The sequence below is a fragment of the Rhizobium centroccidentale genome (assembly GCF_030182565.1).
Classification (GTDB): Bacteria; Pseudomonadota; Alphaproteobacteria; order Rhizobiales; family Rhizobiaceae; genus Rhizobium.
Genome location: NZ_JAQJCG010000004.1, coordinates 115,344 through 230,686, shown reverse-complemented (window position 1 = coordinate 230,686; position 115,343 = coordinate 115,344). Strand labels below are relative to the sequence as shown.

Below are 115,343 nucleotides of genomic sequence, written 5' to 3'. Positions count from 1 at the left end.
GTGCCGCCATTGCCGGGCAGACCGCGATCCTCGACATCGAACCAACCTCGCTGCATCAACGGGTTCCAGTGATTTTTGGCTCGCGCCAGGAGGTCGAAAAAATCAGCCGGGCGTATTGTGTCGAGCGGACGATCGAAACGGCATAGCAACCGAACGGAATTTCGTTTGAATGGGCAAAGACCGCTTCGGCCTTCCGCAAGAAGCCATGACGGGCTCGCCTCGGCCTCGTGAATTGTGTATTGACGTCTGACGGAACGCCGAGGCGGTCGAGGCTTTCTCGCGGTGCAATGCGATGATCGACGAAAAGAAACTAGAAGAGCGCTTGGTCGTGGTCGAAACGGCCAAATCCTGGAGTCCGCGCGTCGTCGCGCGGCTGGAGACACTGCTGCGCTCGGGCACGGACGAGGCGCTTTATCGCATTAATCCTATTGAGTTCGCCAAGGAAAAGTCGATCGCCGAGGCTGAAGGGATCGATCTTTTTCTCCATGCATGCATGGCCGGACTATTCGATATGGATTGGCTGCTTGTGTGTCCGGTGTGCTCGGACGTTGTCGAGAGCTTCCGAAGCCTGCGCAAACTGCACACGCATTTTCATTGCCAGCTCTGTCAAAGCGATTACGACGCTGCGCTGGACGATTACATCACGGTGACATTTACGGTTTCCCCCGCCGTGCGCAGCATCCGCTTCCATCAACCGGATACTCTTTCGGCCTGGGACTACGTCTTCCATTATAAGTTGACGTCAGGCGGCGTCATGCCGGACGGCGTGCCGTGGAGCGAGACTGCCAAACAGCTGGTGCGGGTGCTCACCCGAATAGAGCCTGATACTGCGGTCAATTTTGAAGTTGATGCCACCGAAGGTGCCCTCCTGGGTCAGGATTTCGAAAGCGACGCTCAATTTTTCTTCCCCGTCGAAAAGGAAGCGGATTTGACGCAACCCCATGTGCCGGTCACGCTTCACCATGGCAAATGCGTGGCCGCCGCGGTAAGCATCACGCCCGGCAAGGTCGTGTTCGAGGTCCGCAACACCGGCAAACTACCCGTGGTATTCGGCATATTGCAGCTTCCATCGGCGACGTTCCAGCGCGAAAGGCTTCAATTCGGGCCGTCCTTGTCCGGTAAGCGGCTGCTGACGACTCAAACCTTTCGCGACTTCTTTCGCTCGGAGGTGATCAGCGCGACTGAGGGCATTGCGGTCCTCGACGTTACCCTCGTATTCACCGATCTCAAGGGCTCCACGGCACTCTACGAGCGGATAGGCGACCTTAACGCCTACATTCAGGTGCAGCGGCACTTCCAGCATCTTCTCGACGCCACCGTTCGGCACAACGGAGCCGTCACCAAGACGATCGGCGACGCGGTCATGGCGACATTCTTGACTTCGGCCGATGCGGTGCAGGCAGCCCTCGATATGCGCGAGGCGGTCGATCAGCTCAACCGGGACCGGCTGCAACGTGATTTCATCCTCAAGATCGGCGTGCATCGGGGAGCCGCAATCGCGGTCACGCTCAACGAGCGGCTCGATTACTTTGGTCAAACGGTAAATATAGCGGCGCGGGTGCAGAATCTTGCCGATGGCGACGAGATTTGCATCACGGAAGACGTGTATCGTGCGCCGGCGGTGGCAGAAATTATTGCGCCCTACCCGCTCGCAAGAAACGAGGCGGAACTCAAGGGCGTCAGCAAGGCCATGTCGATCTATCATGTAGCCAGGATCGAATCCTAGCCTGTCAATCGACAGCGAGCCATGCTGGCAGCACACCGATGCCGACCAAACGGCACCGCATCCCATGCCGGGAAGCATGCGATGGGTCGTCGGCGCCTGGAAGGCCGTCGGCGGACGGTGGGAAGTGAACCCAGTCCCCTCCACCGGATATCTCGCAGGTGCTGTTGTAACATCGCGTATAAGAAGCCGGCCTTGCGGGCGTTGGCAAGCGCAATGCACGGATCCTCACAGTGGCTCAGGCGCTCGGCTTCTTCGAAGCTAGTATTTCCTGCTCGATAACGGCCTCGGCGGCATTCCACGCCTTTGTCGCGATGGTCGGATCATGAAAAGCGCGCGCGTCGATCGTTGCACCGTCCAGAAGTATCATAAGGATCGAAGCGATGCGCGCGGCGGCAGGTTCCGGCAAAAGCGCCTTCAGCATGTCGGTCATCCATGCCGTCATGGTCTTCTTGTATCGAATGGCGACGGCAGAGATGTTTGGATAGTTGGTGCCGAATTCGGCAAGTGCACGCTCGAAAAGGCAGCCGGAAAATTGCGGCGTACCGAACCATGCCTCGTGCCAGGCAAAAATAGCCCTCAATTGCTCCTTCGCCGAGGCCATCGGCTCAACACATGCCCGAAGACTGGCCATGATGTCGTGATAGCGACGATCGAGCACGGCGGTAATCAGATCATCCTTGCCGGGGAAATGATTGTAGAGCGTCATGCGGGCGACGCCGGCTTCGGCCAGAATGCGGTCTATGCCGACCGGATGAAAGCCGTGCCTTGAAAACAAGTCGGTCGCAATGAGGATAAGTTGCTCTTTTTTCGGGCTCATCGATGCCTCAAGCGAAGTTCACCCTGCAATGGACAGATTATGCCTCGTTGTCCAGCAATTCCCATATGGACTTTCTATACTGACCGTTCTATCTAAATAGTCAATCGGCGCTGGCGGCGCCTCCTAAGTTCGCGGTATTCCATGAATGTAATGAGGAGCCATCTCGTCGCATTTCCCTGCCGCAAGGCTGCCGGACGAGATTCTGCGCGAACACGCAAAACGTTTGACCGGGCACCCATTGTCGCATTCTCCGGTTGCTCTACCTATCGCTCAAAGGCCGAAGGCCTGGAAGTAGACAGTTCCCGTGGCCCAGATGCATTCGACCTTCATGTTCAATTTCTCGACGCTCGACTTTCCCGAAAAAGATCGGTTTCATGCTTGGGTCAGCGACAATCACTGCGATTGCACATTGCGTGACGATGCTCCCATCGCCTTCGACGCCGAAGCAAGCGGCGCGGCGCTCGGTCCTCTTATCCTATCCGCCAGGCGGTGGCTCAATCAGGTCCGACCTTCTGCCTATGAGGTCAATCGAACAGAACGACATATACGGAGCGACGGCCAGGATTTCTTTCGTTTCACATTGATGGTGAGCGGCCAATTCCTGTGCCGATGGACCACGGATCAACCCGTAAAATCAGCTGGTGATCTTTTCGTTCTTGATGCTGCTCAAGTGAACCAAGGCATGGTTGCTGCCGGTGAAGTGATCTCGTTGGTGGTGCCGAGAGATCTCCTGCCGAGCCGCACCCAGCTTTTGCACGGGATGACTCTCGGAGGTGGCGTCGGCCGTCTCCTTGGAGACCATCTCCTTTCATTGTCGCGGAACCTCGAAAGCCTGGACGAACACGAAGTCCCCTATGTCGTTCAATCGACCTTGCAGCTTTTGACCGCCGCGGTTTCGCTAACACCGGATAGGGTCGTTGAAGCGGCCAGCCCGATAAGAGATGCGCTCTTCAATCGGATCCTGCGCTACATCGATGCGCATTTGCTGGATACCAATCTTACGCCCGATCGCATTTGCCGGGACGTTGGTCTGTCACGCGCAAAACTCTATCAACTGTTCGAAGGCAGCGGCGGCGTCATGCGGCAAATACAGCGCAGGAGATTGCACCGCGCCTACCAGATGCTGGCAGATCCCAATCGGCCGCAGCCCCATATCGCCGAGATCGCCTGGCGGCATGGTTTCTCCAACGAGAAATACTTCTACCGCCTGTTCAAAGCCGAATTCGGCCATACTCCCGGCGACACCTTGGAAAATATTCGCGCCGGCTCCGCGCTGAAACACGCCGCTTCTCATCGCCGTCGAGAGCACGATAGCCAGCCTTCGGGCTGGACCTTGCCTTTCGGCGTACCCGGCAATTGAAAATATCTGCAGGCGACAGCCGACACCATCGCCTCGTTTACAGTGGCACCAATGTCACCGATACTTATTTGCCGAACGGATTGGCCTTTCCGTCCCATTCGAGCGGATTGCCGCTTGTCGGCTGCTGCGATGCAGCCGCGTTCTGCTGGCTGCCACTGCTATCATCGGACTTCGGTTGGAATCTCGGTGAGAAATGCGGGAGCATCAACCGCGCCCAGGATCGATTGATCTTGGAAGCCTCATCGGGGCAGCGGGCCGCCCGTTCTTTCGGCAGCATGCCATTGTCGACGATCGGACTGTTGTTTGCCGGATCAAGGCCATAGACCATGCAGAGCAGGTTGAAGTAGCGCTGCGCATCGAGCGAATGCTCGTCGGCAAATGAGGCCGTATCCGGCGTGCCCGACGACTGGCTGTTGACCTTGAACCAGATGGATGCGAGCTGGAGAACGCGCGCAATATCATTCTTGGTTTCATTGTCGTCGACATGCGAAAGCAAGAGGACCGCCGCGAGCTGGTCGACGGAATCCTCTTCGCGGCCGACGGCAGGAATATCCAGCAGATCAATCAATGCGTGGCCGGATTCGTGCAGCAGGATAAAGCGGAGATTGTCCTTGACGAACTCGATCGTCAACGCTTCTGGATCCGATGCGCCCTTTGAGAGCGCCTTGCCCATCTGCAAGAGGCTGTCGATCATCTCATAGCAGAGAAAAACCGCGCCGTTCTTCTTGTTGTAGAATGCATTGATCGTATCGCATTGCCGCGTGACGTAGTGTAACGGACGCGGCGTCACGAAAAGCCCGTCGAGCCCGTCGATTTCGGGAATATTCAAAAAAAGGTGGGTATCGACGGCCCATCTGTAAGCGTAATTCAGCTTTGGATCTTCCGGCGGAAAATAGTGATAGACGAAGCGCAATCCCTTGCCGTCCGATGTCACCAACGAGCCGTCTGGAGGTGGTGGCAGTGCGCCGTCCTTCTGTTCCGTAAGCCCGTCATCGCCGCCAGCCTGCGCTGTCTGGCTGTCGGCGGAACCATTACTCTGCTCCGATTGCGTCTGACCGCCGGTCGAACTGTCCGGCGAGCCATTGCCATTTGTCGCAGATCCACGGCTGCTGGCGCTTGCGAGATCCGCAAGTTTCGCCATTGTCGGGTAGCTCGGATCGCCGTCGGCCGGATTTTCTCCGAACGGATAAAAGCCGTTCGAGATCAACACGGAGATGTTTTCGACGATCTTGCTGTTCTTGTCAGCGTTCCAGCTGAGATCATAGCCGCGGATCTCATTGCCTCTCTGTTCGAAGCGCGAATAGAATTTTCGATCGCCGGTCGTGCCCGAGATGATGAACCAATTTCGGCGCTTGAGCTGGTAGGTGATCGTACTGCCCTGCTCGCTGGCAAGGTTTTGATAGACTGCATCGATATCGCCCGGGCCACTATTGGCAAAACGCGCCGTCTTCAGCGCGACGGCGCCATCCTCCGTCTGCAGGGTCTCACCACCAATCTTGTTGCCCTGCCTTTGGGTCAACAGGCCCGCAGGATAGGAGATCGTCATGCCAGTCAGAGAATTGTCCAGTGCGCGCCATTGCAATTGCTTGCGCAGATCGAGCGCCGTTCTGCCCAGTTCGAGCGCGTCCGGGGCGGAAAGCTTGCCGGTGGCTGGACGGCTATGATCACGCTGATAGCTTGCAATCGCATTGCGGCCACTCGGTCCGAAGGAGCCGTCGGCAAAGCCGTTATAGTAGCCGAGCAGAATGAGCCCTTCCTGCGTGAGCCGCCTCTCCCAAATGTTCAAAGCATCTTCGATCGAATCGGTGCTTTCGAGATCCGGCCGGGAGGCATCCTGGTTTGAAGATTGCGCCAAGGCAGGCTGGATCGATGCGCAGAACGGAAAGGTCAGGAGAAGAGCCAGGGCGAAGAAGATTTTCCTGGAGCAGCAAAACCTCAAGGCGAAATTCATCATGGGCGAGCTCCGGCTCTGTAGATGGATGTCATAAAATGGAGCGTGTTTGACATGAGGAGGCGCTTGTACATGCTGGAAAATCATTGTCCGGAGACGGTTCGCAGCAGCAACACATCGATGTCGCGTTCCGGCGCATAATTCTTGATATCCATCTCGAATTGCGTCGGAGAGATCTTCTTCACGCCGTTGCCGCAAAAGGAGACCAGCGTTTTGGGGTCGCCCTTGTCGACGATCAGCTTGAACTCTCCGATCGGCCCGGCCCAATTGCCGCCCGAAGTGATGACATAGGAAAGATATTGCTCGAAAGCCTGAACGCCTTTGGCACTATCATCAGATATCCGCTTGTAGAGAGAGCGGGCCGACTTCAAGAAGGTTTCGTCGGTGCAGAACTTCGCGCGATAGGATTTGAGCTGATCCGCGTCCATGTCCGGCGCACCGAGCGAGAGCGTCGACTGACTGCCGACGACGGGCACATAGGTCTGCTGTACGACAATCTCCTTCCCTTTCGGAAAGGTTTGGTTCCGCCAATATTTGGATCGCAGTGTCCATAGCGGATAGAGAGTGGCTGGCTGTCCGTTATAATCGCCCTCGCCGGTATCAAAGATACCGGCATCCACCAACTCCTTGCGCTGCGCGTTCGTCAGGCGGCCGATTGCCGCCTCGGTGGCTTCTGCTGTCGGCACCAGGGATATGTGCAGCGCCTTGAGTTTATCCGTAATCTCCTCGTCTGGCTGACCATCTGCGACGAGGAAAGCTCGCTGTTCAAGCTGCGAGGCAACAGGCTGCCCATCGACCACGGTTTGAAATTTCATGAAATTGTCGCTCGCCGGATCGGGAACGACGGTCGTGGAGTTGGATCCGCCGCCCGGAAACGCGGGCATCGGAAAGGCGATGGTGGTCGTATAGTCCGCGTTCGTCAGATTGCGGAAGCGGTAGGAAATGCGAATGCCGGCGGCCGAAAGGTAGAGATCCTCGGAGATGAGCGCGATCTTGTCGGTTTTCTGAAGAATCAAGCCACCGGTCCCCAGCGTGGCCGAGCTGTCGTCGCCAAGGGCTGGAGTGGATAGCAGTACCATGGCGATACAGGCGAGCGGGCTAAAGCGCATGACTGGGTCTTTCTAAATTGACAGGAATGGCAGGGGCAGCGTGTAGAGTCCGTCACGAGCCATGCTGGTGACCGGTCGGCAGTCATCTTTCCGCAGATCGTTGCGCCCACGGGATTGCGACGGATTTCGATTACTGGAGATGTCAGGCTTCGAGCTTGAATTTTGCATGATCCGCCGTGATTCAGGACGATATCTGATCTACCCTGCAAAGGTATTGCGGGCATCGGAGCGCAGAGCTCGAAGGCCTTTATCAGAGCGCGTTGCCCGCACCGATCTCCGCGCGTCTTTCGTAGGTGTACATCCGTCCATATTTCCGAGAATCCATCGTGATAGCTGACGAGCAGGTCCTCAGAATTTTGAAGGCAACCTGCGCTAGGACACTCAAAGTTCGACCCCGCTCGAAAGAAGCGGATCTACCGCGGCATCTGCTCAACCGCCGAAAGCGCATAGCCGCGTTGAACTGTCCCGCTAAAGGCAGCGCCGTGACAGCTTAGAGAATAGCGCTCCCAGGAGTTGTTGGTGACGATCGATCGCGTTGGCGCATCTACGGTCCGGTTCTGATAATTGACCTCGGCCTCATAGAGGGCCTGTTCACCAGGCCCTTGCGAGACACCCTTGGTCGAGACCAGGGTTTGATGTGTGCCGCCCTTCTGCATTGCGACGGGCTCTGGCATGACCAAGGCCATCTGTTCCCGATGTTTCTCCGTCAGGTAGGTCAGGCATGCGGCAAAGCTCGAAAAAGGGCCGGCCACGAGAGGTTCGGGCGGCAGGGATCCGCTGGCAAGCGCTGTGCGAGCGATAAGAAATAGGCAAGCGGCGGCGAGCCATGGACCGACATGGAGCGCTCGCCGGGGCCTCGTCGTCTTAGTCATGGATCCATCTGGTAAAACAATATCCATTGGTTCTCTCTGCCGTCGAAACGGAGTTTCACTATGTCGCCTACTTGAGATGCAGGCGCTGAATGTTCGGTCCGCCTTGTCCTAGGTCGCTTCTCAAGCTGCCCTCACTGCCCCGGCGGATAGGTCGGGCTTGTCAGGCACTGGCCGAACCAGTCCGTATCCGTCGTTTCGAGCGGCCAGATACCTTCCACATCGAGTTTGGCAAGGCCCGTCTTCGGTGACGGAAAATGTTGATCCGCATCGGGATTCAGCGTCCAGGTCATATCCTTGCCGCCGCCGCAAATATCGCCCGATTGATCGCTGCACAGAGCGGCGGGCTTCGCATTGTCGCCTTCGATGGTGCTGACGGCGTGATATTCATAGAGTGACCAGCTGGCCCATTCCGTGCTGGCGCTGCAAAGGCGGGTCTTGTTCTGGACATGCATGGCGCCGCTGCATTGATAGGAATAGCTCGACCCATCCCTGTCGTTGGGAATGAACTCGCAACTCGTATCGAAGCCGGCAAAGGCGCCTCCGCTGTATTTCGCGAGAAAGCGGCGCTGCGCCTGAGCCTGCATGACCAACCCTTTCTCCGATTGATCACCGAGCTGTGCGGTGCGTTCTGCAATCACCCGGCGCAGCTTTCCGGCGGGCATGGCCGAGCCGTCCAAGCCGGTCTTCAGCCCCTCATTGCGCGCAGCGATCCAGCGACGCTGGCTATTCACCAGCATCGAGCGGATTTCCGGATCTGGCGCTGATTTGAGGAGTGCGGCATAGGCTTGCCCCATGGCGGCGTCGGCTGCCTTGAGGCCGGCGTTGCCGCAGATCCTCTTATCGATCGGATCGCTCGCCTTGGTACAATCAACTGCCCAGGAAGGAGTTGCAGCACTCACTCCAATGATCGCCAGAAAGGTGGCGATCGTCAGCCGAACTCCTGCTATGGATTGATGACGACACACGGTGGCTTCCGTTCCTTTATTTCTTCTGCCGGATGATGTAGTTGGGTGATATCGCAATCTCGCCGATCGATACCGTCATCGAAAGCTCCGCACCCTTCCACGATAAAGCGATGAGTTCGATCAGACCGGCGGCGGATAGAAGGCGGCGAGCTTCCATGTGGGGTTGTCAATTCGCCTTATGCCATTTGGAGCGCTCGCAGGTGGCTTGAAAGTCCGAAACCGTTGGCTTGCCGTCGCCAAAGCTGGTGAGGCTCAGTTCCATGTCGCCCTTGTGATAATAGTAGCTGCAGGATGCGAGATCCGTTCCCGAGCAATCGGTCGCCTCGATGATCCCGCTCTTGCGAATATTGTCGCCGACGAAATCTTGATAGGTAGGAGCGGGACTGCGAAACGGCTCCCACCCTTCGGCAATGATCGCCGCACGAGCCTCGGCGACGGGCTTGCCGTAAACATTCGGCACCACGGCCTGTCCGCCGCAGACGGACTGCTCTTTCGCCAGAGGCTGGACTTCGATCGCACGACCGTCAACGAACCGAACGTCGCCAATAGGCGTTTGAACGAGGTCGCCATCGACAATGCGCAGGCTGTCCTTGGCCGCGATGATCCTGCCGATCGCTAGCTTGCTGTTCTTACTTGCGTAGATGATGACGAAAAGCTGCGTGCCGCTAAAGAGCGCGATATTGCCCTGACTGATCTCGCAGGCACCGGCGGTCGAAGGCTCGAATTCGCCGGCGAAGCTCACCGCGTCATAGGATCCGAGCTTTGCTTCCCCCGTCACTCCCCAGCCGAGCGCATCGGCCGCCTTTCCGCCCGCGCTCTTCGGAACCACCAGTGCGTCGCATTCCTCCCGGGATTGGGCCGAGGCAGGTGCTTTGGGCAATTGCGATAGAAACGCGATTTCGAGCCCCGGAAGCCGCGACCGTATGCTCGGCGCAACCTCTGCACCCTGGCCTAGCGCGATCGGACCGCCACCCAAAAGAAAAGCCAATACGAGCAAAGTGCGACCGGCGGAGCGTTGGAGAATACGCTTGTGAATGATCAAGAGAGCCTCGAAGACGTGGACATCAGCGAAAAATACAGGGATGTCTATTCAACGGCTGAGCACCGTTCAAGACGTACCGACTTGAACGAGGTCTACTCCCCTCCATCTCGAGTGCACATCCGTCCAGAATTGCACGTCCGCGATATTTCGCCTCGCAAAGGGAGGCTGCGAGCTCACACTGATTCCTTTCGCGGCAATCGCTTTTTCCAGGCGGCAGCTGGAAATTACGGGCCGCGTCGCAAATCTGCCGAGCGTCTTCCCATTCGGCCCTCGCGCAGTGCACGATCATCCATAACAAGTGCACTTGCGTTCAGATTGCGGAAATCGGCTGTCATCGATCACGCTGTCGGGCTATGCGGATACCGCGACTGCGATAGAGGTCCCGTTCGAGGCGACGAGCCTCTCCTTTGTGATCCGCTGTCGTGAGAGGACAAACACGGATTCATGCGTAAGCTCCTATTCATTCTTGCGATTGCTGGCATGACGGGCATCGCCCACGCCGAGGACGTCAACTTTTACGATCTTCTGAAGGACCCGGTTCATGCCCGGTCATGGAAGGCCATGCTGTCATCCGCCAAGGGAACGCCTGCCTGGGTGCGCGACCAGAACAGGTTCATCGCAGAACCGGTCAAGACCGTCTCCATCGACTCGGTGGACTACTCGATCAGCATCCTTGCCAAACAGCATGCGACAAACGACGGTCAGGCAGCAATCCTCTTTAAAGCGGATGGCACGCAGGCATGGGCGGAGATCCAGGACGAGAAGAGTCTGAAGCTCTATTTGGGGAACCCTTCCGCAGCGCTGAAGACCGCGCTGGACAAGGCCCTAGCGGAGTAGTCACGTGCGCGTTGCGATGCAGTTGCCAGGCTTTCTATGCTGTGCTCTTCTTGGAGTGCAGCTGGCAGCGACTGTGCGCGCAGATGCAAGCGATGTGCAAACAACCGAGTACACAGGGGCACAACAATCGACGTCCGCCGGCTCTGCGACGGCGCGGAACGACGAAACATCCACATGTAAGACCTTATCGACCTGCCTCACCATTGCCGAGGACGGCACTCAAACAAACGCAGACCGGTCGCTTGCCTATAGCAGCGCCGGCTATATCAAGATCGACGGCAACGAACTGGATCTGGCTGAAGAGTATTTCAGCCGAGCACTCGAGCTCGATGCAAAATCGGATCTCGCCTATGCGGGCCGAGGTGATGCCGAGTTTGCGAAAGGAGATTATGAGAAGGCCATTGCCGACGCCGGGAAGGCGGCAGAATTGAAGCCGGATGGTCATCCGGAGGTCTATCTCATCCTCGGCACCCTAGCCGATCGCAATGGTGATCACGAAGCAAGGATCGGCTATATGAACAAGGCTATTGCACTTGCGCCCGACTTTGCGGAAGCCTATGCCGGACGGGGCAACGGCTATCTCGCCGAAAGCAAATACAATCTGGCCCTGGCCGACTTCAACAAAGCCATCACCCTCAAACCTCAGCTGTCAGCCATGCTGCAGCAGACGTTCGAGGTTACCTATGTCGAGCGGGGCGGCTTGTATGTAAAAGACGGCGATTACCGTGCGGCAATCGACGACTATACCTGTGCATTGCAGCTGAATCCCTCCAATACAAGAGCGCTCAACGATCGGGGTGACGCCTATAACATGATCGGCGATTTCGGCAGGGCCATTGCGGATTTCACGAAGGCCATAGAAAGCGATGCGTCCTATCCCTATGCCTACAGCAATCGCGGCCTTTCCTATTTCAAGATCGGCAGGAACGATCAGGCGCTCCGTGACCTCGACAAGGCCATCGAACTCAACGATCAATCGAGTTCGACCTATTTCGTGCGGGGCGAGGTTTATCGAAGCAAATCGGACTTTAGGTCCGCATTGGCCGATTTTCAAAAGGCGCTCGAATTGACGCCGGCCGATGATCCCGGCCGCACCAACATGCTGTCGGCAATTGAATCGGTGAAAAGATGAACGCAATCATCGGCTCCGCCACGCATCCTACCTGGGATTGGCCATCGCGGCTCTCCCACGCTGCCCCATAGACTATTGTCGTACATCAACAGAGGACGTTTTCGCTTTGTATAAGACAGCTCTTTACGCTTTCGCGCTCGCCACCATTTCTCTCAGCTCGGCCGCTGCCAGCACGTGCTCGCAGCACTATCAAAGCACTGGTGTTCCGCTTGTAACCGGCGTGACCTATAAGACCTGGATGGAATTCCCATCAGTCAGCCCAGCCGTCGCCTTTGATAAGGTATCGCGGGCAGTCCTGGCCGAAGGTTTTGTGGATGTGAATGCCGAGAAACAGCTCGGCACGCTAACGGCGCAACAGGAAACGACCGGTTCGGGCCGGCCTCAGACGCTGCGCGTCGTCGTCAGAAAGAGCGGCAAGGGCAGCCGGGTCGATGCGCTTTTCATGGTGCCGCAGGGCCAAGTTGCTCCGAGCATGAGCGACAATCTCTGCCGTGTCGTCAACTCTGTAGCCGATTAAGTCTCTCGCAAACCTACCGTAGGTGCGAGTATTTAATCTCACCACGTTTCGGCTGCTATTTGGGCCGGCCGCGATATGCGGCCGCGCTCTTCAACATCGATAGGTTTGACTTGATCCACTCGTGAACAACGGACTTCCACGACCGTTGCTCAGTAGGAAATGCGCCCATTGACGATGGGTGGCGAGCCGGGGGAAAGTTGCTGTTTCAACACCTGTCTCGCATCATCGCTGATGATCGACATGGGCGCTGCGACAGCGACCTTTGCCGCGGAGCCCGCCAGGTCCGCGGTTCGCACCGCCGCCATACCGACCCGATCCGCAAGCGAGGTTTGTCCGGTGTCCAACGACTGTCCTGCCAGCCGCCGTCCAAGCAGCTGAACCATATCCCGATTGTCCGCAAACGTATTATGGCCCAGCGCATCGTCGGGTTTAACGGAACTCGTATCGACGACCGTGATTCCGAGCTTGGCCAAATCAGCCGCATAAGGCGTCGAATCGAAGCCGCCGACACGGTTGACGCCGCCGGAGAGCCATCGCGAGACCTGCAGAGCCTTATCCTTTGTCGATGAAAAGATCGTGAAATGCGGGCGTTGCGGCCCCATTTCGATCAACTGGCGACGAAATACGTCGATATCGATGTCGGGCGATGCCAGGATGACATTCTTCACCTTCGACGGAATTGTCTTGTTGCGCATCGCGACGCCGCGCAGCGCCTCCGCGGTCAGCCAGGACCCCATGGAATGGGCAAGAATGGTCACTTCCCCGACGTCAGGGCTTTTGGCAGATTGCAGGATCATATCCTCCAGCGCCCGCCGTGAGAAATTCGTGCTCTCCTTGTCATAGAGATAGTCGAAGACATTGCCGCGCGAGGGCCAGGTGAAGAGGATCGGCGCGGCGTCGGTTCCGGAATCATGAATGATCTGCGCGAAGCGAAAGACCGCGTCTGAATAGGTATTGTTGAAGCCGTGCACGAAGATGACGACCTGGCGCTTGGCATTGCGGTTCTTGGCGAACCATTCGAAAATATTGCGCTCGGACGCCACCCTTCCGACCTTGAGGACAGCAAACTCCTTTTCGGGATTGGCCGGCACATGCGATGGCCATTGCACTTCGCCGATCTTGCGATTTCGATCGGGAGGAAGGGAAACGACGATATCGTTGAGAGAAATCGCCGTTCCACGTTCGCCGGAATAAAGCTCGCCGGGTTTGTCGGTCGGTTGGCGGGTCGTCGCCACCATCATGTCCACAGTGCTCGTGCCCGGCCCCGCGGTTGCGACCGGCTGGAGAACATTCTCCAGCCGTCCGGCGCATCCGGCCAACATCGATAGGGCCATCAGAACAGAAAGACATGATCGCCTGGGAACAAAGGTCACCCTTTGAACGTCAAACATCAGATCGCCTCATGCTGCGCGTCGTCGCGGGGAATGCGAAACCAGGCAACATACAGGGCGGGAAGGAAGAGCAGCGTCAGAACCGTACCGACGACGATGCCGCCCATCATCGCATAGGCCATCGGACCCCAGAATATCTCCCGGGAGATCGGGATTAGCGCAAGCGTTGCCGCCGCGGCCGTCAGCATGATGGGCCGCATTCGATGCTCCGTCGCCTCGATGACGGCTTGCCAGGCTGGCACGCCTTCGCTTCGAAGGTGCTCGATCTGCACGACAAGGATCACCGAGTTGCGGATCAGGATACCTATGAGAGCAAGTATGCCAAGGATTGCGACGAACCCCATGGGCGCGTTGCTGAAGAGAAGTGCGGCAACCACACCGATAAGCGCTGTTGGAGCGACGGCGAACACCAGAAAGAGCCGGCTGAAACTTTGCAGCTGGATCATCAGGATCGTCGCCATGATGAACAGCATCAGCGGCGCTACCGCCACGATCGGCCCCTGCGCCTTGGCACTTTCCTCGACCGAGCCGCCATCTACGATGTGATAGCCGCTTGGAAGCGTCTTGCGGAATTCGTCGACTTTTGGTTGCAGTTCGTTGACGATCGTCGCCGGCTGCGTCGATCCGGCAACTGCGGCCTTGATGGTGATGGTCGGTATGCGCGTCCGCCGCCAGATCGTCGGCTGCTCCAGTTCATAATGGAAATTCGCAACCGCCGAGAGGGGCACGGATTTGCCGTTCGAGCCGGCCAGCAGAAGGTTCTGCAGCGTCTCGATCGAGCCGCGCTCGGCCGTCTGTGCCCTGCCGATCACATCGATCAGATAGATGTCGTCCCGAATATTCGTTGCGGCCGTTCCCTCGACGATGCCGTTGAGAGCCGTTGCGATATCTTGAGACGAGACGCCCAATTGCCGCGCCTTGTCCTGCAGAACGTCGACTTTGACGACGCGCGAAGGTTCGTTCCAGTCGAAGGTCATGTTGGACAGCAGGGGATGCTGACCGACGATGCCTGCAAATTGCTGGGCGATGTCCCGGACCTTCTGGACATCGGGTCCGCTGATCCGGTACTGCACCGGCTTGCCCACCGGCGGACCGATGTCGAGCAGCTTCACGAAAGCGTCGGTTCCGGGGAAGGTTTTTGTCAGATAATCCTGCAGTTCGGCTTTGACCTTGTCGCGAACGTCAAGACCCTTGGTGACGATGACTGTCTGGCCGAACGAGACGTCGGGTGTTTGCACGTCGAAGGACAGGATGAAGCGAGGAGCGCCTTGTCCGACATAGCTCGTCCAATGATCGATATCCTTGTTGTTCGCGAGCATCTCGTGTTCGAACCTGGCCATCTGCTTGTTCGTCTCGGAAATCGAGCTGTTCTGCGGCAAGTTCCAGTCGACGATCAGTTCGGGTCTGTCGGAGGAAGGGAAGAACTGTTGCTGCACCAGGCCCATCCCGCCGATGGAGAGGGCAAACGCGCCCACGGTCGCGCCGATGGTTATCCAGCGCCAACGCAAGGCGAGGCCTAGAAGCCAGGCGAAGACGCGCGCAAAGCGGCCTTTCTGATCATGGTGGGATTTCATGGTCTTCGGAAGGATCGTCACGCCGAGAAGCGGCGTGAACAACACCGCGACGATCCATGAGACCAGGAGCGAAACGGCAATGACCACGAAGAGAGTGAAGGTGAATTCGCCGGCCGCACTGGTGTTGAGGCCGACGGGGATAAAGCCCGCGACCGTCACGAGCGTGCCCGTCAACATCGGGAAGGCCGTCGAGGTGTAGACGTAGGTCGCTGCCTTTCTCAGGTCGTCACCCACTTCCAGTCGGGCCACCATCATCTCAACCGCGATCATGGCATCGTCAACGAGAAGGCCAAGGGCGATGATCAGCGCTCCAAGCGAAATACGCTGCATGGAAATGCCGGTATATGCCATGACGAGAAAGGTGATCGCCAGCACGAGCGGAATCGAGATGGCGACGACGAGCCCCGCCCGGACGCCAAGGCTGATGAAGCTGATCGCCAGCACGATGACGATCGCTTCGAACAGGGCGCGCGTGAAGCCCGACACGGCTTCATCGACGACGGCGGGCTGATCGGAGACGCGCTGAACGTCGACGCCGATGGGAAGATCGGCCGTGACCTGCTCGATTTCCTTGTCGAGCGCCTTGCCGAACTCAAGCAGATTTGCCCCGGTCTTCATACCTATGGCAAGGCCGATGGCCGGCTGCCCGTTAAATCTGAACAGCGATGAAGGAGGATCGACATAGCCGCGTTTGATCGTCGCAACGTCGGTCAGCGGAAAGAAACGATCGTTGACGCGAAGATTGATCGATCTGAGGCTGTCCTCGGATGTGAACTGGCCGCTGACCCGCAAGGCGATGCGCTCGGGGCCGGCATCGACGAAACCGGACTGCGTCACGGCGTTCTGCGCCTGAAGCGTGTCGATGACCGACTGCTGATTAAGGCCGAGCGCGGCGATCTTCCGCGTGGAAAATTCGAGATAGACAGCCTCGTCCTGCGCGCCGATGATATCGACCTTGCCGACATTGGGGACCGTCAGCACTTTCGCGCGCGCATCCTCGACCAGATCCCGAAGCTGGCGCTGTGTCAGCCCGTCACCGGTAAAGGCATAGATATTGCCATAGACATCACCGAAGTTATCATTGAAGAACGGTCCGACGACGCCGCTTGGAAAATCTCCCTTGATGTCGGCGACCATATTGCGGACACGCATCCAGATGGCGTTGACATCCTTGGCCTTGGTCGTCGGCAGAAGCTCGACGAAAATGGTCGTCTGGCCGGCAACCGTCTCGCTCTTCGTATAGTCGAGCGAATCCAGCTCTTCCAGCTTCTTTTCTATGCGGTCGGTGACCTGTTTGGTCACCTCCTCTGCCGATGCGCCAGGCCATTGCGCCTGAATGATCATGGTCTTGATGGTGAAGGCGGGATCTTCTTCGCGGCCGAGACCGATATAGGAAAACGCACCGGCCAGAATGAAGACGATCATGAAGTACCAGACGAGCGAACGATGTTCGAGCGCCCAGTCGGACAGATTGAATTTTTTCACGGGGATCTTTCCTTAATCTACCCTGACGGCCTGGCCGTCTGCAAGCTTGTGAACTCCGGCAACGACGATGCGTTCGCCGGGGCTGATGCCTTCCGCGATCCTTACCGAACCGCCTTCGACGAGGTCCCCGTCAATCTTGATTGCGCGAATGGAGACTCTGCGAGCCGCGGTATCGACCACCCAGACGTTCGGCTTCCCGTCTTTCACCAGCACGGACGAGGACGGCAGCAGGATCATCGGATCCGCAATAACAGTCGCGGTCGCGGTAACGACGGAGCCAAGGCGAAATGCCGCCGGCGGATTGATGAGTGTGATTTTCGTGCGCCGCGTGCGGGTAGTGGCTTCGGCTTCCGGAGCAATCTCTCGGACGACACCGCTCGCACGGATGCTCGGGTCGAGCTGGAGCGCCACTTCAAAGGGCGAGCCCACCTTGAGACCGTCGAAGCTTGCCACCGGTATGTCGATGATGGCATCGCGCTGGTCGGGGCGTGCGACGGTAGCAATGCTCTGGCCGGCGGAGACGACCTGACCCACTTCGGCGGAAGTTGCGGTCACGACACCATCGAATTCCGCGCGCAGCTGCGCATAGCCCAGCTGCTCCTCGGCCTTGTCCAGGTTGGCCTGTGCCTTTGCAACCGCCGCACTCGCGCTCTTGCGGCCAAGTTCGGCTTCTTCGTAAGCCGCCTCGCTTCCCGATCGGCTCTCGAGCAAGGACCGTTGGCGCTCCTCCGTGGATGCGGCATTTGCCAACTGCGCCTGGGCATTCGAAAGCTCGGATTGGGAACTCTTGACCGCAAGTTCGAGCGAAAGCGGATCGATGGCGGCAACGACATCGCCTTTCCTGACGATATCGCCGACGCTGACCTTGCGCGCGATGACCCGTCCCAGGACCCGAAATGCAAGCTGGGTCTCGATCCTGGCCTCGACCGTCCCCGGAAGGGTCAGCGCGGAGGCAGCGGTGGACTGGGCGACGACGGAAAGTACGGGGCGCGGCGGTTCGTAATGGGCTTCATCCTGTTTTTCGCAAGAAGTCAGCAGCAATGACCCGAGAATCGCCAGGCCGGCTGTGATGCGGATATTCATTTTGCAGCTCCATTGTCGTATGTGACGGCCTGGCCCGATCGCAGGAATTTCGCGCCGTCGGCGACGACGATCTCGCCCGGCGATAGGCCCGCCCGCACGGCAAAACGGCCGGTTTCATAGCCGGAGACATCGACCTGGCGAAGAGAGACGCTCGACGAGGCGGGATCGACGATCCAGACCGCCGGCCTACCGCCCTTCGAGGCCATCGCCGACCACGGCAGTTCGATTGCGTCCCGTGCGGCGGATCGAAACAGACCGACGACCGGAGCGCCGAGCGGCATGTCCGGTGCCCCTTCGAGCGCCACCTTGACCCTGATTGTCCCGGTCGACGAGTCGATCGTGGGCGAGATTTCACGGACGGAGGCCTCTATCCTGTGAGACGGCGCCGAAAGGAGGCTGACGGCGACCTTGTTTTCAAGATTGCGGCCCAGATAAAGGGATTCAAAGACGTTGAAGACCGCATCCCGCGGGCCGTCATGCGCAAGGGTAAAGACCAGCTGCGCCGCCTGCGCGACCTGGCCCACTTCGGCATTTCTGGCGGTGATCACACCGTCGGCATCGGCACGCAGTTCCGTATAGGAAAGCGCGTCCTGGGCGGTGTCGAGTTGCGCTTGCGCCGATTTCACGCTTCCCTGGGCCGTCAGGAGGGTTTCCTGAGCCTGGTCAAGCGCGGCGCGGGTCGTAACCTGCGTCTTGAAGAGGTTCTGCTGCCGGTCGAAGGCCAGCTGGGCCTGTGTCTGCTGGGCGAGCGCCGACTGCAGGTTCGCCGTGGCTACGCCCAGATCGGCCTTCTGTTCTTCGGCATCCATGCGCGCAAGCACCTGCCCCGCCTTCACCGACGAGCCGACATCGACGAGGCGTTCGACAATGCGCCCGCTGACCCTGAAGGAAAGATCGCTCTCGACCCGGGCACTGACTTCGCCGGTGATGCTGTTGTTTTCGACGACCGGCGTCACCTTGGCGACGACGGTCTCCACATTCTTCGGCTTGGTCTCGCTCGCGCTCTGCTCTTCGCATGAGGCAAGCGCGACGGCACTGACACCAAGCCAGGCGACCACAAGGACAGTTTTCATGAATTTGACCTCTTGCATCCGTTCGGCAGACGAATATTATTGACTGACTAGGAAGTCAATGGAAATGTCTTGACCCCTAACCGCGAATAACGCTCAAGGTGGGATATGCCTGATACGAAAAAGCTGACGCGCGCGGAGCAGAAAGCCCGCCGCCCCGTTCAGATCCTGGATGCTGCGTTTGAAGAGTTCGTCGAACGCGGTTATGTCGCGACGCGCGTCGAAGATATAGCCACCAGGATCGGAGTTACCAAGGGAACCGTCTACGTTTACTTCGAGACCAAGGAGCAGCTTTTCGAAGCGATGATCCGGCACATTTCGACGCCTCTCGAAGATCTATTGATAAGCGGAAATGAGCTGAAGGGAACCGCTACGGAGCGGCTTCGGAAAAATATCGAGCTGATCTACGATCTCATAATCAATGATCGCAAATTGCGCGAATTGATGAGGTTCGTCATTGCCGAAGGTTCGCGGTTTCCACATATCGTCGACAGGCACCACGACATATTCATCGATCCTCTCGAGCATCAAATGCAGTCGCTGATTGATGAAGGAGTAAAACTCGGAGAGTTTCGAGCGGCGCCGGCCGCTTTCGCCGATGCCGTCGTTGCGCCCGCAATCGCCTTTCTGTTCTTCAAGCTGCTTTTCGACGAGCGGCGAACTCTGGACAAAGCAAGCTATCTGGAGGCGCACATCGATCTTATTTTGCACGGGCTGCTACCGAAGGAGCCTCGCTAGCGAGATATCCACTATCGAACGGCCAGCCTTGCTGCGAGAGTGGCAAATTGCTGCTCCCGAAGATGCTGGAAATCGCAGCCCTACCGGGCCGGACTTCCGGATTTACAGCGAATCAACGTGACGCGCATCCGCGCAGTGAGAAGATGCGGCTTCTATCGTGCGCCCAAGGAGGCCACGCGATCGGCAGCCGCCGAAAAACCTTGCAAGGATATCTGGAAGCCGAGGGGGTTGCCGCCATCGGCAACGACCTTGAGGTTCAGGCGCGACCCGGTTCGCAATTTGCCAAGTGTTGCAGCGTCGACCGGAAACAAGGCGATGCAGCCGTTGGGCAAACAGGTGCGAAAACGCACCGGCTTCAAAGGTGGCTGATCATCGATATTCGGCGTCACGCCCGAGTCGAGGACAATTCCGAAGGGCAGCAGCAGTGTCGCGAGCGCGCCGCCGTCGGGACGTATCTGCATTTCGACGGCAAGCAGCCTCTGGCCGTTTTGCTGGGTTTGATCTTGCGAAATCGTGCATGCCGACGTCTTGTCGCGTTGGCTGCAGGCAACGCGCCAGTCCTGGTAAGTCTCCTGCAGGCTCGAAGCGCCATTTGGCAGAGCCGATTGCGCAAAGGCCGAAGACGCAAAGCCAGCACAGACAAAGGCGAGTACCGCATAAGATATGCGGCCAATTATCTGGAATGAAGTAGATGTGAAATTTGACAAGGGATAAGATCTCTCGACTTGAAGTGCGACCTACCGCGGTCGGTTCCATTGGGAGCGAAGGCAACGAAATAAGGTCAATGATGATCGCCGTCGGGACGAAATTCGTTGTTTATGATTGCCGTGACCGGGGTTGGTCAGGTGCATACCCACTCCCGAACGGCGCAGCGAGAACCTGAGCGCTCACATGCCTTAAGCGCGAGATCTTCAGCTTCGCGACGCGTCGGGGCCGAATTTGCGCTCCAAGGTGTGGCACGGTCACGCTGTTCCTTGCCGATGGCAAGAGCGCCGCAATGATTATAGGGAAAGCCGGTCTTATCGTCGTCATCCCAGTGCCGATGATTGCGAAATACGCTGACCACGACACAGCTCTTGCCCTTGTCCCGCTCGCAGTGCTTGAGCGCGATATCCATGGCTTCCTGGCGCTTGTCTGCCCCCCAGAAGAAGCCGTATTTTTCATCGGGCGCGGAATAGGCGATGGCTGCCCATATGCCGCGCTCGTCAGGCGGGGGAGCCGGCGGCTGCTCTGTCGTGAAGAGATCGGCAGCCCATGGATGGGCGGTAGAGGCTAGAAGCATGCCTATCGCGGCAATTGCGGATTTCAGTCTCATTTTTAGCTCCCTTGCTTTCCTGCTGCCGAAGCCACGGAAATGACGACGCAGCCGCTTCCTGTCGGCAAAAGCATGGCATCGCCACCATCGTTGCCGAGCTGGTAGACACCGACCTGGTCGAGATTGTTGACGAGCTTGCTTCCGTTCGGGAACTTGGCCGAAACTTCCGGGCAAGACATTGTGAACGGCGCGACGCGAACCATTGATCCTTCGCAGCCGGACGCGACGGGTGCGGCAAATACGATGCCGGCAGCCGGACCGCTATAGCCCTGCGTTGCATAGTTCATCCCGACAAGTGCCTGTACGGCATGCTTATCGGCTGCTTCTTTGTTCCACACCGATTGGACATTATACTGCGTGCCATTGGTCAGCAGCTGCCCGAGAACCGGGAAAATCGTCGAGCAGGAGTGGAGGCCCGCCTGCTTGGCATGCTGCAGGAAGGGTGTGTCGGGCAGCGCCTGATTGGCGTCGTTCGCCGCCGCAACCGCCGGCTGGGAGAGAAGATTACCCAAAACATCATATCGGACGGCGGCATAGCCGCCAGCGCCGGCGATTGCGATGGCCAGCACCGAAAGGGCGGCGGTTTTTCGCCAGCTTCGCTTCGGCTTGATTTGCTCGGCCGCCAGGTTCTGAATTGCGGCGTCCTTGGTGTTTCGCGACATGATGCGATCGTGAATTGATTGCTGGGTCATTGAAATCCATCCGTCACTTTATCGCCTTAACCGCTGCGGAAAGGCCTTTGAGATTTGCGGTCACGCTGATCGTCCTCCCGTCTGCAGTCGGATAGGAAACCGTCGGCGCCGTATTCTTGGAAATCTGCTCGCGCAGTGCGGGTCCGACCGGCAACATGCCGACGCAGACCGTGGTGTTGCAGCCATTGAACCGGACCTGTATCGGCTCCTTGCGGCCCTCGAATTGCAGCAGGATACCGCCATCGCTTTTGGCAACCGGGGCCGCACGCAGGATCATATAGGGGTCGCCTTTCTTCGTCGCGGCGAGCGACCAGCTGAATGCGACCTGCCCGGCCTCGTTCTCGATGATTTGGGTAACATTGCAGACCCGCTGGCGGATCTTGAGATTTTCGTCGCAGATCAGCGTCCAGTTTTCAAAGGGACGAATGGTCCGCTGATAATCGCCAGGCTTCACTTCAGGAGGAGCAACGACCTCGGAAGGCTTTATGCGATACGTGGGAGAGGCTGCATCCTGTCCGGCTGCGATCGAGCCGAACAGGAGCATGCAAGCCATGAAAGCCGGGACGCCGAAGAGCGCTCCTTTGAACATGTCAGGCTCAATTCAAGGTGAAGCTGACGCCAGCGCCGACACCCACGTGTCCGCCGGCGGCCGTACCTGACAAGTTCGCCCGGACGCGGCCGTTCTCGCTGGTGTAACCGGCGCCGAAGGCCACCGCGCCCTCGCCTCGCCAGACACCGCCACCGAGAGCCACGCTCGCCTTGCCCGGACGGTCATCATAGCGAAGCGATGCCGCTGCAAGCCCGATTGCGGCCGCCTGCCTTGCCTCGGAACGGACGTCCCCAAGTTCCTGGTTCAGCTGGCCGAACTTCTGGTCCGTATAGTTGTTGGCGGAAGCCAGCGTAGTGGCGGCGGCTGTGTCCGTATAGGATTTGACCTGAGTGATGCTATCACCCAATTGGGCGACGTTCACGGCATCCGTGGGAGCGACACCCTTGCCGACGTTGGAAATGACCACCGGCGCATTCACGTCACCGCCCTGCAGCGTGATGCTGTTCTTCTTGCTGCCATCGGGATTGAGGTCATAGGTGACGGCATTCTTGGTGATCGTTCCGACACCCGTCTGCAGGCTGTCGATCGCCTGATTGGTCGCATAAAGCTGCGATCCGTTGATGGCGTCGGTGCTGCTGGAAGAAATACGGCCGGCAGCGACGTTCGTGATGGTTCTCTCAGCCCCTTGAGAACCCACACTCACCGTTCCGACGGGCGTGGTACCGGCGAAGTCGTAATGCTGACCCTGGATATCCGTGCCGGACGTGCCGACAGCAGCCTGCGTTGACGAACCGGAGCCCAAGGCCACATCATTGGCATTGTTGGCCTGCGCGCCCTGTCCGAGGGCGACCGCACCCTGCCCTGTCGCCGTAGATCCAAGTCCTGCTGCCAGGCTGCTTGTTCCGCTGGCGACACTCTGCGGACCGATCGCAACGCTATCGGTGCCGCTGGCGCTGGAATCCGCTAGCGTGGAGTTGGCGTGGAAATACTTGATGCCGCCGCCGTTGGTGATGTTGGTCAGCGTGCTGTCGACTGCACCGAAGGCATCATAGACCGTGCTGTAGTTGTTGCCCTGGATATTGTAGGTCGGACCGGTGATCGACCCATCCGGATTGACCGTCGTGTTGCCGCCGATCAGGTTGGTAACGTTGGTGCCGAGACCCTTCAGCTGGCTGACATTTACCGCGTCGGTGTCGGCCGAACCGGCTGCAAGATTGGTCAGCTTGCGTTCCGAACCAGCCGAGCCGATCGAAACTTCGCCGACGGAGGTTTGCGGGCTCGTAAGCGCAAAGCCGGCGTAGCCGGATTGAGCGCCCACGGTGGTTACGGATTGCGCGCCGAGAGCAACGCTGTTGATGTTGTTGGCCTGCGCGCCGGCGCCGAGAGCCACCGATTGGACGCCCGCAGCCAGCGAGTTTGTGCCAAGTGCAACGCCATCAGCCAGCATGACATGGGCATTCTGGCCGATAGCCGTGCCGCCCGGAGCAACCTGGTCGACGACCGCGCCATTGCCGATGCCGATGCCGTTGTCGCCGTTGACGACGGTCGTCGGACCGACCGCCACCGATTCGGCACCGACAGCAAGAGAGTCACCGGCAGCCGAGTTGGCATGGAAGTATTTGCTCGGTGTCGTCGCGACTGAAGCAATGGCGCCCTGAAGCTGGCGAACCGTGACAGCATCCTGCGCGCTGGTGCCGTCCGCGACATTGATGATCTGCCGATAGGACGTGCTCGAGCCGACCGAGACGGCGCCCAGCAGGGTTTTATCCGTCGTATTGTACTGGATGAAGTTCGTCGGTCCAGCCGCGATCTGTCCGGTGGCCGGCGCCAGGGCGCGATCGGCAACCGATCCGGAACCAAGGGCCACACCGCCGACGATGGTCGACTGGCTGTTCATCCCAAGTGCGAGCGAATTGTCGGCGACGGAGGTGGCGTTATAGCCGACCGCCGTGGAACCAATTCCTTGAGCGGAGGAGTCGCTGACGGCGAGCGTGCTGTCATTGGTGCGCACATACCGGATACCCTTACCGTTTGCATCGGTATAGGTCGTCGACGTGTCACCGGCCAGATTGTTGATCGTATTGCCGAGATTGGTCAGGTTGCCGCCGATCGTTGTCACCGTCGTGTTGAGACTGTCGACCGCCTGGTTGGTGGCAAAGAGCTGCGAGCCGTTGACCGCGTCGGTCGAGCCGCCATTGAGCTGGCCGGCCGCGACATTCTGGATCTGACGCTCCGCACCGGCGGATCCCACAGAGAAGGCGCCAGCCGGGGTGGTGCCCGCGAAGGTATAGGCCGTGCCTCCCACGGTGGCACCCGAGACCGCCGTCGTCGCACCGGACTGCGAATTCAGGCCGATGGCCACGTCGCCGGCATTGTTGGCGACCGCATTCGGGCCGACGGCAACCGAATCCGTCCCGAGGGCCTGGGAATCCGGCAGTGTGGAATTGGCATGGAAATACTTGATACCACCACCGGTGTTGATGTTGTTGACGATATTGCTGAGATTGGTGATACCAGTCGTATTCAGGTCGACCTGCTGGTTGGTCGCAAAGAGCTGCGAGCCGTTGATGGCATCCGTCGAACCGTTGTTGAGCCGGCCCGCCGCGACATTGGTGATGGTGCGCTCGGCGCCTGGTGCGCCGACGCTCACCGTCGAGGCAGGTGTCGTGCCGGCAAAGTTATAGGTATTGCCACCGATCACCGCGCTTGCGGTACCGACCGCTGTTGTGGTCACCGAGCCCGAGCCAAGAGCGACATCGCCGGCATTGACTGCGGAGGAGAGAGCGCCCAGTGCGAGCGCGTTCTGAGCGCCGGCATTCGCACCAGCGCCGAGAGAGGCTGCTTGAACACCGGTTGCAAACGCGTTCTGACCGATCGCGGTGCTGGAGGTCGCCGTCGCATTAGCATTGGGGCCGATGGCGGTGCCGTAGTCACCCGTCGCCTTGGATATGTATCCGAATGCCGTTGCATCGAGGCCGGAGGCGCTCGCACCGTTGCCGGCTGCGATGGCATTCGCGCCTGACGCGACCGAGAGCGGTCCGATCGCGACCGATTCCGCACCCGTCGCCGACGAATCCGCCGCCGCCGAGTTGGCATGGAAATATTTGATGCCGCCGCCGTTGTTGATGTTGCTGATGTCGGTCGTGTTCTGTGTCACTTGTTGGTTGGTCGCAAAGAGCTGCGAGCCGTTGACGGCATCCGTCGAACCATTGTTGAGCCTGCCCGCCGCAACATTGGTGATGGTGCGTTCGGCGCCCGGCGCGCCGACGCTCACCGTCGAAGCCGGTGTCGTGCCGGCGAAGTTGTAGGTGGTGGTGCCGATCACCGTGCTGGCGGTGCCGACGGCGACGTCCGTCACCGAGCCTGAGCCGAGTGCCACGGCGCCTGCGTTGCCGGCGGTGGCGTTGGCGCCCAGCGCGAGGGCATCCGCGGCGCTGGCATTCGCTTGTTTGCCGAGAGCGGTTGCTTCAACCGCGGTGGCAAATGCGTTCTGGCCGATCGCGGTGGTGGAGGTGGCCGTCGCATTAGCATTGGGACCAATGGCGGTGCCGTAATCACCCGTCGCCTTGGAGATGTATCCAAACGCCGTTGCGTCGAGGCCGGAGGCGCTGGCACCGTTGCCGGCTGCGATGGCATTCGCGCCTGACGCGACCGAGAGTGGTCCGATCGCGACTGATTCGGCACCCGTCGCCGACGAGTCCGCCGCCGCCGAATTGGCGTGGAAATATTTGATGCCGCCGCCGTTGTTGATGTTGTTGACTGTCGTGCCGATGGCATCGACCGCCTGGTTGGTCGCAAAGAGCTGCGAACCGTTGATGGCGTCGGTGGACGATCCGCTGACCCGGCCCGCCGCGACGTTGGTGATGGTGCGCTCGGCGCCCGGCGCGCCGATGCTGACCGTCGAAGACGGGTTGGTGCCCTGGTAGGCATAAGTGGTGCCGTTGACCACCCCGCTCGCCGTGCCGACCGCTGCCGTGGTTACAGAACCCGAACCCAGAGCCACGTCGCCGGAGCTTGCCGTCGCCGTCGCGCCATTGCCCAGGGCAACGTTGCCGACGAAGCCTGACGCACCCGCCGTTGAACCGTTGCCCAAAGCAACCGAGCCCTGGCCGATCGCCTTGTTGTTGTTGCCGATCGCGACCGCGCCGGCCGCCTGGTTGGCCGCAGTGGCGCTTGCCGTGCCATCGCTGTTGGCGATGTTGTTGGCACCGCCGGTATAGGCGCCCGTGCCGCTCGCATAGCTGGGATCGCCGATCGCGACCGCGCCGTCGCCGTAAGCGGTATTGCCGGAGCCGATGGAGACCGCCTTGCCGCCGGTCGCAACTGCATTATTGCCCACGGCAACCGCTTCAGCAGAGGTGGCCTGGGCTGCTGTTCCGACCGCAATCGCGTTGGCGCCTGCCCCGTTCGCGTTGATGCCCAAAGCGACCGCCTGAGCCCCGCTGGCGACCGACCCACCGCCGATCGATGTGCTGTTCACACCACTGGCAGTGGAAGACTCGCCCAAAGCCAGGGTGTTTGATTGGCTCGCTGTGGCGTTCGCGCCAAACGCTGCCGCATTAATGGCAGTCGCTTTTGCATTGAATCCCATGGATGCGGCTCCACTTCCCGAGGCATTCGCGCCTGGGCCGACCGCGGTGGCTAAATTGGAGCCGGAATTCGCATTGTTGCCGACAGCGACGCCGGAGGTGGCGCCATTTGCGACGATTGCGCCCGAGCCTATTGCAACAGCGCCGCCGGCAGCGATCGCCTGTGCCTGGTTACCCAAGGCAACGCCGAAAGCTCCCGAGGCAACGGTGGTCGGACCGATGGCAAGCGAGTTGATCCCCGAGGCGGCCGCTGTCGTGCCGAGAGCGATGGAATCGGTGTTCGAAGCGTTGGCGTTGTAGCCGATCGACGTCGTATTATTAGTGCTGACGCCAATACCGGCGTTGGTTCCAAGCGCGATATTGTCGTTGCCGGTGACGAGGCTACCCGCGGAGGCCTTCAGGGTGGCGTCGTAAGCGACAGCACCGTCGCCACTTCCAAACGCGAGGTTGCGCGTCCCGGAGACGCCCGAGCCAGCGCCTCTCATGACGCTGGGAATGCCGCCGCCGATGGCGGTGTTTTGCGCGCCGCTGACAAGCGTACCGGCAGCGATACCCATCGCTACGGAACCTGTATTGGCGGTGGTTGACCCAGCGCCGGCACCCTGTCCGACGGCAACCGTGCTGCTGCCGATGGCTACCGCTTGCGTCCCGATTGCGGTCGCGCTGTTTCCTGTCGCCCGGGCATTGTTGCCGACGGCGGTGGTGGCACTATCCGTACCTTGGGCTCCCGAACCTACCGCGACCGAGCTGTCCCCTGTCGCCCGGCTGTTGTTGCCGACGGCGGTGGCGGCATTGTTTGTCGCCTGGCTAAAGCTACCGATAGCTGCAGAATTGTTGCTGGTTGCCTGGCTCGATACGCCGACAGCCGTGGCGACGGCGCCGCTCGCGCTAGCCGCGTTGCCCATCGCGGTGGCGCTGGCGCCGCTTGCGGTGGTGTTGACACCATAGGCCGAAGCCCCATCCGCCAGTGCGCGGGCGTTCCCGCCTACGGCAAGTGCATTGACGCCGGTGGCGTTTGCGAAGACACCCATGCCTATGGCGTTGAGGCCATTGACACTCATCGAATAGCCGATGGCGATCGAAGCGTCGCCCGTTGCACTGTTAGAGGTGCCCAATGCCACGCTGTTCGGGTTATTCGCTTTAGCACCGTTACCGATGGCAACGGCGTTGGCGGCTGACGCCGTTCCGCCACCGGCCTGATATTGCGCCTGGGCCGGCGCGGAAAGGCCGAGCGCGGTGAGCGCTGCAAGGCCGCCGATCACGCTGGCCGAACGCAAGCTCCCGCCGGCACCCAACGAGCCGGGGCCTATGTCCTTACGGCGCATGCCGAGAACACGAGAGGCCATCCGCAGCACAGCCATCAGGCGGCGCCGGAGCGACCGATCAGTGCGGTCGGCTGAAACAAAGGTTCCAGCAAATCCGGTACGAGATTTAGTCTGCAGATGGTCCCCAACGCACTCGCTCATGCTGCTTTCTCCTCGCTGCTATCTGGACGACTAAGCACGCGTGAACCCGCATCTGCGGCTGCGTCGTCGTTGAAATTATGCGCTTGCTGAAGCGCGCGACCCATTTTGGCGGCCTGGCTTTCGAGCTGTTCGCGGACCGTATCGACCCATGTCTGCGTCGATATCGGAACGGAATACAATGCGGCGTCGGCCCGATCGGGCGGAAGCTTTGTCGCCACCAGGGTGCGGCAGACATCAAAGTGAAATAATGGCTCTCCTTCCCCGTAGGCCGGGGAGGTCAGACCGAAGACAAGGCAGGCGAATAAATAATCGACTTCCGCGCCTGTCAGACGGCTGGCATATCGTTCTTGCAAGGCAGTCCAGGCCACCTCGATCTTCGGAGCAAAGATTTCAAATTCAGGGAATTGAATGTCCATGGAGCACCGGATGATTACCAATCGGGAACATGGCCTTATTTCAGTGCAACCGTATTTTAGAAAATTCCGGATTTTTTTTAGAAAACTACGGTTTTTTGCTTAGCCGGTTGCAGGTGTAGCCACTTTGCCACACTTAACCTAAGGCTGTTGCGCATGAATATGCGGACCGCTGGACGATCGGCGGCAAGTGGTTCTTTCCATTCCGAAAAATCTCTTCTGCCGCATGAGCGGAAAACACCCCATCGCCGCCAGCACCTCTCGGCTGACGCGCGGAAAATCATGGGTCTCGGAATATTGGAATTGGCTTGGGACGAACCCGGGCTTGCGCTCAGGCCCATGCGGTTATCGCATATATCGAAGCTCTGTCGGCGTCCGTCCCCGGTATCTCTTCATGGTGGTCGCCAGATGGCTTTGATCCGAAAAACCTGAAATGTAGGCGATTTCCGCAATCGCGATTTCGCCCTCGGTCAGCAATTTTTCCGCAAGATCCAGGCGCAGATTTATCAGATACCGGTGTGGAGGCATGCCAAAGGTCTTGGCGAATCTCACGATGAAATGATTGGGCGAAATGCCAGCGACCGCCGCAAGCTCGGCGACGTGAACCTTTTCGGTGAAACGTTCGCGAAGATACTCTTCCACGCGTCGAGCGCTTTTGGCGGAGAGCCCTCCCCTGGGCGACGGAAGCTGTTTCATATTATTCGCATAGGTACGGAGAAGATGTGTACTGAACAACGTAACCAATGAATCCAGATAGAGTTCATTCGGAGTTGCCTTCCCGGTTAGCTCGACGGAAATCCTCTGCGCTATGCCGAGGGCGATAGGATCGACGGTGCCGAAAGCCGGCGGCAGAAGTTCTACATTGCCAAGATCGAACTCCTGGAGCGCCAGTTCGGCCAGAACGTCAGGAGGAATGGCGACAACAAGATTTGTCCTGGTTTCCGACCAGGCAAGGGTGCTATCCATACCGGTGGGATTGACCACCAGACCGCCAAGCGGCGCATCGTACTGCGTGATCCGGTCGCTGCCGAGAGAGGCTCGCAAGCCACGCGAGGGAGCCAATACGACTGCCACCGCATGCTCCTTTGCAATCCAGGTCTGCGATCCGGGATTGCGAACGGAGTTTATGACGCTCCCGCGCGCGGTGGCCTTCCTAGGGCCTGAACTTTCAGGAATTATATCAAATACATATCGATCGGCCCGTTCCCGAACCTCACCCGCATAGTTCATTCTTCATCGCCCCGCCCGAACGAAATCCTGTAAATGCAAACAAGCAGACCTGACCCCAAATTCGCTTGAGATCCCAGTTTCCCAACACTGCCAACTCGACGCTGCAGCCAGCTAATAGGGCGATTAAATAGTATAAATTACAGAGTTTGGAAGGGGAGATATGCATATGGTAAAGAAAGAATGACGCGGTAAAAACCCGTCAATCTTAGCGCGGACAAATATATCCCACGCACTTCGATAGATGGTTGCTATTGGGCTAAATCTTAATTCGCGGCGAAGTAGAAAAACCGATTATCGGGCCGCTGGGACCGCTAAAGATCGCCTCGGCGCTTTTCATATAGATCCCAAGCGACGTCCACCATCGCCAGAAGAACATCTTTTTGATTCCATCCGGCTGCAGCCGCAACCCGAACGATTTCACCAATGATAGGCTGCAATTGGCGTTGGCACTCGCTTGAAATGTCGTCAGCACTGTTTCCTACAGGTGGTTCACTAAATTTGAATTCTACCATTCTCGCTCTCGCAGCCTTAATATATGTCAGCTATCACATTTCCAACATAAAATAAATCCGTAAGGACGCCCCGAGATTTTCATAGCCCCGCGCCTAGTCACACTATCGCTATGCTGTAATCAAGCCAAACTTCATTACAACCATTAACTCTATATCATTGGGCAACTCACGGAACGAGCCGCAAGAGATACAAGAAGAACGGAAGTTATTCTGCCGCCCGGGCAGAAGAGGCAGCAGGACGCTGCGACAAATCTCGGAAAGTGATCGGCAGGCAGAAACTGCCATCGATGAGGTCGAATCGATCATGATTCCGACGATTGACGCGGCTCGCCACCTCGATCGAATGCGGTCACGTCAACAAATTGACCGGCGAAAGCTCATCGCTCCGGTCGATCTTGCCAGGGATCCACCACGACGACGCCGGCGCCCTCGAAATCCCGAACATTGCGTGTCACAACGCTCAAGCCGTGAACGAGCGCAGTCGCGGCGATCAGGGCATCAGCTTCATTGCGCCGGTCAGGAATATGAAGATGTGCGCAGCGTGTCGCAATCGCATCATCGACCGACAAGATGCGGCCGGCAAATGCTGGTCTTAGGTGATTCTCCAACCAGGAACGCAGGCGGGCCCCCTGAGCCGGGTCTCGACGCTGCACGCTGAGTATTCCTCGTTCCAGCTCCAAGATCGTTATCGCAGAAATGCACAGGTCGGTTGTATCTTGTATTCTCGCCCAGGCGACCACATTCGCATCGGCCTTCCCGTCACCGATCTTCCGCAATTCGGATACAACGTTAGTGTCCAGCAGATATTTCAAGAGAGATCGATCCCGCGAGGGACGATCTCAATACGAGGAGTGTCAAATTCAATATCCGACAGATCAGGCATGGAAAGAGCGTCGACAAGATTGCGGCGCTTACCGGTGAGACGCTCGAATTCGCCATAAGTCATCAACACATGAGATGGCTTCCCACGATCAGTGATAATGACCGGGCCATCTTGCGCCGCTTTCTTTGCCCTGCTCACATCATGATTGAGTTCACGACTGGACAGGCTTGTGATGGGCATAGAACACCTCCATGTAGGCACATACCTACATATAGCATTTTAAAGCTTAAAGACAAGATTGGACATTTGCACTTCGAGCCAATGAGCCGATTCCACGCAGATGGCAGACGCAACTAGTAGCGAGATAGCATGGCTCGTCTTCGGATTAAGGCGCCGAAGAGCTGTGTCTTTTGCCCGCTATTGAACTTCATGCACATAGCGATGGCTTCTGGTGGTCGCGCGATGTTTCGCGACGAGAACCGGAACCGCGGACTGATCATACGCCACTTCGTCGATCGTCAGCACGGCGCTCGGCATGCTCAGCTGCAACAATCGGCAATCCTCCTCCGTCGCCATATCGGCGGCAATCTGCTCTCGAACAGCGGAGATGCGAATCCCATAGCGATCGAGAAGAAAGAGATAAAGGAGGGAAGGAATTTCCTCCTTCTTGTCCGGAAATTCCGGCAGCATCCTTGCCGGAAGTGCCATCACCTCATGCATGACCGGATGGCCCCCGACGCTGCGCAGCCGGTGGATTGAAATGACTTCAGCCGCATCGTCAAGCCGCAATCCCGACCGCTCCTCGTCGCTCGCCTCGCGGCGTTTCAACGAAAGAATGTCGGATGTCGAGTTTTGCAGGGAACCATCGAGCCCATGCAGGCGAAAATACTGGAAGAAGAAGCGCAGACTGTGCTGCGGCGTGCGACCGGTGACCACCGTCCCCGTCTTGCGCCGCCGGCTGAGCAGCCCTTCATTGGTCAGGTCCTGCAGGGCGCGCCTGATCGTGCCGACGGCAACCCCAAATTTTTGCGACAGCGCGATCTCGCTCGGCAGCACGGTCCCGGCCGACCATTTACCCATCATGATCGCTTCCGTGATCTGACGCTTCACGACTTCGTAGAGCGGAACGGACAGCTCGGATGCACGCGGCACATCTGCTGAAAATTTGGGCATTTCGCGCAATTATTTGCCTCTTCTTTGGAGTTGACTCGAAGCCTGAGTGGCAGCATCATTACTATATAGTTTATATAAATGCGAGTGCAGGGCCTCCATGTGTTTCTGCGCGTTTTTTCCGGAATTCGAGCATGCGCGATCAAGTCTTGTCATCTTTCGGGGAGCCATTTGCAAGCGCCTTGAAGACCATAGAACAGAACGTCGAGAGCGCCGTCGGCGATCTCGCGCGAATGATCGCGATCGACACCTCTTTTCCGCCGGGAGATGGCTATCCGGCATTTGCCGAACTGATGACGGATCTGCTCGAACCCATGGGCTTCCATTGCCGCCGGGTGATCCTGCCGGAGGAATTGTGGCGGGTCAGGAATGGCCCTGCTCTCGGGCCGCGGGTCAATCTCATTGCCGAACGATCCCGCGCCAAGCCGGTCTGCGGGCTCTATTACCATGTCGACACGGTTCCTGCCGCTCCTGGCTGGCAACAGGATCCGCTCTGCCTGCGACGCGAAGGCGAGCGCCTCTTCGGGCTTGGAGCTGCGGACATGAAAGGCACCATCGCGGCGACGCTGCTTGCGTTGCGTGCCGCCGATGCCTGTGGTGTCGAGCTCGCCTACGATCCGATGCTGCTCCTTTGCACCGATGAGGAAGGCGGCCTCTATCCCGGGGTCCGATATCTTGCCGAGCAAGGCATGCTCAAGGGACATATCGTCAATTTCAACGGTTCGGCGGCACCGCGCATCTGGGCGGGTTGCTTCGGCGTCTTCAATCTTCAGATCACTATTCGCGGTCACGCCGTTCACGCGGGCGAAGGCAACCGCACCGGCTCGGGCATCAACGCCATCGAGGGAGCCCTTCCTCTTCTGAATGCCTTGCATGCCTTGAAGCCGCAGGTGGCCGCCTTCGCATCCGCCTTGCCGGCGCCGCCGCATGCGAGCGGACCGCTGCGGCCACAGCTTTCCATCGCCGCCGTCAATGGCGGCACGTCGGGGGGACAGGTTCCCGCGGAGCTGAAGATCCTCGTCAGCCGCCGTTACGCGCCCGAGGAGAGTTACGAAACGGCAAGGACTGAGATCGAAGAGCTCGTGCGCACCGTCATGGCGAAATCGCCCGAGCTGCGCGTCGAAATCGATCTTGTCGGCCATCTCATCCCGACCTCGGATCCGGACGGTCCGCATTGGCCGCGCTGGCAGAAGGCTCTCAGCCTCGGCTTCGGTTATCAGGATTCCGATTTCAGCAAATGGGGCGCCGCAAGCTGCTCGGACTTCGGCTACGTGCAGCAGACGGGCGTCATGCAGGAAGTCCTGCTCGGCGGCCTTGGACGTCCGGAGAGCTGCATCCATAGCCCCGACGAACATACCACGACCACGGATATCGTCGCGCTGGCGCAGAGCATCCTTGCCTATCTCGCCCGCGACTTTGCGACCGACCTCATACCAGAACACGCGCCAACAAAATAAGGGAACATTGTAATGCTGAAGCTGAACCGACGTCATTTCCTGGCGAGCACCGCCGCCATCCTGGCAACGCCCGCCATCGGCTTTGCTCAGGCAGCCGCTCCCGCCAAGGGCGGCACATTGCGCATTTCCGTCGATCAGGCCGCAAGCGTGATTCATCCGCTGCTGACGCGCGTCAATCCGGAATATATGGTCACCGAGCTGCTCTACAGCAATCTGACCCGGCTGAAGGTCGATATGTCGGTTGAACCCGATCTTGCCGAAAGCTGGAGCGCCAACGATTCGCTGACGGAATGGACCTTCAAGCTTCGCAGCGGCGTCAAGTTCCATGACGGGTCGCCGCTGACCGCCAACGATGTCGTCCAGAGCTTCAAGGCGATCCGCGATCCGAAGAACGCTTCGCCGGCACTCAACAATGTCGGCCCCATCGCCGATGTGATCGTGGCCGATCCGCTGACGGTCGTCTTCAAGCTTTCGACCCCCTACGCCGACTTCCCCGTGGCGACAGCCTATACAGTCGCGCGCATCATCCCGGCCTCCATCGCCACAGGAGACTTCAAGAAGCTGTCGACGACAGCCATTGGCACCGGCCCGTTCAAGCTTGTCTCCTACGAACCCGACCGTCTGATCGTCGTCGAGCGCAATCCCGATTATTACGATCCGAAGCGTCCCTATCTCGATCGCGTCGAAATCCAGGTCTTTCCGGATACCTCGGCGCAGACTTCGGCCCTTCTTGCCGGCGATATCGACATCATTTCGACCGTGCAGCCGACCGAATATCTGCGGATGAAGGATGCGCAAGGCGTCAATCCGCTGCGCGTGCCTTCGGGCCAGTTCTGCAACATCAATTTCGGCTGCGACACCAAGCCCTTCAACGATGCGCGCGTGCGCCGCGCGCTGGCGCTCACCGTCGATCGGCAGGCGATGGTCGACTTCGTCACCGAAGGTTTCGGCACGCCAGGCAACGATACCGCCCTCAATTCCTCCTATCGCTTCTATGCCGACCTGCCGCTGCGCCAGGCCAATATCGATGAAGCCAAGAAGCTGCTGGCCGAGGCTGGTTATCCGAACGGCTTCGAGGCGACGCTGATTGCATCGGACAAGCCGAGCCAGCGCACCCAGCTCGCCGTCGCCTTGCGCGAGATGGCAAAGGAAGCCGGCATCACCATCAACGTCCAGACGATGCCGCACGCGACCTATCTGGAGCAGGTGTGGAAGAAGGGCAGCTTCTATGTCGGTTTCTACAATATGCAGCCGACAGCGGACGCGATCTTCAAGCTGCTCTATACCTCCGATGCCGCCTGGAACGAAACGCGCTGGAACAACGCCGCCTTCGACAAGGTCGTCAATGAGGCTCGCGGCATTACCGACGAAGCCAAGCGCAAGGAGCTCTATGCGGAGGCGCAGAAGCTGATGAACGAGGACGTTCCTTCCATCATTCCGGTCTTCTTCGATGTTCTCGCCGCCAAGCGAGATTGGGTCGCCGGCTTCGAGGTTCATCCGCGCGCTTCCGTTTTCCGCCTTGATTACGTCTCCTTGACGGACAAAGCGCCGAAGCGGAGCTGATGGTGCTGAATAATCGTCGCGGTGCGATACTGCGTTCGCGACGCATTCCGTAGCAAGAAGGCCGGCGCGTCATTTCGCGACCGGTCGCCCAAAGCCAGGGAACGGCCCTTGTCACCGAACTATCTCCTGAAGCGGCTTTTGATGATCGTTTACACGCTCTTCATCGTGTCGCTCGTCGTCTTCGCGATCACGCAGGTCCTGCCGGCGGATGCCGCCGTGATGATGCTGGGCGAGAACGCCACCGACCAGGCGCTTGAGGCATTGCGCCAGCAGATGGGATTGAACGATCCCGTCTGGCTGCAATATCTGCACTGGCTGGGCGGTGTTCTGCATGGCGATTTCGGCCAGTCGCTGCGCACCGGTCAGCCTGTCGGACCGGCCATGCTCCAGGCTCTCGGCCGTTCGCTTCTCCTCGCCGTCCTATCCATCGCCCTGATGCTCGTGCTTGCCATACCGCTCGGTGTGCTTGCAGCGATCCGCCGCGGCAAGCTCGCCGACATGATCGTCAGCCTCATCTCCTATGCCGGCGTATCGCTGCCGGAATTCGTGACGGCGACGCTTGCGGTGCTCTTCGTCGCCGATTGGGCGAAGCTTTTGCCGCCGACCGGCTATGTGCCGCTGACCGAGAATTTTCTCGACGGCCTTGCCCATCTGGTACTGCCGGTTTGCGTGGTGTCGATCATCCTCATCGCGCATGTCTCCCGCATGGTGCGTTCCGAACTCGTCGACGTGCTGCATACCGACTACATCCGTGCGGCGCGGCTCAAGGGTCTTTCCACGTCAAGAGTGCTGTTCGGTCATGCGTTGCGCAACGCCCTGCTGCCAACAATCACCGTCGTCGCGCTCGATGTCGGCTATCTGCTTGGTGGCATCATCGTCGTCGAAGAAATCTTCGCCCTTCCCGGCATCGGCAGGCAATTGATTGTCGCGATCCAGACGCGCGACCTGCCAGCGATCCAGGCCGGCGTGCTGCTCATGGCGGCAACCTATTCCATCGTCAATTTCGTCGCCGACATTCTCTACGCATGGCTCGACAAGAGGATCCAGTATGATTGAGCTTCTCAAACGGCTGCTGCGCACGCCGCAGGGCGCGGTCGGCCTTGTCCTGGTCGTCCTCGTCTTCATCGTCGTCCTCTTCGGTCCCTTGCTCGCTCCACGCGATCCGGAAGCCATGTCGATACTTGCCCGTTATAAAGGGCCGAGTGCCAGCTTTCTTCTCGGCACGGACCAGTACGGCCGCGACATCCTGAGCCGCCTGCTGATCGGTGCGCGCTCGACCGTGACGATGGCAGTCTTCGCCACGCTTGCCGGCACCTTTGCCGGAGCCTTCATCGGCACGGTATCCGCTTTCCTGGGCGGCCGCGCCGACGAATTCATCATGCGCACCATCGACGCGATCATGGCGATCCCGAACCTCCTGTTCGCACTGCTGATCGTCAATCTGCTCGGGTCCAGCAGCATCAACGCACTGGTCGCCGTTGCCGTCGCCTTCGCGCCGGGCATGGCGCGCATCACTCGTAGCGTAGCGCTTGCCGTGCGCAAGCAGGACTACGTGAGCGCGGCGATCGCCCGCGGTGAAAGCTCTCGCTATATCATCCTGCGCGAAATGCTGCCGAATGTCGTGGCACCCATCGTTGTGGAAACGACGATCCGTGTTTCCTTCGCCGTCATGCTGTTCGCGACGCTGAGCTTCCTTGGGCTGGGCGCCCAGCCGCCCGCCACCGAATGGGGCCTGATGGTCTCGGAGGCGAGACAATATATGCACATCAGCGCCGGCATTCTGATCTGGCCAAGCCTCGCAATCGCCATTGTCGCCATCGGCTTCAATCTTCTTGGCGACGGCCTGCGCGACGCGCTGAATCCGCGCACCGGAGGCTGAGATGACAGAAACGACAAACAATACCGTCCTTCAGGTCCGCAACTATTCGCTCGATTACCTGACGGCGGGCGGCGTGTTTCATGCACTGAAGAATATCGATCTCCAAGTCGGTGCCGGCGAGATTCTCGGCCTCGTCGGCGAGTCCGGCTCCGGCAAGACCTCGATGGCCTGGTCGATCATGCGCTATCTGCCGTCAAACGCCCGCGAGGCCAGCGGCGACATCCGGCTTCGCGGCGAGGATTTGACGGCGAAATCGCCGGCCGAGGTCAATCGCATACGGGGGAAGCGGATCAGCATGGTGTTCCAGGACCCCGGCACCTCGCTCAACCCCACGCTCTCGCTCGGCACGCAGCTTACGGAAACGCTGAGGCGCCATCGCGGCCTGACCGCAAGGCAGGCGTGGAGTGAGAGCGAAGCCATGCTGGATCGCGTCGGCCTCAAGAGCCCGGCGGAAATGATGAAGCGCATGCCGCATGAAGCATCGGGCGGCGAGAAGCAGCGCGTCGTCATCGCCACCGCCTTTGCCTGCAATCCGGAATGCATCATCTTCGACGAGCCCACGACGGCGCTCGACGTCATCACCTCGCGTCAGATCCTCGACCTCTTCCTCGACCTGCAGGCTGAAACCGGCGTCGCCTCGCTCTATATCTCGCATGACCTCGCCTTGCTGTCGCGCACTGCAAAGCGGGTTGCCGTCATCCGGCGCGGCGAAATCGTCGAACAGGGGGCGGTCGATGCCATCTTTAATGCACCGCAGCACGACTATACGCGCCAGCTGATCGCAGCGGTGCCTCGGCCGAGCGATCGCCTGACACAAACACGTCCGTCCTATCAGGACCAGCCGCTGATGAAGGTCGAGAACGTCAGCGTGCATTACGGCCGAAAGCCGTTTCTGTCGGCACTGACCGGCCGGTCCTTCGAACGCTTCGCCGGCAACCGCGCCGTCAGCCTCAGCGTCCAGCCGGGAGAAATCCTTGGCATCGTCGGGGAATCCGGCTCCGGCAAATCGACGCTCGCCAAGGCAATGACCGGGCTCAATCGGTTCGAGGGCCAAATGACGTTCGCCGGGCGGACGATTATGGGCCTTGCCGACATGGACAGGGCCTACCGCAAGAACGTCCAGATGATCTTCCAGCATCCGGATGCCTCGCTCAACCCGCGCCAGAAGATCCGCGAAATCCTGGCGAGGCCGCTGAAACTCTATGGCGAAGACGAGAACGGCACTATTGCCCAACGGATCGGCGACATGCTCGAGCAGGTGCGTCTGCCGCGTACCCATGCCGATCGCTATCCGCATCAGCTCTCCGGCGGCGAAAAGCAGCGCGTCGCGATCGCCCGCGCCTTCGCATCCAGACCGAAGCTGGTGATCTGCGACGAGATCACCTCCGCGCTCGACGTCTCGGTGCAGGCCTCTATCATCGAGCTGCTGCTGGAACTGCATCGCGAGCATTCCACCGCCTTTCTCTTCATCACCCACGACCTCAACCTCATTCGCCAGATTGCCCACCGCATCGCGGTGATGTATCGCGGCGATCTCCTCGAAGTCGTGCCGGCGGAAGACATCACCAGCCCCGAGCGGGCCGACTATACGCGCCGGCTGCTTGCTGCAGTTCCGACGCCTGCCGGCACCGCACCTACAGAACGAGACTTCTAAGGAGCATCAAAAATGGACCCGAAATCGCTCATCGGAGCAATCGATGAGAAGAGCTGCCTCGACTTCCTGTCGATGATGGTTCGCCAGAAGAGCCATTCCCAGACCGAAGGCGAACGCGAGCTTGCGCGCATCATGGCCCGCCAGATGGAGGCGATCGGACTTCAGTCCGAACTGCAACCCTTTGATAATGGTGAGCGTTTCAATGCCATCGGACGTCTGAAGGGAACCGGCGGCGGCAAGAGCCTGCTCTTCAACGGCCATCTCGACACCAATCCGGTCACCGAGGGCTGGACCGTCGATCCGTGGGGCGGCCTCGTCGACGACGAATTCATCTACGGTATCGGCGTCTCCAATATGAAGGCAGGGGATGCCGCCTACTTCTGCGCGGTCAAGACCTTGCTCGATGCCGGGATCAAGCTCAAGGGGGACGTGATCCTGACCTATGTCGTCGGGGAGCTTCAGGGCGGCGTCGGCACGCTTGCCGCCATCCGCAACGGTGTCAAAGCCGACTATTTCATCAACAGCGAGCCGAGCGATCTTGCCGCGGTGACCATGCATGCAGCCGCGCTGAGCTTTGTGATCGAGCTGACCGGCGACACGCGGCATCTCTCCAAACGCGAGCAATCGGTCGATGCCATTGCCGCTGCCTGCGATCTCATACCGCGTATCAATGCCATGACCTTCAGCGGCGCGAGAAGCGACGTGCACCGGTCGATCAATCGCGGCCATGTCGGCGTCGTCCATGGCGCGCTCGGACGTGAGCTGGAGGAATGGCGCCCGCCGCAGGTCGCCGATTTCGTCCGCATTCGGGGCTCGGCCCGCTATGCGCCCGGCCAGACGCAGGAAGGCGTCCTTGCCGATCTTGCCGCGGAATTGGCCGAGCTCGAAAAGCGCTTCTCCGGACTGAAAGCGAAGCTTGTTCCGGAGATGATCGAGGGTCGTCCCCTGATGCCCCCCTTCGAAGTCTCGCCGACGTCGCGCATCGTAACCTCAATCAACGCCGCCTATGAGGCCGTCCGGGGCGAGAAGCAACCAACAGGCGCCATTACCCCCACGCGTTTTTACGGAACGGATGCCGGGCATCTCTACCACGAACTGGGCATGGAAGGCATCGTCTGCGGGCCAGGCGGCCGGTACAACACGATGCCGGACGAACGCGTCGACATCGTCGATTATCTCGACATGATCCGCGTCTACATGCTCACCATTCTCGACATTTGCGAGGCTGCCTGAGACTGCATGTTTCCCCGTGACGAATATGATTGGCGTATCGCCAAAGCACATGCCGCCATGGACGCCGCCGGCGTCGATCTCCTCCTGATCGATAGCGGTGAGCTCCTTGCATGGCTTACCGGCTACACCGTTTCGGAAACCATGTATCGTGCCGCCTTTCTTCCGCGACACGGTGCGCCCTGGTTCGTCCTGCGCGAACTCGACGAAGCACCTTGCAGGGAAAAAACCTGGATGTCCGATATCATCGGGTTTGCCGATACGACCGATCCGCACGAGGCAATCGCCGGCAGCATCCATGCCCGTGGTTTCGCCAGCGCGCGCATCGGCGCCGACTTCGCCTCCTACAGCTTTAGCGCCGATACGGCGGCCAAGCTTCGGGCGTACCTGCCCGAAGCGCAATTCGTTGCTCTTTCCGGTATCAGCGATCGCCTGCGTTGGGTCAAATCGGCCCGCGAGATTGCCGTTCTGACGCAAGCGGCCGGCATCGCCGACAAGGCCATGCTGGCAATAGCGCAGAACACGCGGGCCGGCTCTTCGACCCGTACGGCTGCTGCAACTGCGGCCGCAACGTTCCTGCTTGAAGGTGCTGATAGTGGCGAGACCGGTCCGATCGTCAAGGCCAACGGCGACCACCAATTCTTGCATGGCTCCTTCAAGAGCGAATTGCTTAACGCAGGCGATATCCTGCATGTGGAGCTTATTCCACGTGTGGGCGGTTATGGCGCCCGCCTCATGCGGCCGATCGTCATCGGCGGCGCGTCAGCAAGGCTTCAGGATATTGCCTCGCGCATTACCGCATTGCAGGACCGGCAAATCGAAGCCATGAAGCCGGGCGTCTCCGCTTGCGAGGTGGATGCCATTGTCCGTCAGGGTCTCATATCATCAGGACTGAGACAGCGTTACGATAACGTAACGGCCTATACGCTTGGCCTCTATACCCGCACGCCGCGCACCAGCGATTTCTCCCGGGTTTTTCTGCCGGATGCGAATTGGCCGCTGGAGGAAGGCATGGTTTTCCATGTCTACGCGACAGCCGCCAGACTTGGATTCAGCGAGACGGTAGTCGTTACGCCGGAGGGCGGAAGGCGGCTGACGATGACGGCACGGCGCCTTCTCCTCTCACAAGAGCGCGATAGGCCTTAACCGAGCGCCTGACTGGCAAGAGTATACTTAACCATCATATCGGTAACGGCCTTGTTTCTATTGGAGGGATGATTGCCAAGCGACATGGTCAGAACGGTATCGTGGACGATCATGCCACTCTGAGAGACGTAAGATGCAAAGTCGCCGGTCTCCATATGGGTATCGAGACGGAGAAATTGGCCGGCATGGCTGCGCACATGCGGCGCGACCACGGCAATCGCATCGGCGTCATTGGATGCAACGACCGGGCCGACGACATGGCTGCGTCCGAAGGGTCGGCACAATGCGAAAGCCTGCAGATCCGCGCCACGGAACAGACCATACCCGATCGATTGCTCGTTGAGACGCCTGAGCAGCTCCGAGCGATCGGCACCGAAGGCGATGGCATCGAGCCGCAGGATCGCGACAAGATCCTCAGTGCCAAGCTGCCGTACCGAGCCCTCCGACGGCAGCGGCGCAAAATCCTTTGCGATCCGCGCTTCCCCTTGACATTGGTAGACCGTCTTTTCCGGCTTGAAATCCAGCGAAAGATACAGGCGGCGTGCCGCCCGGGTCGCGCTGAGACTGAGGCGGCGCCCGGCTACTTTGTCTAGGATCCGGCTCATCAGCCATTGGCCGGTGCCATTGGTCTGCAAGCGTGGAGAGGTAATCACCATGCCGACGGTGGCAAACTCGTCTCCGTGAGGAAACCACATGGCAGATCCCATGACGCGACCGATCTCGTCAAGCGCGACGATACCGCTACCCGTCTGCCGCAGAAATTCCCAGTCCTCGGCGCGATGCGGCCACCGGACCGAGATCGACAGCGCATGCAACTGATCGAGTTCCACGTCCTTGATGTCGCCGATATGCATGGAGAAAGCATCGACCCGCAAACTGTCTGATACCTTCACTGAACCACCTCAAAACTTGCTACCCATAGCCATACGCCAAAACAGAGGCGCTCCCCGCCAATAAGGATAGGCGACGCCCGTCGATACAATTAGCTCGAATTGCCTGTGCCCGCACAACAATCGACTGAAACACTTCGACATTCGGCATGCAATTATGAAAGCAGCCGCCATGCTATGGGGGAAATATCGGTAAATTGCCGCAGCCGCTGAGGAGCATATGGACACGGTTGAAATCCTCGCCCGTCTTATCGCCTTTCCGAGCGTCGTCGGCACGCCGAATGACGGCATCGTCGGCTGGATCCGGACATATCTGCAAGGCCTCGGAATCCACGTTACCGTGCTTCCCGGGCCTGAAGGCGACAGGTCCAATATCTTTGCCACGATCGGTCCCGGGGATGTCGCAGGTTATATTCTGTCCGGACATATGGATGTCGTTCCCGCTGGAGAACCGGGCTGGACCTCGGAACCTTTCGCGCTCAGACGGGAGGCAGACCGGCTCTACGGGCGGGGAACGACGGATATGAAAGGGTTTCTTGCTGCAGCACTTGCTGCGGCGCCGGAACTTGCCAGTGCAAATCTTGCCCGCCCCATTCACCTCGCATTCTCCTATGACGAAGAAGCGGGATGCCGGGGCGTACCGCATCTACTGGCGCGGATGAAAGAACTTTGCGCACCTCCGCAAGGCGCTATCATAGGCGAGCCGAGCCGCATGCAGGCCGTGCGTGCCCATAAAGGGAAAGCGGCGGCTCGCGTCACCGTCGGCGGACGGGCGGGCCATTCGTCTCGTCCGGATCTGGCACTCAACGCCATTCATGCCATGTCGCGGGTGCTCAATTCGGTGGTCGATGAAGCTCGGAGGCTGACGCTTGGTCCGTTCGACCCCGTGTTCGAGCCTCCGTACTCGACGCTTCAAGCAGGCATTGTGTCCGGTGGACTGGCGCTGAACATCGTCCCCGACAACTGCCGGCTCGACCTCGAGGCACGCGCTATCGCCGACGTGGCCCCTGAGGAACTGCTTGCCCCGATCCGGCATAGCGCTGACATGCTCAGGGAACAGGGCTTTTCCGTGGATTGGGTCCCGCTCAGCGCCTATCCCGCGCTGTCGCTTGCGAAGGACACGCCACTCGCAACCCTGTTGGAAGAAATAACCGGCAGGCCGTCGCTTGCTGCGGTCAGCTACGGGACCGAGGCCGGACTATATCAGGCAGCCGGGATCGATGCGATCATCTGCGGGCCTGGAGACATCGATCGCGCGCACAAGCCTGACGAATACATTCTAGAGGGCGAACTCGAGGAATGCTGCCAAACGATATTGGCTCTGGCTGCGCGGTGCACACGGTCTTGAGGGAGCGATTGCCATGACATTTCTCTTCAATTCGGATGCCAGGCGTGGAGCGATCTTCGCGCGGGCCTTTGCCGAGGAACTCCCTGATCTGCCATTTTCGATGGACGCGGCGAGCGTCGATCCGGATGAGGTCCGCTTCCTGATCACCTGGACAGTGCCGGACGACCTCGCCCGCTATCGCAATCTGGAAATCCTGTTTTCGATCGGCGCCGGCGTTGACCAGTTCAAGACGGACCTCGTGCCCGAGCATGTGAAGATCGTCCGCATGGTCGAGGATGGCATCGTCAGGATGATGCAGGAATATATAACGCTTGCGGTGCTCGCGCTGCATCGCGACCTCCTTTACTATCTTGCCCAACAGCGCGCCGGGGAATGGCGCGGCCTGCCTCAGCGCCAGGCGCATGAAAGACGGATCGGTGTTCTGGGACTGGGCGTCCTGGGAACAGCCGTGCTCGAGCGGCTGAAGCCTTTCGGCTTCCTGCTCTCCGGCTGGAGCAGATCGCTCCGGACGATCGAGGGCGTCGAATGCCATCACGGCGAAACCGGCCTCAGAACCATGGTGGCGGCGACGGACATTCTCATTTGCCTGTTGCCGCTGACACCGGAAACCACGGGTTTCCTGAACGAAACGTTGCTTGGCAGCCTTCCGGCCGGGTCGATGCTCGTGCACGCCGGTCGCGGCCAGCAACTCGATGCACGCGCCCTGATCGATGCGCTCGATACCGGCCGCCTCGCTGCAGCGGTGCTCGACGTTACCGACCCGGAGCCCCTGCCCTCGGATCATCCGCTTTGGAGACATCCGAAAATCATGCTCACCCCGCATATCGCCAGCGTGACGCAGCCCGATACTGCCGCACGCGCGGTGATCGATAACATCCGGCGTCATCGCGCGGGCATGGACCCGCTCGGGCTCGTCGACCGGCGGCGCGGATATTGAACCCATAGCAATGAAAGGCTCGCCATGACCCTCCTCAAGACCGTCATAACCAATCCCAGTACGGCCCCGCGTGAATCCAAGGCCCTGCCGGAAAGACTGATTGCCGGCGATCCCTCGTTCAAGACCTGGGCGCAGGATGAGGCGAAGGACGGTACGGTACGCACCGGTGTCTGGGAAGCAACGCCCGGCGAGGTCAGGTCGATCAAGGGCGAGACCTTCGAATTCTGCCACATCCTCTCGGGCGTCGTCGAAATCACCCCCGATGACGGGGAGCCGGTGGTCTACCGGGCCGGCGACAGCTTTGTGATGAAGCCGGGCTTCGTGGGCAGGTGGAAGACGATCGAGACCGTTCGCAAGATCTACGTGACAGTGGGATAAACGCTGATGGCCGCCGCAACCGAAATCACCGTCCGCCCTTGCTAAAACACAAGATTCGTCGGCCCGCCCGCCGGCATACGGAGCAAGCTGCTCGTAAGCCGGCACTAGGCTTGGCAAAGCCTTAAGAAAGAGCTTCCCATGAGTCTGAGCTTCGATCCCGATACTTTGCCATTGCCGATCGGTCATTTCATCGGCGGAGAGCTCATTGAAGTTCCCGGCGAGATCGACATGAAAAGGCCCTCCGATGGTAAGCCCTATGCAGGCTGCCCGATTGCTGGCCCCGGGATGGTCGACCGCGCCGTCGAATCGGCCAAGGCGGCGCTGAAGAGAAGCAACTGGAGCGGCCTGCGGCCGCGCGAACGTGTCCGCGTGCTGCATGCCTGGGCAGACCTGATCGAAGCGGAGACGGAGACGCTCGCTCGAATAGAGGCTTTGTCCTCCACCCGGTTGATCAATCAGCTGGCGGCCGGCGACGTAGCGGTCACCGCAGAGCAGATCCGCTTCTTTGCCGAATTCGCCGACAAGGAAGGCAGCGATGTCGTGCCGACCGATGACAAGACCTTCGGCATGATCCTCAGCGAACCCTATGGCGTCGTCGGCGCGATCACGCCCTGGAACTTTCCGGTCTCCATGGCCGGCTGGAAGCTCGGTCCGGCGCTCGCTGCCGGCAATGCTGTCGTGCTCAAGCCCTCCGAAATGACGCCATTTTCGACGGTTTACCTGGCCGAGCTTGCCGTGAGGGCAGGATTGCCCGCCGGCCTCTTCAACGTCGTCCTCGGCGACGGGCACGTCACCGGCACGGCGCTCACCGGCCATCCCGACATCGCTAAGGTCAGCTTCACTGGCTCGACCCGAGCGGGATCTGCGATCATGGAGAATATCGCCCGCACCGGCATCAAGCCGGTGACCCTAGAGCTTGGCGGCAAGAGCCCGCAGATCGTCTTCAAGGATGCCGATCTTTCGAAAGCGGCCGATGCGATCATCGGCAGCGTTCTCTTCAATGCCGGCCAGGCTTGCGTCGCCGCGACGCGCGTGATCGTGGAGGCAAGCGTTGCCGGAGAATTTACGCAAGCCCTCATCGCGCGGATGGCGGATATCGGCCCTGGCCCCACCTGGGATGAGGCGACACGCTATTCGCCGATCATCTCCGAGCGCCAGCGCGACCGGATCGACGCAATCGTCGCTGCCGCGATCAACGAAGGCGGCCGCTGTATCGCCGGCGGCAAGCCGATGGATAGGCCCGGCTACTTCTACGAACCGACGCTTTTGACCGATCTCGATCCGTCTTCTCCCGCCATTCTCGAGGAAATCTTCGGGCCAGTCCTGACGCTGCAGACTTTCGAGGACGAAGACGAAGCGATGGGGCTTGCCGATCACCCCTCTTACGGGCTCGCTGCGGGCCTGTTTACATCCGACCTGTCGCGTACCATCCGCCTCAGCCGGCAGATCCAGGCAGGGACGGTCTGGGTCAATCGCTACAGCCGCTCGAGGGATCATATCTTGCCGACCGGCGGCTACAAGCGCTCCGGCATCGGCAAGGACCTGGGACGCGAGGCTTATCTTGCCAATCGCAAAACGAAGAGCGTGCTCATCAACCTCTAGGGGACCTATACCATGAAGACCTATTCCATCGCTCTGATCCCAGGTGACGGCATCGGTAAGGATGTGACGGACGCCGCATGGTCGGTGCTGCAAGTTGCCGCCAAGGCTGGCGGCTTTGTACTGAATAGCACCGAATTTCCGTGGTCCTGCCAATTCTACAAGCAGACGGGGCGGATGATGCCAGAAGACGGGATCGAGACGCTGAGGTCGTTCGACGCGATCCTGCTCGGTGCCGTCGGCTGGCCCGCCGAGGTGCCGGATTCGGTTTCGCTGCATGGCCTGCTGCTGCCGATCCGCAAGGCCTTCGTGCAATATGCCAATATCCGGCCGCACCGGCTGCTGCCGGGGGTACAAGGACCGCTGCGGGCAGAGACATTCGACATTCTCTGCATCCGCGAAAACACCGAGGGCGAATATTCGGGCGCCGGCGGCCGCGTCCATCAGGGTACGAGCGATGAAGTCGCGGTGGAGACGTCGATCTTTACCCGCACGGGCGTCGAGCGCATCCTGCGCTTCGGCTTCGAGCAGGCGCGTGCCCGGCGCGGCAAGCTTGCCTCCGTCACCAAATCCAATGCCCAGAAATATTCCATGGTGTTCTGGGACGAAATCACGGCCAGGCTTTCGGCCGAATATCCCGATGTCGAAGTCACGAGCTATCACATCGACGCGATGGCGGCCCGCATGGTGATGGCGCCGGAAAGTCTTGATGTCGTCGTCGCCTCCAATCTGTTCGGCGATATCCTGACCGATCTCGGCGCCGCCATTCAGGGCGGCCTTGGATTTGCGGCTTCGGCCAATATCAATCCGCAGCGCGAGGCACCTTCGATGTTCGAGCCGGTTCATGGTTCGGCCCCGGACATTGCCGGGCGCGGCATCGCCAATCCGATCGCCGCCATCTGGTCGGGAGCGATGATGCTCGATCATCTGGGCGAGAGGGATGCTGCCGCCCGCATCATCGCTGCGATGGAGGCCGCAACCGCGCGGGGCATCGGCACACTTCCGGGCAGGGATCGAACGGAAACCATCACCGCCGGTATCATCGCCGCGCTCTCCTGATTGCAGAGGACCTCATGTTGGATTTGAAAGACAAGCAGCTTTTCCGTGACAAGGGATTGATCGACGGAGCCTGGGTAGCAGCTGCCTCAGGCAGGACGGTGGATGTTCAAGACCCGGCCAGACAGACTGCCATCGGCACGGTGCCCGACATGGGTTCTGCAGAAACGCGCGATGCGATCGCGGCCGCCGAACGCGCGCAGCGCAGCTGGAAGCGCAAGACAAATGCGGAGCGTGCCGCCCTTCTCGAAGCCTGGCACGATCTCATGCTTGAGAACGTCGACGATCTCGCCCTCATTCTGACGACGGAACAAGGCAAGCCGCTCGACGAAGCGCGTGGCGAAATTCGCTATGGCGCCTCCTTCGTGAAGTGGTTCGCGGAGGAAGCCCGCCGCATCAACGGTCACACGATACCGTCTCCCACACCCGATCGCCGCATCATCGTGCTCAAGGAGCCGGTCGGCGTCTGCGGCATCATCACGCCCTGGAATTTCCCCAATGCGATGATCACCCGCAAGGTCGCGCCGGCCCTTGCCGCCGGCTGCGCTGTCGTCATCAAGCCGTCGGAATTCACCCCCTATTCCGCGCTTGCCCTCGGGGTCCTCGCCGAGCGCGCCGGCATTCCGGCCGGCGTCATCAATATCGTCACCGGTATGCCAACGGCGATCGGCAACGAGATCATGAGCAACGAAACCGTGCGCAAGATTTCCTTCACCGGCTCGACCCGGGTCGGCGCGCTCCTGATGCGCGGTGCTGCCGATAGCATCAAGCGGCTCAGCCTCGAACTCGGCGGCAACGCGCCCTTCATCGTCTTTGATGACGCCGATCTCGATCTAGCAGTCGAAGGCGCGCTCGCCTCCAAGTTCCGCAATGGCGGCCAGACCTGCGTCTGCGCCAACCGGCTCCTCGTGCAATCGGGCGTCTATGATGCCTTTGCAGCGAAACTGAAGGCAAAGGTCGATGCCATGAAGGTCGGCCCAGGCACCGAGGCCGGCGTGTCGATCGGCCCGATGATCAACCAAGCAGCCATCGAAAAGATCGACCGGCATGTCCGCGACGCGCTGGCGAAGGGCGCAACGATCATCACAGCCGCTCGACAGTTGCCTGAAGGCGGCCAATATACGGCGCCGATCATCCTGACCGGCGCGACGACAGAGATGGAGCTTGCCGGCGAAGAGACCTTCGGACCTGTGGCGCCGCTCTTCCGCTTCGAAACCGAAGAGGAGGCGATCGCGATCGCCAACGGCACACCCTTCGGCCTGGCTTCCTATTTCTATACCGACAATCTGAAGCGCGCCTGGCGCGTCGGCGAGGCCCTGGAATTCGGCATGGTCGGGCTCAATACCGGCTCGGTTTCCATGGAAGTCGCCCCCTTCGGCGGCGTCAAACAATCCGGAATCGGCCGCGAGGGCGCACAAGTCGGTATCGAGGAATATCTTGAGATGAAGAGCTTTCACATGGGCGGGCTGGGCTAAAACATTTCGAAGAAAAGCGGAAATGCTCCAAATCGGGCGCCAAAATAGCAGCTGGGCCGATCTGTTCGTGATCGGCCCAGCTTCAAAGCTGTTCGCTGTGGTTACTGGAACCTGTCCAGCGTCTTATAGTAGAGGCCTACCAAGGGCAGGAACCATGGTTTACCGAAATGACCCGGCACAGCCGGCCAATCGACATCCTTCATGGGATTGCGATCCTCGCGGCCGAGCATCGCATCGGCCATGATGATGCCGAGATGCGTCGACAGTTGTGCACCATGGCCGGAATAGCCCATCGCATACCAGCTTCCATCATGATAGCCGGCGCGCGGATAACGATCCTTCGTCATGTCGACGAGACCACCCCAGCAATAATCGACTTCGATTCCGGCAAGCTGGGGGAATATCTCGGCCAGACCTGCCTTCAGAATTGCGCCGCTCTTGGCGTCGGAACGATGGTCAGAAGTCGCAGAAAATCGCGCCCGACCACCGAACAGCAGCCGGTTGTCAGGAGACAGGCGAAAATAGTTGCCGATGTTCATCGAGGTGACGCAGGTGCGATTTCCCGGCATGACCGATGCGATCTCATCCGCTGTCAGCGGTCGGGTTGCGATCAGGAAGCTGCCGACCGAGATGATCCGCCGGCGGAAATACCCAAAATTCGGGGTCGTGTAGGCGCCGGTCGCCACCAGCACGTTATCGGCCGTGATTTCGCCGCGCGGTGTCACCAACCGATGCCGGCCATTGTCCTGGACCCTGTTCGTCACCGGCGCGGCCTCATGGATGACAGCACCGTGGCGTACTGCAGCATTCGCAAGACCGACCGCATAGCGGCCCATGTGCATCATCGCACTCTTTTTGAAGAGCATCGCGCCGTGGAAGGGCGAGCCGATCTCCTGTTTGAGATCGTCGGGCGTTAGCAGTGCCGTATCCGGATCCACCTCGGCATGGACAGCCTCGAAGTTACTGACAATCGATGCGAAATGCTGGGGCTTCGATGCCAGTTTCAACTTTCCGGCCCGGCGAAAATTGCAGTCGATTCCCTCTTCGGCGACAAGCGCCTCGATCGTATCAATGGAAGCATCGAGCGCCTTATAGAGCGCGATCGCCCTCTCCTTGCCGAGTTCGGCTTTGGCGGCCGGATAGCTGTGGGCGAGACCGTTGTTCAGATGGCCGCCGTTACGGCCCGAGGCGCCCCAGCCGACGCGCTCGGCTTCAAACACTACGACCTTCGCACCAGCCTTGGCCAGTTGCCGGGCCGCGGACAGTCCGGTGAAACCGGCTCCTATGACACAGGCGTCGTATCGCCCCTCGACCGGGCCTTGCCGGCCTCCGGCAAAGGCCGGCGCCGTATCGTGCCAATAGGAGACAAATTTCATGAGAACGCCCTTCCCTTATAGCCCGACGACACCGGCCAGGCCGGATATGTCCGCGATCTCGACATAGCCGTAATAGGGATTTGCAGGTTCATGGCCGCGATTGACCCAGACCTTGTTCTTGATGCCGAGATCGTGCGCCGACATCAGGTCGTAGCGGAAGGAGGACGAGCAATGCAGGATGTCCTCCGGTCTGCAGCCCAGCATGTCGAACATATATTCGAACGCCTTGAAGCGCGGCTTGTAGGCATTGGCCTGCTCTGCCGTATAGACGGCATGGAAAGGCGCGCCGAGTTTCTCGACATTCGACATGATCTGACTGTTCATCGCGTTGGAGAGGATTACCAGAGGGATTTCCTTGGCAACTTTCGCCAGTCCGGCCGGTACATCTGGATGCGGACCCCAGCCGGGCACGCGCTCATAGATCGCCTTGGCGTCATCAGCGCGAAACTTGACGCCATTCGCGCGGCAGGTCCGCTCGACTGCGTTGTGAACGACTTCGGCATAGGGCTTCCAATCACCGAGAACCTCGTCCAGCCGATAGGCGGCGAAGTTCTTTGTAAACTGCAGCATCTTCGCCTCATCGAGCTCGGCGCCATAGATGTCGCGAGCCGCTTCGGCCATCTCGAAATTGATAAGCGTGCCATAGCAATCGAAGGTGATATATTTCGGCCGGAAAGGCGCCATGTCCGTTCGTCCTTTATCTAAGGGGCATCTGCGTTCTTTACTGAGACGATCATAGGCCGAAGTCCCGCGACGGACATGATCGAATTGGCGTCTCCGGAAAGCATATTGTTTCGTATGCGCGGCATCCTTTGGCAGAGTGTTGCAGCGGAGATGCGTCGCAACCTTGTTTTTGGACCATTGCAGAGCGGCCGGAAAGGCATCCTCAGCATAAGATGCGGCCAAGCCCGTCCGCTACGGCGAAAGATATCACGACGAACCGCGCCTTCAGATAATCTGCCGTGCGGGGATCGCCGAGACTTGGGGCAAGGAAAGGATGCCCCATGCGAACCGACAGCATAAATTTGGTCAGCTTCACACCGGAGCATTTAGACGGCGCACTCGCCCTCTCACGTCAAGCCAAATGGCCTCATCGTGCCGAGGACTGGCATTTGGCCTTGCGTTTGAGCCAAGGCGTAGCAGCCACGGACGAGACGGGTCGTGTCGTGGGCACCATCCTGATGACCCCCTATAGGCAAGACTGCGCGACGATCAATATGGTGATCGTCGACGAGACCTTGCGCGGCCGCGGGCTTGGCCGCAAGCTTATGGATGCGGCAATGGCGCTTGCTGGCGACCGCTCTCTGAGGCTCATTGCAACCACGGACGGACTGCCGCTCTATCGCAAGCTCGGCTTTGTCGCCGAGGGCGAGATTTTCCAGCATCAGGGTCATCTGGCCGATCTTGCTCCGGCTGGGGATATCGAGACCGCGACCGCCGATGATTTTTCCGCGATCAAAGCGCTCGATCACGCAGCTTTCGGTGCGGATCGCTGCACGTTGATCGACGCGCTCACGGACGTCGCGCAGGTGGTCGTCATTCGGCGACATGGCCGCATCCAGGCTTTCGGTGCGCTGCGCGCCTTTGGGCGCGGCGATGTGATCGGGCCTGTCATCGCATCGAATACCGAGGATGCAAAATCGCTGATAACGGCGCTTGCCCTTCGCAAGCCGAGTGGATTCCTGCGCGTCGATACGAACGAAAGCTCGGGGCTGACCGGCTGGCTGGCGGAGATCGGCCTCAACCATGTGGGTGGCGGTATCGCCATGCGACGTCCGCCTGGCGCTGGAGCCCTCAGCCAGGACGCGAGAATATTTGCATTGGCCAATCAGGCTCTCGGATAATCTGGAGATCATCATGCTCGCCAACTCGCTCATCGAACTCGATCGCGCGCACCTCATCCATCCGGTCTCATCCTATCGCGGCCATGAAAAACTGGGCGTGCGGGTGTTGCGATCCGCAAAGGGCGCAACCGTCACCGATGCATCGGGCCATCAGCTTGTCGACGGATTTGCCGGCCTCTGGTGCGTGAACGCAGGCTACGGGCATGAGAGCATCGTTGAAGCAGCAGCCCGCCAGATGCGTGAACTGCCCTATGCGACGGGTTACTTCGATATCGGTTGCGAGGCGGCCATTCGCCTTGCCGCCGAACTCGCCGACCGGGCGCCCGGCGATCTCAATCATATCTTCTTCACGCTCGGCGGATCGGATGCCGTCGACAGTACGGTGCGTTTCGTCCGCTACTATTGGCATGCCAAGGGTAAGCCGGAGCGCGATCAGTTCATTTCGATCGAGCAGGGTTACCACGGCTCCTCGACCGTCGGGGCCGGCCTCACAGCGCTACCCGGCTTCCATGCCGGCTTCGGCGTCCCCTTCGACTGGCAGCACAAGATCCCCTCGCCCTATCCTTACCGCAATCCGGCCGGCGAAGAGGCGGATGCGATCATTGCCGCCTCGATCGCGGACCTCAAGTCGAAGATCGAAGCGATCGGTGCCGAGCGCGTAGCGGCATTTTATGCCGAACCTATCCAGGGATCGGGCGGCGTCATCGTGCCGCCGAAAGGGTGGCTCAAGGCGATCCGCGATCTCTGCAGCCAATATGGCATTCTCTTCATCGCCGATGAGGTCATTACCGGCTTCGGCAGGACCGGTCCGCTGTTTGCCTGCTCGTATGACGAAATCGTCCCTGACTTCATGACGACGGCCAAGGGCTTGACCTCCGGCTACGTGCCCATGGGCGCCGTGTTCATGTCCGATCGCGTCTATGATGTCATCGCTGACAGCGCCGGAAATGCGGCGGTCGGCCATGGCTACACCTATTCGGCCCATCCCGTCAGCGCCGCCGTCGGGCTCGAAGTGCTGAAGCTCTATGAGGGCGGTCTTCTCGAAAATGGCATCAAGGCCGGTGCGCGCCTGATGGAGGGGCTGGAAAGCCTGCGTGACCATCCGCTGGTCGGCGATGTCCGCGGTCGCGGGATGCTGGCGGCCGTCGAGCTGGTCGTTGACAAGGTCAAGAAGACACCATTGCCAAGTGCTGCCGCGCCGGCGCGCAGGATTTTCGATCGCGCCTGGGACAATGGCCTTGTCATCCGCGCATTCGCCCATGGCGTGCTTGGATACGCCCCGCCGCTTTGCTGCACGGACGATGATATCGACGCGATACTGGAGCGCACGCGAAAGACCCTCGACCAGACTTTGGAAGATCCGGACGTTCGGGAAGCTATGCGCTGAAGCGGCATATGCCTGCTTCGTTGGTGAAATGTCGGACAGAGCCGGAAATTCGGAATTTTGTGCCGCGGCACACCGTCGATTCGGCGACTCCACCGTTCAGGAACTGCCAAACTGCTTCCTAGAACGGCTGAAAGCCGGCTTTTCCGGGCCTTGGCAGGACGAATTTCCGCCCTTTGGGCCAGAATTTTATGCTGCAAGCGGCGTGTCCGCAGCGGATCATGAAGGAGAGCATGACTTGGCCAAAGACTTTCAGGACTTCAAATATCTTACCTTCGATGTCGTCGGCACGCTCATCGACTTCGAAGGCGGCATAAAGGCCTGCCTCGCCGAGATTGCGGCGGAAGCTGGCACCTCCATCGACGGCGAGGAAGCGCTGAGGCTCTATCGCCAGGCGCGCTACAGCGAGGATGCGGATCTCTTTCCGGACGATCTCTCACGGGTCTACATGGTCATCGCACCCGCACTCGGCCTGCCGGCGGAAGATCGTTATGCGCGGCGGCTGCGCGATTCGGTGGCCAACTGGAACGCGTTCGACGACAGCGCGGCAGCACTTGCCGAGCTCAAGAAAACACATCGCCTCGTCGCAATGACAAATGCTCGCCGCTGGGCGCTCGATCACTTCGAAAAGAAGCTCGGCTCGCCGTTCTTTGCGAGCTTTACGGCCGATGATACCGGCACCGAAAAGCCAGATCCCGCCTTCTTCGAACAGGTATTCGAATTCGTCGACGGCAAAGGGGCGAGCAAGAACGACATCCTGCATGTCGCTCAAAGCCAGTACCACGACATCGGCATTTCGCGAAAGCTTGGGCTGACCAATTGCTGGATCGAGCGCCGTCATGCGCAGGACGGCTATGGCGGCACGATAGAGCCCGAGAGCTTCACTCAACCCGACTACCATTTCACGTCGATGGCGGCCTTCGCCTCGGCGGTCAAGGAAAGGCTGACCGAAAGACAGTGACCCAACCTGGGAAAGCTCGCGACCAAGACGGGCATCCCATCAATCAACAGAAAAAGGGGAATGAGATGACTGACAGAATTACGAACTGGACCACTGCCGACGACGCAATGGTGGAGAACGCCATCCGGCGCGGTGCAACGCGGCGCGATCTTCTGAAACTGATGCTGGCGGGAGGCGTTGCAGTATCATCGGCGGGAATCATTCTCGGCCGTGCCACGCAGGCTGTCGCAGCCACGCCGGTCTCTGGCGGCGCGTTCAAGGGGGCCGGTTGGTCATCCTCGACTGCCGACACGCTGGATCCCGCAAAGGCGTCCCTGTCGACCGACTATGTGCGCTGCTGCTCGCTCTACAATCGCCTGACCTTCATCGACAAGGCCGGCGTGACGCAAATGGAGCTTGCCGAGAGCATCGAAAGCAAGGACGCCAAGATCTGGACGATCAAGCTGCGCAAGGGCGTGACGTTCCATGACGGCAAGGAACTGACAGCCGACGACGTGGTCTTCTCGCTAAAGCGCCATCTCGACCCGGGCGTCGGCTCCAAGGTTGCCAAGATCGCCGCCCAGATGACCGGCTTCAAGGCCGTCGACAAGTCGACGGTCGAAATTGCGCTTGCCGACCCGAATGCCGACCTCCCGACCATTCTGGCGCTGCATCATTTCATGATCGTTGCCAACGGCACGACGGACTTTTCGAAAGGCAACGGCACCGGCGCCTTCGTTCTCGAAACCTTCGATCCGGGTAATCGCTCGGTCGTCGTCAAGAACAAGAACTACTGGAAGTCGGGCCAGCCCTATCTCGACTCCTTCGAGTTCTTCGCGATCAGCGATGACAATGCCCGTGTGAATGCTTTGCTCTCGGGCGATATTCATCTCGCCGCCGCCATCAATCCCCGCGCCGTGAAGCTGGTCGATGGCCAGTCCGGCTTTGCCCTTTCGAAAACGACAAGCGGCAACTACACCAACCTCAACATGCGCCTCGACATGACGCCGGGCAACAAGAAGGACTTCGTCGACGGGATGAAGTCCCTGGTCAACCGCGAGCAGATCGTCAAATCGGCACTGCGCGGCTTCGGGGAAGTGGCTAACGATCAGCCCGTTTCCCCGGCGAACATCTACCATAACAATGATTTGAAGCCGAAAGCCTTCGATCCGGACAAGGCCAAGTTCCATTTCCAGAAGGCGGGCGTGCTCGGACAGTCCATTCCGGTGATCGCCTCCGACGCGGCAGGCTCGTCGATCGATATGGCAATGATCATCCAGGCCGCAGGCGCAAACATCGGCATGAAGCTCGATGTTCAGCGCGTTCCGTCCGACGGCTATTGGGATAATTACTGGCTGAAGGCGCCGATCCATTTCGGCAACATCAATCCGCGCCCGACGCCCGACATCCTGTTCTCGCTCCTCTATGCCTCGAATGCTCCATGGAACGAGAGCCAGTACAAGTCGGAGAAATTCGACAAGATGCTGATCGAAGCCCGCGGTTTGCTCGATCAGACCAAACGCAAGCAGATCTACGACGAAATGCAGGTGATGATCGCCGACGAAGCGGGCACCATCATCCCTGCCTATATCTCGAATGTGGATGCTATTTCGAGCAAGGTACACGGATTGGAAGCCAATCCGCTCGGTGGCATGATGGGTTACGCGATGGCGGAATATCTCTGGCTCCAGGCCTGACCGCCGCTGGACATCTCTCCCGGGGACGGCTGGCGCCGCCTCGGGGGATTTTCGTCCCGCAAATGCCATTCGTTCCTTAGAACGCCGCAGGAGCAACTTATTTGAGATCCGAGGTTTCCGTTCTTGTCCTGAACCGGCTTTTCATTGCGATCATCTCCTTGCTGATCGTGTCATTCGCCGTCTTTTTCGCAACCAGCATGCTGCCGGGAGATACCGCCTCGATCCTACTCGGCCAGGCGGCCACGCCAGAGGCGGTTGCGGGCTTGCGCAAGGCCATGCACCTCGACGAGCCGGCAATCCTGCGGTTCATGGGATGGCTTTTGGGTCTGATGAGAGGCGACCTCGGCATCTCCTATGCGAATAACATGCCCGTCGCGCAGCTGATCGGCGGCCGCCTGGTGGCGACGCTGGAACTTGCGGCCATCACCACTCTCGTCTCCGTACCGCTGGCACTGTTGCTCGGCATTACCTCCGCCATGCTTCGCGGTTCCTATTATGACCGGCTCGTAACCGTCATCTCGATCGGCGTCATATCGGTGCCCGAATTCATGGTCGCGACGCTGGCTGTGTTGCTGTTTGCCGTCTATCTGCGCTGGCTGCCGGCCTTGTCGTCGACGAGCGAGGCCCATACGCTCTTCGACCTCATGAAAATCTATGCCATGCCGGTCATTACGCTCACCTTCGTCATCTCCGCGCAAATGATCCGCATGACCCGGGCAGCGCTTATCGAAACGCTGAAGACTCCCTATGTCGAAATGGCTCTGCTCAAAGGCGCTTCACGCAGCCGCATGGTATTCAGGCACGCATTGCCCAACGCTCTCGGGCCGATCGTCAATGCGATTGCGCTTTCGCTTTCCTATCTCGTCGGCGGCGTAATCATCGTCGAGACCATCTTCAACTATCCAGGCATCGCCAAGCTGATGGTGGACGCGGTCGCGACCCGCGATCTGCCGCTGATCCAGAGCTGCGCGATGATCTTTTGCCTAGGTTATCTCCTGCTGATCACCGCCGCCGACATCATTGCAATCCTGTCGAATCCGAGGCTGCGATGACCACGAAAAGCCTGGCCCCCCGCACTCCGTCCCTGTTTGGTTACAACGTCAGCCTCGTTGGCGTCGTCGCCTTCGCCATCATTCTCGGCTGGACGATCATCGCCCTGTTCGCGCCCTATATCGTCCCCTACTCCGTCGGTGACATCGTCGATACGGACTATTTCGGTCCGATAAGCGACCAATTATGGCTCGGTTCGGACTATCTCGGCCGCGACATGCTTTCGCGCGTCCTGATGGGCGCCCGCTACACGGTCGGCATTTCCTTGGCTGCTGTGGCACTTTGCTGTTTTTGCGGCGTGGCGCTTGGCATGACGGCAGCGGTCATCGGCGGATGGTTCGACACGATCCTGAGCCGGTTTCTCGACGCCCTGAATTCGATCCCGAGCAAGCTTTTCGGCCTTGTCGTCGTTGCCGCTGTCGGCTCGTCCATTCCTGTGCTGATCATCACGCTCGCCGTCATCTATACGCCCGGCGCCTATCGCTTTGCCCGCGCCCTTGCCGTCAACATCAACACGATGGACTTCATCACCGTGGCGCGTACCCGCGGCGAGAAGGTGGGCTATATTATCACCTCCGAAATCCTGCCGAACATTATCCGGCCGGTCCTGGCGGACTTCGGCCTGCGCTTCGTCTTTGTCGTACTTCTTTTGTCGGGTCTTTCCTTTCTCGGCCTCGGCCTGCAGCCGCCCTATGCCGATTGGGGAGCCCTGGTCCGCGAAAACATCGGCGGCCTGCCCTTCGCCGCCCCTGCCGTGGTCGTGCCTTCCTTCGCCATTGCCAGCCTCACCATCAGCGTCAACCTGCTGATCGACAACCTGCCACGCAGGATCAGGGACAGGAGCGCATGACGGTGACCAACCTTGTTGAAATCAGGAACTTGAAAGTCGAGGCCAGGACAGACTCCGGCCGGATCATCGAGATTATCAAGGATGTCAGCTTCGACATAGCAAAGGGCGAAATCATCGCGCTCATCGGCGAAAGCGGCTCGGGCAAGACGACGATTGCGCTGACGCTCATGGGACATGCGCGGGAGGGCTGTCGTATCTCCGCCGGCAAGATCCAGGTCGACGGCCGGGACATGGCCGCACTCTCCGAGAGCGAGCGCGCAAAGGTCCGCGGCACGACGGTTGCCTATATCCCGCAAAGCGCGGCCGCCGCCTTCAACCCGGCCACGAAGATCATGGAGCAGGTGATCGAAGTCACCCGCATTCATCGGCTGATGTCTCCCGAACAAGCGCGTCATCGCGCGATCGAGCTCTTCCGGGCGCTGTCGCTCCCAAGTCCGGAAACGATCGGCGAACGATACCCGCATCAGGTCTCCGGCGGTCAGTTGCAGCGGCTCGCCGCAGCCATGGCGCTGATCGGCGAACCCAAGCTCGTCATCTTTGACGAACCGACCACCGCGCTCGACGTAACGACACAGATCGACGTGCTGAAAGCATTCAAATCCGTCATTCGCGCCGGTGATATTGCTGGCGTTTACGTCTCCCACGACTTGGCGGTCGTGGCGCAGATCGCCGATCGCATCGCCGTGCTCAAGGGTGGTGAAATTCAGGAATTGGCGAAGACTGAAGCGATCCTGACACGGCCGAGCCATCCCTATACGCGCGAGTTGTTGGCAGCCTTCGAGCCGAAGCAGGCCATCCGCGACAGCAAAACAAGCGGGTCGATTGCGCCCGTACTGAGGATCGACAGCCTGGTCGCCGGCTATGGCGATCTCCAACCCAACGGCCTGCCGGCAGTCTGCGCAGTTCAATCGGTAAGCCTCGAGGTGGAGAAAGGCAGAAATCTCGGCATCATCGGCGAATCCGGATGTGGAAAGTCGACGTTGGCGCGTGCAATCGCCGGAATACTGCCGGCCGTGTCCGGCACCATCGGCTTCAATGGCAGCGACATGCATCGCGCCGCCAAATCGCGTACGCGCGATCAATTGCGAGAGATGCAGATCGTCTTTCAATATGCCGACACCGCGCTCAATCCGGCAAAGTCGATCGCCGATATTCTCGAGCGGCCTTTGGCATTTTATCACGGGATGGATCGCAAGGGCCGGGAGGCGAGAGTCGATCAACTGCTGGATATGGTGCGATTGCCGCGCGCGCTTCGCTATCGCTATCCGTCGGAATTGTCAGGCGGACAGAAGCAGCGCGTGAATTTTGCCCGCGCCCTTGCCGCCGAACCACGCCTGATCATCTGCGATGAGATCACTTCCGCCCTCGACACCGTCGTTGCCGCCGCGATCATCGATCTCCTCAAGGAACTGCAGCGTGAGCTGCATTTGTCCTACATCTTCATCAGCCACGATCTCTCGGTCGTCGAGGCAATCTGCGATGAGATCGTCGTGATGTATGGCGGCAAGAAGGTGGAGCAAATCACACGCGAGACCGCGAATGCGCCCCGCCACCCCTATTCGCAGCTGCTGTTCGGGTCGGTTCCGAAGCTCGATCCGACCTGGCTCGACAATCTCGTTCAGGACCCGGAGCTCAAGCGCGAATATGGGCATGGCTAGAGCGTGATGCCGAAAATTGTCAGGGGATTTCGGACGACATCACGCTCTACTTCTTTGATTCTAGAGCGGATTCAGATTTTAGGTCGACTCGACCTAAAATCATCGGCTCTAGCCGCCGACCTTGCCTCGGAAGGCTTGTCACATGGGAAACAGGCTGGTCAGCGGCATATGCGACTTGACGATCGGTGATTTGAGCACGACGAAGCTGAAATACTTGTCGATGCCGATATCCATGTCGGTCAGCCGTTCCATGATGGTCTGGTACTCACCGATCCCGGCAGTGACGAACTTGATGAGATAGTCGTAACCGCCGGAGACGAGATGGCACTCGATCACCTGGTCGATTTTCTCGACCACGTTCAGGAAGCGGGCGAAATCGATCTGCCGGTGGTTTTTCAGGGTGATTTCGGTAAAGACGGTCAGCGTCTGGCCGAGTTTGGCGAGGTTGATCTGAGCCGAATAGCCTTCGATATATCCTTCCGCCTGCAGCCGTTTGACGCGCATCAGGCATGGGCTGGGTGAAAGAGCCACCAGGTCCGCCAGCTCGACATTGGTGATGCGGCCGTTTCTCTGAAGCTCATAGAGGATTTTGATATCGATCCGATCCAGTTTCATCAGAGGTCCGCCATTGAAAGAGTGCCGGGGAAAGACGGCACAAAATGCTGTTATTACGCAAAATGGAGCGTAGCACATCGCCCTAGCATGTCTATCGGCAAGACAAATCTCCTTTGAAGCACAATAGTTTATAGACTGCATCAATCACGGCATAAAATTTGGCAGCTCGACCATCTCCGGCAACGTGTGGCGAAGCAATGGAGTAGATTTGGGTGAACCGGGAGATTGCGCATGCCTGCACCGCTTTGCCTTATCGAAAGCTCGCCGATATTGCCGAAGTCCGCCGATGCCGTTGTGATCGGCGGCGGGATTGTCGGCGTTTTCGCCGCATATTATCTGGCGCGATCGGGCCTGCGCGTCGCCCTTGTCGAAAAAGGCCGGATCGGTGCGGAGCAATCCAGCCGCAATTGGGGATGGTGCCGACAGCAGAACCGCGATGGGCGAGAATTGCCGATCGCGACGAAAAGCCTCGATCTCTGGGAGCGATTTGCCGCCGATAGCGGCGAGGACACAGGCTTCCGCCGCTGCGGCCTGTTCTATCTCAGCAATGACGAACAGGAGATCGCCGGTTGGGCGCGCTGGCAGGACTTCGCCAGAACAGTCGGTGTCACGACGCATATGCTCGACAGCGCTGCAGCGAGCGAACGGGGCCGCGCCACGGGGCGCATCTGGAAAGGCGGGGTCTTCTCGCCGACCGATGGCACTGCCAATCCGGCCAACGCGGCGCCGGCGGTGGCACGCGCAATCATGAAGCTCGGCGGCACGATCCATCAGAATTGCGCTGCCCGTGGCCTGGAAACGGAAGCGGGACGCGTCAGCGGCGTGATCACCGAAAGCGGCGTGATCCGCACCAAGACCGCGATTCTCGCAGGTGGCGCCTGGGCCTCCTCTTTCTGCCGGCAGTTGGACATCCGCTTTCCTCAGGCCTCCGTTCGCTCGTCCATTCTGGCTGTTTCGGCCGGCGCCGAAGGATTGCCCGATGCCTTGCACACCAGCGGCGTGTCGGTTACGCGTCGCGGCGACGGCGGTTATACGCTGGCGATCAGCGGCCGTGGGCGAGTCGACGTGACGCCGCAACAATTGCGGTTCTCATCGCAATTTATTCCCATGTTCCTCAAGCGGCGAAAAAGCCTGTCGCCCGGAGGCCTCGAAGGCTTTCGCTCCGGTCATGAATCACTGAAGCGTTGGCGGCTCGACCGAGCGACGCCGATGGAGCATATGCGCATTCTCGATCCAAGACCGGACCATGCCACGATCGAACTGACGCATGCGAGAGCCCTGGAACTCCTGCCGGAGCTTCGCAAGACGAAGATCACGGCCGCCTGGGCGGGCTATATCGACAGCACGCCGGACGGTGTTCCCGGCATTGGGGAAATCCAGAGCCTTCCCGGCTTCATCCTGGCCGCCGGATTTTCCGGTCATGGTTTTGGGATCGGACCCGGCGCCGGTCATTTGATTGCCGACATCGTCACCGGCGCTGCGCCTGTCGTCGATCCGACGCCCTATCATCCAAGCCGCTTCGCCTCATCCGTTTGGGGCAAGGTCGCTGATTTCTAGAATGCGAAAGCTGCGCCGATCTCCGATTATCGGCCAGGCTTCCGCAGACGGATGTTATCATCGGCAAGGGGCAGCCGCCCCGGAAAGGTGATGGACATGCCTCTACACATCAAACGAATTTACGAACCCGCTGATGACGGCGACGGCAAGCGCATCCTGGTTGACCGTCTATGGCCTCGCGGCATCAGCAAGAACGACGCTCATATAGACGCCTGGCTGAAAGACCTTGCGCCAAGCGCTGAGCTGCGACGCTGGTTCGGTCACGATCCCAAAAAATGGGATGAGTTTCGCCTGCGCTACCAGGATGAACTCGAGAAGAATTCGAAGGCCGTGAAAGAGCTTAGAGAGCAAATCGGGCAATCGACCGTCACGCTTCTTTATGGTGCGAGAGACACCGAGCACAATAACGCTGTCGTGCTCATGGACTTCCTCACCAATCGGTAGATCATTGACCGGCATTGTCATCGCCCGAAGATGGAAGTATGTCGAAACCTCCGCGCGGGTTTCAGGCGACGACCTGAACCAGGGCATCGTCAGTCGGTAGAAGTCGTGCCATCGCGCTCAACAGGTCCGTCTGCGATATCAGACCAAGAACGCGCCGATCGGCATCAATGACGATGACCGCGTGTGTGCGTCCGTCCGTCAGAACAGGCAGGAGCGAAAGAGCAGGATCGCCCGCATCGGCGACAGCCGGTTTCGATATGGCGTGCGTGATGGCATCGAGGCCGACGGAGAGCTCGCGCAAACCGACCGTACCGATCAGACGGCCTTCCCGATCCTTGACCGGCAATGTTCGAATATTGTGCTTCAGCAGAAGGTGTCTCGCGTGATCCGGCTCGGCATCCTCACCAATGGCAATGACATCGCGCGACATGATGTCGGCGCAGCTTATGTCTCCATGCGATCGCACCGCTGCCTCCAATTCGACCTGCCGCAAGAGGCGGCTGAGGTCGGCGCGATCGATATCGAAGGTCTCGTCCAGCACGCCCAGGGCGGCATCGACATCTTCTTCTCGAAAGCCCACCCGCAAGGGCGGCGGCAGATCGCGTGTCTGATGGGTATTCTCTGCAGGCTTTGCGACGACATGCGGATAATTGCGCCTGGAGAGCTTGTGAAACGCAAGTCCGAGGCCCACGAGTATGCAGGAGTTCAAGGCAACCGGCACGAACGGAAACAGGAAACCCCAGCCTGCGACGACCGGGCCGCCGAGAACGGCGGTCAGGGCGGCGGCACCGCCTGGCGGATGCAGGCATCGCGTAAATGACATCGCTCCTATCGCAAGCGAAACACCGACCCCGATCGCAATGATCGGATCGCGGATGAAATAGGCGGCAATGATACCCATCATGGCGGAAATGGTGTTGCCGCCGATAATCGACCAGGGCTGGGCAAGAGGGCTTGCCGGAACCGCGAAAAGCAGCACCGCAGACGCCCCCATCGGCGCGACGATGAGCGGAAGGTGCGGCCCCTGCCCGAAGAGATAGCCGCTGATAACTCCGGTAAGGCCAATGCCGATCAAGGCACCAAGGCATGCGATCAGCCGTTCGCGCAAGGTGGCTCCGGCGAGTATCGGGGAAAACAGGCGGAACCGGCTGGCCTCCGCCTTGTGGGACTCTGGATGCTGCATGATGAAACCAGTTTTAGAGAAGGGTATCCCTTGGATGAATGGCAGGACGCGGGCTAGTTCGGCACGAGCGGCAAGCTCTTGCCCTTGGTGGCGCCGAGGACTTCATGAAACGCATCGAAGGAACTCGGGCGATTATTCTTGCGGAAGATAAGGATCGTGTCCACGATGGCGAGCTGGTGCGTCGCCGATGTCGCCGGCCAGTGCATGAGATCGAGAACGGACTTTGGCATGACGCCGGCTGCGCTGCCGGTCGCCACACTGGCCAGAATGGCATGATAGGAGCCAAGTTCGGTCGTCGGCAGAGAGCTCGACTTGCGCGCCCAGCCTTCTGCAATCCTGCGATAAGTGCATCCGGGCTCGAGGGCAGCAATCGATCCGACGCGCAAATCGGCAGCCGACCGGATCGATGGATGCCCGGATGGCAGCAGGAGCAGCAGATCCTCGACAAATACCGGTTCCGCCTCGAGCTGCTTGAGTTCAGCCGCGAAACTTGGATCTTCATTCAGCATTGCTTTTGGCGGCCGGGCGATCAGCGCACAGTCCAGAACATCGCGCAGAACATCTTGAGCAAGATCGCGGGAAGCGCCAAGCGTCAGCTGGAGCGATACATCCGGCCACATATGATTGAACTGGCTAAGTGCGGCGGGCAGTCGGCTTGCTGCCGTGCTTTCCATCGTTCCCAGGCGCAATGTACCCGACGGGCGCTGGGGCCTGACCGCCTGACGCGCCTCGAGCGCGAGCGCGGCAAGTCGATTGGCGTAGACCTGAAAGGTCTCGCCTTCTTTCGTCAGCGTCATCTTCTTGCCGTCGCGGCTGAAGAGGAGGACGCCCAGATGGTCCTCCAACTGCTGGATACGCGTCGTCACATTCGACGGCACCCGTCCCACGGCCTTCGCAGCCTTGGTCACGCTGCGGTCGCTGGCCACGGCAAGGAAGATCTCGATTGATGAAAGGTCCAACGAAAAGATCTCGATTCAGGAATTAAGTTATCTTATCATTCCCTATATAAAAATCATTGTCGCAGCTCAAGCATGTTTCCGCATCGAGCCGGGGAATGGAGTTCTGACGGGCAGATGGCAAAATCAGATCGACATGAAACCGGCGAGGCAATCCGCGAATACGCGTCGCCTGCCTGCATGCTGCACGAGGTCGACCCAGCCTATAGCGGCATTTCACCCAATGAGAACCGGATCTCGGATATTTTCGCGTGGCGAAAGGCCGAACGGCAGAGGCTGATCGGCGCGCGAATAGCGCTGCCAATCGCAAAGCGAGAAGAATATGCAGGCGCGATTGCCAGCTATCTCGATCAGATTATCACCGATATCGACGGCAAACATGTCAGCCTGTTCTGGCCCTTCTCGGGAGAGCCGGACTTGCGAGGATGGATGGTGGCCTTGGCGGCACGCGGCGCGGATTGCCTGTTGCCGGTCGTTGTCGCCAAGGCAGAACCCTTGATATTCCGATCATGGAAAACGGGAGAGCGGCTTGAACGCGGGGTATGGAACATTCCCGTGCCGGCAGAGGGCAAGGAAGCGGTTCCCGATATCGTCATCGCGCCCCTGGTCGGCTTTGATGCAGCCTGCTACCGACTTGGTTATGGAGGCGGATTTTTCGACAGAACCCTTGCGGCCCTCGAGCGCAAACCTTTGGTCATCGGCGTCGGCTTCGAATCGCAGAAGATCGATACCATCCGTCCGCTCGCTCATGACATTCCGATGGACGTGATCGTCACGCAAGCGGGACTGCGCTATCGATGATCTCAATTCCCTTTTCCTGGCGGGCATCGAGCCTGCCGATTCCGCCGGGGTGCTGAACGGAGCGGCAGATCGCCGCACAAACGGGCAGCGGTTCATGCCTGGGCTCCGATATACCCGGCCGGATCAACACCTGCACCTATTGGCACATGAATTGCGTCTCTACGATCGATCCATCGGAAGAGACGATATTCATGCTGTCCATTCTCCTGCCGCTACTTTTGAGCATTTCCCTCGGTTTGAGCTGGAACAGGTTTCTGCTGACCTTCGCAAGCCGCGGTGACAGTCTTCAAAACCAGATGCCGGTTACGATGGTCGCGGCGGCAGTCAGTCTGACGGCCCTTGCATTGTCCTTTGCCGATAAGGGACCGTTGCTGGGAAGTGCCATCGTCTTGCTCGGCCTGCTGCTCGCGGCCATCAGCAAGAGCCTTTCCCACCCGGCTGCCATTGTGGCGCTTTCCGCCGTCAGCCTTGCGGCCTATCTCCAGTTTACGGGGTACCACTGAGCCACTGATATCGGCACGGTATTCCAAGCATATATCGAGTCCGACGTTGAAATCGGAGATTTCCGCGACATCAGGCCCAGCGTCGGGGCTGGGCGCGGATCATCGGCCGCAATACGATCTTCGTCGACGATCGAGATCCTTTGGCCTATGGTTTCCAGATCAAATAAAAGAGGTCTGTCCGTCGAGGCATTGCATGAAATCCGTCAAACAAGAAGCTAAGCACGATCCCTTGAAGGTCGGATTCATCCTCGCGCGATCATTTACGCTTTCCGCCTTCGCTCTATTCGTGGATACGCTGAGATTGGCGAGCGACGAAGCCGATAGATCGGGCAGGGTGCTGGCCGATTGGCAGGTATTGGGTAGCACCCGGCATCTCATTACGTCGAGCTGCGGCGTTCAGGTCGCGCCGACCTCGGACTTTATCGACCCAAAGGAATTCCACTACATTGTCGTCGTCGGTGGACTTTTGAACACGGACATCACGATTGACAATCAGACCGCCGATTATCTGAAGAAAGCCGCGGCTCAAAAAATCCCGCTGATCGGCGTTTGCACCGGCACCTTCATTCTGGCGCGCCTCGGCCTGATGAAAACACACCAGACCTGCGTGAGCTGGCTGCACTACCAGGCCTACCGCGAGCAATTCCCCGAAAACCCCGTTCGCTCCGATCGCCTGTTCAATCTCGACCGGAGCCGCGGATCGTGCGCTGGCGGAAGCAGCGCCGCCGATATGGCTGCCTTTCTTGTCAGGCGGCACATTAGCCGTGACGCCGAACGAAACGCGCTTGAAGTGCTGCAGATCGAGCGCGCCCGATCCGGGCTGGATATTCAGCCGCGTAAGCCACTCGCGATCGAATGCCAGGACCCACGCCTCAAGGCCGTGCTGATTACCATGGAGAGCCATATCGAGGACGTGGTGCCGACCGAAGATCTTGCCGCGTCGGTCGGGCTGTCCCGGCGGCAGCTCGAACGTCTGTTCACCGAGGAAATGAAAACCTCTCCCGGCGCCGTCTACACCCGCATTCGCATGGAACGGGCCAAGCAGCTGGTTCTCCAGACAGAGGCGCCGCTCATTGAAATCGCACTGGAGGTCGGCTTCGACAGCGCCTCCCATTTTGCGAGGCTCTTTCGCCGGCTCTACGGACAATCGCCCACGGAGTTACGGCGCGCGCATGCCTGAAGTTGCCGTGGGAATCAGAAGGGGCGATGACTGCCAGGTTCGCCAAAGGGACGCCCGATGAGGAAGGAGCCTGAACTCAGGTAGGTGGTTTCTCGGCGACACGGCGCGCATATGTGGATCATGCGCGCAGCGGCATCATTCAACATCCAGATCAAAGAAATGCTGAGTCGCCAGAGCTGCGGCCCCCCGCGCCCAGGAGCCCGGCACCCAATCGGGAAGTAATTCCGGCATATTCAAAAAGACATATTTCGCCATCGAACGGCGGATCGGCTCGAGGATCGCCTCACCAAACTGCATGGCTTCGCCGCCGGCGATAAGAACCTCGGGATCGAACAGGTTCACCAGATCAGCCAGATGGCGCCCGATCAGCTCCCCCGCCTCTGCCATGACCTGGAGGGCCGCCGGATCGCCGCCGTCGATTGCGGCTGCGAATTCGTCGCGATTGGCCTTTGCGCCCCTTTGTCGGCCCCAGTCCTCGATCATGGCAGCCTCGGCTGTATGAGCCTGAAGGCAACCCCGTCTGCCGCATTCGCAGAGCCGTCCGCCGGGAACCGTGATGATGTGGCCGAGCTTCCCGGCCAAGCCATGGCTTCCGTGATAGATTTCCCCCCCCATGACCAGTGACGATCCGACACCGGTACCGACGGCGATCGTCGCGAAATTGCTATAATTGCGGCCTGCGCCGAAGAGCCGCTGTGCGACGGTGAAGGCGCTGATGTCGTCGTCGATCCAGACCGGGACATGGACCCGCTCACGCAGCAGTTCGGGAAAAGCAAGATCCCGCCAGCCGAAGCGCGGGCTCTGAACGCAGATGCCTTTGACCGCATCCACCTCGCCGGGGATGGACACGCCGACCCCCATGACCGGCGATCCGGTGCGGCCGGCATCAGCAAGAAGCTTCGGGATCGCCGCCACAATCGCCTCGACCATCGTTTCCGGCAACGTGTTCGGCACGGGCATATCGAAGGAGGCAATCGGCGTCGTGGCGAGGTCGGTCAGAACACAGTCGATGCTGTCGTGGCGAAGCTTGAAGCCAACAGCCAGGTGCCCATCATAATTGATATCGACGGGCACGGGCCGCCGCCCGGTCGCGCCGGTCTGAGCTTTTCCCTCGACGACGAGTCTCTCCTCGACCAGTTCCGTGACGACGAAAGTCACCGCCGCCGGGCTGAGGCCTGTCACCGTGGCGATTTCGGCACGCGGCATCGCTCCACGGCTTCGCAGCAGGTTGAGAATGAGCCGCCGATTAAGGGCTCGGGAGGTACCAGGGTTGCCGCGCACGGAGATCCTTAAATTAATTTTGTAAATTAACTATTGTCGCTTCTCGGAAGATACGGTATGCAATAGCACATGGCAATGGAGGAATGTCTGCTTGTATCAGCACAGGCAGAATTGCCGGTTTATTGCGTAATTTCTGAAGGTTAGAGGCTGCCTGCATCTGTAGGCGGGCCTGGATTTGATGTGCCTCGGGAGGAAAAAGATGGCATCGAAGAACGAACTTTCACTTATCAATGCAATCAAGGCGTCTCGGCGCCAGTTCATGATCGGCACGGGCGCTGCCCTGGCGACCACGGCGCTTTATCGCCCGGCAATTGCCAATGGCGGCGAGGTGACGATCATTTCGGATATCGGCAATGCCGGACAGCGGGCCGTCCTTGACCGCATCGCCGCTGATTTTACCAAGAAGACGGGGACGAAAGTCACCATCAACAATATGGATCACGAGGCGCATAAGACCGCTATCCGCAGCTACCTCGTCGTCGGCGCCCCCGATATCTGCTTCTGGTTCTCCGGCAATCGAATGAAGGCTTTTGTCGATCGCGGACTGTTCGACGACATTTCCGACCTGTTTGTGAAGGAAGGCTATAGCGACAAGCTCGGTGCCACGATGACGGCAGTCACCGTCAACGGCAAGCAGTACGGTCTGCCGCTTGGCGGCATTCTCTGGGGTCTTTTCTATCGCAAGGACGTTTTTGCCGAGAAGGGCTGGACAGCGCCGACGAACTGGGACGAATTCCTGAAATTCGGCGAGGCGGCGAAATCCGCCGGCATGACCCCGATCAGCATGGGCACAAAGGAACTGTGGCCGACCGGCGGCTGGTTCGACCACATGAACCTGCGTATCAACGGTCTCGACAAGCATCTCGCCCTCATGGAAGGCAAGATCGCCTATACCGACCCGATGCTGAAGCCGGTCTTCGACAAATGGGAAGAACTCATCAAGGCCAATTTCTTCTCCGCAAGCGGCCCATCCTTCGGCTGGGAACAGGCGGGCGCGGCTCTCGCACAGAAGAAGGCGGCGATGATGGATCTCGGAGGCTTTATCAAGTCCGCCTTCCCAGCAGGCGACGAGGCCCAGATCGCCTTCGCCCCCTTCCCGGAAATCGTATCCGGCGTCGAACGCTATGAGGATTTCTCGGTCAACTCGGTGCACATCCCGGCCAAGGCGAAGAACCGGCAAGGTGCGCGCGATTTTCTCGCCTACTTCTACCAGCCTGACAATCTCGGCGCATTCCTCGAAGCCGAAGGCACCATTCCGCCGCGCAACGATTGCCCGCCGAGCAAGGACCCCTTGGTCAACATCGCCGTGGAATCGCTCAAGGGCGTGAAAGGTACTTCGCAATATTATGACCGCGACACCGATCCGGACATGGCGCAGGACGGCATGAAGGGCTTCCAGGAGTTCACGGTCAAGCCCGAGCGTCGCGACCAAATCCTGGCGCGGCTCGAAAAGACCCGCGCGCGCATTTTCAAATAGTCCTCCCGGACCAAGGCGCGGCGGGCATCGGCTTTAAGCCCTCACCCCGCCGCGCCTGCCTTGAAAAGCCCGCACCTTGCGAAGTGCCTCGAATTATCGAACCAAGAAGTCTGAGCCATGTGGAAAAAACACAGGAACTGGCTGACGCCTGTCCTCTTCGTCGTGCCGGGATGCATCCTATTCGGAACGATCATCATCGCTTCCTCGGTGGAATCGATCTGGATTTCATTCTTCAATTGGGATGGCGTCGGGCAGAAGAGCTGGGTGGGACTGGCAAACTATTCCGAACTCTTTGCCGATCCGCAATTCTACGTCTCGCTGAAGAACAACATCATCTGGCTCGTCATGTTCATGGCGGCGCCGCCGCTTGGACTGGCGCTGGCGCTGCTCGTCAACCAGCAGATCGCCGGCATGCGGATCTTGAAGTCGCTTTTCTTCATCCCGCTCGTGCTTGCGACGGTCACGGTCGGCGTCGTGTTCGGCTGGGTCTATGATCCGAACTACGGGCTTCTTGCTCTCATCTTCAATCTCTTCGGCGCGACGGCGCCTGCCCTGCTCGCGGACGAACATTTCGTCACTTTCGCCGTGGTCGCCGCCGCGCTCTGGCCGCAGATCGCATTTTGCATGGTGCTCTTTCTTGCAGGCCTCAACAATCTGAGTTCCGATATCATCGGGGCCGGACGTGTCGATGGCGCCCGCGGCTGGAACATGCTCTGGCACGTCGTTCTGCCGCAATTGCGCCAGGTGGGTTTCATCGCTCTTGCCGTGACCGTTGTCGGCGCCTTGCGATCCTTCGACATGATCGCGGTGATGACATCGGGCGGTCCCTTCGGCTCGTCGGAGGTGTTGGCCTACCAGATGTACGAGCAGTCGATCTTCTCCTATCGCTTCGGCTACGGAGCGGCGATCGCCACCATCCTCTTTGCAATAATGATCGTTTTCATCACCTGGTATCTGCGCGTCATGATACGCATGGAACGGGAGACACGCTGATGTATCCTCGCCCGATCCCCGAAGAAAAGCCTGCGCTTCGCGGCCTTTATGCCGCCTTCGTCGGCCTGATCCTCATACTCTGGCTGCTGCCGCTCTTTGCCGTCATGCTGACGGCGGCCAAGACGGCCGATGAAATCATGGCAGGCAAATACTGGACGTGGCCCGAGCATTTCAATCTCGTCGAGAACTTCCAGTCCGTCTTCCAGCAGACGAACATGTGGGGCTATTTCATCAACAGTCTCATCATCACCATGCCCTCGGTGCTGCTGGTCCTCGTATTCTCGACGCTGACCGGCTATGTGCTTGCCCGCTATAATTTTCGCGGCAATGCCCTGCTCTTCTCGCTCTTCGTCGGCGGCAACTTCCTGCCTGCGCAGATCATGATGATCCCGGTACGCGATCTCATGGTTTCAGTCGGCCTATACGACACCTATTTCGCGCTGATCATCTTCCATGTCGCCTTCCAGACCGGCTTTGCGACGCTGTTCATGCGCAATTTCATCGCGGCTCTGCCGGACGAGTTGTTCCAGGCGGCGCGCGCGGAAGGCGCCTCCCCCTGGCAGACGATGCGCCACGTCGTTCTACCGCTGATGCAGCCGGCGCTCGCCGCCCTTGCGATCCTGATCTTCACCTTCGTGTGGAACGATTACTTCTGGGCGATCGTGCTCACACAGAGCGACGTCGTGAAACCGGTAACGGCGGGCCTGAACAATCTCAGAGGCGAGTGGACGTCCGCCTGGAATATCGTGGCGGCGGCAACCTTGTTCGTCGCCGTCCCGCCGGTCCTGATGTTCTTCCTGATGCAGAAGCATTTCATCGCGGGCCTGACCATGGGCGCCGTCAAAGGCTGACATGTCCCGCACCGCGTGAACAGATTTGGAGTATCACTCATGAGCCATGTAAAGCTGATCGATATCGACAAACATTATGGCGGCTACCACGCCCTGCGTTCAATCAATCTTTCCGTCGACAAGGGCGAGTTCATCGTCATGGTCGGCCCGTCGGGCTGCGGCAAATCCACCACGCTGAAGACGATCGCCGGGCTCGAAAGCATCAGCTCGGGCGAGATTTGGATCAACGGCCGCAACGTCACGCGCGAGGAGCCGGGCGATCGCGGCATTGCCATGGTCTTCCAGTCCTACGCGCTTTATCCGCATATGACGGTTGCCGAGAACATGGGCTTCGGCCTGAAGATGGCCAAGCGGCCGCAAACGGAGATCGACGCTGCCGTCAAGCGCGCAGCCGAAATCCTTAGAATATCCGACCAGCTCGATAAACGTCCGAAGCAGCTTTCAGGCGGCCAGCGCCAGCGCGTCGCCATCGGCCGCGCCATCACCCGCTCGCCGGAGGTCTTCCTTTTCGACGAACCGCTCTCCAATCTCGATGCAGCATTGCGCACGCAAATGCGCGTGGAGCTTTCGACGCTGCATCAGCAGCTCGGCTCGACGATGATCTATGTGACGCACGATCAAGTCGAGGCAATGACCATGGCGAGCCGCATCGTCGTGTTCAACAAGGGCATCATCGAGCAGGAAGGCGCGCCGCTCAACCTCTATCACAATCCGGCAAACCAATTCGTCGCCGGCTTTCTCGGCGCGCCGCGGATCAATTTCGTCAATGCGAAGCTTGTTTCGCTTCGCGACGGCATCGCCGAAGTCGCGCTCGAAGGTGGCGGCACAACAGTCCATGTTCCGGTGGGCGATGTCGGCGATCTTAAGGCTGAGTCGCATCTCACCCTGGGCATTCGGCCGGAATCGCTGAAGATCGGCCCCTCCACCGAAGACACCGCAATTTCCTTCGACGGCAAGGTCGGCCTGGTCGAGCAGCTCGGCCGCGAGACCATCCTCTATGTCGATGCGGGTCCACTCGCAACGATCGGTTCGGAAAGCGGTACACGCAATTTCACTGTTCAGCTCGGCAACGCGAGCGGCTTTTCGGTCGGCGAGCAGGTCAAGCTGTCCGCCGCCACATCCTCCCTCTACCTCTTCGGTCCCGATGGCAGAACCCTCAGCCGGCCGAAGCCCATCATTGCCTCTCTGTAAAGAAAGCTTGTGACCTCATGAAAGTTTTGGAAAGAAAGCCGCTCTCTGTCTGGCGGACGCTCAATCTCGACGGCTTCATGGTCGGTGTGCCGCATTATCCCGAACATGTCGACGAGAGCTATTGGGACCGCGATGCCGAACGCATGGCCGCTGCCGGTTTCAATACCGTTCGCATGGCGGAATTCGCCTGGCATATCATGGAGCCGCATGAGGATCACTTCTATTTCTCGCTCTTCGACAAGGCGATTGCCGGCTTGGCCAAGCACGGCATCAAGACCATTCTCTGCACCCCGACGGCAACGCCGCCGCGCTGGCTGACGGCGAAGTACCCGGAAGTCCTGCGCGTCGATGCCAATGGCAGGCAGGCAAGCCATGGATCGCGCCAGCATTGCGACACGACGAGCCCTGTACTGCGCCGGCACAGCCGACGCATCACGCGCGCCATGGCCGAGCATTATCGGGACAATCCTCACGTCATCGGCTGGCAGACGGATAACGAGCTCAATACGACGACTTCCGAAAGCTATTCGCCATCGGCGCTCATCGAGTTCCAGAAGTTCTGCCGCGCGAAGTATGGCACGATCGAAGCCCTGAACTTTGCCTGGGGCGGCGACTTCTGGGCGACGGCCTATCAGACCTTCGACCAGATCGTCTTCCCGCAGCCGATGAATCCGTCCTTCTCCAGCCCCGGTCACGTGCAGGATTATCACCGCTTCCTCGCCTTCGCGACGGCGCTCTTCCAGCACGATCAGGTGGAGATCCTGAGGTCGACCAATCCCGCATGGTTCATCTTCCACAATCTCGGCAACCTTGCCGACATCGATTTCCGCGGCCAGTTCGGTCAGGATCTCGATTTCATCGGCTTCGATATCTACCCGTTCCTCTATGACGAGATGCGCCGCGGCGGCGGGCATGCAATCACGCAGGCCTTCCATCTCGACCAATGCCGCGCCTATTCCGGCAATTTCATCGTTCCGGAACAGGCTTCCGGCCTCGGCAGCCAGCCGGGTTTCTCCTCATCCGTGCCGGAGCCCGGCGAGATGCGTCGCATGGCGATGACCTCCGTATCGCGCGGCGCTGATGGCCTGATGTTCTTCCGTTGGCGGCCGGCGCATTTCGGCGCCGAGATCTACTGGAACGGTATTATCGACCACGATGACATCCCGCGCCGCCGCTACGAAGAAGCCACGCAATTCGCGTCCGACATCCGCAAGATCGAGGACAAGCTGCTCGGCACCACCGTCCGCATGGATATTGCCATCGCCGGCGCGGATTTCGACAATCAGGAAGCCTACAAGACCTATGCGATCGGCCTGCCAAGCCCGATGCAAGATGCCGCCCATCTGCACCGGGCCTGCTATCAGGCCGGTATCGCCTGCGGCTTCATCCATCCGGAAGATGATCTCTCGCGCGTCAAGGCGCTCTATGTTCCCCATTGGGTCATGTGGAAGGAAGAGTGGTCGCCAGCAGTGGAGAAGTTTGTCGCCGATGGCGGCACGCTCATCCTGTCGGCGATGACAGGCACCCGCGACGACAACAATCATATCATCCGCACCCAGGCACCGGGCAAAGCGCTCTCGGAGCTTTCGGGCGTGCATGTCTATGAATTCGGTCCTGTCTCCGCTCCGGGAGCGGATGGACTGTTCACCGGCTTCCGCGAGAGCGGCATCGGCAGCCATCAACCGTCGCCACGTCCGGCGGCAACCTCGGCCTCGCGTAAATACGCTTATACGATCGGCAATCGCCAGCTCGAGGCCGGGCACCTTTACGAGAAGCTGGAGATAACGGCTGATACAGAGACCGTTGGCCGCTGGTCCGACCGGTTCCTGGAAGGCACGCCGATGCTAACGCGCCGCCGGCATGGCAATGGCCAAGTCTACTACCTCGGCACCTATCTCACGGCGCCGCTTGCGGAGGTCATTCGCGAGCTTCTCGTCAGCAAGGGTGTTGCCGCACCACTGGTACAGGATCTGCCTAATGGTGTCGAAGTGTCCCTGCGCGAAGGTGATGGCAGGAGGCTGCTGTTTGTGCTCAATACAGAGCATGAAACGAAGATCGTCAATCTACCGTCCGGTAACGACCTGCTGACCGGTAAAGCCATATCGGGCACGACCGAACTCGCCGGCTACGCCGTATTGGTGATCGAGCAATCAGTCTGATACCAACTGTGACGCCTCCGGCGCCGAGGATGCAACTTCGGCGCCGACGTTTAGGCGCGCAGCGAATTGAAGTGCCGCATCATACGCTCGGCTGCCGGACGGATGCCGGTGAACAGTTCGAACGCCTTCACCGCCTGGAATACCGCCATGCCGCCGCCGTCGAGAACACGGCACCCTGTCTGCCGGGCGAATTTCACCAACTCGGTCTCGATCGGGAAATAGACGATTTCGGCGACCCAAAGACGATCCGACAAAAGTTGCGCGTCGAGCGGCAATCCGGGATGGGCGGCCATGCCGGTCGGTGTTGCATGAACCAGACCATCGGCGACATCCAGTGCCGCGGCAAGATCATGACCGACCGAGAAACGGCAAGCGGCATGTGCCGGCTGAAGTTGGTCGACGAGGGCCTGCGCGCGCAAAGGGTCGAGATCGAATATCTCTACGGAATGCGCACCCATCTCAGCCACCGCATGGGCGACGGCCACGCCGGCGCCGCCCGCACCCAGTTGCACGACACGGTCGAGCGAAACGCCGGCCAACCCGCGCCGGAAGCTTTCGGCAAACCCCCACCAATCGGTATTGTGGCCGATCCTGCGCTTTCCATGAAAAACGATCGTATTGATGGATCGCAGCGTCTGGGCGTCAGGTGAAAGCTCATCCACCAGCGCGACGGCAGCCTGCTTGCAAGGGTGAGTGATATTGAGACCGGCAAACCCCCGCGCCTCGGCTTCGTCGATCAAAGCCGGCAGATCCGACACGGAGAGACCACGTGTATCCAGGTCAATAAGATCGTAGCGATAGGACAGGTCGCAATGCTCGCCTTCACGCATATGCATGGCCGGCGTCAGCGATCTGCCTATCCCGGCGCCGATCAATCCGACATGAAGTTGACGAGGAACAATGGCGGCTTGAGTGTTCAATCTTTCCTCCCGAGCAGCAAAACAAAGCCATGCTGCAGGCCTGCTTGCAAAATGTACGAACTAGTACGTAAAGTCAATATGAGGCGTGATGGAGCACCGCGGGAAAACGCCAAAGCCAATCAGATGACGCTGCGCCTCGTCAGGCCATTTCGAAGGAAGGATGCCTCAGAAATGCAAGGATCGCATCGACGATTAGGGACTTGTGCCGCTTCTTCAAGGCTTCGGACGACAGGTCACGCTCGAAGATCGCCCCGAAAGTATGCCGATTGGAAACGCGAAAAAAGCATTGGGCGCTGATCATCATATGCAGATCGACCGGGTCTACCCTGCGCACGAAGCTGCCATCGGCGTAGCCGCGTTCAAGGATGTCCGTGATGATATCGATGACGGCGATGTTCATCTGCGACAGGACGACCGAACGCTTCATATGTTCGGCGCGATGAATGTTTTCGATACTGACCAGCCGTACGAAATCCGGATTTTGATCATCGTGATCGAAGGTGCTTGCGATCAATTGCGCCATAGCCTGAACGGGCGGCATGTTTTCGAGATCGAGCTCGCTCTCCAGCGTGCGGATCTTCGTATAGGCCTGTTCGAGAACGGCAAGATAGAGCCCTTCCTTGCTGCCGAAATAATAGTAGATCATGCGCTTGGACGTCTTGGTGCGCTCGGCGATCTCATCGACGCGCGCACCGGAAAAACCGGCTGCAACGAATTCCTCGGTGGCGATCTTGAGAATATTTTCCTTGGTCGCGTCTGGATCGTTCTTTCGCGTAAGACGCTCGATCTTGGCCGCTTGCGCTTTGGTCATACCTTGCCCGTCTTCCTGGGTCTGTCCCTGCCCAACATTGAAGATCAAAGCTTTAACACAGGCTTCACGCGAATGGGGAGAGCCTAAAGTTTCGGCAGGCCAATCGGCCGCAGGTGACGCCTGAGCGCAGCGATGCGGAAAATGGCATTCGCCGCACCATATCCACGATAGCCGCTGCGCTGGACGATTTCGAAGAAGAAGCCTTCGCCGTAAGTGGGGCTGTAAAGCTGGAAATATTCGCCGTGATCGTCGCGGTCATAGAGGATGTTGTGCGCCTTCAGGCGGTCCGTGAAAGCCGGCTCGAGGCCGAACCTCGCCTCCAGGTCGTCGTAATAGTTGGGCGAGATCACCAAGGTGGCAAAGCCGTTATCCGATAAGGCAGCCGCAGCCGCAAAGATATTATCGGTCGCAAAGGCCAGGTGCTGGATGCCGGAGCCAAACGTTTCGGCGATGAAATGCCCGGCGAGCGTGTTGCGGTTTTCAGCGCCGTTCAGCGTGATGCGCAAGCTGCCCGGCTCGTTTTCGACGACCTGGCTGCGAACGACCCCAGCGGGATCGATAATGTCGACCATCGGTGTCTTATGTGCATTCAATATCGCGGTATAAAAGAGCAGCCAGGTCAACAGCTCCTCATATTTCATCGTTTGCGCGACGTGATCTATGCCCGTCAGCCCGACAGGCCGCAAATCGGTATCGTCATTGACCGGATCGAATTCGATCTCCCATATGCGGCCGAGCACGCTCCTGCGATCGAGGAAATACAGGATGCCGCCGCCAACGCCCCTGACGCCAGGCATTTCGATCTCGCCGGGATTTAGTGGTTGTTCAAAACGTTCGGCACCCAGCGCCACGGCCCGCGCGACTGCGGCTTCGGCATCATCCACCCATAATCCCATCGCATAGGCCGACTGCCCGTGCAAAGCGTAAGACGCGCCCGCAAACCCGTCCGGATCGGTATTCACGACCAGATTGATATCGCCTTGCCGGAAGACATCGACACGCTTGCTCTTGTGGCGCCCGACATGGCGAAAGCCCAGTGCGCGCAGCCGATCAGAAAGGCCGGACGCCTCCGTTTCATCGATCGTAAATTCGACAAAGGCAACGCCGTCCACCTCGGCCCGTGCCGGCATCGGCGGCAAGGTGAGGCTACTGCTTTCCGTGCGACGAACCTGGTCGCCGAGATAGACGAGCGACCGCCGACCATCGACAGCGATGGCGGTCGGTGAACCGCCGCGGAACTGGTCGTTGAAAATCTCCAGCGAGAGATAGCCATCGTAGCCAGTCGCGGCGACGGCCTTCATGAATTCAAGAATAGGAAGGTCGCCCTCGCCCGGCATGTTGCGGAAATGACGGCTCCAATAAAGGAGATCCATGTCGATCAACGGCGCATCGGCAAGCTGGATGATGAAGATCTTCTCTTTCGGGATCGACCGGATCGAATTGACGTCGACCTTTCGCGAAAGCGTATGGAAGCTGTCGAGAATGAGACCAATATTCGGATGATCGGCCCGGCGGACGATTTCCCAGGCATCGCGGTGATCGTGAATATGCCGACCCCAGGCGAGTGCCTCATAGCCAACGCGCAAGCCGCGTTTGGCAGCCCTCTCGCCGAGCTCGAAGAAGTCGGCTGCGGCACGATCAATCCCGCCCAGCGCCGCGGACGAGACATTCGAACAAACGAGAACGAGGTCGGTCCCCATCTCTTGCATCAGGTCGAATTTGCGTTCAGCCCGATCGAAGGTTCGGCTGCGCAAGGGTTCCGGCATGCCTTCAAAGTCCCGGAAGGGCTGAAAGAGCGTGATCTCCAGCCCATGATCCCTCACCATCTGACCGACCTGGCGCGGTGATTCATCGAAGGCGAGAAAGTCGTTCTCGAAGATTTCGACCCCATCGAAACCTGCCTTGGCAATGGCTTGAAGCTTTTCTTTGAGATCACCGCTGATCGAAACGGTCGCAATCGAGGTTTTCATTGTTTCATCCCGTTACTTGACGATTTTCAACAAACTCATCCGCGATCGCGACACGTCATTGCTGCTCAGATCGAAACCGGCCGCTAGATCGCCCGATCGGCGTGGCGAACGGCAGCTGCCAAGCGTCGCTCGTCCCTGCCGAGTTGATCGATCGGCGTCCGGTAGGTCTCCGTTGCTGTCGCCGCGGAAATGGCGGCGATCAAGGCTGTGATCGACGTAAACACGGCGACCGGCACCCAGCCCATCGGCCCTGTGCCCATCACAGCTGCGCTGATGGTCGGCGCGAAGCCGCCGAGCGCAAAACCGATCTGGGTTCCGACGGCCATGCCGGACAGACGCACTCGGGTATCGAACATTTCCGCATAGAGCGCCGGCCAGATGCCGTTGGAGGCGCTGTAGACCACGCCGGAAAGCAGAATCCCGAGAACGAAGACGAGCAGGAGATTGTTCTGGCTGATGGCCCAGATGTAGGGCCAGATCAGCACTGCGCAGCCGATGGCGCCAAAGATGAACACGGGCTTGCGGCCGATGCGGTCTGCGAGAATGGCCCAGGCGGGAATCGCGCCCAGCGCCACGATATTGGCAAGCACCAGAACGGTCAGCATCGTCGAGCGATCGATATGCATCGTGTTGACGGCATAGGACAGGGTGAAGACGCTGAAGATCGTGCTGACGACCGAAATCAGCGCCGCAAAGATGATGCGCAGGACATCCGCCCAATAATTGGTGAGCAGCGAGACAAGCGGCAGTTTTGTGGCCTCGCCCCTCTTGGTTTCCTCCAGAAAGGCAGGTGTTTCCGCAAGCGTGCGGCGAACCCAGAATCCGACGATAACAACCACGAAGCTTAGAAAGAAGGGAATACGCCAACCCCATGACATCAATGCGGTTTCATCGAGCTTTCCAAGCGGAATGAAGACCAATGTTGCAAGGATCAGTCCGGCCTGAGTTCCGCTCAGCGTGAAGCTGGTGAAGAAGGCGCGTCTATTTTCAGGCGCGTGCTCGAGCGTCATGGAGCTGGCGCCGGCCTGCTCGCCGGCAGCCGAAATGCCTTGCAGCAAGCGCGCCAGGACCAGAAGAATGGGCGCCAGGATACCGGCCTGACTATAGGTTGGCAGGCACCCGATGATGAAAGTCGAAAAACCCATAAGGAGCAGGGTGAAGGTAAGCACCTTCTTGCGGCCGAATTTGTCGCCGATATGACCCAGGACGACCGCGCCCAGGGGCCGCATGATATAGGCAACGCCAAAGGTCGCGAAGGAGGCGATGGCCGCCGTTTGCGGGTCTTCCGCCGAGAAGAATATCTTCGGGAAAATGAGCGCTGCTGCCGTACCGTGGACGAAGAAATCATAATATTCGACGGCGCTTCCCAACCAGCTCGCAAGAGCCGCGCGCTTGGGTGTCTTATGTTCGATTTGTGTTTTCATGGTCGTTCCTCCCCAGAGCATTCGGATGTCAAGGACATATCGCAACCGAGCGCATCCGGCCTCCGCCTGCACCCGCTTGCAAGGACATCCGAGATCATCCTGACAGTCTTCGATGCTGCACAACGCAGCACCGTCACTCCTCGTCAATAATAATGTACGAACTAGTTCGTTTTGTAAAGCACCAGCAACCTGTCATCCCGCAGCGCGTTGTTGCGAGCAATAGAAACAATGCGTTGAAGCAGCTTGCTACGTCACAACCTGAGCCGGTGAAGGCCTTGCAGTCGGACTGAGCGCGCCTGCAGAGGCCGCATCATTATTCGTTGAAAATCTTGAAGGTCAGGCAATATGAGCCGGACCAAGGGTAGTTCCTTCTCGCCTGGTACATGTAGAAGATAGGCGAGTACGGCGCGCCCACAGATCATCCCGCGACCCGCGGGTTACCGGCCGGCCTCGTTGCCATCTGCCAGCGGCACGAACAATCCAAGCTTGACGTCACGCAGCACCACATTCGTATGCATGCGCCGGATCTGCGGATTTTCCGCCATGATCACGGCGGCGATGTCGTCATAGTGCTCGACATCCCTGGCGGTGACGATCGCAATGAGGTCGACGGCACCTGTGACATAATAGACCTGCTGGATATGATCCTGCTTTTCCGCCCAAAGGCGGAACTTGGCAAGCGCATCGTAATTGTCCCGCTCGATCTCCATGCCGACGATGAACACCATCGGCGTCCCGGTCGCCTTGCGGTCCACAACTGCGATTTCCGCCTTGATGATACCGTCCTCGCGCAGCCGCTTAAGGCGCCGCTGCACGGCTGAAGTCGAAAGGCCGACCTCATCGGCGATTGCTTCGGCAGTGAGCTGGCAATTGCGCTGGACGATATCGAGAATATCGCGATCGAAGCGATCCAGATTTTCCATTCCCTCTCCTCTGGCCGATCGGTGAAATCACCTGACGACATCTCTATTCTATCACAAAAGATGCGCAAGAAATACATTTTTGCTTTTTTTATGCAAATTGATCAGAAATTGCGCGCAAATTCCGCTCTTCTTCGCGATATTCTCCGCAAATTGTTTTCCATCGGAATTGTATATGACAGAACTGTCCTCCCAGGCTCTTCGCGTGGAAGATCTCCACAAGAGCTTTGGGTCACATCAGGTCCTCAAGGGTGTTTCCACCACCGCCAATCAAGGGGATGTGATTTCCATCATCGGCTCGTCCGGCTCTGGGAAAAGCACGTTCCTGCGCTGCATAAACCTGCTTGAGATGCCTGATCGCGGGCGCATCGTCGTCAACGGTGAGGAAGTCGCCTTGAAGCGCGGGCGGCATGGACAGATGCAGCCGAAAAGCTGGCGGCAGATCGAGCGCATTCGCAGCGGGCTGGGCATGGTATTCCAGAGCTTCAATCTTTGGGCGCACATGACCGTTCTCGAAAATATCATCGAGGCGCCGGTGCATGTCCTCGGCGTTCCCCGCCGCGAGGCGATCGAAAAGGCAGAGGCGCTTCTCAATAAAGTCGGGCTTTACGACAAGCGCGACGCCTATCCGGCCTTCCTCTCCGGCGGTCAACAGCAACGCGCAGCGATCGCGCGCGCACTTTGCATCGATCCGGCCGTGATGCTCTTCGACGAGCCGACATCGGCACTCGACCCCGAACTGGTCGGCGAAGTCCTCAAGGTCATCCGCGACCTCGCAGAGGAGGGTCGAACCATGCTGCTGGTCACGCACGAAATGCGCTTTGCCCGCGATGTCTCGAACCACGTTCTCTTCCTGCATCAGGGACGGATCGAGGAGGAAGGGCCGCCTAAGCAGATCTTCGACGCCCCGATCAGCACCCGCTGTCGGGAATTTACCGGCATGCTGACGTCTTGATCCACATCCCATTCGCAGACAACACCATTAGGAGAATCCCTTTTATGAGACTGGTTTCCACTCTATTCGCCGGGCTTGCCCTCGCGCTTTCTTCGATGACCGCGCAGGCCGAGGTTCGCTTCGGCATCATGAACGAATCCTACCCACCCTTTTTCGCCAAGGATGCCTCCGGCAAATGGCAGGGCTGGGAGATCGATATGATGGACGCCGTTTGCGAGCAGATGAAAGAGAAATGCTCGATCGTCGAGCTTTCCTGGGACGGCCTCATCCCGGCGCTTCAGAGCAAGAAGTTCGATGTGATCTGGTCATCCATGTCGAATACGGCCGAGCGCTCGAAAGTCATCGATTTCACCGACAAATATTACAACACGCCCAGCACGCTGATAGGCCCGAAGGACCAGAAGCCAGGCGCGACCGCAGACGACGTCAAGGGCAAGACCATCGGCATCCAGGTCTCGACCATCCAGTCGGAATATTACAAAAAGTACTTCGCCAAGGCCGCAGACGAGAAGACCTACCAGACGCTCGACGAAGCGTTTCAGGACCTCGCGGCAGGCCGCATCGACTACGTCTTCGGCGATTCCCTTGCGCTTGACGCCTTCCTGAAGAGCGATAGCGGCAAGGATTGCTGCGCCAAGATGGGTGATGTCGCCGACGACAAGGAAGTCCTCGGAGCCGGCGTTTCCGGCGGCCTTCGCAAGGAGGACACCGAACTCAAGGCAAAGCTCAATGCGGCGATCGCCGCGGTGCGCGCCAGCGGCAAATACGACGAAATCACCAAGAAGTATTTCAGCTTCGATATCTACGGCGCCAAGTAAACGATCGCGGCGATGGCGACCTCTCCTCAGGGCATTCTGGATCTGCTCTCCCCCTATCCGCCCGGATGGGGTGGAGTACTCTTGACCGGGGCTGCCTCCACGGTCGCCATCTCCGCCGGCGCTTTTCTGATCGGCCTTCTGCTCGGTACGGGCGGCGCGCTGGGCAAGCTTTCGGGCATAAGGCCGCTCCGGCTACTGCTCGAACTCTATACGACGGCAGTCCGTGCCGTTCCCGAGCTGATCCTGATCGTCGGCCTCTATTACGCGGGCATGGATGGCCTCAATCGGCTCCTCGTTGCGCTCAATCTGCCGGCTTTCGAATTGAATGGCTTTGCTGTCGCGGTCGCAGTGCTCGGTTTCGTGCAGGGCGCCTATATGACGGAAGTGCTGCGCGGCGCGATCTTGGCGATCCCCGTCGGCCAGATCGAAGCGGCCAAGGCTTTCGGCATGGGACCGCGGCTGCGTTTCCGTCGCATCATCCTGCCCGCCCTACTGCCGAACGCTCTGCCCGGTCTTGCCAATCTGTGGATGTCGGTCACCAAGGACAGCGCTCTCGTCGCAGTCGTCGGCTACCAGGAACTGGCCCTCGCTACGCGTCTCGCCGGCGCAAGCACCAAACACTACTTCATCTTTTTCCTGGCATCCGCTTTCATCTATCTCGCCCTTACACTCGTTTCCAACCTCCTGTTCAACCTATTGGAGCGGCGTGTGCGGCGCGGCCAACCGAAGCTGGCCTGAGGAGTGCCGGGCATGACCTTCTCATGGATATCATCCTATTGGCCGCTTCTGTTGACGGGAGCCGTGCAAACGCTGTCGCTGCTTGCGATTTCGGTCGTCTTCGGCTTCATCATCGCGATCGGCCTAGCCTTCGCCCAGGTCAGCGGCGGCCCTCTCCTGCGAACCCTTGCCCGCGGCTACTGCACCTTCTTCCGGGGCACGCCGCTGCTGATACAGCTCTGGCTGCTGTACTACGGCATCGGCTCTCTTCTGCCAATGATCCCGGGTATCCGTCAGAGCCTGTTCTGGCCGATCCTGCGCGAAGGTTTCTTCTTCGCAGCCGTCAGCTTCACGCTGAACTATGCAGCCTATGAGGCGGAGGTTTTGCGCGGCGCGTTGCTTGCCGTTCCAAAAGGCGAGCTGGAAGCCGGCCGCGCATTCGGCATGCGCCCCCTGACGCTCACCCGACGCATCTGGCTGCCGCGCGCCATCCGCATCGCATTGCCGACGATCGGCGGCGAAATCGTCATGCAGCTGAAGGCAACACCGCTCGCCTTCACCGTCACCGTGATGGACCTTTACGCCGTTGCCACAAAAGTTCGCCAGGACACCCTGCTGGTCTACGAACCGCTTGTTGTCGTCACCGTCTTCTATCTCATCATCACAGCCATCATCGCGCGAAGCTTCCGTTTCCTGGAGGCGCAGGTGCCGGTGCGGCGCTAACCCACGGCGCGAAGGAGAGATCAAACCTCTCTGCAGATCCGAGTCATTCTGGAGATCCCATTCATGAGCAAACCCTTGATCCTCGATGGCGGCATGAGCCGCGAACTGTTGCGTCTCGGCGCGGAACTGAAGCAACCGGAATGGTCGGCGCTGGCGCTCGTCAATTCGCCGGACATTGTCCGGCAAGTGCATGACGAATTCATAACCGCCGGCTCGGACGTCATTACAACGAACAGCTACGCACTCGTCCCTTTCCATATTGGCGAGGAGCGGTTCTGGAAGGAAGGAGCCGATCTCATCGCCCTTTCCGGACGGCTGGCGCGCGACGCCGCCAATGCCTGCAAGGATCGAAAGGTCCTGGTCGCCGGTTCGCTGCCCCCGATCTTCGGCTCCTACGAGCCGCAGAATTTCGATCCGTCACGGGTACAGGACTATCTCAAGGTTCTGGTCGAGAACCTCGACCCCTATGTCGATGTCTGGCTCGGCGAAACCCTCAGCCTGATCGCGGAGGCAGACGCGGTTCGGACTGCGGTCGCTGAAACAGGAAAGCCGTTCTGGATTTCCTTCACGCTGGCGGATGATGCCGCGCAAAGAAACGGCGCCTCGCCCAAGCTCCGCTCCGGCGAGTCGGTCGAGGATGCGGCTCGCTGGGCCGCCTCATCCGGCGCCGACGCACTCCTGTTCAACTGCAGCAAACCGGAAGTCATGCGAAAGGCCGTCGATGCGGCAGCGGAGGTTTTCAAGCAGGGCGGCAACAATCTCCAGATCGGCGTCTATGCCAATGCTTTCGAGGGAGAACAAGGCGAGTCGGCCGCCAACGAAGGCCTTCATAAGACCCGAGAGGATCTGAATGATGACGCCTATTCGCGCTTCGCCTGCTCGTGGGTCGATGCCGGCGCGACGATGGTCGGCGGCTGTTGCGGGATCGGCGCCGGGCATATCCATCGGCTGAAGAAGGCCCTCCTTTATCCTCAACGAGCGTAGGAGAGCCTTCCACAAGCATCGACCCAGCAGGATCGGGATAGGCTGTATCAGAACGATCAGGCAGCCTTGAAGGGAGCGCTTGCAGCCCTGTAGGCAATCAGATCTTCGATCGTCACAAGATGGAGGCCATGCCGCTCGGCGAAAACTTCGAGCTCTGGAAGGCGGGCCATCGTGCCGTCGTCATTCGCTACTTCGCAGATGACGCCGGCCGGCGAAAGGCCGGCAAGCCGGGCCAGATCCACGGCCGCTTCCGTGTGCCCCGGACGCGACAGGACGCCGTTTGGATGCGCGCGAAGCGGAAAGATATGACCGGGACGGGCAAATTCCTCCGGACGCGATCCATCCCTGATAAGGGCTTGAACGGTTGCCGCCCTGTCAGCGGCAGATATTCCGGTCGTGGTTTCCGGGATGTAGTCGACCGAAACGGTGAAAGCGGTCTTGAGGACTTCCGTGTTGCGCGGCACCATCAACGGAATGTCGAGTTCGTCGAGCCTCTCGCCCTCCATCGGAACGCAGATGAGACCGCGGGCATGGTTCATCATGAACGCGATCGCCTGCGGTGTGACCGCTTCCGCGGCAATCACCAGATCGCCTTCGTTTTCGCGGTCGCGATCATCGACAACCACAATGATCTCGCCCCGCGCAATCGCAGCGATCGCATCTTCAATTTTCGAAATTGCCATTTTCCTGCCTTTCAAGGGTTGCCGTTTGGAGCGGCGTGCATGGCCGGTTAAGGCCACCATTTTCCCTTGGGCGAACAAGCATGTGAACGCCACCACGACGCGGCGTCTCCTGCGTTGCTCTCTTCCATCCGGACTATGACCGTCGGCTCCGGCATCTCACCGGATCTGCTGACCCTTCCGAAAGCTCGGAAGGCGCTCGCGGGCTCGAGGAAACTCCCCATACCGCCGGTGGGGAATTGCACCCCGCCCTGAGAACAAGTGAAAGATAAGGGATCAATGCCTCACTCCGCAAGAGGCTTTGATTGCCGAATCGTCGAGAATCCGATCCACCCGATGAACGCACCGTTCCTCATTGTCGAACTACGACATGATCAAGCCGCCATCGACATTGATCGTCTGGCCGGTGATATAGGCCGCATCGTCGCTGGCAAGGAAAGTGACGAGACCGGCGACGTCTTCGCCCGATCCGGCCCGTTTCATCGGAATGCCCTCGACCCATTCCTTCATGAGTTCGCCGGGGCCGTAATTGCCCAAAAGCTTGCCCCAAGCCTGGTCGTTATAGGCCCACATGTCGGTTTCGATGATGCCGGGGCAAAAGGCATTCACGGTGATGCCTTCGGTCGCGACCTCCTTGGCAAGGCTCTGAGTAATGCCGACGACACCCATCTTCGATGCCGCATAATGCGGTGTGTAGATGAAGCCGTCGCGCGCCTGGCCGGAGGCGGTATTGATGATGCAGCCGCCACGGCCATGCTTGCGCATGCGGGCGATCGCCTCCTGGGCGCAGAGGAAGACGCCCTTGGTATTGACCGCCATGACCTTATCCCATTCGCCCTCGGTCATATCCTCGACGCGGGCAATGGTGATGACGCCGGCATTCTGGATGGAGATATCGACGGCGCCGAAGGCTGCCTCAGCAGCGTCGTAAAGGCCCTTCACGCTAGCCTTGTCCGTCACGTCGCCGACGAAGGAAATCGCCTTTCCGCCGTCAGCGCCGATCGCATCGGCGACCGCATGGACGGAATCCTCGTTGGCGGAAACCACCACATTGGCACCTTCGCGCGCAAACCGCCGGGCGATCGCAGCCCCGATACCGCGGCTCGCGCCGGTGATGACGACAGTCTTGTTTTCGAAACGTTGCATTTCCTATTCCTTTCGCGGTGACAGCCACGCCAGGCGTCAGCTCTAGGGGCCGATCGGCCTGCCTGTTGCCGGTGACTTCAGACGGCAGCCGAGATAATCCCGGCAAACTCCGATGCCTTCAGCGACGCGCCTCCGACAAGAGCGCCATCGACGTTGGAAACGCCGAAGATCGCCTTTGCATTCGACGCCTTGACCGAGCCGCCGTAGAGGATCCTGACACCCTGCCCATCTTCGCCCAGCCGCTTTTCAAGTGCCTGGCGGATAGACGAATGCATCTCCTCGATCTGCTCGAGGGTCGGAACCAGTCCTGTTCCGATCGCCCATACTGGTTCATAGGCGATCGTCGTGTTCGAACTGGTTGCGGTGTTGGGAATCGAGCCTTCAAGCTGAGCACGAACCACCTCGATCGCCCTTCCGTCGTCCCGTTCTGTGCGCGTCTCGCCGACACAAATGATGCTCGTCAGCCCCGCCTCGTGGACCGCGACAGCCTTGGCCGCAACTGCGGCATCCGCCTCCCTATAGGCCGAGCGCCGTTCGGAATGTCCCAAGATTACGAAACGAGCGCCGATTTCGGCGAGCATCTCGGCAGAAACATCTCCGGTATAGGCGCCTGAGATCTGCGCATGGCAATCCTGTGCTCCAATGGCAATCCTCGACCCTCGCGCCCGTTCGACCGCCTTTTCCACCAGCGTGAAGGGCGGGCAGACGACGATGTCGCACGCCGCCTCGCCCGTTATTCCCTTCAGCGCCTCGATCTCAGCCAGGGAGGAAGCGAGACCGTTCATTTTCCAGTTGCCGGCAATCAGTTTCTTCATCGCATCACCAGCAGCAGAAGCCGCCATCGACGAGCAGATCGACGCCCGTCACGAAGCTCGCGGCATTCGACAACAGGAAGACGGCGGGGCCGACCATCTCATCGACCGTTGCCATGCGCTGCATCGGCGTCTGCTCTTCGAAAAGTTTGGTCTGGTGAACCATTTCCGGACGCGTATTCATCGGCGTCGCCGTATATCCCGGCGAGATGGTGTTGACGCGGATGCCGCGACCGACCCACTCCATTGCAAGCGACTTCGACATGTGGATCACGCCGGCTTTGGAGGCGTTATAATGGGCCTGGCTCAGGCCGCGATTGACGATGACGCCGGACATGGAGGCGATATTGACGATCGATCCGCGTCCGTTCTTCAGCATCGCGCGCGCTTCCGCCTGGCAGGACAGAAAAACGCCCTTCAGGTTGATGTCCATCAGCGTCTGGTACTGGTCTTCTTCCATTTCCTCCGCGGGATTGGCATTGGCGATGCCGGCGGCATTGACTGCAAGCGTCAAGGCTCCAAGTTCCGCCTCGGTACGCGCAACCGCCTCCCCGAGAGAGGACCTATTGGTGACATCGGCCGCAATCTGGATGGAGCGGCGACCGGCCGCTTCGATATGCGAAGCCGTGTTCGCCAAGCCGTCGTCGGATCGACGGTCCAGAAGCGCGACGTCGGCGCCGCATTGGGCAAGACCGATGGCGATACGCTGCCCGATCCCGCTTCCGGCTCCAGTCACGAGCGCGACCTGTCCACTGAGATCAAAAAGCTTCGGGGCATTCAGAGTGATGTCGGACACCGCTCTTCCTTTCTGTTTGTCTAGATTGTCGCCAGTTCCATGACCGAGACGTCATTGGCCTCGTCACGGTTCAAGATACCTGCCTGCTTGCCCTGGGCGAGCACGAGAATGCGGTTCGATACGCCGAGAACCTCTTCGAGATCGGAGCTGACGACGATGACGGCCACCCCCTGCTTTGCGAGGTTTACGATGATGTCGTAGATGCTGGCGCGCGCGCCGACATCGATGCCTCGGGTCGGCTCATCGAGGACGACGACCTTGGGGTCACGCATCAGCCACTTTGCGATGACGACCTTTTGCTGGTTGCCGCCCGACAGGTCCGAGGCATATTGCTCGGCCCGGCCTTTGACGCCGAATTTCGCCACAGCCTTTTCGGCGAAAGTACGTTTGATGCGTGATGTGATCCAGCGCCCGCCGAGCTTGTCGAGATTGGCATAGATGATGTTCTCACTGATGCGATGGCCGACGACGAGACCCTGCTCCTTGCGATCCTCGGGCACCATCACGATGCCCTTGGCGATCGCATCGGCCGGATCGCGGAGCTTGAGCTCTTCGCCCTCCAGCTTGATCGAGCCGGCGCTGATCGGATCGGCACCGGAAATGGCGCGGACGAGTTCGGTGCGGCCGGCACCAACCAGCCCGGCAATGCCGAGGATCTCGCCGGCGCGAACATCGAACGTCACGTCCCGGAAAGACCCGTCAGGCGAACTCAATCCGCCGACCTGCAGAACAGGGCGATCCGTCGGTTCGGGAAGAGCCGGGAACATCCGATCCAGCGAACGGCCGACCATGCTTTCGACGATGGTACGAACGGGGGTGGCACTGTCGGCAAACTCCTGGACGCGCTCGCCATCGCGCAGGACGACGATGCGATCGGTGATTTGCTTTATCTCTTCCATGCGGTGCGAGATGTAGATGATGCCGACACCTTCGGACCGAAGCTTTCTTACCTGCTCGAACAGGGCCTCGGTCTCCGCCCCGCCAAGAGCGGCGGTTGGTTCGTCGAGGATCAGCAGCTTGGCATTGAGCGCCAATGCCTTGGCGATTTCGATGAGCTGCTGATTGGCAGTCGACAGGCCCGCGACCTTTCGCGTCGCCGGTATATGTAAATTAAGGCGGGCAAGCTGTTCTTGCGCCCGCCGGACCATCTGGGGGCGATCGACAGCTCCGTTCTTCATCGGCCATCGCCCGATGAAGACATTTTCGGCGATCGAAAGATGCGGCAGGAGCTGTAACTCCTGATGGATCAGGACGACGCCCTTGTCGATCGCCTCGCGTGGAGTGGCTGGGGCATAGGGCTGCCCCAGCCATGTCATTGTTCCCTCGGAGGGTATGCGCGAACCTGCGATAATGCCCGACAAGGTCGACTTGCCGGCGCCGTTTTCGCCGAGAAGCGCGACCACCTCGCCCGGATAAACATCAAGGCTGACATTCTTCACCACCTGAAGCGGTCCATAGCGCTTGGATATGCCCCTCAGGGAAAGAACGGGCTCAGTCACGGCACACCTCCTCAAGATTTCAGGACGATTACGGGTGGTTGGCGATGAAGCCGGCCACGTTTTCCTTGGTCGTCAGTGTGGCGTCCATGAGCTGCACCGCAGGCACCTTCTCGCCGGCGACGAGCTTGACGGCATTGGCGACCGCGTCGCGGCCCATCTTCTGCGTCTGCTGTGTCGCGGTCACGTCGAAAACACCCTTGCTGAGCGCTTCCAGAGCTGCCGTATCGCCGTCGAAGCCGCCGACAACGATCTTCTGGGATGGGTTTGCAACCTTGATCGCCTGTGCGGCGCCGAGCGCAAGTGCATCGGCCTGAGCAAATACGATCGATACATCCGGATTTGCCTGCAGCATGTTCTGCATGATCTGGAAGCCCTCGTCCTGGGCCCACATGTTGGAATATTGTTCGGCAACCACCTTCACGCCTGGATTTGCCTTCAGCGATTCAGCGCAACCCTTGCTGCGGTCGACTTCAGGCGTGGTGCCTTTCTGACCGTGGATGATCACCATCTTGCCCTTGCCGCCGGCCTGCTTGAGGATGTAGTCGCAAACGCCTTTGGCGGACGTGACGGAATCTGTTGCAAGGAAGGTGTCGCCAGGCGCGCCGTCGGCGTTGCGGTCGACGTTGACGACCGGAATACCGGCATTCTTGGCAAGCTTGACGGGAACGGTTGCAGCCGCGGCACCGGCCGGAATATAGATCAAGGCATCGATATTCTGGGTCAGCAGATCCTGGATCTGGTTGATCTGCGTCGGACCGTCGCCCTTGGCATCCACGGTCACGACCTGAATGCCACGCTTCTTGGCTTCATCCTCGACGGACTGCTTAATCTGGTTGAAGAAGTTTGCCTGCAGGTTTGCGACGGCCAGGCCGATCTTCTTGGTGTCTTTTGCCTGAACAGAGCCCAATGACATCGCCAGCACGGCGGCCGAGGCCAGAAGAATGCGCGCAAGTTTCATTTCATTTCCTCCTTTTTTTGTGAACCCTTGGGCTTATCCTCCCCCTCGGGCAAATGATCCGCTCCAAACCTTTCGGAGAGGAAATCGTTGGGATCCGCCGGACGCGGACCCGAATATCAGGCCCGCCGCCTGCGGATCGTTTCCGCACCGACCGCAAGTACGATGACGATGCCGATGATGACCTGCTGCAGGAATGGCGAGACGTTGAGCAGATTGAGGCCGTTGCGCAGGACTCCGATGATCAGGACGCCGATCAGCGTGCCGCCGATACCACCGGACCCACCGGAGAGCGAAGTGCCGCCAATGACGACGGCCGCAATCGTGTCGAGTTCGTATCCAAAGCCGCTGGACGGCTGAACGGAATCGAGACGAGCCGCCAGCACGATACCGGCCAGACCGGCGAGCACTGCGCTTGCGACATAGACCGCAATCGTCACGAGCTGGACATTGATGCCGGCAAGACGAGCCACTTCCGGATTGCCGCCCACGGCATAGAGCATGCGCCCCTCGGAGCGGAAGTGAAGGAACACCCAGGCCACGGCGACGACCGCGAGCATCAGGAAGACCGTTGCCGTCAGCACACCGAAATGCCGATCGATCGCGAGCATCATGAACCAGTCGGGAAATCCGACGATCTGCTGGCCGTCCGTGATCATGTTCGCGACGCCGCGCGCAGCCGACATCATCGCCAATGTCGCGATAAAGGCCGGGACCCTGAAAAGGGTGACGAGAAGTCCGACGATCAGTCCGCTTACCGCAGAGGCGACAAGTGCGACTGCAATCCCGGCTGCAAGCGGCAAGCCGGCAATATTTGCCGTCCAGCCCATGACCATCATGGCGAGCGCAAGAACAGAACCAACGGAAAGGTCGATGCCGCCGATCAGGATGACGAAGGTCATACCGACAGCCATGATTCCGAGCACGGTGATCTGATCGAGAATGTTGAGGCCGTTGCGGAGCGACAGAAACGCATCGGTGCTGAGGCTCAAGAAAACGCAAAGAGCGAGCAATCCGACAAGCGGTCCGGTCGCGCCGGCGAGCTTTCTCAGCCACGCCACGGACGGACGGCTGTGTTCATTGACGTCGATCGCCACCATCATTCCTCCCTGGGACCTGCGGCTAGCTGCCATGCCTGCCGGCTAGGTTTTCAAGCTAGAATATTTATTCACATATGCTGGAAAATTCATTACCAACTCGCCTTAGCCCTGTCAACCGAGTCTTTTCGGCCTGTTTTGACAACAAGCTCTCCATGGGGGCTTGACTAACGATCCTTCTGTGCAAAAATATAAACTAATGAATATTTATTCACACGAGGAAATGATGGAGCCTTCCGAACTTGAACGCGTTGCTCGCCAGATACGTCTGCGAGACCTCCAGGCAGTCTACGAGGCAGGGGCCGGACATGTCGGCGGCGAGATGTCCGTGATCGATCTCCTGACCGCACTGTATTTCCGCGTGCTGCGCATCTGGCCGGATCAGCCGAGACATCCCGATCGGGACAGGTTTGTGCTGTCGAAGGGACATACGGCATGCGCGCTCTACGTCACTCTGGCAAAACGCGGTTTCATTCCGGAAGACGAAATCTCGACGTTCCTGAAGCCGCATTCGCGGCTCAATGGCCACCCCAATTGCAACAAGGTGCCGGGCGTCGAAACCAATACTGGTCCTCTTGGGCACGGCCTGCCGGTTGCGGTTGGCATGGCCAAGGCGGCGAAACTATCGGGCGCCGGCTATCATACCTATGTCATCACCGGCGACGGCGAGATGCAAGAAGGCTCCAACTGGGAAGCGATCATGGCCGCGGCGCAGTTCCGGCTTGATAACCTCACCCTAGTTGTCGACCACAACCGTTTCCAGCAAGGTGCCGCGCTCTCGGATACGAATGATATCGCGCCGCTTCGCCCGAAGCTCGAAGCCTTTGGCTGGGAGGTTACCGAAATCGACGGCAACAACATGCATAAGGTCGTCCCGGCGCTCGAACACCGAAGCGACCGTCCCCACTGCATCGTGGCCCACACCAACAAGGGGCATGGAATCTCCTTCATGCAGGATCGTGTCGACTGGCACCACAAGGTTCCGAATAAAGAACAATACGAAGTCGCATTGGCAGAATTGTCGGAGGCACTTTAATGAACGCGCCTGTGAATGCACCCAAGCTCCATGACTGCCGAGACGCTTTCGCATCGACCCTCGAGCGCCTCGCGGCCGAGAATGAAACGATCGTCGCAGTCTGCAACGATTCGGTCGGATCCTCGAAGCTTGGCGGCTTCAAGTCGAAATTCCCCGATCGCCTGGTCAATGTCGGCATCGCCGAGCAGAACATGGTCGGCGTCGGCGCGGGCCTGGCCAATGGCGGACGCCTCCCCTATGTCTGCGGCGCCTCGCCGTTCCTTACAGGTAGATCGCTCGAGCAGATCAAGGCCGACATCTCCTACTCGAATGCCAACGTCAAGCTTGTCGGCATTTCGTCCGGAATGGCCTATGGCGAGCTCGGTCCGACCCATCACTCGATCGAGGACTTCGCCTGGACGCGCGTTCTGCCCAACCTCCCCGTGATCGCGCCTTGCGACCGCATCGAGACGGCGGCGGCGGTGGAGTGGGCAGCAAATTACAATGGCCCCTGCTTCCTGCGCCTGTCGCGGGTCGGCGTGCCCGACCTCCTGCCGGAAGGCCACAAGTTCGAGCTTGGAAAGGCCAATCTCCTGCGTGAAGGTTCCGATGTCACGCTCATCGCAAACGGAACGTTGACCCATCGCATGGTGAAGGCCGCCGAGTTTCTCGCGCAACGCGGCATAGAGGCCAGAGTGCTCAATCTCGCCACGGTTCGCCCGATCGACGAGGATGCCATCATTGCGGCCGCCAGGGAAACCGGCGCGATCGTGACCGCGGAAGAACATTCGATCTTTGGCGGGCTGGGATCGGCCGTGGCTGAGGTTGTCGTCGACAACGTCCCCGTCCCGATGACGCGCCTCGGCGTTCCCGGCATCTACGCGCCGACCGGATCGGCCGAATTCCTGCTCGACGAATTCGGCATGGCCCCGTCGGCTATTGCGGACGCCGCGCAAGCGCTTATCAAGCGCAAATAGACGAACAGCACGCATTCAAGCCGGGGCGGCTTGTCGCCCCCGCCTTATCGTGAGAGCCGGATGATTTTAGGCCGAATCGGCCTAAAATCTGAATCCGCTCCAAAATCAAAGAAGTAGAGCATGACGCCGCCCGAGAACCGCTTACATGTTTCGGCACCATGCTTCGGTGGAGGATATGATGCGGGCCATTCTGGCAATCGACCAGGGAACCACCAATTCCAAGGCGGTACTGGTCTCCGAGAACGGAGACATCATTGCCAGAGGCTCGGCTCCGGTAGGCATCTCCTATCCGCAGCCCGGTTGGGTCGAGCAGGATCCCGATCGGATTTACGCATCCGTCTGTGAAGCGATCGCACTATGCCTGCAAGGCGCGCCCGACGCGACAATCGAAGCGATAGCAATCTCCAATCAACGGGAATCCGTCACCATTTGGGATGCCGAAACGGGCAAAGCGCTTGGACCGGTGTTGAGCTGGCAATGCCGGCGCACGGCGCCGGACTGCGAACGTCTCATCGCGGATGGACATCTCAAGCGCGTGGAGGCGCTGACCGGCCTCCCCCTTGATCCCATGTTTCCCGGCCCGAAATTCCGATGGCTTCTCGATCGGGTCGCGCACGGAGAAAAGGTCCGCATCGGCACGATCGACAGCTGGCTCATTCACTGCCTCACCGGCCGTCGCAAGCATGTCTGCGATGCTTCAAATGCCGCGCGAAGCCAGTTGTTCGACCTTGAGGCCCAAGCCTGGAGCAGGGAATTGGGCGCGATTTTCGGGGTCGATATCCGGCTCCTTCCGGAAGTGCTCGACAGCTCCTCGGACTTCGGAACGACGCTTGGTCTTGCCGGCGTTCCGGACGGCACGCCAATCAGGTCGGCCATCGGCGACAGCCACGCAGCATTGTTTGGCCACGGAGCCTTCAAGCCGGGCGACGGCAAGGCGACCTTCGGAACGGGCTCGTCCGTCATGACCACTCTTCCGCGCTTCATCGCACCGCGCAATGGCATCACCACAACAGTCGCCTGGCGCATCGCCGGACAACCGACCTTCGCATTCGAAGGCAATATCCTCGTGTGCGCCGCGAGCCTGCCATGGATGGCCGGCATCCTGGGCCTTCCGGACGTTGCCTCCCTTGTCGATCTGGCGGCAACCGCCGAGCCTGATGGCCCGGGCTTCGTGCCCGCCTTCGTCGGGCTGGGCGCACCTTACTGGAATTCCGACGCCCGCGCACTTTTCTCGCAGATCAACTTCAGCACCACCCGCGCGCAGATGGCGCGCTCGGTCACCGACTCGATCGCTTTCCAGGTTCATGACGTGATTGCAGCGATGCAGGCACAGAGCGGTGGCGATCTCGGCATGCTTTACGTCGACGGCGGCCCGAGCCAGAACCGCTTTCTCATGCAGTGCGTATCAAACCTGGTAAAACACGCTGTCATCCAGTGCGAGGCACCGGAAGCGTCGGCGCTTGGGGCAGCCTATCTTGCAGGTCTTTCGATAGGCTTGTGGCCGGATCTCGATGCCATCACGGCGCTTCCGAGAAACAATAAGGTTATCGAGCCGGAAAACATCGATAGTACGGACCTCCTGAACAGGTGGAATGATGCGCTGGCCCGCTCGACGTTGCGCACAACTCCGGTTAAAGGTGAATAAAAATTCACCCCGGGATCAACGATGGCTCGCCTTAACGAACTCCGCCTGATTTCAAGAGTTGCCCAGATGTACCACATAGAGGGCAAGCGGCAGGCGGACATCGCACAGCACCTTCGCCTGTCGCAGGCAACCGTGTCGCGAATGCTGAAGCGGGCCGAGGCGGAAGACATCGTGCGTACAAGCGTCATTCCGCCCGTGGGCACCTATAGCGATCTCGAAGGAGCGCTGCGCGAGAAATACGGTCTCCCCGAGGCGATTGTCGTCGAATGCACGGAGGATCGCGACGGTGCCATTATGGCCCGGATCGGCGAAGCTGCCGCACATCTTCTGGAGGTGACGCTTGCGCCCGGCGAAATCATCGGCGTGTCGAGCTGGAGCCAGACGATCTTCCGGATGGTGGAAAACATTCATCCGCAGAAGAGCGCACAAGCCAAGTACGTCGTCCAGACGCTTGGCGGCATGGGCGACCCGTCGGTCCAAACCCATGCCACCCAGCTGACCACCCGCCTCGCCCGACTGACCGGCGCCGAGCCGAAGCTTCTTCCAGTACAGGGCGTCACGACCTCCCGCGAGGCCAAGCTTTTGATGCAGTCGGATCCGTTCGTGCGGGAGACCATGGATCTCTTCGGCAGCATCACGCTCGCTATCGTCGGCATCGGCGCCGTCGAGCCATCGGAACTGCTGGCGAGATCCGGCAATATCTTCTCGTCGCGAGAGCTCGCCGATCTTGCCGAGGCAGGTGCCGTCGGCGATATATCGCTGCGGTTCTTCAACAAGGACGGCAAGCCTGTGAAGACGCCGCTCGACGAGCGCGTCATCGGCTTCCCGCTTGAAGATCTCGAACGGGTCGATCGGGTCATCGCGCTTGCCGGCGGAGCGAAGAAGACCGCGGCAATCGCCGGCGCCCTGAGGATTGGAGTTATCGATACGCTGATAACGGACAAGTTCAGCGCCGAGCGCCTTATAGAGTCATAGGCGGCCACGGCGGCGGCAATCTGCCGCCAATGGAATCGCCACCTATGCGGTTGGCTGTAGAAACTTCAAACGCCGGCCGCTCAGATATCTACGATAAGGCCTTTAGCCTTCAGCACGGGTTCAAGCTTGCTGACTTCGATGACCGATTTTCCTTGCTTATAGGCCTCGATGTATCCGGCCTCGGCCTCATCGCGAGCCTGTGAGAGCCGGGCGACCTCCTGCGCCTCCTCCTGGCGAACGATGACCAGTCCGTCGGCGTCGCCAATGACGATGTCGCCGGGATTGATGATCTCTCCGCCAACGATGACCGAATCGTTGACGGCAGCAATCGTTTCCTTGACCGTGCCCTTGATGCAGACACTGAGCGAGAAGACCGGAAATCCGAGCTCTCTCAGCTGCAGCGTATCACGCACGCCGGTATCGGTCACCAGGCCGCCAATGCCCTTGGCAAGGCAGGCATTGGCGAGCACATCGCCGAAGGAGCCGGCTTCCTCATATTCGCCCGCGGAGACGACGATGATATCGCCCGGCTTGGCGAAGTTGATCGCAAGCTGCAGCATGATGTTGTCGCGCGGCGCGCATTTCACCGTGAACGCCGGGCCACATAGCTTCATGCGATAATCCACGGGCTTCAGCCGCGAGGACAGCGCACCACGGCGACCTTGAGCCTCATGGATCGTTGCAGGCGAAAATTTGGCGAGTGCGTCGATGTCGGCCTTGCTTGGGCGCTTGGCAATATCTTTGATGTGGGTCACGGAAACCTCCCATGGTTAAGCCGGCGGCGGGCGCCCCCACCGCCTGTTATCAATGACAATTTTGATGGATGAACTGACCGGCTAAGCGGCCCGTCGTCAGGGGATAGGGTCGAACTTCAATTCGGTGATGGGGACGACCTTTTCGGTACGGGTCATTTTGTACTCGGTGTTCGGACCGAGCCATTTTTGCCAGATCTTGTTGATCTCGCCTTTACCGTCGAGCGTGTGCAGGATTTCGTTGATCTTTGCGGTCAGCGCAGGCTGATCCTTTTGCATACCGATGCCAACCGGCTCCAGCAACATGGGTTCGTCGATCATGCGCATCTGTTTGCCCTTCGTCTTGGATTCGTTGACAAGCAGCGTCGTCGTCATGGTGTTGGCGACGAGACCGCGCGCCTTGCCCTGCTGAACGGCGAGATAGGCAGACCCGGTATCCTGGAAGGTCAGCGGATCGGACTTGTTGAGCTTGATCGCCAGCTCCGAAGTCGAGCCCTTGGTCGAGGCAAGACGCTTGCCTTCGAAATCGGCCTTGGTCTTGCCTGCGTCATCCGCCGGAACAATCAGCATTTCCTTGGCGATATAATAGGGATCGCTGAACTGGATTTGTTCTGCGCGGCTCAGCGTATAGGCAAGGTTGGCAACCGTGATATCGACGCGGCCAAGCTTTACTTCGGGAACACGCGCCTCAACCGAGATCGGCTTGATCTCGGCTTTCACATCGAGTTCATTTGCAATCGCCCGGCACAGATCGACATCGAAGCCGACCATTTCTCTGGTTTTCGCGTCGGGCGAGGAAAACGGTGGCACGTCCGCATAGGTCGCGCAGCGCAGCGTCTTTGCCGACATGATGGTGTCAAGCTGATCCGCCTTGGCCGGCAGGGCAATGGCGGCGCCGGAAAGCGCCAATGTCACGGCAAGATATTTCCAGTCCATAGCTGTTCTCCTTGTTATTGATTTGTGGTGCTCTATCTCTTTGTTTTCACGCAATTCCGGACGGAAAACCGCTGCGCACTTTTCCTGGAATTGCCCTAATGGCGCAGATCCGAAAGAAAGCGCTGAGCTCTGGGATGACGGGGGCTCTTGAAAAACTCCTCGGGAGGTGCGGTCTCCAGGATCTCACCGGCGTCGATGAACCAGATCCGGTCGGCCACATCGCGGGCAAAGCCCATTTCATGGGTGACGCAGAGCATGGTCATTCCTTCCGCCGCCAGGCTTTTCATGACGCTGAGCACTTCGCCGACCATTTCGGGATCAAGCGCGCTCGTCGGCTCGTCGAAGAGCATGACCGGCGGCTCCATCGCGAGCGCGCGGGCAATGGCCACGCGCTGCTGCTGGCCGCCTGAAAGCTGGCCCGGATAGGCATTCGCCTTGTCGGCAAGACCGACGCGATCAAGCAGTGCGAGCGCCTTGTCGCGCGCCACTTTCGCCGGCACGCCTTTGACCCGGATCGGCGACATGGAAACATTGTCGACGACGGACAAATGGGGAAACAGGTTGAAATTCTGAAAGACGAAGCCGATCCGGCTGCGCAGCCGATTGAGCTCGGCAGCGCTCATCGCGGCATGAATATTTTTTCCCTCGAAATCTATCGAACCGCTATTGATCTCTTCCAGCCGGTTGATCGTGCGGATCAGGGTCGACTTGCCGGAGCCGGACGGTCCGCAAATGACGACGACTTCGCCGCGGCTGACATCGGCATTGATGTTGTTCAACACCTGGTAATGTCCGTAGCTCTTGCAGACCGCATGAAGACGGATCTCCCGAGCGCCGTCCTGCGGTGCGGAAACTGGGATGCTCATAGCTGCTCCGTGAATGTTTTTAAGGGAACGACGTCGCTGCGCAGGCGTATCTTCCGTGGCCCGGCTCGCCGGCGGGCAATTCGCCGTTCGACACTGTTTGCGACATGCGTCAGGCTCCAGCAGAGCGCATAGTAGACAACGGCCAGGATGAAAAAGACTTGGAAGGGTTGCGACAGCAACTGGTTGTTCACCTGACTTGCCGCGAAAGTCAGATCCGGCACGTTGATGATGTAGCCAAGCGTCGTGTCTTTGATCGTCGAAACGAACGTCGAGATCATGCTCGGGATCATGTTGTAGAGCGCCTGCGGCAGGATCACGAAACGCATCGCGCCGATGTAACCGTGGCCAAGCGCTCTCGCAGCATCCATCTGCCCCTGGCCGAGCGAGACGATGCCGGCCCGCACGACCTCGCTTAAGAACGCGCCCTCATAGATCACAAGCGTTACCAGCATGATCAGGAAGCTCGGGACATCCGCCCCTGTCCATAGCGGAACGATGAAATAGCACCAGAGGATCAGCATCAGCAGCGGAACGCCGCGCGTGATGTAGACGAGGCCGGTTGCGGGCCATCTGAGGACTGCCCATTTGGAAAGACGGGCCATGGCTAGCAGTATGCTGACGGGAAATGCGAGTGCGATGGCCAGCGCTGAAAGGATCAGCGTATTGGTAAGGCCGCCCAGCGGGCCATTGGGATACTGGCCGATCAGCAGCAGAAGCCAATAATCATGGATGATCTTGATGATATCCTGGATCACACGCGCGCCCTCCGCACCGGATCGCTGCGCAGCGAGATATATGCGCCGAAGGCCATGATGATGAGGGAGAAGAACAGGTAGATGACCGTACCGATCAGATAGATCTCAAAGGTCCTGAAACTGACATTGTCGATTTCCTTGACGGCGTGTGTAAGCTCTGACGCACCGACGACGATTGCGAGACTGCTGTTCTTGAACAAGGAAACGCTGTGATTGATGAGCGGCGGCAGAGCATTGCGCACGCCCTGGGGCAGGATGACGAAACGCATGGCCGAGATGTAGCCATGCCCGAGCGCTTTGGCGGCTTCCATCTGTCCTGGGCTGACTGACCGCAGCCCAGAGCGCAAATCCTCGCTGAAATAGGCGGCCTGGCACAGGCCCAGACCTATGATGGCAAAGATCGCCTCGGCATTGTGATCGGCCAGCCAGTCGGTGATGCCTTGCGGCATCAGCGTATAGATCCCGAAATACCAGAACATCAGCTGCACAAGCGTCGGCACGTTGCGATGATAGGAGACGTAAGCTTTCACAATCGGATCACCGATGCGAAGCGGCGAGACGCGAAGGGCAAAAAGCAGAATGGCCAGCGTCATCGCAAGGAGCCAGGAGCCGATATAGATGACGAAAGTCATCTCGATGCCCTGCAAAAGCATCGCAACGTAGTCCGGATTCCTCAGGATGGCCGATAGATCGAATCCGCTCACCGCTTTGCACCTTCCGCATCATAGGTGGCGGCGGAGGTCTCGGGCTTTGCCGTTTGCAGGCCGCCCATCACCTGCAATGTCGGGGTGATCTCCATGTGGCCGATATTGATTGCGATCGGCGCTGAAATCGCAAAGGCGATCGCATCTGCGATATCGGCCGCCTGCGGCAGCTCGAACCCGTCGATGAAACGCTCGCGCACGCTCGGGTCATCGCCATGGACGTGGTTGAAGATATCGGTCGCGACGCGGCCGGGGCAGATCTCGGTGACCCGGACACGCTTGCCGAATGCGTCGATGCGCAGCTGGTTCGACAGCATGGCAACGCCAGCCTTGACGGCATGGTAAGTGGAATTGCCGCCGAAATTGTAGTTTCCGGCGATCGAGGAGATATTGACGACATGCCCGCGGTCGCGAGCAACCATCCCCGGCACGACCAGACGGCAGATGTGCAGCACGGCGCGAAGATTGACGTCGATGAGGAGATCGATGTCCTCTTCATCCGCCTGAAGGAATTTCTTCGGCCGGTCAACGCCGGCATTATTGACCAGAATGTCGAACTCTATGCTGCTCGCAAGAGCGGCGATTGCGGTACGATCCGTGACATCGATGACGTGTGCGATGCATCCCGTGCGCTCGGCCAGTTCCTTCAGAGCACCGGCGCTGCGCGCGATCGCATGCACTTCGATACCCTCGCGGCAAAACCGCTCGACCACTGCGGCACCGATACCGGAGGAAGCGCCGGTGACCAGCGCGGTCTTGTAATCGGAGAATGGCATTATGATCCCCTTTTTGTTGGTGTGGACATTAGCGGAGCTTCAACTCCTTGCCTAAGACCGATTACTTTTGGAGTAATAAGCAAGTTTTATGGAGACGTGCCGGCCGCCAGCGAGCCGGCTAAAGCCGAGGGTCATCGCGCCACTTTTGCAACGATCCGCAGGGATTGGCGACATCATCCCGCGTTGCAAAACAGATCCGTGTCTGCAAACATGCCCGGCAAGGAAAGAACAGTACGAATGCCATGGATATCAGACGTTTCAAATCCTTCATCGCCATCGTCGATAGCGGCAGCATTACGCGGGCCGCCGATATCCTGCATCTCGCCCAGCCGGCTCTGAGCCAGCAATTGGCGGCGCTCGAGGAACATTTCGGCCAAAAGCTCCTGATCCGAAGCCAGCAGGGCGTCAGCATGACCGATGCCGGACACGCGGTTTATCGGCACGCACAGATCATTCTGCGCCAGATGGAACAGGCGCAAGCCGATGCCGCCGCCGCCGGCAATTCGCTTGCGGGGCGCGTCTCGGTCGGCCTCGTACCCTTCAGCAGCGCCGCCACGCTTTCCGTCGATCTTCTGGCGGAGACACGGAAGAGACACCCCGGAATCCTGCTTCATCTGACGGAGAGCGTCGGTCAGACCTATAGCCAGATGATCATGAACGGTCGGCTGGAAATGGCATTGATCCACGGCACGGGGCCGATCAAGGGCGTGCGGTTCGAGCCGGTCCTGAGGGAGGAATTCTACCTCGTAGCCCATCGCAATTTCGCGATCGATCCGGATCAGAAGCCCGTGCCGGTCAGTGCCCTGGACGGCATGCCGATGCTGTTGCCGCCGACTTACAATTTCGTGCGTCGCGCCGTCGATGCCGCTTTCACGCGCAGCCGGATCAATCTCAAGGTGGTGGCCGAAGTCGAAATCGTTAGAACCTTGGGTCGCGCCGTCGGCAGCGGACTTGGCGCGACCATCATGCCGAAGGCGATCGCCGACCGCATCGTCTCGGAATCGAGCGAGCCTCTTGTCTGCCGGCTGATTTCGCCGCGGATCGAGGAAACGCTGTCGCTTTGCACGTCCGATCAGAACTCGTTGTCGGAGCCGGCATTCGCCGTGAAGGACATCCTCGTCGAACTGACCGAGCAGTTGAAAGTGTAAAGCTTAGGGGCGGACGCCAACGGCCTGCGACCCGGAAACCGGGCCGGAGGCGCGCGTGGTTGCCGCTCAACGCATATCGCGGCAGAACTCGGCGATACGGGCGCAGCCCTCGCCAAGCTTTTCCATGCTCGTCGCATAGGAGATGCGGAAATAGGGGCTCATGCCGTAAGCGGAGCCTTGCACGGTCGCGACATGGTGCTCATCGACCAGCGCCATGACGAAATCGACATCAGTCTCGATCTTGCGTCCGCCTCTGGTGGTCTTGCCGATCAGGCCGGATATGTTGGGATAGATGTAGAAGGCGCCTTCCGGCTTGTGGCAACGCAGTCCCTCGACCTTCGACAGTTGGTCGAGCACGAAGTCGCGTCTTTCCCTGTAGATCGCCGCCCGCTCCTTCAGGAGATCCTGCGGCCCGTCCAGCGCTGCGATCGCCGCTGCCTGGGTGACGGTTGCGATACCGCCGCTGTTCTGACCGTTGACGTTGCTGATCGCGGCAATCAATTCCTTCGATCCGCTGGCGCAGTATCCCAAGCGCCAGCCGGTCATGGCATAGGCCTTGGAGACACCGTTCATCGTCAGGACCCGCTCGTAGAGCCTGGGTTCGGCATCGGCGATCGTGCAGAATTCGAACCCGTCATAGACCAGATGCTCGTAGATATCATCGGTGAGGATCCAGACGTCCGGATGGCGCAGCATGACTTCAGCGATCGCGGCCATGTCCGCGCGCGAGCAGGCGGCACCCGTCGGATTGTTCGGGAAATTCAGGAGCAGCCATTTGGTGCGCGGCGTGATCGCAGCCTCAAGGTCTTCCGGACGCAGCTTGAACCCGGCCTGCTCGAAGCAGGGGACGGCGACCGGGACGCCGCCGGCAAACTTGACGATGTCGGCGTAGCTGACCCAGGACGGCGTGGGAATGACAACCTCGTCGCCTGGATTGCAGGTGGCCAGCATCGCGTTGAAAATCACCTGCTTGCCGCCGCCGGAAACGACGATCTGGCTTGCATCATAATCGAGATTGTTGTCGCGCTTGAACTTTCTGCTGATCGCAGCCTTCAGCGCCGGCGTGCCATCCATCGGCGGATATTTGGTGTCCCCGCCAAGTGCGGCCGCATGCGCTGCCTCGATCGCGTGGGCGGGCGTCAAGAAATCCGGCTCGCCGGATGAGAGGCTGACAACCTTGATGCCCTTGGCGGCCAGTTCGCGGGCGCGTTGGGTCATGGCGGCGGAGGCAGAGATGGAAACATTCTTGAGACGGTCGGCTGTAGAAGGCATTGGCATGATCTTTCGCTGAAAAATGAAAACTTGAGGGCCGGAGGCGATCAGGACGCAAGCTCGGCTGCAGGCGCCAGCGTGGCGCCCGAAGCCTCGATTTCGCTGCGGATGATGCGGGCAAGCTCCAGCGAACCGGGCGTATCGCTATGCACGAGGATCGATCTCGCCGGCATCTGAAGTGCGGAGCCGTCGATCGCTTCGACGGTTTGGTCGATCAGGAAACGGCGTACCCGCGCCCGGACCAAAGCCTCGTCCTTGACCAGCGCGCCCGGCAGGCCACGGGCGACGAGCCTACCGCCGGCATCATAGGCGCGGTCGGCCAGAAACAGCGCCAGCGTCTTGAGTTTCGCGCGCTTTGCCGCCTTTTCGATTTCACTGTCAGGAGTAACAAAAACGACGAGGCGCGGATCGACGATAGCAATGGCATTCATTATCAGATCGGCGAGCGCTGGATCGCGATTGACCATATTGCCCATGGCCGCATGAAAGCTGAAATGTCCGACGGTCATGCCCTCGCTCCTGGCGATCGCAATCAGCGCGCCGAGCTGATAGAGCATCTGCTGGCGAAGCTCGTCCGGCTGGAAGGGCATCTCGCGCCGGCCGAAGCCGGATCGGTCCGGCAGGCCCGGATGCGCGCCGATACCCACGCCGTTCTCCTTTGCGAGGCGGACCATGCGCGCCATCGTCTCCGGGTCGCCGCCATGAAAGCCACAGGCGATGTTGGCAGATGAGACGACCGTCATCATCGCTTCGTCATCGCATAGCCGATAGGGGCCAAAACCCTCCCCCATGTCGGAATTCAGATCGATCTTCACCGCTTCCTCCCCTGGATCGTTGAAATTGTCGTCAGGCCATTGACTTCAAAGCATGCCTGACCATTTGCGACGTCCGCCTGACATCCTCGACATAGCGGGCAACAGCCTGCTCCACCGCGCGCGCCTCTGCATGTGTCGAGCGAACGAAGCGGAGCCGCGCGCCGATCCGAGCCTGACCGAGCCGCCACAGATCGCATTCGATGACGCCGGCAATCTTCGGATAACCGCCCGCGGTGTTGGCATCGCTCATCTGAATGATCGGCTCGCCGCCGGGCGGGACCTGCACCACCCCCGGCACCACGCCATGAGAACGCATCTCAACCGTCGCCATCGGCCTTATGGGTTGGCCGGACAGGCGATAGCCGGTGCGGTCGCTGCTTGACGATATGCGCCAGACCTGGCTCCAGAAGGCTTCTCCATCGGACGCGAACAACTCATGTTCGCCGGCGACGACCGCACGGACGGATAGAACACCGTCGACCGGAGCCGGAAAAACATCCTTTAACGCCACCGCAGGCTCGACGACGGCAAGACCACCTGCCGGCAGGGGGAGCGCATCGGCGGATGTGCCAAAATCAATCCGGTCGCCGTTGACGAGCGCTCGACCGGCATTGCCACCGAAGCCGCCGCGCAGGGAGGTGCTGCGCGAGCCCATGAGAACCGGCACATCCAACCCTCCACGGAACACGATGTAAGCGCGTGCTAACCTAGTCGGCTGCCTTAGCTCGAGGATCTGGCCAGCGTCGGCGACGTGGGTGCACCAGGCAATCAACTCCCGTCCGTCCAGCGTGGCGCCGCCATCCGCGCCCGTGACGGCAAAGATAGCACCCGTCCCAAACCGCAGTTTGAACGGAAAGGTCTGAACCTCTATGGCCGCCGCATTATCGTCGTTACCAACAAGGATATTGCCGATCTTCATGGCAAGAGGGTCCATCGCGCCGCTGGCTGTGACGCCGATGTCGCGATAGCCGGGGCGGCCAAGATCCTGGATCGTGTTGAATGGGCCGGTTTCGATGATCTCGATCATAGCTCGATCCTTGCCGGCAGGAAGCGCACGATATCGCCGGGCGCCATCAGGGCCGGTGTCGCCACGGTCGGATCGAACATCTGCAGCTCCGCATGGCCGAGGGAATTCCACCCGTTCGGACCCGTCAGCATCGCAACCCCCGTCTGCATTCCGCCGATCGTCACGCTGCCCTTCTCCATCCTGAGCGACGGAACGGTCTTGCGCGGCATGTAGATGCGCGGGTCGAGCCCGTGCAGGTAGCCGAAACCCGGGGCGCTTCCCAAGGCGAAGACGCGGTAGCTCGCCTCGTAGTGGATGCGCACGACCTCGCGGTCGCTCAAGCCGCAAAAATCGCAGATGGCGGGAAGATCGATTGCATAGGCGCCGCCATAGTGAACGGGGATTTCGATGATCTTTCCCGCCAGGTCGAGGCTCTCGGCCTTGTTCCATGCCTCAAGAAGCCGGTCCGTCACCAGTTCCGGGTCCTCAGGCGTCTCCTTGAAGATCGCCAGGAGATTGGTCATTCCGGGGATCACTTCCGCTATGTCAGCCCAGCTCTTGACCGTTTGCGCCAGAGCCCAGATCCACCGCTGCGCGGGCAGATCGAATTCGCCCGGTGCTTCGAGCAGGAAAGATCGGGTGCCGATGCAGGAAATCCTGGCACGGTCCTTGGTGGCAGGAACGATTTCGCGCGGTGACGTGACGGTGTTCGAAGCGGTAATCATGACAGCGGCTCGATTTCGAACAGGGGATCACCGAATCCGACCAGGGTTTCGGGCTCTGCCGATCGCCTGGCCAGCAAACCGGACCTGCCGGCTGGAATGGGAAGCAGGACGGAACCGATGCGAATAAAACCGATCACATCCCGGCTTGAGACGGTGCGAGGCAGCCGCTCGGCTCCGTTGGAATCCGAAGGATGCAAGGGATAGAAGTGACCCGCCATTGGCGCCTTGACCACCGCCACCGATGTCGCAGGCGCAGGCTGCGCGTTTCCTGTCAGGCTGATTTGGGCGCGCCCGGCCTTCGAGACCACGATGCGCAGATTGCCATCTGGTCGCGAAATTTCCAGGCCATCGACGCCTGCTGCCGTCAGTGCGTCGGCCAGAGCCGCGATGGTCGAAGGATCGCTAAAGTCGATCGCGCTCATGCCGCCCTCCTCTGCCGAAGCCATTGTTCCAGATAGTGGATATCCGTCTCACCGTGGGTAAACCCTTCATCCTCGAACAATGTGCGCAGCAGCGGCAGGTTGGTGGAAATCCCGTCTATCCGGGTGGCGGCAAGCGCCTCGCGCATCTTGGCCATCGCTTCCGCCCGTGTCGGCGCATGAACGATCAATTTGGCGATCAGGGAGTCATAATAAGGCGAGACCCGATAGCCGGCATGGATATGGGTATCGACCCGGATTCCCGGCCCTTCCGGCAGGGTTAATTCAGAGATCGTACCCGCCGAAGGCAGGAAACTTGCGGGGTCCTCGGCATTGATGCGGCATTCGAAGGAATGGCCGGCACATGCCACATCATCCTGGCGCATTTCGAGGGGAAGACCCTGGGCGACCATGATCTGTGCTTGGACGATATCGATCCCGCTGGTCATCTCGGTGACGGGATGTTCGACCTGCAGGCGCGTATTCATTTCGATGAAATAGAAGGCGCCATTCTCGTAGAGGAATTCGAAGGTTCCAACGCCACGGTAGCCGATCTGCCGGCAGGCCTCCACGCAAGCCAGACCTATAGGCCTAATCGTTTTCGAGGAAATCCCGGCCGCCGGGGCTTCTTCCACCACCTTCTGATGCCGGCGCTGCATGGAGCAATCGCGATGCCCGAGCCAGACGGCATTGCCATAGATATCGCAAAGCACCTGAATTTCGATGTGACGCGGATGCTGGAGGAATTTCTCCATATAGAGCGCCGGAGAGCCGAAGGCCTGACGAGCCTCTTCCCGTGTCAGGGCTATGGCCTCGTGCAGCTCGCTTGCGCCGGAGACCACGCGCATCCCCCTGCCGCCTCCGCCGCCTGTGGCCTTGATGATCACAGGAAAACCGATCTCCTCAGCGATCCGCTCGACCGAAGCCGGATCATCAGGAAGGGACGTGTCAGGGCCAGGCACGCAAGGTACGCCGGCAAGGATCATTGCCCGTTTTGCCGATATCTTGTCACCCATGGCCGCGATCGAGGACGCCTCGGGTCCGATGAATGCGAGGCCGGCTCTCTCGACGGCTTCGGAAAAGGCGGCGTTCTCGGACAGAAACCCGTAGCCGGGGTGGATCGCACCCGCCCCGGTCAACTGCGCGGCAAGGAGGATCGCATTTTGATTGAGATAGCTGCCGGCTGCATTCGAAGGACCGATGCACAGAAAGGTGTCGGCAGTCTTGCCATAAGGCGCCTGCCTGTCCGCTTCGGAGCAGATCGCGACCGTCTTCAGGCCGAGTTCGCGGCAGGCGCGCTGAATTCGCGCGGCGATTTCGCCCCGATTGGCGATCAGCACCGTGTCGAAACGTCGATCCGCCTTGTCGAAAGCTCCCGCCATCACGCGATCTCCGCCAGGACTTCGCCCGTCTCGACTTCGCCGCCATCTATGTCGGTAAGGTGCTCGATGCGGCCAGCGCGCGGAGCTGCGATCTTGTTGAAGACCTTCATCGCTTCGATGATGAAAAGCGTCTGCCCCTCCTCCACCATGTCGCCGATCTCAACGAAAGGCTCCTGGTCGGGTGCTGGCGCGCGGTGCAAGACGCCGAAGATCGGCGCCTTCACAATAATGGAGTCCTGCGATTTTCCCGAAACATCGCCGCCTAGTTCAGCGTGGCCAATTGCTGCGCTGGCAGACATCTGCGCTGAAGGAAACGAATCCGCCGGATTGGGCGTTCGGAAGATCCGAACCGTGACATCCTTTTCCGTTACCGTGAGTTCGGTAACGTTGGATCGTCCAACAAAATCGATCAGTGTTTTTATCTTCGACAGATCCATGCGAGAACTCGGTATTTCGGAGCACCTCCCGCAATCTAACGATGACAGCGTTTGGCTGACTTCCTCCCTACACGATGGCTCTCACGATGGGGTCAAAGGAACTTTTGATGACGCCGCTTTGCAGTCGATAAGACAGCTGCAGCCAATGGACGTATCGAACCCACATCGACGTCCTGCATTCCCGCCCGGCCGTCTGCGAGACGGCTGAGATAGGTCTTTCTAGAGCCGGATGATTTTAGGTCTGCTCGACCTAAAATCTGAATCCGCTCTGGCATCAAAGAAGTAGAGCGTGATGTCGTCCGAAAACCGCCTACACTTTTCGGCATCACGCTCTAGTCATGTGCGTTCACTGGAACTGCGGGAACCGGGCTTGGCGTCCGGCTTTGCAGGAGTTCGCCACGCTCCTCCAGAACGGGATAGGCTGCGGCGGCAACGAGGTGGGAATTGATCTGCTTGAGGTCGCGCAGGAGATCGAGGTGAAGCGAGCTGGTCTCCACGGTCTCGATCCCGCCCTGGCGCAAGCGCTGGAAATGAGCGTCCGTTCCCTCGCGCTCCGCCTTGCGGAAGATCACCTTCTCCTCCGCCAGCATGCGGGCGGCACTTTCGTTCTGCGTCATGAACAGGGCCGCCGCCGTCTGCAGGTTCGACTGCAATCGGTCGAACAATGTTGCCAGTTCGAGCTGCCCTTCCTTCGAGAAGCTCAAGCCCCGGCGCAGACGCTTGGCCAGATGCGGCAGGAGGTTCTGGTCGAGCACGTCGCCGGCATGCTCCATGTTCATCGAGAACAGCAGGATCTCGTTCAGCCGCCGCCGGTCGGTTTCGCCAAGCTCATCGGGATCGATCGAGGTCAGATAGGTTTTTACCGCCGTATTTAGGCTGTCGAGGATATTGTCCAGCGACCGCAACCGCGTCAGCGCCTTTCGATCCGTGTCCGACAAGGCGGACTTGGCGCCTGCCAGCATCTCCGACAGCACGTCGACCAGCCTCAGCGCTTCGCGCGCCGCCGCGCCGAGCGCGACCACAGGCGTCTCCTTGGCGGCCGGATCGAGATATCTCGGACGCGTCGGATCGGCTTCGTCGATCTTCTGCGGCAGCAACTTGGTCAAGAGATCGGCATAGGGCCGCAACAGCGGCATGAACACCACGGCCAGAACGACATTGAAGGCGGTATGAAAATTGGCGACGGCGCGGGCGCTGTCGCTGTCGATCATCGCCGACAGGCGCGTTGCGGGCTCCAGCAGGCCGATCATCGCGATCACACCGACGATGCGTGTCAGCATATTGCCGATGGGCAGCCGCTTCACAGATAGATCCGCTCCCGATTGCCCTTCGATGAGTGGGTTGATCGCGGTGCCGAGGTTGGCGCCGAGAACGAGTGCAAAGGCCTGATCGACATCGACGAGCCCCTTGCTTGCAAGCGACATGATGAGCAGCACCACGGCCACGCTGGAATGGGCAGCCCATGTCAGAATGGCGGCGAGAAGCAAGCTCAGCACCGGCGTCGCAGCGATCGCATCAAGGACGTAGGCGAGCGCCTTTGATCCCTCATACTGCGTCATCAGGTCGAGAAGCTGATGCAGCGCCAGAAGCATGAAGCCAAGCCCGATCATGACGCGGCCAAGATCGTGCACGCGTGAATTCCCGGTTCGGCGGAACATCAGCACGCCGATCAGGATCAGCGCCGGCGAAGCCGCTGCGACATTGAAAGACAGCACCTGGACGATGAGCGTCGTGCCGACATTGGCCCCGAGCATGACGGCAAGCGCCGGCACGAGATCCACCAGCCCGCCGGCTGCAAAGCCTGAGGCCATGAGGCCTGTAGCCGTACTGCTCTGCAGGATGGCGGTGACGCCGATGCCGGCAAAAAATGCCTTCGTGCGATTGCTGAGCGCGCGGCCGAGAAAGGAGCGCAGATCGGGGCCGAAGGCACGCTGGATACCGGTCTGCACCATGCGCGTGCCCCAGAGCAAAAGGGCGATGTGGCCCGCTAGAGCAACGAGGCCGAAGATAAGCGCCATGATGGTCCTCCATTTGCCTACGACCCCGGACAAATGCCGAGCATCAATATCGCGATTATCTAACTTTCTTTAGCCGACTATGTTTCTTTGTCTTTGACGCGTTTTGCAAGGCCAGATTGTCACAAACCAATAGAATAAAATTTTCGCATTAAAATCATGATGATAGGGCGCCATGAATCCTATCATCATTCGTTAGGAATATCCATTTTTCCGAGAGAGGTCGGCCTGAAAACGACGATTTTCGGTCTGCAACGAGATTGTCTGAGAATCGTTGCTTCGCCTTTTTGCTTTGATCCATTCAATGTCTGGCCAATATAGCACAAAAGCCTCCATTTGCCGTGCAGCTGGGTCCACGGCCGCAGGGTTGGGAAGGCTGGCTGGCGAGGAGTTCGAGATGGCGAATTTTATCTGCATCACATGTGGCACACAGTTCGGCGAAGGCGATAGACCACCTCCGGCCTGCCCGATCTGCGAAGACGAGCGCCAGTTCGTACCTCAATCGGGACAGGAATGGAGCGACATGGCGAGCCTCGGCCAGGAGCATGAGGTAATCTGGAACGAGGAAGCCGAAGGTGTTCACAGTCTGCAGATCTCGCCCCATTTCGGCATTGGCCAGCGCGCCTTTCTGATCGAAGGACGTGACGGCAATGTCCTCTGGGACTGCCTCAGCCTTATCGACGAGGCAAGCAAGGGACGGATCGCTGCCATGGGCGGCTTAAGCGCGATCGCGATTTCGCACCCTCATTTCTATTCGTCGATGACCGAATGGAGTGCCGCCTGCGGCGGCGTGCCGATCCATATCCACGCCAATGATGGCGAATGGGTGCAAAGGCGGAGTGCTCTGCTGCGTCCCTGGACAGGCGAGACGCTGTCGATTGGCCAGGCGACCATGATCCGTTGCGGCGGTCATTTCGACGGCAGTTGCGTGCTCCATTGCCCCTGGCTCGAAGGCGGACGCGGCGCGCTCTTCGTCGGCGACACGATGCAGGTGACCATGGACCGCAGGTTCGTCAGCTTCATGCGCAGTTATCCAAACCTCATTCCGCTCGATGCCAAGGCCGTGACAGCGATATCGGAAGCCGTCCGATCCTATCGTTTCGAAGCGATCTACGGCGCATTCCCCGGCCGAACGGTCGAAAGCGACGGCAACGGTGTGGTGGAGCGCTCGGCGCAGAGGTATCTCAAAGCGATCGCAGGTTGAGTATCCTGCGCTGGAAATGCCGCAGACCTAATTTTCCAGCGCCGCCTGTCTGTCCTTCACCAAGCGCGTCGGCAAATTGACGGTGACGGACAGCCCTCCAAGGCTGGAGCGGGCGAGCGTCAGCTTGCCGTCATAGGCTTCGACCAGATCCTTGGCGATCGCCAAGCCGAAGCCGGTTCCGGCGATGCTTTCGTCCAGCCGCCTACCGCGCCGGATGAAAGCCATTTCCGCATCCTCGGGCAGGCCGGGACCATCGTCCTCGATGCACAGTTCCACCCCCTCGGGCAACTGCGACAGGCGAACTTTGACTTTGCCGGTCGTCCATTTCCTTGCATTGTCGATCAGATTGCCCGTGATGTCGGCAAAATCCGCCTCGTCGATCGCCAGCCACATCTCCGGCGGGGCCACGAGCTCAAAATCGATTTTTCGCTCGGCCGAGAGACGCCGCATGACCGAGATGATCTTCTGGAGATCGGCGCTGGCATCCATGACGCCGACGGTATGGGCGGCGGCAAGGCTTGCGCGGGTTTGCGCAAGCGTTCGCTTGATTTGCGCCTCCATCCGGCTGACCTCCGTCTGGATCGCCGCGGCCCTCTCCGACATGCCCTCTTCGGAGAGAATGCGTGCGGTCGCCTCTAGTGCTGCGAGCGGGGTCTTCAGACCATGCGCCAGATCGCCGGCGCGAGCGCGCGCCTGCGTCAATTGCGTCTCGCGGGATGCGAGCAAACCGTTGAGATCGTCCACAAGAGGCTGCACTTCTCGCGGAAACTGACCGGTGATCTTGCGTGCGGATCGCTCCTGCACCGCCATCAGGGCCGCGCGCAGATCGTTGAGCGGCCGCAATCCATAGCGCAGAAATACCACGACCGCCCCGATCAGGGCGACCGACAGCACGCCGAGAGACGGCGCCATGGCATAAAAGAAGCGCCAGCGCGCCGGCGCAAGCTCGCTGTTGTCGAGCGCCATGACGATATCGACCATCTGGTCGCCCGTGGCCGAGGGGATCGAAATAGACCGTTCGACGGCGAGAAGACGGCTGCCGTTCGGCCCTTTCATATCCGTCGCCCGGCCGGCATCGCGAGGGCGGGCGCGCAGCCAGGGCAGGTTCTGCTCCCAGAGCGATTGGGAGCGCAGCTCGACGGTGCCGTTGCGGCCCACCTGCCAATAGAAGCCACCATTCGGAATGCCGAAGCGCGGATCCGTCGGCGTGTCGTCGAGGAAGAGCTGATTGGAGGAATTGATATCGACCGCCGCCAGCAGAACGCGCAGTTCCTCGTCTATTTCAGAGAGGGCAAGCGCCCTGACTGCCAGCCCGGAAATGGCGTTGATTCCGACCCCGGCAAGAAAGGTCGCAACGATGATCGCCACTACGGAACCCAGCAGCAACCGCCCTCGCAGCGAGAACGGCGTCATGACGGCGGCGCCTCGCGCGGGATGATATAGCCCTGGCCGCGCCGGGTCTCGATGACGGTGCCGTCGAACTTGCGCCTGAGACGCGCGACGACCACTTCGAGCGCGTTCGACAGCAGCTCCGTCTCTTCGTCATAGATGCTGTCGGCGATCTGCGTTCGGGAAAGCACGGTGCCGGCATTGTGCATCAGATAGGCAAGAAGCCGATATTCGAGCGCCGTCACCTGAACCGGCTGCCCGCGAAACGAAACCGTGCGCTGACGTGTGTCGAGCTCCAGCACACCATTGGAAAGGATCGGAGAAGATTGCCCCGCGGCACGGCGCATCAGGGCGCGCACCCGCGCCAGAAGCTCCTCCATACGGAAGGGCTTGGTCAGATAATCGTCGGCACCCGCATCCATGCCGTCGACCTTGTCGCGCCAGCCGTCGCGCGCGGTCAATATGATGACAGGCATGCCGCGGCGTTCCGCGCGCCAACGTCGCAGGACCGTCAGTCCGTCAAGCTTCGGAAGCCCGAGATCGAGGATGACCAGATCGAAATGCTCGATATCGCCGCGATACCAAGCTTCCTCGCCGTTGCTTACGGTCGAGACGACATAATGCTGGTCCTCCAGGCAGCGGCGCATGTCCGCCACAATACTGGGCTCATCCTCAGCAATCAGAATGCGCATTCTCAGCGTCTCTCGATCACGGCGAGTGTTGCGCCGTCGAGCACTATATCACCACGTTTGCCATCCGGCTTCAACACGCGCACGGCATAGGCTTGGCGGCCGGCCCGGCGAACCCGCTTGATTCGCAGCACCTTTCCCGGCATCTCGCGCGCAACGACCGCATAGATCTCACGCAGCGGCCGCAAGGTGCCGGCATCTTCGACCAGAACACTGCTATGCGAACGAGCTGATGCCTCCATACCTGGCGAGCTCAGCAAAGCCGTCACCAAGAGAACGGACAGCCAGCGGGGCCAGCCGGCTCTTCGCCCGAATATGCGCAACGATATCAATATCAATCCTTCTTCCGAGATAGCACGCAGGGCTCGCCCCGCAGCAAACCAAGCATAGCTTTCCCAACATTACAATTCACTGACAACGCCCGTAAGAGAGCTGCAAATTGAAAGGTGTATAAGCATCGATAGATGGCACGCCGATTGTGCCGAGTTTCGTTCCGCAGAAGTTACCATGACTATCCAGATTTCGTCGATTACCCCAAATGCCAGCCTCTCGGTTTTCTCAGGCGGCATTCGGCCTGAGTTCGTCCGCAATGAAACCCTGGTGGACATCTTCAAGGCAACGGTCGCCCGCAGCCCCGACAAGACGGCACTGACCCTGATCGGAACCGACCGGGCGATGGCCTATGCCGAACTAGACCGGCTCTCCGACGAGGCGGCGCGCGCGCTCAGCCGTCGCGGTATCGGCCCCGGCGATTTCGTCGGCCTTTGGTTCCAGCGCTCCCTTGAGCTACATGTCGCGCTTCTGGCGATTCTCAAGGCCGGAGCTGCCTATATTCCCTTCGATGCGTCTGCCCCTGCCGACCGCGTGGCCGTCAGCCTCGCCGATTGCGGCGCGAAATGGCTGCTGACCCATGACGAAAAGGTGGCCCTCGCCCCCGAATTCGACGGCCAGACGCTGATCCTCAAGACACTGCTCGCAGAAGACGATGATGGCATTGCGCCGCGCCGCGCCGCTCACGACGATCCCGCCTACGCCATCTATACGTCCGGCTCCACGGGCAAGCCGAAAGGCATCGTCGTCACGCACCGGAACATCTGCCATTATCTGCGGGCCGGCAACGATGTCCTCGGTATGGTCGAATCGGACGTCGTTCTTCAGCAGGCTTCGGTCGCCTTCGACCTTT

The 115,343-nt window shown here is 59.7% G+C and carries 107 protein-coding genes, 1 pseudogene and 1 riboswitch (2 of these 109 cut by a window edge); of the genes and pseudogenes, 50 read left to right on the top strand and 58 right to left on the bottom strand.

Annotation, left to right across the window (positions count from 1 at the left end; genetic code table 11):
• Together PH562_RS07825 and PH562_RS07820 are read left to right on the top strand one after the other, a co-directional pair.
• Positions 1–146: the 3' end of a class 1 fructose-bisphosphatase gene (locus PH562_RS07825; protein ID WP_285172525.1), read on the top strand. It extends 817 nt beyond the left edge of the window; 146 of the gene's 963 nt are visible here — the last part of the coding sequence; the start codon falls outside the window, past its left edge; it ends in the stop codon at positions 144–146.
• 146 nt (positions 147–292) lie between these two features.
• Positions 293–1,726, top strand: coding sequence for an adenylate/guanylate cyclase domain-containing protein (locus tag PH562_RS07820; RefSeq protein ID WP_285172524.1), 1,434 nt, complete (start codon positions 293–295; stop codon positions 1,724–1,726).
• Positions 1,727–1,961: 235 nt separating this feature from the next.
• Here the strand turns inward: PH562_RS07820 and PH562_RS07815 are convergent, their stop codons facing one another.
• Positions 1,962–2,543 (bottom strand): TetR/AcrR family transcriptional regulator, encoded by a 582-nt coding sequence (locus PH562_RS07815; protein WP_285172523.1) that lies wholly within the window; start codon positions 2,541–2,543, stop codon positions 1,962–1,964.
• A gap of 313 nt (positions 2,544–2,856) precedes the next feature.
• On the opposite strand from PH562_RS07815, the gene PH562_RS07810 reads away from it, so the two are divergent.
• Positions 2,857–3,903, top strand: a complete 1,047-nt coding sequence (locus tag PH562_RS07810; RefSeq protein WP_285172642.1) for a helix-turn-helix domain-containing protein — start codon at positions 2,857–2,859, stop codon at positions 3,901–3,903.
• A gap of 64 nt (positions 3,904–3,967) precedes the next feature.
• Here PH562_RS07810 and PH562_RS07805 read toward each other — a convergent pair whose 3' ends face one another.
• From PH562_RS07805 to PH562_RS07780, 6 genes are all read right to left on the bottom strand, one after another.
• Positions 3,968–5,857: a DUF4344 domain-containing metallopeptidase gene (locus PH562_RS07805; protein ID WP_285172522.1), complete on the bottom strand. Its 1,890-nt coding sequence runs from the start codon at positions 5,855–5,857 to the stop codon at positions 3,968–3,970.
• An 80-nt stretch (positions 5,858–5,937) separates the two neighbouring features.
• Positions 5,938–6,963: a DUF4424 domain-containing protein gene (locus PH562_RS07800; RefSeq protein WP_285172521.1), complete on the bottom strand. Its 1,026-nt coding sequence runs from the start codon at positions 6,961–6,963 to the stop codon at positions 5,938–5,940.
• 413 nt (positions 6,964–7,376) lie between these two features.
• A complete protein-coding gene (locus PH562_RS07795) occupies positions 7,377–7,835 on the bottom strand; it encodes a hypothetical protein (protein WP_285172520.1) in 459 nt (152 codons plus the stop codon).
• A gap of 131 nt (positions 7,836–7,966) precedes the next feature.
• Positions 7,967–8,800 carry a lysozyme inhibitor LprI family protein gene (locus PH562_RS07790; protein ID WP_285172519.1) on the bottom strand — a complete coding sequence of 278 codons (834 nt, stop codon included), beginning with the start codon at positions 8,798–8,800 and terminating at the stop codon, positions 7,967–7,969.
• A gap of 16 nt (positions 8,801–8,816) precedes the next feature.
• The gene (locus PH562_RS07785) at positions 8,817–8,957 is read right to left on the bottom strand and encodes a hypothetical protein (RefSeq protein WP_285172518.1); all 141 of its coding nucleotides are present in this window, start codon (positions 8,955–8,957) and stop codon (positions 8,817–8,819) included.
• Between the two features lie 9 nt (positions 8,958–8,966).
• Positions 8,967–9,842 carry a hypothetical protein gene (locus PH562_RS07780; RefSeq protein WP_285172517.1) on the bottom strand — a complete coding sequence of 292 codons (876 nt, stop codon included), beginning with the start codon at positions 9,840–9,842 and terminating at the stop codon, positions 8,967–8,969.
• Between the two features lie 444 nt (positions 9,843–10,286).
• Between PH562_RS07780 and PH562_RS07775 the strand changes: the two genes are divergently transcribed.
• The 3 genes from PH562_RS07775 (at position 10,287) to PH562_RS07765 (ending at position 12,328) form a co-directional block, all read left to right on the top strand.
• Positions 10,287–10,679 carry an Ivy family c-type lysozyme inhibitor gene (locus tag PH562_RS07775; RefSeq protein WP_285172516.1) on the top strand — a complete coding sequence of 131 codons (393 nt, stop codon included), beginning with the start codon at positions 10,287–10,289 and terminating at the stop codon, positions 10,677–10,679.
• A gap of 94 nt (positions 10,680–10,773) precedes the next feature.
• Positions 10,774–11,811 carry a tetratricopeptide repeat protein gene (locus PH562_RS07770; RefSeq protein ID WP_285172515.1) on the top strand — a complete coding sequence of 346 codons (1,038 nt, stop codon included), beginning with the start codon at positions 10,774–10,776 and terminating at the stop codon, positions 11,809–11,811.
• A 106-nt stretch (positions 11,812–11,917) separates the two neighbouring features.
• Positions 11,918–12,328 carry a hypothetical protein gene (locus PH562_RS07765; protein WP_208409319.1) on the top strand — a complete coding sequence of 137 codons (411 nt, stop codon included), beginning with the start codon at positions 11,918–11,920 and terminating at the stop codon, positions 12,326–12,328.
• Positions 12,329–12,477: 149 nt separating this feature from the next.
• Here PH562_RS07765 and PH562_RS07760 read toward each other — a convergent pair whose 3' ends face one another.
• From PH562_RS07760 to PH562_RS07745, 4 genes are read right to left on the bottom strand one after another with little or no spacing between them, the layout of a single operon-like run.
• Positions 12,478–13,719, bottom strand: a complete 1,242-nt coding sequence (locus PH562_RS07760) for an alpha/beta hydrolase (RefSeq protein WP_285172514.1) — start codon at positions 13,717–13,719, stop codon at positions 12,478–12,480.
• Entirely contained in the window at positions 13,719–16,778 is a 3,060-nt protein-coding gene (locus tag PH562_RS07755; RefSeq protein ID WP_285172513.1) for an efflux RND transporter permease subunit, read from the bottom strand. Before PH562_RS07755 ends, PH562_RS07760 begins: the two co-directional genes overlap by 1 nt.
• 12 nt (positions 16,779–16,790) lie before the next feature.
• Positions 16,791–17,861 carry an efflux RND transporter periplasmic adaptor subunit gene (locus PH562_RS07750; protein WP_285172512.1) on the bottom strand — a complete coding sequence of 357 codons (1,071 nt, stop codon included), beginning with the start codon at positions 17,859–17,861 and terminating at the stop codon, positions 16,791–16,793.
• The gene (locus PH562_RS07745; protein ID WP_285172511.1) at positions 17,858–18,934 is read right to left on the bottom strand and encodes an efflux RND transporter periplasmic adaptor subunit; all 1,077 of its coding nucleotides are present in this window, start codon (positions 18,932–18,934) and stop codon (positions 17,858–17,860) included. Before PH562_RS07745 ends, PH562_RS07750 begins: the two co-directional genes overlap by 4 nt.
• A gap of 105 nt (positions 18,935–19,039) precedes the next feature.
• Between PH562_RS07745 and PH562_RS07740 the strand changes: the two genes are divergently transcribed.
• Positions 19,040–19,669, top strand: coding sequence for a TetR/AcrR family transcriptional regulator (locus tag PH562_RS07740; protein ID WP_285172510.1), 630 nt, complete (start codon positions 19,040–19,042; stop codon positions 19,667–19,669).
• A 152-nt stretch (positions 19,670–19,821) separates the two neighbouring features.
• On the opposite strand, the gene PH562_RS07735 is transcribed toward PH562_RS07740, so the two are convergent.
• The 11 genes from PH562_RS07735 to PH562_RS07685 form a co-directional block, all read right to left on the bottom strand.
• A complete protein-coding gene (locus PH562_RS07735) occupies positions 19,822–20,346 on the bottom strand; it encodes an invasion associated locus B family protein (protein WP_483315332.1) in 525 nt (174 codons plus the stop codon).
• A gap of 164 nt (positions 20,347–20,510) precedes the next feature.
• A complete protein-coding gene (locus PH562_RS07730) occupies positions 20,511–20,984 on the bottom strand; it encodes a DUF4189 domain-containing protein (RefSeq protein ID WP_285172509.1) in 474 nt (157 codons plus the stop codon).
• Positions 20,985–20,986: 2 nt separating this feature from the next.
• Positions 20,987–21,676, bottom strand: coding sequence for a hypothetical protein (locus PH562_RS07725; protein WP_285172508.1), 690 nt, complete (start codon positions 21,674–21,676; stop codon positions 20,987–20,989).
• A 13-nt stretch (positions 21,677–21,689) separates the two neighbouring features.
• Positions 21,690–22,265 carry an invasion associated locus B family protein gene (locus PH562_RS07720; RefSeq protein ID WP_113229185.1) on the bottom strand — a complete coding sequence of 192 codons (576 nt, stop codon included), beginning with the start codon at positions 22,263–22,265 and terminating at the stop codon, positions 21,690–21,692.
• A 7-nt stretch (positions 22,266–22,272) separates the two neighbouring features.
• Entirely contained in the window at positions 22,273–28,281 is a 6,009-nt protein-coding gene (locus tag PH562_RS07715) for a YadA-like family protein (protein WP_483315328.1), read from the bottom strand.
• Positions 28,278–28,697 (bottom strand): hypothetical protein, encoded by a 420-nt coding sequence (locus PH562_RS07710; RefSeq protein WP_113229183.1) that lies wholly within the window; start codon positions 28,695–28,697, stop codon positions 28,278–28,280. The genes PH562_RS07715 and PH562_RS07710 overlap by 4 nt, the downstream gene beginning before the upstream one ends.
• Before the next feature lie 342 nt (positions 28,698–29,039).
• Positions 29,040–29,924, bottom strand: coding sequence for a helix-turn-helix domain-containing protein (locus PH562_RS07705; RefSeq protein WP_285172506.1), 885 nt, complete (start codon positions 29,922–29,924; stop codon positions 29,040–29,042).
• A 311-nt stretch (positions 29,925–30,235) separates the two neighbouring features.
• Complete coding sequence (locus PH562_RS07700; RefSeq protein WP_285172505.1) at positions 30,236–30,436, bottom strand: hypothetical protein; 201 nt, start codon at positions 30,434–30,436, stop codon at positions 30,236–30,238.
• A gap of 377 nt (positions 30,437–30,813) precedes the next feature.
• The gene (locus tag PH562_RS07695; protein WP_113229180.1) at positions 30,814–31,248 is read right to left on the bottom strand and encodes a type II toxin-antitoxin system VapC family toxin; all 435 of its coding nucleotides are present in this window, start codon (positions 31,246–31,248) and stop codon (positions 30,814–30,816) included.
• Entirely contained in the window at positions 31,245–31,499 is a 255-nt protein-coding gene (locus PH562_RS07690; RefSeq protein ID WP_113229179.1) for a type II toxin-antitoxin system Phd/YefM family antitoxin, read from the bottom strand. The genes PH562_RS07695 and PH562_RS07690 overlap by 4 nt, the downstream gene beginning before the upstream one ends.
• 177 nt (positions 31,500–31,676) lie before the next feature.
• A complete protein-coding gene (locus PH562_RS07685) occupies positions 31,677–32,432 on the bottom strand; it encodes a GntR family transcriptional regulator (RefSeq protein WP_285172504.1) in 756 nt (251 codons plus the stop codon).
• 131 nt (positions 32,433–32,563) lie between these two features.
• Here PH562_RS07685 and PH562_RS07680 point away from each other — a divergent pair, with 131 nt between their 5' ends.
• From PH562_RS07680 to PH562_RS07650, 7 genes are all read left to right on the top strand, one after another.
• On the top strand, positions 32,564–33,886 hold the full coding sequence (locus PH562_RS07680; protein ID WP_285172503.1) for a M20 family metallopeptidase: 1,323 nt from the start codon (positions 32,564–32,566) through the stop codon (positions 33,884–33,886).
• A gap of 12 nt (positions 33,887–33,898) precedes the next feature.
• A complete protein-coding gene (locus PH562_RS07675; protein WP_285172502.1) occupies positions 33,899–35,449 on the top strand; it encodes an ABC transporter substrate-binding protein in 1,551 nt (516 codons plus the stop codon).
• Positions 35,450–35,557: 108 nt separating this feature from the next.
• Positions 35,558–36,505, top strand: a complete 948-nt coding sequence (locus PH562_RS07670; protein WP_285172501.1) for an ABC transporter permease — start codon at positions 35,558–35,560, stop codon at positions 36,503–36,505.
• Positions 36,498–37,328, top strand: coding sequence for an ABC transporter permease (locus PH562_RS07665; RefSeq protein WP_285172500.1), 831 nt, complete (start codon positions 36,498–36,500; stop codon positions 37,326–37,328). Before PH562_RS07670 ends, PH562_RS07665 begins: the two co-directional genes overlap by 8 nt.
• A 1-nt stretch (position 37,329) precedes the next feature.
• Positions 37,330–38,982, top strand: a complete 1,653-nt coding sequence (locus tag PH562_RS07660) for a dipeptide ABC transporter ATP-binding protein (RefSeq protein WP_285172499.1) — start codon at positions 37,330–37,332, stop codon at positions 38,980–38,982.
• 12 nt (positions 38,983–38,994) lie between these two features.
• Complete coding sequence (locus tag PH562_RS07655) at positions 38,995–40,215, top strand: M20 family metallopeptidase (RefSeq protein WP_285172498.1); 1,221 nt, start codon at positions 38,995–38,997, stop codon at positions 40,213–40,215.
• Between the two features lie 6 nt (positions 40,216–40,221).
• Positions 40,222–41,358, top strand: coding sequence for a M24 family metallopeptidase (locus PH562_RS07650; RefSeq protein ID WP_285172497.1), 1,137 nt, complete (start codon positions 40,222–40,224; stop codon positions 41,356–41,358).
• Here the strand turns inward: PH562_RS07650 and PH562_RS07645 are convergent.
• Positions 41,355–42,212 (bottom strand): GNAT family N-acetyltransferase, encoded by an 858-nt coding sequence (locus tag PH562_RS07645; RefSeq protein WP_285172640.1) that lies wholly within the window; start codon positions 42,210–42,212, stop codon positions 41,355–41,357. The two genes, PH562_RS07650 and PH562_RS07645, sit on opposite strands and share 4 nt — an antisense overlap.
• Before the next feature lie 256 nt (positions 42,213–42,468).
• Here PH562_RS07645 and argE point away from each other — a divergent pair, with 256 nt between their 5' ends.
• From argE to PH562_RS07615, 6 genes are all read left to right on the top strand, one after another.
• Positions 42,469–43,596, top strand: a complete 1,128-nt coding sequence (gene argE, locus PH562_RS07640) for an acetylornithine deacetylase (protein ID WP_285172496.1) — start codon at positions 42,469–42,471, stop codon at positions 43,594–43,596.
• Positions 43,597–43,609: 13 nt separating this feature from the next.
• Complete coding sequence (locus PH562_RS07635; RefSeq protein ID WP_285172495.1) at positions 43,610–44,533, top strand: 2-hydroxyacid dehydrogenase; 924 nt, start codon at positions 43,610–43,612, stop codon at positions 44,531–44,533.
• Between the two features lie 24 nt (positions 44,534–44,557).
• Positions 44,558–44,911, top strand: coding sequence for a cupin domain-containing protein (locus tag PH562_RS07630; RefSeq protein ID WP_285172494.1), 354 nt, complete (start codon positions 44,558–44,560; stop codon positions 44,909–44,911).
• Between the two features lie 138 nt (positions 44,912–45,049).
• The gene (locus tag PH562_RS07625; RefSeq protein WP_285172493.1) at positions 45,050–46,513 is read left to right on the top strand and encodes an aldehyde dehydrogenase family protein; all 1,464 of its coding nucleotides are present in this window, start codon (positions 45,050–45,052) and stop codon (positions 46,511–46,513) included.
• A gap of 12 nt (positions 46,514–46,525) precedes the next feature.
• Positions 46,526–47,569 carry a tartrate dehydrogenase gene (locus PH562_RS07620; protein ID WP_285172492.1) on the top strand — a complete coding sequence of 348 codons (1,044 nt, stop codon included), beginning with the start codon at positions 46,526–46,528 and terminating at the stop codon, positions 47,567–47,569.
• Positions 47,570–47,583: 14 nt separating this feature from the next.
• Entirely contained in the window at positions 47,584–49,041 is a 1,458-nt protein-coding gene (locus tag PH562_RS07615; RefSeq protein ID WP_285172491.1) for an NAD-dependent succinate-semialdehyde dehydrogenase, read from the top strand.
• A gap of 101 nt (positions 49,042–49,142) precedes the next feature.
• Here the strand turns inward: PH562_RS07615 and PH562_RS07610 are convergent, their stop codons facing one another.
• Positions 49,143–50,417 (bottom strand): NAD(P)/FAD-dependent oxidoreductase, encoded by a 1,275-nt coding sequence (locus PH562_RS07610; RefSeq protein ID WP_285172490.1) that lies wholly within the window; start codon positions 50,415–50,417, stop codon positions 49,143–49,145.
• Positions 50,418–50,432: 15 nt separating this feature from the next.
• A complete protein-coding gene (locus tag PH562_RS07605; protein WP_285172489.1) occupies positions 50,433–51,101 on the bottom strand; it encodes a haloacid dehalogenase type II in 669 nt (222 codons plus the stop codon).
• A 320-nt stretch (positions 51,102–51,421) separates the two neighbouring features.
• On the opposite strand from PH562_RS07605, the gene PH562_RS07600 reads away from it, so the two are divergent.
• The 7 genes from PH562_RS07600 (at position 51,422) to PH562_RS07570 (ending at position 59,840) form a co-directional block, all read left to right on the top strand.
• Complete coding sequence (locus tag PH562_RS07600) at positions 51,422–52,261, top strand: GNAT family N-acetyltransferase (RefSeq protein WP_285172488.1); 840 nt, start codon at positions 51,422–51,424, stop codon at positions 52,259–52,261.
• A gap of 13 nt (positions 52,262–52,274) precedes the next feature.
• Positions 52,275–53,648, top strand: a complete 1,374-nt coding sequence (locus tag PH562_RS07595; RefSeq protein ID WP_285172487.1) for an aspartate aminotransferase family protein — start codon at positions 52,275–52,277, stop codon at positions 53,646–53,648.
• A gap of 235 nt (positions 53,649–53,883) precedes the next feature.
• On the top strand, positions 53,884–54,606 hold the full coding sequence (locus PH562_RS07590) for an HAD-IA family hydrolase (RefSeq protein ID WP_285172486.1): 723 nt from the start codon (positions 53,884–53,886) through the stop codon (positions 54,604–54,606).
• 65 nt (positions 54,607–54,671) lie between these two features.
• Positions 54,672–56,282 (top strand): ABC transporter substrate-binding protein, encoded by a 1,611-nt coding sequence (locus PH562_RS07585; RefSeq protein ID WP_285172485.1) that lies wholly within the window; start codon positions 54,672–54,674, stop codon positions 56,280–56,282.
• A 101-nt stretch (positions 56,283–56,383) separates the two neighbouring features.
• Positions 56,384–57,334, top strand: coding sequence for an ABC transporter permease (locus PH562_RS07580; RefSeq protein ID WP_285172484.1), 951 nt, complete (start codon positions 56,384–56,386; stop codon positions 57,332–57,334).
• Positions 57,331–58,182 carry an ABC transporter permease gene (locus tag PH562_RS07575; protein ID WP_285172483.1) on the top strand — a complete coding sequence of 284 codons (852 nt, stop codon included), beginning with the start codon at positions 57,331–57,333 and terminating at the stop codon, positions 58,180–58,182. Before PH562_RS07580 ends, PH562_RS07575 begins: the two co-directional genes overlap by 4 nt.
• A gap of 2 nt (positions 58,183–58,184) precedes the next feature.
• Positions 58,185–59,840 (top strand): ABC transporter ATP-binding protein, encoded by a 1,656-nt coding sequence (locus tag PH562_RS07570; RefSeq protein ID WP_285172639.1) that lies wholly within the window; start codon positions 58,185–58,187, stop codon positions 59,838–59,840.
• Positions 59,841–59,978: 138 nt separating this feature from the next.
• Here the strand turns inward: PH562_RS07570 and PH562_RS07565 are convergent, their stop codons facing one another.
• Positions 59,979–60,455 carry an Lrp/AsnC family transcriptional regulator gene (locus PH562_RS07565; protein WP_095438144.1) on the bottom strand — a complete coding sequence of 159 codons (477 nt, stop codon included), beginning with the start codon at positions 60,453–60,455 and terminating at the stop codon, positions 59,979–59,981.
• 231 nt (positions 60,456–60,686) lie between these two features.
• Here PH562_RS07565 and PH562_RS07560 point away from each other — a divergent pair, with 231 nt between their 5' ends.
• Positions 60,687–62,012 (top strand): NAD(P)/FAD-dependent oxidoreductase, encoded by a 1,326-nt coding sequence (locus PH562_RS07560; protein WP_285172482.1) that lies wholly within the window; start codon positions 60,687–60,689, stop codon positions 62,010–62,012.
• 96 nt (positions 62,013–62,108) lie between these two features.
• A complete protein-coding gene (locus PH562_RS07555; protein ID WP_285172638.1) occupies positions 62,109–62,456 on the top strand; it encodes a DUF488 domain-containing protein in 348 nt (115 codons plus the stop codon).
• Between the two features lie 61 nt (positions 62,457–62,517).
• Here PH562_RS07555 and PH562_RS07550 read toward each other — a convergent pair whose 3' ends face one another.
• Together PH562_RS07550 and PH562_RS07545 are read right to left on the bottom strand one after the other, a co-directional pair.
• Entirely contained in the window at positions 62,518–63,639 is a 1,122-nt protein-coding gene (locus PH562_RS07550) for an HPP family protein (protein ID WP_285172481.1), read from the bottom strand.
• Positions 63,640–63,692: 53 nt separating this feature from the next.
• Entirely contained in the window at positions 63,693–64,598 is a 906-nt protein-coding gene (locus PH562_RS07545) for a LysR family transcriptional regulator (protein ID WP_285172480.1), read from the bottom strand.
• Between the two features lie 114 nt (positions 64,599–64,712).
• On the opposite strand from PH562_RS07545, the gene PH562_RS07540 reads away from it, so the two are divergent.
• The 4 genes and pseudogenes from PH562_RS07540 (at position 64,713) to PH562_RS07525 (ending at position 67,079) form a co-directional block, all read left to right on the top strand.
• Positions 64,713–65,396 carry a 5-formyltetrahydrofolate cyclo-ligase gene (locus tag PH562_RS07540; RefSeq protein ID WP_285172479.1) on the top strand — a complete coding sequence of 228 codons (684 nt, stop codon included), beginning with the start codon at positions 64,713–64,715 and terminating at the stop codon, positions 65,394–65,396.
• A gap of 191 nt (positions 65,397–65,587) precedes the next feature.
• Positions 65,588–65,899, top strand: coding sequence for a hypothetical protein (locus tag PH562_RS07535; RefSeq protein WP_069614447.1), 312 nt, complete (start codon positions 65,588–65,590; stop codon positions 65,897–65,899).
• 9 nt (positions 65,900–65,908) lie between these two features.
• A pseudogene (locus tag PH562_RS07530) lies at positions 65,909–66,066 on the top strand (proline racemase family protein); the annotation flags it as partial.
• A gap of 26 nt (positions 66,067–66,092) precedes the next feature.
• Positions 66,093–67,079, top strand: coding sequence for a GlxA family transcriptional regulator (locus PH562_RS07525; RefSeq protein WP_285172478.1), 987 nt, complete (start codon positions 66,093–66,095; stop codon positions 67,077–67,079).
• Between the two features lie 135 nt (positions 67,080–67,214).
• Here PH562_RS07525 and PH562_RS07520 read toward each other — a convergent pair whose 3' ends face one another.
• Positions 67,215–68,360 carry an ROK family protein gene (locus PH562_RS07520; protein WP_113229152.1) on the bottom strand — a complete coding sequence of 382 codons (1,146 nt, stop codon included), beginning with the start codon at positions 68,358–68,360 and terminating at the stop codon, positions 67,215–67,217.
• A gap of 199 nt (positions 68,361–68,559) precedes the next feature.
• On the opposite strand from PH562_RS07520, the gene PH562_RS07515 reads away from it, so the two are divergent.
• The 5 genes from PH562_RS07515 to PH562_RS07495 all read left to right on the top strand — a co-directional run bounded on the left by PH562_RS07515 (position 68,560) and on the right by PH562_RS07495 (position 75,031).
• Complete coding sequence (locus PH562_RS07515) at positions 68,560–69,837, top strand: ABC transporter substrate-binding protein (RefSeq protein WP_285172477.1); 1,278 nt, start codon at positions 68,560–68,562, stop codon at positions 69,835–69,837.
• Between the two features lie 117 nt (positions 69,838–69,954).
• Positions 69,955–70,830 (top strand): carbohydrate ABC transporter permease, encoded by an 876-nt coding sequence (locus PH562_RS07510; protein WP_285172476.1) that lies wholly within the window; start codon positions 69,955–69,957, stop codon positions 70,828–70,830.
• Positions 70,830–71,681 carry a carbohydrate ABC transporter permease gene (locus tag PH562_RS07505; protein WP_285172475.1) on the top strand — a complete coding sequence of 284 codons (852 nt, stop codon included), beginning with the start codon at positions 70,830–70,832 and terminating at the stop codon, positions 71,679–71,681. Before PH562_RS07510 ends, PH562_RS07505 begins: the two co-directional genes overlap by 1 nt.
• Positions 71,682–71,720: 39 nt before the next feature.
• Positions 71,721–72,872, top strand: coding sequence for an ABC transporter ATP-binding protein (locus PH562_RS07500; protein ID WP_285172474.1), 1,152 nt, complete (start codon positions 71,721–71,723; stop codon positions 72,870–72,872).
• Positions 72,873–72,889: 17 nt separating this feature from the next.
• Positions 72,890–75,031 (top strand): beta-galactosidase, encoded by a 2,142-nt coding sequence (locus tag PH562_RS07495; RefSeq protein ID WP_285172473.1) that lies wholly within the window; start codon positions 72,890–72,892, stop codon positions 75,029–75,031.
• Between the two features lie 50 nt (positions 75,032–75,081).
• Here PH562_RS07495 and PH562_RS07490 read toward each other — a convergent pair whose 3' ends face one another.
• The 5 genes from PH562_RS07490 to PH562_RS07470 form a co-directional block, all read right to left on the bottom strand.
• A complete protein-coding gene (locus PH562_RS07490; RefSeq protein ID WP_285172472.1) occupies positions 75,082–75,951 on the bottom strand; it encodes a shikimate dehydrogenase in 870 nt (289 codons plus the stop codon).
• A 139-nt stretch (positions 75,952–76,090) separates the two neighbouring features.
• Positions 76,091–76,762: a TetR/AcrR family transcriptional regulator gene (locus PH562_RS07485; protein WP_113229146.1), complete on the bottom strand. Its 672-nt coding sequence runs from the start codon at positions 76,760–76,762 to the stop codon at positions 76,091–76,093.
• An 83-nt stretch (positions 76,763–76,845) separates the two neighbouring features.
• A complete protein-coding gene (locus PH562_RS07480) occupies positions 76,846–78,732 on the bottom strand; it encodes a bifunctional sugar phosphate isomerase/epimerase/4-hydroxyphenylpyruvate dioxygenase family protein (RefSeq protein ID WP_285172466.1) in 1,887 nt (628 codons plus the stop codon).
• 83 nt (positions 78,733–78,815) lie between these two features.
• Positions 78,816–80,156, bottom strand: a complete 1,341-nt coding sequence (locus tag PH562_RS07475) for an MFS transporter (RefSeq protein ID WP_285172464.1) — start codon at positions 80,154–80,156, stop codon at positions 78,816–78,818.
• 437 nt (positions 80,157–80,593) lie between these two features.
• Entirely contained in the window at positions 80,594–81,079 is a 486-nt protein-coding gene (locus PH562_RS07470; RefSeq protein WP_285172462.1) for an Lrp/AsnC family transcriptional regulator, read from the bottom strand.
• A 172-nt stretch (positions 81,080–81,251) separates the two neighbouring features.
• Here PH562_RS07470 and PH562_RS07465 point away from each other — a divergent pair, with 172 nt between their 5' ends.
• The 5 genes from PH562_RS07465 (at position 81,252) to PH562_RS07445 (ending at position 85,273) form a co-directional block, all read left to right on the top strand.
• Complete coding sequence (locus tag PH562_RS07465; protein WP_285172460.1) at positions 81,252–82,031, top strand: ABC transporter ATP-binding protein; 780 nt, start codon at positions 81,252–81,254, stop codon at positions 82,029–82,031.
• Between the two features lie 44 nt (positions 82,032–82,075).
• Complete coding sequence (locus tag PH562_RS07460) at positions 82,076–82,849, top strand: transporter substrate-binding domain-containing protein (RefSeq protein WP_285172458.1); 774 nt, start codon at positions 82,076–82,078, stop codon at positions 82,847–82,849.
• Positions 82,850–82,861: 12 nt separating this feature from the next.
• The gene (locus PH562_RS07455) at positions 82,862–83,587 is read left to right on the top strand and encodes an ABC transporter permease (RefSeq protein ID WP_285172456.1); all 726 of its coding nucleotides are present in this window, start codon (positions 82,862–82,864) and stop codon (positions 83,585–83,587) included.
• Positions 83,588–83,599: 12 nt separating this feature from the next.
• Positions 83,600–84,289: an ABC transporter permease gene (locus tag PH562_RS07450; RefSeq protein ID WP_285172454.1), complete on the top strand. Its 690-nt coding sequence runs from the start codon at positions 83,600–83,602 to the stop codon at positions 84,287–84,289.
• A gap of 63 nt (positions 84,290–84,352) precedes the next feature.
• Positions 84,353–85,273: a homocysteine S-methyltransferase family protein gene (locus tag PH562_RS07445; protein WP_285172452.1), complete on the top strand. Its 921-nt coding sequence runs from the start codon at positions 84,353–84,355 to the stop codon at positions 85,271–85,273.
• A gap of 56 nt (positions 85,274–85,329) precedes the next feature.
• Here the strand turns inward: PH562_RS07445 and ribB are convergent, their stop codons facing one another.
• From ribB to PH562_RS07410, 7 genes are all read right to left on the bottom strand, one after another.
• Positions 85,330–85,956, bottom strand: coding sequence for a 3,4-dihydroxy-2-butanone-4-phosphate synthase (gene ribB, locus PH562_RS07440; protein WP_095438167.1), 627 nt, complete (start codon positions 85,954–85,956; stop codon positions 85,330–85,332).
• 112 nt (positions 85,957–86,068) lie between these two features.
• Positions 86,069–86,216, bottom strand: a riboswitch (FMN riboswitch).
• Positions 86,217–86,316: 100 nt separating this feature from the next.
• A complete protein-coding gene (locus PH562_RS07435; protein WP_285172447.1) occupies positions 86,317–87,099 on the bottom strand; it encodes an SDR family NAD(P)-dependent oxidoreductase in 783 nt (260 codons plus the stop codon).
• Positions 87,100–87,176: 77 nt separating this feature from the next.
• Positions 87,177–87,914: a triose-phosphate isomerase gene (gene tpiA, locus PH562_RS07430; protein WP_285172445.1), complete on the bottom strand. Its 738-nt coding sequence runs from the start codon at positions 87,912–87,914 to the stop codon at positions 87,177–87,179.
• Between the two features lie 4 nt (positions 87,915–87,918).
• Positions 87,919–88,707 (bottom strand): SDR family oxidoreductase, encoded by a 789-nt coding sequence (locus PH562_RS07425; protein WP_285172439.1) that lies wholly within the window; start codon positions 88,705–88,707, stop codon positions 87,919–87,921.
• A 20-nt stretch (positions 88,708–88,727) separates the two neighbouring features.
• A complete protein-coding gene (locus PH562_RS07420) occupies positions 88,728–90,206 on the bottom strand; it encodes a sugar ABC transporter ATP-binding protein (RefSeq protein WP_285172433.1) in 1,479 nt (492 codons plus the stop codon).
• Between the two features lie 28 nt (positions 90,207–90,234).
• Positions 90,235–91,164, bottom strand: coding sequence for a sugar ABC transporter substrate-binding protein (locus PH562_RS07415; protein WP_285172429.1), 930 nt, complete (start codon positions 91,162–91,164; stop codon positions 90,235–90,237).
• A 116-nt stretch (positions 91,165–91,280) separates the two neighbouring features.
• Entirely contained in the window at positions 91,281–92,261 is a 981-nt protein-coding gene (locus PH562_RS07410; RefSeq protein ID WP_113229133.1) for an ABC transporter permease, read from the bottom strand.
• A 223-nt stretch (positions 92,262–92,484) separates the two neighbouring features.
• Between PH562_RS07410 and PH562_RS07405 the strand changes: the two genes are divergently transcribed.
• The 4 genes from PH562_RS07405 (at position 92,485) to PH562_RS07390 (ending at position 96,870) form a co-directional block, all read left to right on the top strand.
• On the top strand, positions 92,485–93,294 hold the full coding sequence (locus tag PH562_RS07405) for a transketolase (RefSeq protein WP_285172637.1): 810 nt from the start codon (positions 92,485–92,487) through the stop codon (positions 93,292–93,294).
• Complete coding sequence (locus PH562_RS07400; RefSeq protein ID WP_285172426.1) at positions 93,294–94,250, top strand: transketolase family protein; 957 nt, start codon at positions 93,294–93,296, stop codon at positions 94,248–94,250. Before PH562_RS07405 ends, PH562_RS07400 begins: the two co-directional genes overlap by 1 nt.
• A gap of 178 nt (positions 94,251–94,428) precedes the next feature.
• A complete protein-coding gene (locus PH562_RS07395; RefSeq protein ID WP_285172636.1) occupies positions 94,429–95,895 on the top strand; it encodes an FGGY family carbohydrate kinase in 1,467 nt (488 codons plus the stop codon).
• Between the two features lie 21 nt (positions 95,896–95,916).
• Positions 95,917–96,870, top strand: a complete 954-nt coding sequence (locus PH562_RS07390) for a sugar-binding transcriptional regulator (RefSeq protein WP_285172423.1) — start codon at positions 95,917–95,919, stop codon at positions 96,868–96,870.
• An 80-nt stretch (positions 96,871–96,950) separates the two neighbouring features.
• Here PH562_RS07390 and PH562_RS07385 read toward each other — a convergent pair whose 3' ends face one another.
• The 6 genes from PH562_RS07385 to PH562_RS07360 form a co-directional block, all read right to left on the bottom strand.
• A complete protein-coding gene (locus PH562_RS07385) occupies positions 96,951–97,625 on the bottom strand; it encodes a 4-carboxy-4-hydroxy-2-oxoadipate aldolase/oxaloacetate decarboxylase (protein ID WP_285172421.1) in 675 nt (224 codons plus the stop codon).
• Positions 97,626–97,721: 96 nt separating this feature from the next.
• Positions 97,722–98,558, bottom strand: a complete 837-nt coding sequence (locus PH562_RS07380) for an ABC transporter substrate-binding protein (RefSeq protein ID WP_285172419.1) — start codon at positions 98,556–98,558, stop codon at positions 97,722–97,724.
• 95 nt (positions 98,559–98,653) lie between these two features.
• Positions 98,654–99,424: an amino acid ABC transporter ATP-binding protein gene (locus PH562_RS07375; protein ID WP_285172417.1), complete on the bottom strand. Its 771-nt coding sequence runs from the start codon at positions 99,422–99,424 to the stop codon at positions 98,654–98,656.
• Complete coding sequence (locus PH562_RS07370; RefSeq protein WP_113229126.1) at positions 99,421–100,179, bottom strand: amino acid ABC transporter permease; 759 nt, start codon at positions 100,177–100,179, stop codon at positions 99,421–99,423. The genes PH562_RS07375 and PH562_RS07370 overlap by 4 nt, the downstream gene beginning before the upstream one ends.
• Positions 100,176–100,883, bottom strand: a complete 708-nt coding sequence (locus tag PH562_RS07365; RefSeq protein WP_285172414.1) for an amino acid ABC transporter permease — start codon at positions 100,881–100,883, stop codon at positions 100,176–100,178. The genes PH562_RS07370 and PH562_RS07365 overlap by 4 nt, the downstream gene beginning before the upstream one ends.
• On the bottom strand, positions 100,880–101,659 hold the full coding sequence (locus tag PH562_RS07360) for an SDR family oxidoreductase (RefSeq protein ID WP_285172412.1): 780 nt from the start codon (positions 101,657–101,659) through the stop codon (positions 100,880–100,882). Before PH562_RS07360 ends, PH562_RS07365 begins: the two co-directional genes overlap by 4 nt.
• 242 nt (positions 101,660–101,901) lie before the next feature.
• On the opposite strand from PH562_RS07360, the gene nac reads away from it, so the two are divergent.
• On the top strand, positions 101,902–102,807 hold the full coding sequence (gene nac, locus PH562_RS07355) for a nitrogen assimilation transcriptional regulator NAC (protein WP_285172410.1): 906 nt from the start codon (positions 101,902–101,904) through the stop codon (positions 102,805–102,807).
• Between the two features lie 66 nt (positions 102,808–102,873).
• On the opposite strand, the gene PH562_RS07350 is transcribed toward nac, so the two are convergent.
• The 8 genes from PH562_RS07350 to PH562_RS07315 form a co-directional block, all read right to left on the bottom strand.
• On the bottom strand, positions 102,874–104,079 hold the full coding sequence (locus tag PH562_RS07350; RefSeq protein WP_285172408.1) for a pyridoxal phosphate-dependent aminotransferase: 1,206 nt from the start codon (positions 104,077–104,079) through the stop codon (positions 102,874–102,876).
• Between the two features lie 47 nt (positions 104,080–104,126).
• The gene (locus tag PH562_RS07345) at positions 104,127–104,894 is read right to left on the bottom strand and encodes a 5-oxoprolinase subunit PxpA (protein WP_285172405.1); all 768 of its coding nucleotides are present in this window, start codon (positions 104,892–104,894) and stop codon (positions 104,127–104,129) included.
• Positions 104,895–104,925: 31 nt separating this feature from the next.
• Entirely contained in the window at positions 104,926–105,921 is a 996-nt protein-coding gene (locus PH562_RS07340; RefSeq protein WP_285172403.1) for a 5-oxoprolinase subunit C family protein, read from the bottom strand.
• Positions 105,918–106,625, bottom strand: a complete 708-nt coding sequence (gene pxpB, locus PH562_RS07335) for a 5-oxoprolinase subunit PxpB (protein ID WP_285172401.1) — start codon at positions 106,623–106,625, stop codon at positions 105,918–105,920. The genes PH562_RS07340 and pxpB overlap by 4 nt, the downstream gene beginning before the upstream one ends.
• Positions 106,622–107,047 (bottom strand): acetyl-CoA carboxylase, encoded by a 426-nt coding sequence (locus PH562_RS07330; protein ID WP_285172399.1) that lies wholly within the window; start codon positions 107,045–107,047, stop codon positions 106,622–106,624. The genes pxpB and PH562_RS07330 overlap by 4 nt, the downstream gene beginning before the upstream one ends.
• On the bottom strand, positions 107,044–108,426 hold the full coding sequence (accC, locus tag PH562_RS07325) for an acetyl-CoA carboxylase biotin carboxylase subunit (protein WP_285172397.1): 1,383 nt from the start codon (positions 108,424–108,426) through the stop codon (positions 107,044–107,046). The genes PH562_RS07330 and accC overlap by 4 nt, the downstream gene beginning before the upstream one ends.
• Positions 108,426–108,863 (bottom strand): acetyl-CoA carboxylase biotin carboxyl carrier protein, encoded by a 438-nt coding sequence (locus PH562_RS07320; protein WP_285172391.1) that lies wholly within the window; start codon positions 108,861–108,863, stop codon positions 108,426–108,428. The genes accC and PH562_RS07320 overlap by 1 nt, the downstream gene beginning before the upstream one ends.
• Positions 108,864–109,195: 332 nt before the next feature.
• Complete coding sequence (locus tag PH562_RS07315; protein ID WP_285172383.1) at positions 109,196–110,881, bottom strand: Na/Pi cotransporter family protein; 1,686 nt, start codon at positions 110,879–110,881, stop codon at positions 109,196–109,198.
• A gap of 394 nt (positions 110,882–111,275) precedes the next feature.
• On the opposite strand from PH562_RS07315, the gene PH562_RS07310 reads away from it, so the two are divergent.
• The gene (locus PH562_RS07310) at positions 111,276–112,082 is read left to right on the top strand and encodes an MBL fold metallo-hydrolase (RefSeq protein WP_285172381.1); all 807 of its coding nucleotides are present in this window, start codon (positions 111,276–111,278) and stop codon (positions 112,080–112,082) included.
• 27 nt (positions 112,083–112,109) lie between these two features.
• Here the strand turns inward: PH562_RS07310 and PH562_RS07305 are convergent, their stop codons facing one another.
• Genes PH562_RS07305 through PH562_RS07295 form a run of 3 tightly spaced genes read right to left on the bottom strand, consistent with a single transcriptional unit; the run spans position 112,110 to position 114,402 of the window.
• On the bottom strand, positions 112,110–113,495 hold the full coding sequence (locus PH562_RS07305) for an ATP-binding protein (RefSeq protein ID WP_285172379.1): 1,386 nt from the start codon (positions 113,493–113,495) through the stop codon (positions 112,110–112,112).
• Positions 113,492–114,163, bottom strand: coding sequence for a response regulator transcription factor (locus PH562_RS07300; RefSeq protein ID WP_015342375.1), 672 nt, complete (start codon positions 114,161–114,163; stop codon positions 113,492–113,494). Before PH562_RS07300 ends, PH562_RS07305 begins: the two co-directional genes overlap by 4 nt.
• 2 nt (positions 114,164–114,165) lie before the next feature.
• Entirely contained in the window at positions 114,166–114,402 is a 237-nt protein-coding gene (locus PH562_RS07295) for a PepSY domain-containing protein (RefSeq protein ID WP_113229111.1), read from the bottom strand.
• Positions 114,403–114,667: 265 nt separating this feature from the next.
• Between PH562_RS07295 and PH562_RS07290 the strand changes: the two genes are divergently transcribed.
• Positions 114,668–115,343, top strand: partial view of a Pls/PosA family non-ribosomal peptide synthetase gene (locus PH562_RS07290; protein ID WP_285172372.1) — the start only. 3,368 nt of this gene lie beyond the right edge of the window; 676 of the gene's 4,044 nt are visible here — the first part of the coding sequence; its start codon is at positions 114,668–114,670; its stop codon lies off the right edge, out of view.

Coding starts and splice junctions, on each gene's coding strand:
- PH562_RS07820 (WP_285172524.1), top strand. CDS start 293: ATGATCGACGAAAAGAAACTAGAAGAGCGCTTGGTCGTGGTCGAAACG.
- PH562_RS07815 (WP_285172523.1), bottom strand. CDS start 2,543: ATGAGCCCGAAAAAAGAGCAACTTATCCTCATTGCGACCGACTTGTTT.
- PH562_RS07810 (WP_285172642.1), top strand. CDS start 2,857: ATGCATTCGACCTTCATGTTCAATTTCTCGACGCTCGACTTTCCCGAA.
- PH562_RS07805 (WP_285172522.1), bottom strand. CDS start 5,857: ATGATGAATTTCGCCTTGAGGTTTTGCTGCTCCAGGAAAATCTTCTTC.
- PH562_RS07800 (WP_285172521.1), bottom strand. CDS start 6,963: ATGCGCTTTAGCCCGCTCGCCTGTATCGCCATGGTACTGCTATCCACT.
- PH562_RS07795 (WP_285172520.1), bottom strand. CDS start 7,835: ATGACTAAGACGACGAGGCCCCGGCGAGCGCTCCATGTCGGTCCATGG.
- PH562_RS07785 (WP_285172518.1), bottom strand. CDS start 8,957: ATGGAAGCTCGCCGCCTTCTATCCGCCGCCGGTCTGATCGAACTCATC.
- PH562_RS07775 (WP_285172516.1), top strand. CDS start 10,287: ATGCGTAAGCTCCTATTCATTCTTGCGATTGCTGGCATGACGGGCATC.
- PH562_RS07760 (WP_285172514.1), bottom strand. CDS start 13,719: ATGTTTGACGTTCAAAGGGTGACCTTTGTTCCCAGGCGATCATGTCTT.
- PH562_RS07750 (WP_285172512.1), bottom strand. CDS start 17,861: ATGAATATCCGCATCACAGCCGGCCTGGCGATTCTCGGGTCATTGCTG.
- PH562_RS07745 (WP_285172511.1), bottom strand. CDS start 18,934: ATGAAAACTGTCCTTGTGGTCGCCTGGCTTGGTGTCAGTGCCGTCGCG.
- PH562_RS07740 (WP_285172510.1), top strand. CDS start 19,040: ATGCCTGATACGAAAAAGCTGACGCGCGCGGAGCAGAAAGCCCGCCGC.
- PH562_RS07730 (WP_285172509.1), bottom strand. CDS start 20,984: ATGAGACTGAAATCCGCAATTGCCGCGATAGGCATGCTTCTAGCCTCT.
- PH562_RS07725 (WP_285172508.1), bottom strand. CDS start 21,676: ATGACCCAGCAATCAATTCACGATCGCATCATGTCGCGAAACACCAAG.
- PH562_RS07720 (WP_113229185.1), bottom strand. CDS start 22,265: ATGTTCAAAGGAGCGCTCTTCGGCGTCCCGGCTTTCATGGCTTGCATG.
- PH562_RS07715 (WP_483315328.1), bottom strand. CDS start 28,281: ATGAGCGAGTGCGTTGGGGACCATCTGCAGACTAAATCTCGTACCGGA.
- PH562_RS07710 (WP_113229183.1), bottom strand. CDS start 28,697: ATGGACATTCAATTCCCTGAATTTGAAATCTTTGCTCCGAAGATCGAG.
- PH562_RS07705 (WP_285172506.1), bottom strand. CDS start 29,924: ATGAACTATGCGGGTGAGGTTCGGGAACGGGCCGATCGATATGTATTT.
- PH562_RS07700 (WP_285172505.1), bottom strand. CDS start 30,436: ATGGTAGAATTCAAATTTAGTGAACCACCTGTAGGAAACAGTGCTGAC.
- PH562_RS07690 (WP_113229179.1), bottom strand. CDS start 31,499: ATGCCCATCACAAGCCTGTCCAGTCGTGAACTCAATCATGATGTGAGC.
- PH562_RS07685 (WP_285172504.1), bottom strand. CDS start 32,432: ATGCCCAAATTTTCAGCAGATGTGCCGCGTGCATCCGAGCTGTCCGTT.
- PH562_RS07680 (WP_285172503.1), top strand. CDS start 32,564: ATGCGCGATCAAGTCTTGTCATCTTTCGGGGAGCCATTTGCAAGCGCC.
- PH562_RS07675 (WP_285172502.1), top strand. CDS start 33,899: ATGCTGAAGCTGAACCGACGTCATTTCCTGGCGAGCACCGCCGCCATC.
- PH562_RS07665 (WP_285172500.1), top strand. CDS start 36,498: ATGATTGAGCTTCTCAAACGGCTGCTGCGCACGCCGCAGGGCGCGGTC.
- PH562_RS07660 (WP_285172499.1), top strand. CDS start 37,330: ATGACAGAAACGACAAACAATACCGTCCTTCAGGTCCGCAACTATTCG.
- PH562_RS07655 (WP_285172498.1), top strand. CDS start 38,995: ATGGACCCGAAATCGCTCATCGGAGCAATCGATGAGAAGAGCTGCCTC.
- PH562_RS07650 (WP_285172497.1), top strand. CDS start 40,222: ATGTTTCCCCGTGACGAATATGATTGGCGTATCGCCAAAGCACATGCC.
- PH562_RS07645 (WP_285172640.1), bottom strand. CDS start 42,212: ATGCATATCGGCGACATCAAGGACGTGGAACTCGATCAGTTGCATGCG.
- argE (WP_285172496.1), top strand. CDS start 42,469: ATGGACACGGTTGAAATCCTCGCCCGTCTTATCGCCTTTCCGAGCGTC.
- PH562_RS07635 (WP_285172495.1), top strand. CDS start 43,610: ATGACATTTCTCTTCAATTCGGATGCCAGGCGTGGAGCGATCTTCGCG.
- PH562_RS07630 (WP_285172494.1), top strand. CDS start 44,558: ATGACCCTCCTCAAGACCGTCATAACCAATCCCAGTACGGCCCCGCGT.
- PH562_RS07625 (WP_285172493.1), top strand. CDS start 45,050: ATGAGTCTGAGCTTCGATCCCGATACTTTGCCATTGCCGATCGGTCAT.
- PH562_RS07620 (WP_285172492.1), top strand. CDS start 46,526: ATGAAGACCTATTCCATCGCTCTGATCCCAGGTGACGGCATCGGTAAG.
- PH562_RS07615 (WP_285172491.1), top strand. CDS start 47,584: ATGTTGGATTTGAAAGACAAGCAGCTTTTCCGTGACAAGGGATTGATC.
- PH562_RS07610 (WP_285172490.1), bottom strand. CDS start 50,417: ATGAAATTTGTCTCCTATTGGCACGATACGGCGCCGGCCTTTGCCGGA.
- PH562_RS07605 (WP_285172489.1), bottom strand. CDS start 51,101: ATGGCGCCTTTCCGGCCGAAATATATCACCTTCGATTGCTATGGCACG.
- PH562_RS07600 (WP_285172488.1), top strand. CDS start 51,422: ATGCGAACCGACAGCATAAATTTGGTCAGCTTCACACCGGAGCATTTA.
- PH562_RS07595 (WP_285172487.1), top strand. CDS start 52,275: ATGCTCGCCAACTCGCTCATCGAACTCGATCGCGCGCACCTCATCCAT.
- PH562_RS07585 (WP_285172485.1), top strand. CDS start 54,672: ATGACTGACAGAATTACGAACTGGACCACTGCCGACGACGCAATGGTG.
- PH562_RS07575 (WP_285172483.1), top strand. CDS start 57,331: ATGACCACGAAAAGCCTGGCCCCCCGCACTCCGTCCCTGTTTGGTTAC.
- PH562_RS07565 (WP_095438144.1), bottom strand. CDS start 60,455: ATGAAACTGGATCGGATCGATATCAAAATCCTCTATGAGCTTCAGAGA.
- PH562_RS07560 (WP_285172482.1), top strand. CDS start 60,687: ATGCCTGCACCGCTTTGCCTTATCGAAAGCTCGCCGATATTGCCGAAG.
- PH562_RS07555 (WP_285172638.1), top strand. CDS start 62,109: ATGCCTCTACACATCAAACGAATTTACGAACCCGCTGATGACGGCGAC.
- PH562_RS07550 (WP_285172481.1), bottom strand. CDS start 63,639: ATGCAGCATCCAGAGTCCCACAAGGCGGAGGCCAGCCGGTTCCGCCTG.
- PH562_RS07540 (WP_285172479.1), top strand. CDS start 64,713: ATGGCAAAATCAGATCGACATGAAACCGGCGAGGCAATCCGCGAATAC.
- PH562_RS07535 (WP_069614447.1), top strand. CDS start 65,588: ATGCTGTCCATTCTCCTGCCGCTACTTTTGAGCATTTCCCTCGGTTTG.
- PH562_RS07525 (WP_285172478.1), top strand. CDS start 66,093: ATGAAATCCGTCAAACAAGAAGCTAAGCACGATCCCTTGAAGGTCGGA.
- PH562_RS07515 (WP_285172477.1), top strand. CDS start 68,560: ATGGCATCGAAGAACGAACTTTCACTTATCAATGCAATCAAGGCGTCT.
- PH562_RS07510 (WP_285172476.1), top strand. CDS start 69,955: ATGTGGAAAAAACACAGGAACTGGCTGACGCCTGTCCTCTTCGTCGTG.
- PH562_RS07505 (WP_285172475.1), top strand. CDS start 70,830: ATGTATCCTCGCCCGATCCCCGAAGAAAAGCCTGCGCTTCGCGGCCTT.
- PH562_RS07500 (WP_285172474.1), top strand. CDS start 71,721: ATGAGCCATGTAAAGCTGATCGATATCGACAAACATTATGGCGGCTAC.
- PH562_RS07495 (WP_285172473.1), top strand. CDS start 72,890: ATGAAAGTTTTGGAAAGAAAGCCGCTCTCTGTCTGGCGGACGCTCAAT.
- PH562_RS07485 (WP_113229146.1), bottom strand. CDS start 76,762: ATGACCAAAGCGCAAGCGGCCAAGATCGAGCGTCTTACGCGAAAGAAC.
- PH562_RS07480 (WP_285172466.1), bottom strand. CDS start 78,732: ATGAAAACCTCGATTGCGACCGTTTCGATCAGCGGTGATCTCAAAGAA.
- PH562_RS07475 (WP_285172464.1), bottom strand. CDS start 80,156: ATGAAAACACAAATCGAACATAAGACACCCAAGCGCGCGGCTCTTGCG.
- PH562_RS07470 (WP_285172462.1), bottom strand. CDS start 81,079: ATGGAAAATCTGGATCGCTTCGATCGCGATATTCTCGATATCGTCCAG.
- PH562_RS07465 (WP_285172460.1), top strand. CDS start 81,252: ATGACAGAACTGTCCTCCCAGGCTCTTCGCGTGGAAGATCTCCACAAG.
- PH562_RS07460 (WP_285172458.1), top strand. CDS start 82,076: ATGAGACTGGTTTCCACTCTATTCGCCGGGCTTGCCCTCGCGCTTTCT.
- PH562_RS07455 (WP_285172456.1), top strand. CDS start 82,862: ATGGCGACCTCTCCTCAGGGCATTCTGGATCTGCTCTCCCCCTATCCG.
- PH562_RS07450 (WP_285172454.1), top strand. CDS start 83,600: ATGACCTTCTCATGGATATCATCCTATTGGCCGCTTCTGTTGACGGGA.
- PH562_RS07445 (WP_285172452.1), top strand. CDS start 84,353: ATGAGCAAACCCTTGATCCTCGATGGCGGCATGAGCCGCGAACTGTTG.
- ribB (WP_095438167.1), bottom strand. CDS start 85,956: ATGGCAATTTCGAAAATTGAAGATGCGATCGCTGCGATTGCGCGGGGC.
- PH562_RS07435 (WP_285172447.1), bottom strand. CDS start 87,099: ATGCAACGTTTCGAAAACAAGACTGTCGTCATCACCGGCGCGAGCCGC.
- tpiA (WP_285172445.1), bottom strand. CDS start 87,914: ATGAAGAAACTGATTGCCGGCAACTGGAAAATGAACGGTCTCGCTTCC.
- PH562_RS07415 (WP_285172429.1), bottom strand. CDS start 91,164: ATGAAACTTGCGCGCATTCTTCTGGCCTCGGCCGCCGTGCTGGCGATG.
- PH562_RS07410 (WP_113229133.1), bottom strand. CDS start 92,261: ATGGTGGCGATCGACGTCAATGAACACAGCCGTCCGTCCGTGGCGTGG.
- PH562_RS07405 (WP_285172637.1), top strand. CDS start 92,485: ATGGAGCCTTCCGAACTTGAACGCGTTGCTCGCCAGATACGTCTGCGA.
- PH562_RS07400 (WP_285172426.1), top strand. CDS start 93,294: ATGAACGCGCCTGTGAATGCACCCAAGCTCCATGACTGCCGAGACGCT.
- PH562_RS07395 (WP_285172636.1), top strand. CDS start 94,429: ATGCGGGCCATTCTGGCAATCGACCAGGGAACCACCAATTCCAAGGCG.
- PH562_RS07390 (WP_285172423.1), top strand. CDS start 95,917: ATGGCTCGCCTTAACGAACTCCGCCTGATTTCAAGAGTTGCCCAGATG.
- PH562_RS07380 (WP_285172419.1), bottom strand. CDS start 98,558: ATGGACTGGAAATATCTTGCCGTGACATTGGCGCTTTCCGGCGCCGCC.
- PH562_RS07375 (WP_285172417.1), bottom strand. CDS start 99,424: ATGAGCATCCCAGTTTCCGCACCGCAGGACGGCGCTCGGGAGATCCGT.
- PH562_RS07360 (WP_285172412.1), bottom strand. CDS start 101,659: ATGCCATTCTCCGATTACAAGACCGCGCTGGTCACCGGCGCTTCCTCC.
- nac (WP_285172410.1), top strand. CDS start 101,902: ATGGATATCAGACGTTTCAAATCCTTCATCGCCATCGTCGATAGCGGC.
- PH562_RS07350 (WP_285172408.1), bottom strand. CDS start 104,079: ATGCCTTCTACAGCCGACCGTCTCAAGAATGTTTCCATCTCTGCCTCC.
- PH562_RS07340 (WP_285172403.1), bottom strand. CDS start 105,921: ATGATCGAGATCATCGAAACCGGCCCATTCAACACGATCCAGGATCTT.
- pxpB (WP_285172401.1), bottom strand. CDS start 106,625: ATGATTACCGCTTCGAACACCGTCACGTCACCGCGCGAAATCGTTCCT.
- PH562_RS07330 (WP_285172399.1), bottom strand. CDS start 107,047: ATGAGCGCGATCGACTTTAGCGATCCTTCGACCATCGCGGCTCTGGCC.
- accC (WP_285172397.1), bottom strand. CDS start 108,426: ATGGCGGGAGCTTTCGACAAGGCGGATCGACGTTTCGACACGGTGCTG.
- PH562_RS07320 (WP_285172391.1), bottom strand. CDS start 108,863: ATGGATCTGTCGAAGATAAAAACACTGATCGATTTTGTTGGACGATCC.
- PH562_RS07315 (WP_285172383.1), bottom strand. CDS start 110,881: ATGGCGCTTATCTTCGGCCTCGTTGCTCTAGCGGGCCACATCGCCCTT.
- PH562_RS07310 (WP_285172381.1), top strand. CDS start 111,276: ATGGCGAATTTTATCTGCATCACATGTGGCACACAGTTCGGCGAAGGC.
- PH562_RS07305 (WP_285172379.1), bottom strand. CDS start 113,495: ATGACGCCGTTCTCGCTGCGAGGGCGGTTGCTGCTGGGTTCCGTAGTG.
- PH562_RS07300 (WP_015342375.1), bottom strand. CDS start 114,163: ATGCGCATTCTGATTGCTGAGGATGAGCCCAGTATTGTGGCGGACATG.
- PH562_RS07295 (WP_113229111.1), bottom strand. CDS start 114,402: ATGGAGGCATCAGCTCGTTCGCATAGCAGTGTTCTGGTCGAAGATGCC.